The organism is Haloarcula amylovorans (assembly GCF_004681185.1).
In the GTDB taxonomy this organism is placed as follows: Archaea; Halobacteriota; Halobacteria; order Halobacteriales; family Haloarculaceae; genus Haloarcula; species Haloarcula amylovorans.
In genome coordinates this window covers 1336036-1435272 of the sequence record NZ_SRIF01000002.1, presented here as the reverse complement: position 1 = coordinate 1435272, position 99237 = coordinate 1336036, and the positions used below count along the sequence as shown (strand labels likewise).

General features: G+C 63.4%; 110 protein-coding genes, 2 tRNA genes, 1 rRNA gene, 1 other RNA gene and 2 pseudogenes (1 of these 116 only partly in view). 50 read left to right on the top strand and 66 right to left on the bottom strand.

All coding sequences use genetic code 11. From position 1 onward, the window contains the following. The 5 genes from E4S61_RS14630 to E4S61_RS14610 all read right to left on the bottom strand — a co-directional run. A 16S ribosomal RNA gene (locus E4S61_RS14630) occupies positions 1–174 on the bottom strand; the annotation flags it as partial. A 553-nt stretch (positions 175–727) separates the two neighbouring features. Continuing rightward, positions 728–1024: a translation initiation factor eIF-1A gene (locus tag E4S61_RS14625; RefSeq protein WP_135304659.1), complete on the bottom strand. Its 297-nt coding sequence runs from the start codon at positions 1022–1024 to the stop codon at positions 728–730. Between the two features lie 123 nt (positions 1025–1147). Beyond that, positions 1148–1384 carry a UPF0058 family protein gene (locus E4S61_RS14620; RefSeq protein ID WP_135304658.1) on the bottom strand — a complete coding sequence of 79 codons (237 nt, stop codon included), beginning with the start codon at positions 1382–1384 and terminating at the stop codon, positions 1148–1150. Between the two features lie 751 nt (positions 1385–2135). Continuing rightward, positions 2136–2984 (bottom strand): BKACE family enzyme, encoded by an 849-nt coding sequence (locus tag E4S61_RS14615; protein ID WP_135304657.1) that lies wholly within the window; start codon positions 2982–2984, stop codon positions 2136–2138. Next, positions 2981–3178 (bottom strand): hypothetical protein, encoded by a 198-nt coding sequence (locus E4S61_RS14610; RefSeq protein ID WP_135304656.1) that lies wholly within the window; start codon positions 3176–3178, stop codon positions 2981–2983. Before E4S61_RS14610 ends, E4S61_RS14615 begins: the two co-directional genes overlap by 4 nt. Positions 3179–3302: 124 nt before the next feature. Here E4S61_RS14610 and E4S61_RS14605 point away from each other — a divergent pair, with 124 nt between their 5' ends. Together E4S61_RS14605 and E4S61_RS14600 are read left to right on the top strand one after the other, a co-directional pair. Next, positions 3303–4259, top strand: a complete 957-nt coding sequence (locus tag E4S61_RS14605) for a ring-cleaving dioxygenase (protein ID WP_135304655.1) — start codon at positions 3303–3305, stop codon at positions 4257–4259. A 9-nt stretch (positions 4260–4268) separates the two neighbouring features. Next, positions 4269–5489: an iron-containing alcohol dehydrogenase family protein gene (locus E4S61_RS14600; RefSeq protein WP_135304654.1), complete on the top strand. Its 1221-nt coding sequence runs from the start codon at positions 4269–4271 to the stop codon at positions 5487–5489. A gap of 15 nt (positions 5490–5504) precedes the next feature. On the opposite strand, the gene E4S61_RS14595 is transcribed toward E4S61_RS14600, so the two are convergent. Continuing rightward, complete coding sequence (locus E4S61_RS14595; RefSeq protein ID WP_135304653.1) at positions 5505–6929, bottom strand: FAD-dependent oxidoreductase; 1425 nt, start codon at positions 6927–6929, stop codon at positions 5505–5507. A 138-nt stretch (positions 6930–7067) separates the two neighbouring features. Here E4S61_RS14595 and E4S61_RS14590 point away from each other — a divergent pair, with 138 nt between their 5' ends. Beyond that, entirely contained in the window at positions 7068–7424 is a 357-nt protein-coding gene (locus tag E4S61_RS14590; RefSeq protein ID WP_135304652.1) for a winged helix-turn-helix transcriptional regulator, read from the top strand. Positions 7425–7913: 489 nt separating this feature from the next. Here the strand turns inward: E4S61_RS14590 and E4S61_RS25485 are convergent, their stop codons facing one another. Further along, entirely contained in the window at positions 7914–8090 is a 177-nt protein-coding gene (locus tag E4S61_RS25485; protein WP_167768506.1) for a hypothetical protein, read from the bottom strand. A gap of 162 nt (positions 8091–8252) precedes the next feature. On the opposite strand from E4S61_RS25485, the gene E4S61_RS14585 reads away from it, so the two are divergent. Beyond that, positions 8253–9116, top strand: coding sequence for an SDR family oxidoreductase (locus E4S61_RS14585; protein ID WP_135304651.1), 864 nt, complete (start codon positions 8253–8255; stop codon positions 9114–9116). Between the two features lie 33 nt (positions 9117–9149). Here E4S61_RS14585 and E4S61_RS14580 read toward each other — a convergent pair whose 3' ends face one another. After that, positions 9150–9440 (bottom strand): HalOD1 output domain-containing protein, encoded by a 291-nt coding sequence (locus E4S61_RS14580; RefSeq protein WP_135304650.1) that lies wholly within the window; start codon positions 9438–9440, stop codon positions 9150–9152. Positions 9441–9650: 210 nt separating this feature from the next. On the opposite strand from E4S61_RS14580, the gene E4S61_RS14575 reads away from it, so the two are divergent. Next, positions 9651–10061 (top strand): CoA-binding protein, encoded by a 411-nt coding sequence (locus E4S61_RS14575; RefSeq protein ID WP_135304649.1) that lies wholly within the window; start codon positions 9651–9653, stop codon positions 10059–10061. A gap of 139 nt (positions 10062–10200) precedes the next feature. Next, positions 10201–11661 carry a lipase maturation factor family protein gene (locus E4S61_RS14570; RefSeq protein WP_135304648.1) on the top strand — a complete coding sequence of 487 codons (1461 nt, stop codon included), beginning with the start codon at positions 10201–10203 and terminating at the stop codon, positions 11659–11661. Between the two features lie 48 nt (positions 11662–11709). Here the strand turns inward: E4S61_RS14570 and E4S61_RS14565 are convergent, their stop codons facing one another. Further along, entirely contained in the window at positions 11710–12099 is a 390-nt protein-coding gene (locus E4S61_RS14565) for a thiol-disulfide oxidoreductase DCC family protein (RefSeq protein WP_135304647.1), read from the bottom strand. A gap of 77 nt (positions 12100–12176) precedes the next feature. Between E4S61_RS14565 and E4S61_RS25480 the strand changes: the two genes are divergently transcribed. The 3 genes from E4S61_RS25480 to E4S61_RS14555 all read left to right on the top strand — a co-directional run bounded on the left by E4S61_RS25480 (position 12177) and on the right by E4S61_RS14555 (position 13091). Then, a complete protein-coding gene (locus E4S61_RS25480; RefSeq protein ID WP_167768505.1) occupies positions 12177–12353 on the top strand; it encodes a hypothetical protein in 177 nt (58 codons plus the stop codon). A 93-nt stretch (positions 12354–12446) separates the two neighbouring features. Then, the gene (locus tag E4S61_RS14560) at positions 12447–12680 is read left to right on the top strand and encodes a BolA/IbaG family iron-sulfur metabolism protein (protein WP_135304646.1); all 234 of its coding nucleotides are present in this window, start codon (positions 12447–12449) and stop codon (positions 12678–12680) included. Between the two features lie 72 nt (positions 12681–12752). After that, a complete protein-coding gene (locus E4S61_RS14555; protein ID WP_135304645.1) occupies positions 12753–13091 on the top strand; it encodes a glutaredoxin family protein in 339 nt (112 codons plus the stop codon). Between the two features lie 268 nt (positions 13092–13359). Here the strand turns inward: E4S61_RS14555 and E4S61_RS14550 are convergent, their stop codons facing one another. Continuing rightward, positions 13360–13533 carry a DUF5786 family protein gene (locus E4S61_RS14550; protein WP_135304644.1) on the bottom strand — a complete coding sequence of 58 codons (174 nt, stop codon included), beginning with the start codon at positions 13531–13533 and terminating at the stop codon, positions 13360–13362. A gap of 209 nt (positions 13534–13742) precedes the next feature. On the opposite strand from E4S61_RS14550, the gene E4S61_RS14545 reads away from it, so the two are divergent. Continuing rightward, entirely contained in the window at positions 13743–15665 is a 1923-nt protein-coding gene (locus E4S61_RS14545) for a beta-CASP ribonuclease aCPSF1 (RefSeq protein ID WP_135304643.1), read from the top strand. A gap of 60 nt (positions 15666–15725) precedes the next feature. Here E4S61_RS14545 and E4S61_RS14540 read toward each other — a convergent pair whose 3' ends face one another. The 3 genes from E4S61_RS14540 to E4S61_RS14530 all read right to left on the bottom strand — a co-directional run bounded on the left by E4S61_RS14540 (position 15726) and on the right by E4S61_RS14530 (position 20405). Then, the gene (locus tag E4S61_RS14540; protein ID WP_135304642.1) at positions 15726–16781 is read right to left on the bottom strand and encodes a DHH family phosphoesterase; all 1056 of its coding nucleotides are present in this window, start codon (positions 16779–16781) and stop codon (positions 15726–15728) included. 57 nt (positions 16782–16838) lie between these two features. After that, positions 16839–17705: a universal stress protein gene (locus tag E4S61_RS14535; protein WP_135304641.1), complete on the bottom strand. Its 867-nt coding sequence runs from the start codon at positions 17703–17705 to the stop codon at positions 16839–16841. Between the two features lie 78 nt (positions 17706–17783). Next, complete coding sequence (locus tag E4S61_RS14530) at positions 17784–20405, bottom strand: calcium-translocating P-type ATPase, PMCA-type (RefSeq protein WP_135304718.1); 2622 nt, start codon at positions 20403–20405, stop codon at positions 17784–17786. Between the two features lie 86 nt (positions 20406–20491). On the opposite strand from E4S61_RS14530, the gene E4S61_RS14525 reads away from it, so the two are divergent. Together E4S61_RS14525 and E4S61_RS14520 are read left to right on the top strand one after the other, a co-directional pair. Beyond that, positions 20492–20782, top strand: a complete 291-nt coding sequence (locus tag E4S61_RS14525) for a DUF211 domain-containing protein (protein WP_135304640.1) — start codon at positions 20492–20494, stop codon at positions 20780–20782. Between the two features lie 4 nt (positions 20783–20786). Further along, complete coding sequence (locus E4S61_RS14520; protein ID WP_135304639.1) at positions 20787–21368, top strand: VIT1/CCC1 transporter family protein; 582 nt, start codon at positions 20787–20789, stop codon at positions 21366–21368. A 61-nt stretch (positions 21369–21429) separates the two neighbouring features. Here the strand turns inward: E4S61_RS14520 and E4S61_RS14515 are convergent, their stop codons facing one another. The 5 genes from E4S61_RS14515 to E4S61_RS14495 all read right to left on the bottom strand — a co-directional run bounded on the left by E4S61_RS14515 (position 21430) and on the right by E4S61_RS14495 (position 26230). Next, positions 21430–21879, bottom strand: a complete 450-nt coding sequence (locus E4S61_RS14515) for a pyridoxamine 5'-phosphate oxidase family protein (protein ID WP_135304638.1) — start codon at positions 21877–21879, stop codon at positions 21430–21432. Between the two features lie 41 nt (positions 21880–21920). After that, on the bottom strand, positions 21921–22820 hold the full coding sequence (locus E4S61_RS14510; protein ID WP_135304637.1) for a universal stress protein: 900 nt from the start codon (positions 22818–22820) through the stop codon (positions 21921–21923). Positions 22821–23107: 287 nt separating this feature from the next. Then, complete coding sequence (locus E4S61_RS14505) at positions 23108–24316, bottom strand: orc1/cdc6 family replication initiation protein (RefSeq protein WP_135304636.1); 1209 nt, start codon at positions 24314–24316, stop codon at positions 23108–23110. Between the two features lie 510 nt (positions 24317–24826). After that, positions 24827–25426: a class I SAM-dependent methyltransferase gene (locus tag E4S61_RS14500; RefSeq protein ID WP_135304635.1), complete on the bottom strand. Its 600-nt coding sequence runs from the start codon at positions 25424–25426 to the stop codon at positions 24827–24829. An 81-nt stretch (positions 25427–25507) separates the two neighbouring features. Then, the gene (locus E4S61_RS14495) at positions 25508–26230 is read right to left on the bottom strand and encodes a hypothetical protein (protein ID WP_394346446.1); all 723 of its coding nucleotides are present in this window, start codon (positions 26228–26230) and stop codon (positions 25508–25510) included. A gap of 176 nt (positions 26231–26406) precedes the next feature. On the opposite strand from E4S61_RS14495, the gene E4S61_RS14490 reads away from it, so the two are divergent. The 3 genes from E4S61_RS14490 (at position 26407) to E4S61_RS14480 (ending at position 29189) form a co-directional block, all read left to right on the top strand. Continuing rightward, positions 26407–26934 (top strand): hypothetical protein, encoded by a 528-nt coding sequence (locus tag E4S61_RS14490; RefSeq protein WP_135304634.1) that lies wholly within the window; start codon positions 26407–26409, stop codon positions 26932–26934. A gap of 73 nt (positions 26935–27007) precedes the next feature. Next, positions 27008–27790, top strand: a complete 783-nt coding sequence (locus E4S61_RS14485; RefSeq protein ID WP_135304633.1) for an IclR family transcriptional regulator — start codon at positions 27008–27010, stop codon at positions 27788–27790. A 58-nt stretch (positions 27791–27848) separates the two neighbouring features. Beyond that, positions 27849–29189: a sulfatase-like hydrolase/transferase gene (locus E4S61_RS14480; protein ID WP_135304632.1), complete on the top strand. Its 1341-nt coding sequence runs from the start codon at positions 27849–27851 to the stop codon at positions 29187–29189. 89 nt (positions 29190–29278) lie between these two features. Here E4S61_RS14480 and E4S61_RS14475 read toward each other — a convergent pair whose 3' ends face one another. The 6 genes and pseudogenes from E4S61_RS14475 to E4S61_RS14450 form a co-directional block, all read right to left on the bottom strand. Next, entirely contained in the window at positions 29279–29899 is a 621-nt protein-coding gene (locus E4S61_RS14475) for a DUF1641 domain-containing protein (RefSeq protein WP_135304631.1), read from the bottom strand. Between the two features lie 3 nt (positions 29900–29902). Next, positions 29903–31045 (bottom strand): NAD(P)/FAD-dependent oxidoreductase, encoded by a 1143-nt coding sequence (locus E4S61_RS14470; RefSeq protein WP_135304630.1) that lies wholly within the window; start codon positions 31043–31045, stop codon positions 29903–29905. After that, positions 31042–31284 carry a sulfurtransferase TusA family protein gene (locus E4S61_RS14465; protein ID WP_135304629.1) on the bottom strand — a complete coding sequence of 81 codons (243 nt, stop codon included), beginning with the start codon at positions 31282–31284 and terminating at the stop codon, positions 31042–31044. Before E4S61_RS14465 ends, E4S61_RS14470 begins: the two co-directional genes overlap by 4 nt. A 101-nt stretch (positions 31285–31385) precedes the next feature. Then, a pseudogene (locus E4S61_RS14460) lies at positions 31386–31842 on the bottom strand (M20/M25/M40 family metallo-hydrolase); the annotation flags it as partial. A gap of 59 nt (positions 31843–31901) precedes the next feature. Further along, complete coding sequence (gene trxA / locus E4S61_RS14455; RefSeq protein ID WP_135304628.1) at positions 31902–32306, bottom strand: thioredoxin; 405 nt, start codon at positions 32304–32306, stop codon at positions 31902–31904. Positions 32307–32704: 398 nt separating this feature from the next. Continuing rightward, positions 32705–32779: transfer RNA gene (locus E4S61_RS14450), tRNA-Arg, on the bottom strand. A 196-nt stretch (positions 32780–32975) separates the two neighbouring features. Between E4S61_RS14450 and E4S61_RS14445 the strand changes: the two genes are divergently transcribed. After that, entirely contained in the window at positions 32976–33608 is a 633-nt protein-coding gene (locus tag E4S61_RS14445) for a DUF7504 family protein (RefSeq protein ID WP_135304627.1), read from the top strand. An 84-nt stretch (positions 33609–33692) separates the two neighbouring features. Here E4S61_RS14445 and E4S61_RS14440 read toward each other — a convergent pair whose 3' ends face one another. Continuing rightward, on the bottom strand, positions 33693–34016 hold the full coding sequence (locus tag E4S61_RS14440) for a DUF5798 family protein (protein WP_135304626.1): 324 nt from the start codon (positions 34014–34016) through the stop codon (positions 33693–33695). 79 nt (positions 34017–34095) lie between these two features. Here E4S61_RS14440 and E4S61_RS14435 point away from each other — a divergent pair, with 79 nt between their 5' ends. From E4S61_RS14435 to E4S61_RS14425, 3 genes are all read left to right on the top strand, one after another. Beyond that, positions 34096–34509 (top strand): DUF7548 family protein, encoded by a 414-nt coding sequence (locus E4S61_RS14435; protein ID WP_135304625.1) that lies wholly within the window; start codon positions 34096–34098, stop codon positions 34507–34509. Positions 34510–34573: 64 nt separating this feature from the next. Beyond that, positions 34574–34885: signal recognition particle sRNA (gene ffs / locus E4S61_RS14430), an RNA gene on the top strand. A 263-nt stretch (positions 34886–35148) separates the two neighbouring features. Then, the gene (locus E4S61_RS14425) at positions 35149–35340 is read left to right on the top strand and encodes a hypothetical protein (protein WP_135304624.1); all 192 of its coding nucleotides are present in this window, start codon (positions 35149–35151) and stop codon (positions 35338–35340) included. Positions 35341–35415: 75 nt separating this feature from the next. Here E4S61_RS14425 and E4S61_RS14420 read toward each other — a convergent pair whose 3' ends face one another. From E4S61_RS14420 to E4S61_RS14405, 4 genes are all read right to left on the bottom strand, one after another. Beyond that, positions 35416–36090 carry an O-methyltransferase gene (locus E4S61_RS14420; protein WP_135304623.1) on the bottom strand — a complete coding sequence of 225 codons (675 nt, stop codon included), beginning with the start codon at positions 36088–36090 and terminating at the stop codon, positions 35416–35418. 86 nt (positions 36091–36176) lie between these two features. Continuing rightward, positions 36177–37058: a mechanosensitive ion channel family protein gene (locus E4S61_RS14415; RefSeq protein WP_135304622.1), complete on the bottom strand. Its 882-nt coding sequence runs from the start codon at positions 37056–37058 to the stop codon at positions 36177–36179. Beyond that, the gene (locus tag E4S61_RS14410) at positions 37058–37306 is read right to left on the bottom strand and encodes a YhbY family RNA-binding protein (protein WP_135304621.1); all 249 of its coding nucleotides are present in this window, start codon (positions 37304–37306) and stop codon (positions 37058–37060) included. Before E4S61_RS14410 ends, E4S61_RS14415 begins: the two co-directional genes overlap by 1 nt. 53 nt (positions 37307–37359) lie before the next feature. Further along, positions 37360–37647 (bottom strand): ribonuclease P protein component 4, encoded by a 288-nt coding sequence (locus E4S61_RS14405; protein ID WP_135304620.1) that lies wholly within the window; start codon positions 37645–37647, stop codon positions 37360–37362. A gap of 100 nt (positions 37648–37747) precedes the next feature. On the opposite strand from E4S61_RS14405, the gene E4S61_RS14400 reads away from it, so the two are divergent. Together E4S61_RS14400 and E4S61_RS14395 are read left to right on the top strand one after the other, a co-directional pair. Beyond that, the gene (locus E4S61_RS14400; RefSeq protein WP_135304619.1) at positions 37748–38797 is read left to right on the top strand and encodes a glycosyltransferase family 4 protein; all 1050 of its coding nucleotides are present in this window, start codon (positions 37748–37750) and stop codon (positions 38795–38797) included. A gap of 165 nt (positions 38798–38962) precedes the next feature. Further along, a complete protein-coding gene (locus E4S61_RS14395; protein WP_135304618.1) occupies positions 38963–40066 on the top strand; it encodes a glycosyltransferase in 1104 nt (367 codons plus the stop codon). A gap of 59 nt (positions 40067–40125) precedes the next feature. Here E4S61_RS14395 and E4S61_RS14390 read toward each other — a convergent pair whose 3' ends face one another. From E4S61_RS14390 to gatC, 5 genes are all read right to left on the bottom strand, one after another. After that, positions 40126–40452 carry a DUF7344 domain-containing protein gene (locus E4S61_RS14390; protein WP_135304617.1) on the bottom strand — a complete coding sequence of 109 codons (327 nt, stop codon included), beginning with the start codon at positions 40450–40452 and terminating at the stop codon, positions 40126–40128. A 120-nt stretch (positions 40453–40572) separates the two neighbouring features. Continuing rightward, entirely contained in the window at positions 40573–40755 is a 183-nt protein-coding gene (locus E4S61_RS14385) for a hypothetical protein (RefSeq protein ID WP_135304616.1), read from the bottom strand. Between the two features lie 40 nt (positions 40756–40795). Continuing rightward, a complete protein-coding gene (locus E4S61_RS14380; RefSeq protein WP_135304615.1) occupies positions 40796–41977 on the bottom strand; it encodes a M48 family metallopeptidase in 1182 nt (393 codons plus the stop codon). 85 nt (positions 41978–42062) lie between these two features. After that, positions 42063–43340 carry an Asp-tRNA(Asn)/Glu-tRNA(Gln) amidotransferase subunit GatA gene (gene gatA, locus E4S61_RS14375; protein WP_135304614.1) on the bottom strand — a complete coding sequence of 426 codons (1278 nt, stop codon included), beginning with the start codon at positions 43338–43340 and terminating at the stop codon, positions 42063–42065. Position 43341: 1 nt separating this feature from the next. Next, positions 43342–43620, bottom strand: coding sequence for an Asp-tRNA(Asn)/Glu-tRNA(Gln) amidotransferase subunit GatC (gene gatC / locus E4S61_RS14370; protein ID WP_135304613.1), 279 nt, complete (start codon positions 43618–43620; stop codon positions 43342–43344). Positions 43621–43843: 223 nt separating this feature from the next. On the opposite strand from gatC, the gene E4S61_RS14365 reads away from it, so the two are divergent. After that, entirely contained in the window at positions 43844–44818 is a 975-nt protein-coding gene (locus tag E4S61_RS14365) for a transcription initiation factor IIB (protein ID WP_135304612.1), read from the top strand. A gap of 93 nt (positions 44819–44911) precedes the next feature. Here E4S61_RS14365 and E4S61_RS14360 read toward each other — a convergent pair whose 3' ends face one another. Next, a complete protein-coding gene (locus E4S61_RS14360) occupies positions 44912–46372 on the bottom strand; it encodes a PAS domain S-box protein (RefSeq protein ID WP_135304611.1) in 1461 nt (486 codons plus the stop codon). Positions 46373–46543: 171 nt separating this feature from the next. Between E4S61_RS14360 and E4S61_RS14355 the strand changes: the two genes are divergently transcribed. Next, positions 46544–46954: a universal stress protein gene (locus E4S61_RS14355; protein ID WP_135304610.1), complete on the top strand. Its 411-nt coding sequence runs from the start codon at positions 46544–46546 to the stop codon at positions 46952–46954. On the opposite strand, the gene E4S61_RS14350 is transcribed toward E4S61_RS14355, so the two are convergent. From E4S61_RS14350 to E4S61_RS26660, 4 genes are all read right to left on the bottom strand, one after another. Further along, positions 46955–48037, bottom strand: a complete 1083-nt coding sequence (locus E4S61_RS14350) for an asparagine synthase C-terminal domain-containing protein (protein WP_135304609.1) — start codon at positions 48035–48037, stop codon at positions 46955–46957. Between the two features lie 3 nt (positions 48038–48040). Then, a complete protein-coding gene (locus E4S61_RS14345) occupies positions 48041–48727 on the bottom strand; it encodes a PHP domain-containing protein (RefSeq protein ID WP_135304608.1) in 687 nt (228 codons plus the stop codon). A 240-nt stretch (positions 48728–48967) separates the two neighbouring features. Further along, entirely contained in the window at positions 48968–49189 is a 222-nt protein-coding gene (locus E4S61_RS14340; protein WP_135304607.1) for a hypothetical protein, read from the bottom strand. Between the two features lie 166 nt (positions 49190–49355). Continuing rightward, a complete protein-coding gene (locus E4S61_RS26660; RefSeq protein ID WP_135304606.1) occupies positions 49356–49586 on the bottom strand; it encodes a HalOD1 output domain-containing protein in 231 nt (76 codons plus the stop codon). Between the two features lie 344 nt (positions 49587–49930). Here E4S61_RS26660 and E4S61_RS14330 point away from each other — a divergent pair, with 344 nt between their 5' ends. After that, positions 49931–50308, top strand: coding sequence for a CBS domain-containing protein (locus tag E4S61_RS14330; RefSeq protein WP_209309494.1), 378 nt, complete (start codon positions 49931–49933; stop codon positions 50306–50308). Positions 50309–50546: 238 nt separating this feature from the next. Here the strand turns inward: E4S61_RS14330 and E4S61_RS14325 are convergent, their stop codons facing one another. Next, the gene (locus E4S61_RS14325; RefSeq protein ID WP_135304605.1) at positions 50547–51695 is read right to left on the bottom strand and encodes a multicopper oxidase domain-containing protein; all 1149 of its coding nucleotides are present in this window, start codon (positions 51693–51695) and stop codon (positions 50547–50549) included. Positions 51696–51904: 209 nt separating this feature from the next. Between E4S61_RS14325 and E4S61_RS14320 the strand changes: the two genes are divergently transcribed. From E4S61_RS14320 to purL, 7 genes and pseudogenes are all read left to right on the top strand, one after another. Further along, on the top strand, positions 51905–52282 hold the full coding sequence (locus E4S61_RS14320) for a winged helix-turn-helix domain-containing protein (protein WP_135304604.1): 378 nt from the start codon (positions 51905–51907) through the stop codon (positions 52280–52282). Positions 52283–52284: 2 nt separating this feature from the next. Then, a complete protein-coding gene (locus E4S61_RS14315) occupies positions 52285–52584 on the top strand; it encodes a DUF7521 family protein (protein ID WP_135304603.1) in 300 nt (99 codons plus the stop codon). A gap of 401 nt (positions 52585–52985) precedes the next feature. Continuing rightward, entirely contained in the window at positions 52986–54014 is a 1029-nt protein-coding gene (locus E4S61_RS14310; RefSeq protein WP_135304602.1) for an ABC transporter substrate-binding protein, read from the top strand. Next, complete coding sequence (locus E4S61_RS14305) at positions 54011–54853, top strand: ABC transporter permease (protein WP_135304601.1); 843 nt, start codon at positions 54011–54013, stop codon at positions 54851–54853. The genes E4S61_RS14310 and E4S61_RS14305 overlap by 4 nt, the downstream gene beginning before the upstream one ends. Next, positions 54844–55641, top strand: coding sequence for an ABC transporter ATP-binding protein (locus tag E4S61_RS14300; protein WP_135304600.1), 798 nt, complete (start codon positions 54844–54846; stop codon positions 55639–55641). Before E4S61_RS14305 ends, E4S61_RS14300 begins: the two co-directional genes overlap by 10 nt. Further along, positions 55640–55744, top strand: a pseudogene (locus E4S61_RS26655) (energy-coupling factor ABC transporter ATP-binding protein); the annotation flags it as partial. The gene E4S61_RS14300 and the pseudogene E4S61_RS26655, both read left to right, overlap by 2 nt. A 305-nt stretch (positions 55745–56049) precedes the next feature. Further along, on the top strand, positions 56050–58215 hold the full coding sequence (purL, locus tag E4S61_RS14290; protein ID WP_135304599.1) for a phosphoribosylformylglycinamidine synthase subunit PurL: 2166 nt from the start codon (positions 56050–56052) through the stop codon (positions 58213–58215). On the opposite strand, the gene E4S61_RS14285 is transcribed toward purL, so the two are convergent. The 3 genes from E4S61_RS14285 to E4S61_RS14275 form a co-directional block, all read right to left on the bottom strand. Next, positions 58216–59430, bottom strand: a complete 1215-nt coding sequence (locus tag E4S61_RS14285) for a sensor histidine kinase (protein ID WP_135304598.1) — start codon at positions 59428–59430, stop codon at positions 58216–58218. A gap of 3 nt (positions 59431–59433) precedes the next feature. After that, complete coding sequence (locus E4S61_RS14280) at positions 59434–60531, bottom strand: FIST signal transduction protein (protein ID WP_245180734.1); 1098 nt, start codon at positions 60529–60531, stop codon at positions 59434–59436. A gap of 511 nt (positions 60532–61042) precedes the next feature. After that, on the bottom strand, positions 61043–61234 hold the full coding sequence (locus E4S61_RS14275; protein WP_135304596.1) for a DUF7550 family protein: 192 nt from the start codon (positions 61232–61234) through the stop codon (positions 61043–61045). A gap of 104 nt (positions 61235–61338) precedes the next feature. Between E4S61_RS14275 and hisF the strand changes: the two genes are divergently transcribed. The 3 genes from hisF (at position 61339) to E4S61_RS14260 (ending at position 64641) form a co-directional block, all read left to right on the top strand. Continuing rightward, positions 61339–62154, top strand: a complete 816-nt coding sequence (gene hisF / locus E4S61_RS14270) for an imidazole glycerol phosphate synthase subunit HisF (protein WP_135304595.1) — start codon at positions 61339–61341, stop codon at positions 62152–62154. 185 nt (positions 62155–62339) lie between these two features. After that, the gene (locus tag E4S61_RS14265; RefSeq protein ID WP_135304594.1) at positions 62340–63731 is read left to right on the top strand and encodes a sensor histidine kinase; all 1392 of its coding nucleotides are present in this window, start codon (positions 62340–62342) and stop codon (positions 63729–63731) included. A gap of 67 nt (positions 63732–63798) precedes the next feature. Continuing rightward, entirely contained in the window at positions 63799–64641 is an 843-nt protein-coding gene (locus E4S61_RS14260; protein WP_135304593.1) for a hypothetical protein, read from the top strand. Positions 64642–64668: 27 nt separating this feature from the next. Here E4S61_RS14260 and E4S61_RS14255 read toward each other — a convergent pair whose 3' ends face one another. The 3 genes from E4S61_RS14255 to E4S61_RS14245 all read right to left on the bottom strand — a co-directional run bounded on the left by E4S61_RS14255 (position 64669) and on the right by E4S61_RS14245 (position 66818). Beyond that, positions 64669–64953, bottom strand: a complete 285-nt coding sequence (locus tag E4S61_RS14255; RefSeq protein WP_135304592.1) for a DNA-directed RNA polymerase subunit L — start codon at positions 64951–64953, stop codon at positions 64669–64671. A 207-nt stretch (positions 64954–65160) separates the two neighbouring features. After that, positions 65161–65445, bottom strand: coding sequence for a DUF7410 domain-containing protein (locus E4S61_RS14250; protein ID WP_135304591.1), 285 nt, complete (start codon positions 65443–65445; stop codon positions 65161–65163). Then, complete coding sequence (locus tag E4S61_RS14245) at positions 65442–66818, bottom strand: hypothetical protein (RefSeq protein WP_245180732.1); 1377 nt, start codon at positions 66816–66818, stop codon at positions 65442–65444. Before E4S61_RS14245 ends, E4S61_RS14250 begins: the two co-directional genes overlap by 4 nt. 103 nt (positions 66819–66921) lie before the next feature. Here E4S61_RS14245 and E4S61_RS14240 point away from each other — a divergent pair, with 103 nt between their 5' ends. The 3 genes from E4S61_RS14240 to E4S61_RS14230 all read left to right on the top strand — a co-directional run bounded on the left by E4S61_RS14240 (position 66922) and on the right by E4S61_RS14230 (position 69171). After that, a complete protein-coding gene (locus E4S61_RS14240) occupies positions 66922–67785 on the top strand; it encodes a cytochrome c oxidase subunit 3 (protein WP_135304590.1) in 864 nt (287 codons plus the stop codon). Positions 67786–67816: 31 nt separating this feature from the next. After that, a complete protein-coding gene (locus E4S61_RS14235) occupies positions 67817–68059 on the top strand; it encodes a DUF7385 family protein (RefSeq protein WP_135304589.1) in 243 nt (80 codons plus the stop codon). Positions 68060–68130: 71 nt separating this feature from the next. Next, positions 68131–69171, top strand: a complete 1041-nt coding sequence (locus tag E4S61_RS14230) for an NAD(P)-dependent alcohol dehydrogenase (protein WP_135304588.1) — start codon at positions 68131–68133, stop codon at positions 69169–69171. 10 nt (positions 69172–69181) lie between these two features. Here E4S61_RS14230 and E4S61_RS14225 read toward each other — a convergent pair whose 3' ends face one another. Continuing rightward, the gene (locus E4S61_RS14225) at positions 69182–69487 is read right to left on the bottom strand and encodes a DUF7562 family protein (protein ID WP_135304587.1); all 306 of its coding nucleotides are present in this window, start codon (positions 69485–69487) and stop codon (positions 69182–69184) included. 221 nt (positions 69488–69708) lie between these two features. On the opposite strand from E4S61_RS14225, the gene E4S61_RS14220 reads away from it, so the two are divergent. Next, a complete protein-coding gene (locus E4S61_RS14220; protein WP_209309493.1) occupies positions 69709–70605 on the top strand; it encodes a DUF6920 family protein in 897 nt (298 codons plus the stop codon). 118 nt (positions 70606–70723) lie between these two features. After that, positions 70724–71395: a DUF4382 domain-containing protein gene (locus E4S61_RS14215; protein WP_135304586.1), complete on the top strand. Its 672-nt coding sequence runs from the start codon at positions 70724–70726 to the stop codon at positions 71393–71395. Positions 71396–71825: 430 nt separating this feature from the next. On the opposite strand, the gene E4S61_RS14210 is transcribed toward E4S61_RS14215, so the two are convergent. Together E4S61_RS14210 and E4S61_RS14205 are read right to left on the bottom strand one after the other, a co-directional pair. Further along, positions 71826–71899 (bottom strand) — tRNA-Thr (locus E4S61_RS14210). A gap of 179 nt (positions 71900–72078) precedes the next feature. Next, the gene (locus E4S61_RS14205) at positions 72079–73059 is read right to left on the bottom strand and encodes a class I SAM-dependent methyltransferase (protein WP_135304585.1); all 981 of its coding nucleotides are present in this window, start codon (positions 73057–73059) and stop codon (positions 72079–72081) included. A gap of 75 nt (positions 73060–73134) precedes the next feature. Between E4S61_RS14205 and dph5 the strand changes: the two genes are divergently transcribed. Further along, on the top strand, positions 73135–73905 hold the full coding sequence (gene dph5, locus E4S61_RS14200; RefSeq protein ID WP_135304584.1) for a diphthine synthase: 771 nt from the start codon (positions 73135–73137) through the stop codon (positions 73903–73905). On the opposite strand, the gene artA is transcribed toward dph5, so the two are convergent. The 5 genes from artA to E4S61_RS14175 form a co-directional block, all read right to left on the bottom strand. Next, entirely contained in the window at positions 73902–74906 is a 1005-nt protein-coding gene (gene artA / locus E4S61_RS14195; protein ID WP_135304583.1) for an archaeosortase A, read from the bottom strand. The two genes, dph5 and artA, sit on opposite strands and share 4 nt — an antisense overlap. Positions 74907–75050: 144 nt before the next feature. Continuing rightward, positions 75051–77240, bottom strand: coding sequence for a DUF7827 domain-containing protein (locus tag E4S61_RS14190; protein ID WP_135304582.1), 2190 nt, complete (start codon positions 77238–77240; stop codon positions 75051–75053). A 345-nt stretch (positions 77241–77585) separates the two neighbouring features. Continuing rightward, positions 77586–78338 carry a VOC family protein gene (locus tag E4S61_RS14185; protein WP_135304581.1) on the bottom strand — a complete coding sequence of 251 codons (753 nt, stop codon included), beginning with the start codon at positions 78336–78338 and terminating at the stop codon, positions 77586–77588. 55 nt (positions 78339–78393) lie between these two features. After that, on the bottom strand, positions 78394–78846 hold the full coding sequence (locus E4S61_RS14180; RefSeq protein ID WP_135304580.1) for a TIGR04206 family protein: 453 nt from the start codon (positions 78844–78846) through the stop codon (positions 78394–78396). Positions 78847–79433: 587 nt separating this feature from the next. Continuing rightward, complete coding sequence (locus tag E4S61_RS14175; protein WP_135304579.1) at positions 79434–80543, bottom strand: OBG GTPase family GTP-binding protein; 1110 nt, start codon at positions 80541–80543, stop codon at positions 79434–79436. Between the two features lie 215 nt (positions 80544–80758). On the opposite strand from E4S61_RS14175, the gene E4S61_RS14170 reads away from it, so the two are divergent. Beyond that, positions 80759–80959 (top strand): VNG_1110C family protein, encoded by a 201-nt coding sequence (locus E4S61_RS14170; protein ID WP_135304578.1) that lies wholly within the window; start codon positions 80759–80761, stop codon positions 80957–80959. 316 nt (positions 80960–81275) lie between these two features. Then, complete coding sequence (locus E4S61_RS14165) at positions 81276–81479, top strand: hypothetical protein (RefSeq protein ID WP_135304577.1); 204 nt, start codon at positions 81276–81278, stop codon at positions 81477–81479. Positions 81480–81528: 49 nt separating this feature from the next. Here E4S61_RS14165 and E4S61_RS14160 read toward each other — a convergent pair whose 3' ends face one another. Next, positions 81529–82758 carry an RNA-guided endonuclease InsQ/TnpB family protein gene (locus E4S61_RS14160; protein ID WP_135304576.1) on the bottom strand — a complete coding sequence of 410 codons (1230 nt, stop codon included), beginning with the start codon at positions 82756–82758 and terminating at the stop codon, positions 81529–81531. 3 nt (positions 82759–82761) lie between these two features. Next, positions 82762–82908 (bottom strand): DUF2080 family transposase-associated protein, encoded by a 147-nt coding sequence (locus E4S61_RS14155; protein WP_394346445.1) that lies wholly within the window; start codon positions 82906–82908, stop codon positions 82762–82764. A 540-nt stretch (positions 82909–83448) separates the two neighbouring features. On the opposite strand from E4S61_RS14155, the gene E4S61_RS14150 reads away from it, so the two are divergent. The 5 genes from E4S61_RS14150 to E4S61_RS14130 all read left to right on the top strand — a co-directional run bounded on the left by E4S61_RS14150 (position 83449) and on the right by E4S61_RS14130 (position 87629). Continuing rightward, positions 83449–83937, top strand: coding sequence for a 50S ribosomal protein L11 (locus tag E4S61_RS14150; protein ID WP_135304574.1), 489 nt, complete (start codon positions 83449–83451; stop codon positions 83935–83937). Positions 83938–84240: 303 nt separating this feature from the next. Beyond that, positions 84241–84879: a 50S ribosomal protein L1 gene (locus E4S61_RS14145; RefSeq protein ID WP_135304573.1), complete on the top strand. Its 639-nt coding sequence runs from the start codon at positions 84241–84243 to the stop codon at positions 84877–84879. Between the two features lies 1 nt (position 84880). Then, positions 84881–85930 (top strand): 50S ribosomal protein L10, encoded by a 1050-nt coding sequence (locus E4S61_RS14140; RefSeq protein WP_135304572.1) that lies wholly within the window; start codon positions 84881–84883, stop codon positions 85928–85930. A gap of 20 nt (positions 85931–85950) precedes the next feature. Then, the gene (rpl12p, locus tag E4S61_RS14135; RefSeq protein WP_135304571.1) at positions 85951–86298 is read left to right on the top strand and encodes a 50S ribosomal protein P1; all 348 of its coding nucleotides are present in this window, start codon (positions 85951–85953) and stop codon (positions 86296–86298) included. Positions 86299–86402: 104 nt separating this feature from the next. Continuing rightward, positions 86403–87629, top strand: a complete 1227-nt coding sequence (locus E4S61_RS14130; protein ID WP_135304570.1) for a tripartite tricarboxylate transporter permease — start codon at positions 86403–86405, stop codon at positions 87627–87629. Here the strand turns inward: E4S61_RS14130 and corA are convergent. From corA to E4S61_RS14110, 5 genes are all read right to left on the bottom strand, one after another. Next, positions 87624–88601 (bottom strand): magnesium/cobalt transporter CorA, encoded by a 978-nt coding sequence (gene corA, locus E4S61_RS14125; RefSeq protein ID WP_135304569.1) that lies wholly within the window; start codon positions 88599–88601, stop codon positions 87624–87626. The genes E4S61_RS14130 and corA overlap by 6 nt on opposite strands. Next, positions 88598–88765: a hypothetical protein gene (locus tag E4S61_RS25475; RefSeq protein WP_167768504.1), complete on the bottom strand. Its 168-nt coding sequence runs from the start codon at positions 88763–88765 to the stop codon at positions 88598–88600. Before E4S61_RS25475 ends, corA begins: the two co-directional genes overlap by 4 nt. A 57-nt stretch (positions 88766–88822) precedes the next feature. Further along, positions 88823–89458, bottom strand: coding sequence for a DUF6517 family protein (locus tag E4S61_RS14120; RefSeq protein WP_135304568.1), 636 nt, complete (start codon positions 89456–89458; stop codon positions 88823–88825). A gap of 46 nt (positions 89459–89504) precedes the next feature. Further along, positions 89505–90986 (bottom strand): cysteine--tRNA ligase, encoded by a 1482-nt coding sequence (gene cysS, locus E4S61_RS14115; RefSeq protein WP_135304567.1) that lies wholly within the window; start codon positions 90984–90986, stop codon positions 89505–89507. A gap of 68 nt (positions 90987–91054) precedes the next feature. Beyond that, positions 91055–91543, bottom strand: coding sequence for a DUF7523 family protein (locus E4S61_RS14110; RefSeq protein WP_135304566.1), 489 nt, complete (start codon positions 91541–91543; stop codon positions 91055–91057). An 86-nt stretch (positions 91544–91629) separates the two neighbouring features. Between E4S61_RS14110 and E4S61_RS14105 the strand changes: the two genes are divergently transcribed. Then, positions 91630–92508 (top strand): CbiX/SirB N-terminal domain-containing protein, encoded by an 879-nt coding sequence (locus E4S61_RS14105; RefSeq protein ID WP_135304565.1) that lies wholly within the window; start codon positions 91630–91632, stop codon positions 92506–92508. 79 nt (positions 92509–92587) lie between these two features. Beyond that, complete coding sequence (locus E4S61_RS14100; protein ID WP_135304564.1) at positions 92588–93682, top strand: DR2241 family protein; 1095 nt, start codon at positions 92588–92590, stop codon at positions 93680–93682. Between the two features lie 19 nt (positions 93683–93701). On the opposite strand, the gene E4S61_RS14095 is transcribed toward E4S61_RS14100, so the two are convergent. The 4 genes from E4S61_RS14095 to E4S61_RS14080 all read right to left on the bottom strand — a co-directional run bounded on the left by E4S61_RS14095 (position 93702) and on the right by E4S61_RS14080 (position 96489). Next, positions 93702–94259 carry a DUF7524 family protein gene (locus tag E4S61_RS14095; RefSeq protein ID WP_209309492.1) on the bottom strand — a complete coding sequence of 186 codons (558 nt, stop codon included), beginning with the start codon at positions 94257–94259 and terminating at the stop codon, positions 93702–93704. A 49-nt stretch (positions 94260–94308) separates the two neighbouring features. Beyond that, positions 94309–94503: a methytransferase partner Trm112 gene (locus tag E4S61_RS14090; RefSeq protein WP_135304563.1), complete on the bottom strand. Its 195-nt coding sequence runs from the start codon at positions 94501–94503 to the stop codon at positions 94309–94311. Between the two features lie 87 nt (positions 94504–94590). Continuing rightward, a complete protein-coding gene (locus E4S61_RS14085) occupies positions 94591–94992 on the bottom strand; it encodes a hypothetical protein (protein ID WP_135304562.1) in 402 nt (133 codons plus the stop codon). A 120-nt stretch (positions 94993–95112) separates the two neighbouring features. Next, positions 95113–96489, bottom strand: a complete 1377-nt coding sequence (locus E4S61_RS14080) for an adenylosuccinate synthase (protein ID WP_135304561.1) — start codon at positions 96487–96489, stop codon at positions 95113–95115. A gap of 192 nt (positions 96490–96681) precedes the next feature. Between E4S61_RS14080 and E4S61_RS14075 the strand changes: the two genes are divergently transcribed. Further along, a complete protein-coding gene (locus E4S61_RS14075) occupies positions 96682–96987 on the top strand; it encodes a hypothetical protein (protein WP_135304560.1) in 306 nt (101 codons plus the stop codon). 9 nt (positions 96988–96996) lie between these two features. Here the strand turns inward: E4S61_RS14075 and E4S61_RS14070 are convergent, their stop codons facing one another. Continuing rightward, positions 96997–99237, bottom strand: partial view of a DUF7527 domain-containing protein gene (locus tag E4S61_RS14070; RefSeq protein WP_135304559.1) — the 3' portion only. The gene runs 159 nt beyond the window's last position; the window shows 2241 of its 2400 coding nt (coding positions 160–2400); the start codon falls outside the window, past its right edge; its stop codon occupies positions 96997–96999.

Genomic DNA, 99237 nt, shown 5'->3' with positions numbered 1-99237 from the left:
ACTCCAGCATGAGAGCTGTATCCGCTATTGGCCTCAGTTTCCCGAGGTTATCGCGGTCTGTAGGGTAGTTTGGCCACGTGTTACTGAGCTATATGCCGCGGGTCTAAACCCGCGCGACTAGCATGGCTAAATCGGACTCCGATAGCAATGGCCTCCGGCAGGATCAACCGGAATGTGCTGATATACATCAGCGGCGGAAGTGGTTGCACTCCGTCGGAAGCGTAACCCATCGACTCCTACGTCGATGGTGACTACTGTATGGGTCCGTGGGCTCACATCAGATTCCATCTTGACGGCGGACCGCAGGGGTGGAATCCTCATGGGTTAGTGGCTCGCCGCACGATCGCGGCGGGCCGTGTCGTCCCGGGCGGCCCGGGGCGACCTTCGCATTTCATTCGATGGGAGGGGGACATATAAATGACTCGTCTCGAACCCGCTCTGTGCAGACCCCACATGCCGCATACGTAACGTGAAGTCATCACACGCGAAATCGCCATGCAGCGTCGGTATCTGATAGAAAGTAATAACCGATATGAATTATACTGACTTTTGACAAGACGTGGTTCAGTGACGAGCGGACCTACAGAGCGATCGTATCTCTCTGGAGAGCTACGTACACGGCACGCTCGCACGTCGCAAGCGGGACATCGAGAACGACAAGTCGTGTGTCACTGCTGGCGGAACCAGTCGCTACGAGACTACGACGCGTGACTGCAAAATAGGTCGATCAGGCGGTCAGGGAGTCGATGTGGCCTTCGGCGCGGAGCTGGTCCGCGTCCTGGCCCTTGTATCGCCACTCGATGTTGGCTTTCTCGTCCTGCCAGTCCCACGGTTCGGCGAGGACGATGTCGTCTTGTTCGATCCACGTTCGGAACTTCATCCGACCGGGGATGCGTCCGAGGCGGGTTTCGCCGTCCTCACAGCGGATGCGGACGTGGTTTCCACCGAGGTGTTCAGTTACGACCGCGAACAGTTCGTCGTCTGTAGGCATACGGAGATTCCGTCGCCCTGTATCTTCGCTCACAGGTAAACTATGGTTCCGAACCGTATAAGTGAACTGAGAGTTCCGATACCGTGTACCACGCGAGGCGAAAATAGCAGGTGCTACCGGGTATGAAGGATGTCTGCGGGATCTACTTGAGAATGCTCAGTCGGCGGTGAGCGTGAGCGGTTCGTCGCTTTCGGCGGCCATATCCGACGTGAGTCCGTCTGCGAGAGCGAAGACGGCGTCTTTGTGGTCGGTTTTCGACTTGTGAATCGAGGTCGGTTTGACACCGAGTTCGGCGTACTCGTCGTGTTCCACGTCCGAGCCTGTGTCGGCTTCGTAGCTGTGCTGTACCTGTGCGAGCAGGCTGTGAAGGTGGATGAGCTCCTGCTTCTTCATGGATAGTACGGGCTAATAGACGAGGGGTTATAGTATTATCTTGCCACTTGTTACCAAGATGAACCCGAGTGGCGCTCTGGAGCGCTATTCCGCTACTTTGTGTGTATCTTCACTGACCGGTGACGACGCCGAGAGCGGAAAACCGAAGATTCGAGGCATATTGTGTGCATCTCAGTGTCATCTTCTACGAACCTTCACTGGTTCGGTGTTGAATACGTTTGCTCTCATGATGGTGGAGACAAGCCGACATACAGGATTTTTCGTCCGGTTGCGTTCGTATCTCTCCCGTTCTCAGTACACACGTTGTGCATAAACGACCACGACAAAGTATCAATATGCAAATACTTTTCAGCATCGAGCGCAAATGGGTAGATACCATGAACTGGAAACACCCTCGAAACGAGACGAAAGCGGCATCGAAAGAGCGCGAGACGGAGAGCGGAACGCGATGGTCGTTCATCGCCGCTGCGAGTATCGTCGCGTAAGCTACTCGTTTTCTACGATAGGCTGAATCGCAGCCCGCTATTTTTCGACCGCATCGTATGGCGCAACCGGGCCGTGCGTGGGACAGGCACCGGCAATCGGCGTAGCGTTGAGACAGCAGTGTCGCTGCCCAGTCGCTACGAGACCGGTCGCTAGCGGTTCGTCACAGCGCCTGCAACGCAGTTCGCCCATACCATCGGTTAGGCCTGTCGAGCCGTAAGTCCTGTCCCCTGCAGCCACTCGTCGGTAGTGACGCCAAGTCTGGGACTTACCCGTTCAGCCCGAGTATCGAGCGGGATTCGTCGGTGGTCGCGAGCGGGCGGCCGAGTTCCTCGGCGAGACGGACGACCCGTTCGACGAGTTGTGCGTTGCTCTCGGCTGGTTCACCGCGGCGATAGTAGACGTTGTCTTCGAGCCCAACACGAACGTGTCCACCGAACAAGAGCCCCATCACCGCAAACGGTAGTTGGTGTCGTCCGAACCCAAGCGTGTTGAACAGCGTACCATCGGGCAGGTCCCCGGTCGCAGTGAGAAAGTTCTCCGGGCGCGGGCGCGTGAGCGTTCCCGGTCCGAAGATGAGCGTCGCGTAGACCGGGTCGGCGAGGTCTCGGCGGTCGAGTAACCCGTGGAGTTCGTTTCGATGGCCGTCGTTGAACACCTCCAGTTCCGGTTTGATACCGCGCTCGACCATCTCTGCGTGCAGCGAGTCCACCAGTCCGCGGGTGTTCTCGCTGGTGAGGAGATCGTAGCGGTTCAACGGCCCCATGTCGAGCGAGGCCATCTCCGGCGGCGGGTCGGTCCGAAGGGGGAGGTGCCGGTCGGCGTCGGGCGCACCGGTCCCGCCCGTCGAGTGCTGAACAATGATATCGTCGGTGTGCCGGCGAACCGCGTCGTCAATCTCCTGAAAACGCTCGGTCTCGAAACTGCGTTCCCCGTTCTGCTGGCGAGCGTGAAGGTGGACGACCGACGCGCCGGCGGCCTCGACTGCCCCCGCCGCCCGCCCGATTTCCTCGGGTGTCTCGGGGATGTTCGGGTTGGTCTCCTTCCCGTGGACGCCGCCGGTCAGCGCCGCCGTGACGATGACCGGGTCGCCGTCGAGGTACGCCTCGTAGGTCACTCCCCCTCACCGCCGGATTCAGTGTACGCGCAATATATCTCACAGTCCCGTTCGTGGTCGAGCGCGTACCGGTCGTTACAGATGTCGGCGCGCATCGGCTGGACAAACTCGTCGACGATGGTACAGAACGCACGGGCCGTGTCGAAGGACTGGTCACCGTCTCGCTCGCGGTACACCAGCTGCGGACAGGTCATAGCGCAGATACCGGCGCGTTCGTGTTAACGGTTCACTTGCCTCTGGTGACGTAGTTACACCTGCGTCCCCGGGTGACATGGGGGTGAGGAAAGGGACACAAACCACGACGCCGTAACCGATCGTATGGCACCCGACATATCCGGGCTTCATCACGTCACGGCCATCGCCGGCGACCCGCAGCGAAACGCCGACTTCTACGTCGGGACGCTGGGGCTTCGGTTCGTCAAGAAGACGGTCAACCACGACGACACCGGCACGTACCACTTCTACTTCGGTGACGGTGAGGGGACGCCCGGGACCAACATCACGTTTTTCCCGTGGACGAATCAGGGACGGGACGGCCACTTCGGCGCGGGCCAGACGCAGGATACCGCGTATCTCATCCCCGAGGACTCGGTCGAATACTGGACCGAACGCCTCGACTCACACGGCGTCACGATCGAGCGGACCGAGCGGTTCGACGAGACAGTCCTGCAGTTCGAGGATCCCGACGGCATCGGTCTCGAACTGGTCGCGGCGGACGCCGAAACCGACGCGGTCCCGTGGGCCGACAGCCCAGTACCCGAGGACAAACAGCTCCGGGGGTTTTACAGCGTCACGCTCGCCGTTCCCTCGGTCAAGCCGACCGCGGAGCTGCTCACCGAAGTGTTCGGCTACGAACACGAGGCGACCGAGGGCAACCGCCACCGATACCGAAGCGCTGCCGGCGGGTTCGGCTCGGTGATCGACCTCGTCGAGACCGACGACGAGTACGGACAGATGGGCGTTGGAACGGTCCATCACGTCGCGTTCAGAGCCGAGGGCGTCGAGGTACTGGAGGTGTTCCGCGATGAGTACCTCGAACGGGGGTTGCGCCCGAGCGAAGTCATCGACCGGGTATACTTCCACGCGCTGTACGCTCGCGAGCCGAACGGCATCCTCTTCGAGATCTCGACGATGGAACCGGGGTTCACCGTCGACGAGTCCGTCGACGAACTCGGCTCCTCGCTCGCGCTCCCGGAGTGGGTAGAAGACGAGCGAGAGACCATCGAACGGCAACTCCCGGACTTCGACGGACCGACGATTCCCGAGGGGGAGTGAGTCGGCAGAATGACCGACGTAACTCCTGACAATCCCGGCGAGCCGTTCCACTTCGAGTACGACCCGGCCGCACTCCGCTACGGGCCAAACTGCGTCGCCGACCTCGATTCGGAACTAACCGCCCACGACGGGGGCCGAGCCCTCGTCGTCACCGGATCGACCGTCGGCGAGACGGCAGCGGTGATGGATCCCATCGAAACGGGGCTCGGTGACCGACTCGCCAGCGTGTTCGCCGAGACGACGCCAGCGAAGCGTCTCGGGACCGCTATCGACGCGTTGGGGGCGTTTCGAGAGAGTGGCGCGGACGCGATCGTCAGCGTCGGCGGCGGCAGTAGCCTCGACGTGGCGAAGGTCCTCGCGGTGTTAGTAGCGAGCGAGCGCGAACCAGAAGCGCTCGGAGCGGAACTCGTCGAGACGGGCACGATCACGGTTCCCGATAGCGGTCTCCCGCCTATCATCGCAATCCCGACGACGCTCGCCGGAGCGGACCTCACGATGGTCGCGGGCGTCTCCGCTGACCCGGAAACCTGTCCCGTCGAATCGGCGGCGAACGGCGGTATCTCCGACCCGGGGCTGATGCCCGCCGCAGTGTGTTACGATCCGGAGCTGATCGCCACGACGCCCCGGAGTGTCCTCGCCGGGTCTGCAATGAACGGCTTAGATAAGGGCGTCGAGACGCTGTATGCCCGTAACGCGACACCAGTCACCGACGCGACGGCGATGCGAGGACTCTCCTTGCTGCAGGAGGGGCTGCTCGCATTCGGCGACGGCCGAGACGACGACTGGGTGTACCAGACGCTGGCTCGCGGGTTGGTGCTCGTCCAGTACGGCATCTCCCGATCCGAGGGAACGACGCTCTCGCTACTCCATTCCTTCGGGCACGGCCTCACGCGCACGTACGGGGTGCAACAGGGAGCCGCCCACGCCATCGTCGCTCCACACGCGCTCGACTACCTCTTCGACCGCGTCGACGGCAGGCGAGCGCTGCTCGCGGACGCGTTCGGCGTAGCCGACGCCGAGGACCCGGCGACCGCCGTCGTCGAGGCAGTCGCCGACGTCGCCGCGGCGTTGGACCTCCCGACGCGCATCCGCGACGTCGACGGGCCGTCCCGCGACGAATTCCCGGCGGTCGCCGAGGCCGTCCTGTCAGACTCGTTCATGGCGAACGCACCGCCGGCGTTAGACCCGACCCCTGAGGACATCGAAGCGGTATTGGACGCCGCGTGGTAGCCTGCGCACTCGCGTTCAGTCCAGTTCACCGCGCAGGACCTTCGCCGCGACGAGGACGGGGTCCCAGACGGGGCTAAAGGGCGGCGCGTAGGCGAGATCCAGCCGTTCGAGTTCCGCGACCGTGAGGTTGGATTCGAGCGCCGTCGACAGCGTGTCGATGCGGATGGCCGCTCGGTCACGGCCGACGATAGCACCTCCGAGAAGCCTTCCTGTTCCCCGGTCGGCTGTCAACGTCACCGTCGTCTCGTCGCCGCCCGGGTAGTACCCCGAGCGAGATCCAGCGGTAATCGTCGTCGTGACCGGTTCGAAACCGGCGTCGCGAGCCGACTCGTCGCCGACGAACCCGACGCGGCCACACTCCAGTTCGAGCGCTTTGACGACGGCCGTTCCCGCCACGTCGCCGACCGGTTCCGGGTCGCTGGCGACCGTCTGCCCGATGGCCCGTCCGGCGCGGTTGGCGGTCAGTCCCAGCGGCACCCACGTCGGTTCGCCGGTGACGGCGTGGCGGTCCTCGGCACAGTCGCCCGCGGCGTAGACGTTCTCGGCGGTCGTCCGGCCATACTCGTCCACGGCGACGGCTCCCGACTCGCCCAGTTCGACCGGCGTCTCGGAGAGCAGGTCCGTGTTCGGTTCGATGCCGACGCCGACGAGTGCGAGGCCCACCGAGACTCGTCCGTCCTCGTGGACGACGGTCTCGACGCTGTCCCCGCCAGCGAGTTCAGAGACGGCGGTGTCGAGGTGGAGTTCGATGCCCCGCTCGCGGAGGTGGTCGGCTACTCGCTCACCGACCGCTTCGCCGAACGGTGGTAAGAGGTGCGACGAGCGCTGAAAGAGGTGGGTCTCCAGGCCGTGAGCGTGGAACGCCTCGGCCATCTCGATCCCGACGTAGCCGCCGCCGACGACGGCGACCCGTTCTGGTGGCTCCCGGTCGGCGTATTTCTCGACGAGGTCGGCGTCGACGTACTCGATGTCGGTGTCGACGGCCGCCTCGTCGGAAGGCGACAACGCCGCGCGCACCGCGGCCGCCGAGTCCAGCCCGTGCATCGTGAAGGCCATGTCGCGTCGACTGCCCGGTATCGGGTCGGTGATGGCGTGTGCGCCAGTTCCGACGAGCAGGTTGCCGTAGGGTTGCTCGAACGATTCGCCGTCGCCACTGCTCTCTACGGTGACGGTCTGTGCGTCGGTATCGATGGCGACGACCTCGTGTTCCCGGCGGAGGTCGATACCACGCTCTTCGGCCGCTTCGGGCGACAGCGAGAGGAGGTCGGTGAGTCGGTCGACCTCGCCTTTCACGTAGTACGGTGTTCCGCAGTGCGCGTACGATATCCACCGTCCCCGCTCGAAGACGACGACGTCGCCGTCTGGGTTCTCGCGGGCGAACTTACTGGCGGCGCTGAGGCCGGCGGCGTCGCCGCCGATGATCACGAACGGGTCGGACATGCGAAGACCGTCGCTCGCCACCTACGTAACTCTTGAGCGGAACCGGGGGACGACTGTCGTTGCCCCGGGAAGCGAATTACCACTAGTTAGTCGGTTACTGTACGTAATGCTTAGTCGCTGGGGGGTGTATACCGGTCTATGAGCGACGGCGCAGAGAAACTGGAAATCTGGTGTGCCGGTGAAGAGTGGTGTCCCATCACTACGACGGCGACGTTGGTCGGAAAGAAGTGGCACCCAGTCATCGTCCATCGACTGCTCGACAGCGGCCCGTCGGGATTCAACGAACTGAAAGACGACGTGGACGGCATCTCCTCGAAGGTGCTCTCGGACAGCTTAGCGGACCTCCAGGAGAAGGGACTCGTCGCGCGAGAGGTGATCAACGAACAGCCCTTCCGCGTCCACTACTCACTGACCGACCACGGGGCGTCGCTGGAACCGGTCATCACCGCGATGGCCGAGTGGGGTACTGAACACCTCCGCGAGCCCGAACAGTGACGACGGTGCTCGCAAGTACCGACCTCCCGCGGGTCTCGACGACGGACCGGTGTGCAACAGAGACCGTTTCGCCCGTTCCGATTATACCCCTCATAACTCGCTCTCGGGAAGATATCATCGGATGAAACGCCGTGAGACGGTCGAAACGATGTGAACGTAACCGGGGACCGAACGACGCGGCGCGCGAACGAGAAGCCAAAAGACAGACTGCCATCGAGCGAGACCGGTTGCGGAATCAGTCGTGCGAAGCGTCTCGGTACCACCGACTGCCGTCGAACGTCGAGCGGGCCTCGCGGAGGACACTCGGTTGGATCCGAGCGGTGGTCGCTGGCGAACCGTTCGACGTAGCCGCCGCTAGCCGGATACTGTTTGTCTCGCCCGCGGGGGCGCGGGCGAGGAGAGAAGGCGCGTCGGTACGTCGGTCGCGGTCAGGGAGGCGGCAGGGTCGGCGTATCGGTAGCGGGCGGTGTATCTCCCGCGGAGCCGCGATTACTGCCACTCGTCGAGACTCACGGAGACTGGGGACTGTATCCAGGCATCCTCGACCTCGATGTCGTAGATGAGGGAGTCCTCGCCGGTGGTGACGTGCTGGTAGCGGTCGAAGCTCTCGGTGTTCGGGCCGGCCGTCGCGTATCTGTCTTCGGTCTTGCTCGTGTTGGTAGACATCTGTCGTAAATACGTCTACAGCGGGACGCACCATTACTATCTACCGGCTATATCGTCTTAGACCCCGGGTAATCAGGTACTTACCATATATATGCGGGCGCAGTTGGCCGGGGGCGGGAAGTTAATGTTCGCCGGGACGACCCTCCAATCGAGTGATGTCCCGTGACTGACTCCGAGTTCGACCTCAGCGCACCTGAACTGACCGCGGCCGACTTCCTCGTCCTCGACGACCCCCACTTCACTGCAGATACCGTGGCGCTCGTCACCGGCGCGGCCTCCGGGATCGGCCGCGCGACAGCCGTCGCGCTGGCGGCGAACGGACTCACCGTCGTCGGGGCCGACGTCGACGCCAACGGGCTCGACGAGACGGCCGACATCGCCGCAGATTGTGACGTTCCCGGAACGTTCCACGGCGTCGAAACGGACCTCACCGACGACGACGACATCGAAGCCGTCGTCGACGCCGCCGCCGAGGAGGGCGAGGTTCGCTTCGTCGCCAACATCGCGGGCATGCAGTACATCGCGAGCATCCCGGAGTTCCCGATGGAGCAGTACGACCGCTTGCTCGACGTGATGTTGCGCGCGCCGTTCAAGGCGGCACAGGCGGCGATGCCGCACATCCGCGCGACGGACGACGGCGTCGGTGCCGTCGCCAACATGTCTTCGGTCCACGGCCACTACGCCACGAAGGACAAACCGGCGTACATCACGGCAAAGCACGGACTTCGGGGGTTGACGCGGGCGATCGCCGCAGAAGGGGAAGGAACGCTACGCGGGTTCTCTATTAGCGTCGGCTACGTGCTGACGCCGCTGATGGTCGACCAAATCGAAGATACCGCGGCCGAACGAGGAATCGACGAACAGGCTGTTATCGAGGACGTGATGCTGGGGCAAGCCCGCACGAAAGAGATGATGACGCCCGCCGAAGTCGCGAACCTCTTTGTCTTCGGGTTCTCCGGCCACGCGAAGCACTTAAACGGCGCTGATCTGCTGTTCGACGGCGGATACACACATACCTACGAGTGAACGAAGGTACCGACCGAGTAGTCGACGGGCCCGTCACTCTCGCGTTTGGACGAACAGATAGCCGGAGCTATCGACTGTCACCCTGATCTGCTCGTAGGTAAACGATACCTGAACGTCGGTATCGAAGCCGTCTCTACAGAGTAGCGCGTTCAGCGCGTCCGCTTCGACGTACTCGTTCAGTGGCGGGAGTTCGTTCGCCGCGCGATTCGTCTCCACTGCAACCGCGTCTGTGATTGCCGCCGTCGGTTCGTTGGTCGCCCCCCAGCCACCGCTGCTCGATTCGTCGAAATCACCGATGTCTGTCTCGATTTCGTCGTTTGACATACTCTGGTCTCATCACACGCTTCTCACACCGCGAGTTCGGAAACGTCCCGCAGTCCGAGTTGAACCGCCTACTGTTTAGAAGGTTGTGCAGTGATTGATTAGATTTACAGTTCAGATCATCATAACTGCTACTCAAGATATTTCCCGTTAGATTCCAGCTTTGAGGATCCCGCCGCATCTATTTTGTCCGCTCGTGGCGTACGCTGGCGTATGCCCGTCACCGACGACGACGAACTCCGCGAGATATTAGATCTGAACCGCGTCGCTGTCGTGGGGTGTTCGGCTACGCCCGGCAAGGATGCCCACGAGATACCGAAGTACCTCCTCGATCATGGGTACGACGTGGTCCCGGTCAACCCCTTCGCCGACGAGATATTCGGTCGGGAAGTGTACGACTCGCTCGCGGACGTCCCCGGCGAGATCGACATCGTGGACGTGTTCCGGCCGAGCGAGGAAGTCAGCGACATCGTCGACGCCGCGCTGGAACGCGACGACGTAAAGGTGGTCTGGCTCCAGTTGGGCATCCACGACGACGACGCCGTCGAGCGCGCAGAGCAGGCGGGCCGCCGCGTCGTGCAGGACCGCTGTATGAAGCCGACCCATCAACAACTGAAGGCGTAGGGTAGCGTCCCTACCGCTCGCGCCACGTTCGGCGGACCAGTTTCACCGAGATACCGACGAGGGCACCCCCGACGTAGACCAGGGACCCAACCGTGGACTGACCGGTATTCCTAACAACGTCGCGGAGTCACCACCGGATATGGTTGAGTGGCTTCCCGAGAGCTACTGGCTCGTCCGATTCCTCTTCCAGCGGTCGCTCGCAGTCATCTACCTTCTCGCCTTCCTCGTCGCTGCCACGCAGTTCCGGCCGCTGGCCGGCGAGGACGGACTCCTTCCACTCACCCAGTACGTCGAGCGCAGTTCCTTCCGCGAGCGACCGAGCCTCTTTTATTACTATCCGAGCGACCGCGCGACCGGTATCGCGGCGTGGGCCGGCGTCGCCCTCTCCATAGTGGCGCTCGTGGCCGGTCCCTATTGGCTCCCGACGCCCTACGCCGTCCCCGCATCGATGGCCCTGTGGCTCGTCCTCTGGGGACTGTACCTCTCCTTCGTCAACGCTGGACAGACGTTCTACGGCTACGGCTGGGAGTCGATGCTGCTCGAAACCGGCTTTCTGGCGGTGTTCCTCGGGGCCGGGCCGAGCGGTCCGCCGGTCGTCGTCGTCTGGCTACTCAAGTGGGTTCTGTTTCGCAACATGTTCGGCGCGGGCCTCATCAAAATGCGCGGCGACGACGTTTGGCGGAACCTCACGGCGATGGACTACCACTACGAGACTCAGCCCATCCCGAACCCACTTAGCTGGCACGTCCACCACCTCCCCGACCGGTTCCACCGCGTCGAGGTACTCGGCAACCACGTCGTCGAACTCGCGGTGCCGTTCCTCTACTTCGCTCCACAGCCCTGGGCGTCCGTCGCGGGCGCGGCGACAATCGGCTTTCAGGGGTGGCTGATGCTCACTGGGAACTTCTCGTGGCTGAACGCGCTGACCATCGTGCAGGCCATCGCCGCGTTCAGCGACGGCGTCCTCACCTCGCTCGTTCCCGTCTCCGCGCCGACGGCCGCCGACCCACCGCTGTACCTGCAGGCGCTCGCCATCGTGCTGGCCGTCGTCGTCCTCGCTCGCAGTATCCGCCCGGTCAGGAACATGCTCTCTCAGTCGCAGGTGATGAACACCTCCTTCGACCCGCTGTCGCTGGTCAACACCTACGGCGCGTTCGGGTCGATAACCCGGGACCGCTACGAACTCGTCGTGCAGGGAACCACTGACGAGACGATTACTGAAGACACGGAGTGGCAGACTTACGAGTTCGCGGGCAAGCCCACGGACCCGACACAGCGCCCGCGACAGGTCGCGCCCTATCACCATCGCCTCGACTGGCAGCTGTGGTTCGCCGCGATGCGGTCGTCACCGCGTCGAAGCCCGTGGTTCCCCGCCTTCTTAGAGCGGCTCCTCTCGGCCGACGAGGCGACGCTGTCGCTACTGGCGGACGACCCCTTCTCGGGGGCCGCACCCGAACACGTTCGCGCGGTTCGTTACCGGTATCGGTTCACGACGCCCGAGGAGCGACGGGAGACCGGAGCGTGGTGGTCGCGCGAGCGCGTGGGCGCGTACGTAAGTCCCGTGAGTTTGGACGACCTGCGTCTGCGGCAAGGGCGCTGAGCGACCGCGAGCGAGCGGCGTGCGACTCGTGACGACGAGTCGGCGGTCTCAGCGCTCTCCGGGCCGCTTCCGCCGAGCGGGCGGCGTCTTCGAGAGGAGTTTCCCGAGCGTGTCGCGGTTGTCTGCCACCCAGTGATAGCCACGCTCGCGCAGGGTCTCGTACTCGCCGAACTGCCCGAGGAACTCCGCGACGGGACGCGCCGGCTTGCCCATCTCTGTTCTGACGAGCGCCGCCTCGATGGAGGCCCCACAGGAGTAGACCCGGTCGTCGGTTACCAGATGCGAACACGACTCGTAGTCTTCGGGCAGGCGCGCGCGGAGGTTCTCGTCGAGTTCCGAGAAGCCGACCAGCGCGAGGGTCGACCGCGATTCGAGGAACTCGGCCCACCACGTACAGAAGCCACAGTCGTCGTCGTAGACGAGCGTCGCGTCGCTCATACTCGGGTGGAGAGACGCCAGCCCCAAACTACTTCGCCACCGACAGAGCTTTCCGGCCGCTGGCGACAGCCATCGACATGGAGCGGTTCGTCCAGTTCGTCGTCGCTGGCGGCCTCTCGCTGGCCGCTGGGCTCTGGATAGCGACGCTCACGGCCTCGCAGACGCCGGGTTGGTTCGTCGGCGTCGTCCTCGTCGTCGCGGGCATCGCGGGACTGGCGACAGGGATCGGCCGGGAGCTACAGGTCGGGGAGTGAGCAGCCCGTGAGTGGCCCGCGAGTAGCGACACGCCAATTCTCCGACGGGCGCGGGAAGCCAATTGTTTTCCTCGCGGGCGCTCTCTCACCGATATGAACGCCGACGAAGTCGAGGCTCTCATCGAGGCGGAGATTCCCGACGCCGACGTGACCGTGACGACGCCGCGCGACCCGGACGACGACAAACACTACGCCGTCGACGTTGTGTCGCCGGCCTTCGAAGGGCAGTCACTCGTCGACCAGCACCAGCTCGTCCACGACGCGCTGGGCGAGCACCTCACGCGTGACATTCACGCCATCGAACTCACCACGTCGACGCCGGAGTGAGCAGAGACGCGCGCCAAACGAACAGCGAACCACGGCGGTAGCCATTTCCCTCCCGGCGTGCTACGGCCAGCCATGAGCTTCGAACCCGAAGAGCTGTCCCGCGAAGAGGTCCAGACGAAGGTCGAGGAGACCATCGAGAACAACGAAGTGGCCCTGTTCATGAAGGGGACCGAGCTGATGCCCCAGTGTGGCTACTCCCGGAAGGCCGTCGGCCTCATCCAGCAACACCGCGACGACGTGGCGACGGTGAACGTCCTCACCGCGACGGAGGCCTACCGCGAGGCCCTCTCGGAGTACAGTGGCCGCGAGACCGTTCCCCAGACGTTCGTTGACGGGGAGTTCGTCGGTGGCAGTGACATCTTGGAGCAACTCGACGAGAACGGCGACCTGAAAGCGACGCTGAACGCGTAGGTATCGCTGTCGGGCTTGCGCAGCGCTGAGATCGCGCTGTTCGGTTCGAAAATGGCGGAAAACGGTGGGCCGCGAAGTGCGCCCGTCGTCCACTTCACGGCTCCCTGCGGTCGCCGTTCCGGTTCGCGGTTCTCGCTCGCTCCGAACCGCGCTATTGCTCGCGGCTATCGCCGTCGTCGGGCGGCAACGCCGCCCGACTGCCTGCGGGACCTCCGGTCCTTCTCCGCTCGCTGAACCCGAGGGCTGCTCCCTACGGTCGCGCCCCTCGCTACTCTTCGTCTTTCATTTCACCGAGACGGTCGACGAGATCGCTCGTCGACGCCTCGGTATCGAACGACACGCTCCCGTCGTGGTCGTTCTCGTGGACAGCGACGCCGTCGTCTTCGTCCGTATCCACGTCCTGGTCCTTTTGCTCGGACTCGTCGTAGCTACCAAAACCCATGTGTGATAGTCTAGGCGCGAGCCACTAAAAACGGACGATAGAAACGCTCGTGGGTGTTTGGTATCGAACCACAGGTCGAATCCGGGTGGTTTCGTCGTGCGTATCAGGAAGCAAAGGTTCTTATCCGTGCTCGCGTATCGATTAGATAACGACATTCGATAGCCGTTGTTCTCCGACGGCTGCTGTCTTCAATCGTAATTTCCGCATCCATGAGTACGGCAGACGAGGCGCTTGAGAAGATCAAAGCACAGGTCGAAGCAGAGACACCCGAGGACATCACTATCTCGTCGGTCACCTTCGAGGGACCGGAACTGGTCATCTACACGCCGGACGCCAGAGAGATTGCCAACCGCGACGGCATCGTCCGCAACCTCGCCCAAACGCTTCGGAAACGCATCAACGTCCGACCGACGCCAGACGCACTCGTCCCGCAGGCCGAGGCGGAGGCGCGCATCCAAGAGACGATTCCGGAAGATGCCGGCGTCCAGAACCTCGATTTCGATTCGACGACCGGCGAGGTCTTCATCGAGGCCGAGAAACCCGGGCGCGTCATCGGTCGTCACGGCGAAACGCTGGACCAAATAGCCGCCAGCGTCGGCTGGACCCCCGAAGTCGTCCGCACGCCACCGATGGAGTCCTCGACGGTCTCGAACGTTCGGAACTTCCTGAAACAGGAACGGGACGACCGGCGGGACATCTTAGAGCGTGTCGGTCGGCAGATCAATCGACCGATGACCGCAGACGACGACTGGGTCCGGCTCACGACGCTGGGCTGTTGCCGGGAAGTCGGGCGGGCCTCGTTCATCCTCTCGACACCCGAGTCGCGTATCCTCGTCGACTGCGGCGACAAGCCTGGTGCCAAAGGAGAGGTCCCGTATCTACAGGTTCCAGAGGCGCTCGCCGCCGGGCCGAACTCCATCGACGCCGTAGTGCTAACTCACGCCCACCTCGACCACTCGGCGCTCATCCCCATCCTGTTCAAGTACGGCTACGACGGTCCCATCTACACCACCGCGCCCACGCGTGACCTGATGGGGCTGCTCCAACTGGATTACTTAGACGTGGCCGCGAAGGAGGGCCGCGCCCCACCGTACGAGAGTCAGCAAGTTCGGGACGCACTGAAACACACCATCCCGCTGGACTTTGGCAACGTCACCGACATCGCACCGGACATCAAACTCACGATGCACAACGCGGGCCACATCCTCGGCTCTGCGGTATGTCACTTCCACATCGGCGAGGGTCGCTACAACGTCGCGTTCTCCGGTGACATCCACTACAAGGACACCCGCCTGCTGGACGGCGCGGTCAACGACTTCCCGCGCGTGGAGACGCTCATCCTCGAATCGACTTACGGCGGGAAAAACGACTACCAGACCGATCAGGCCGACTCCGAGCGCGTGCTCAAACGCGTCATCAACGAGGCCCAGGAAGAGGAGGGTCACATCCTCATCCCCGCCTTCGCCGTCGGTCGCTCGCAGGAACTGATGCTCGTCCTCGAAGAGGCGATGCGAAAGGACGAGATCCCGACGATGCCCGTCTACCTCGACGGGATGATTCGCGAGGCGACGGCCATCCACACGGCCTATCCCGAGTACCTCCGCGAGAGTCTCCGCAACCGCATCCTCTACGACGACGAGAACCCGTTCCTCGCCGAGCAGTTCCAGCAGGTCGACGGCGGGGAGGAGATGCGACAGGACATCGCCGACGGCGACCCGGCTATCATCCTCACGACCTCCGGGATGGTCACCGGCGGCCCCGTCATGTCGTGGCTCCGCCTGCTCGGTTCGGACCCGGACAACACGATGGTCTTCGTCGGGTACCAGGCCGAAGGGACCCTCGGACGGCAGATTCAGCGCGGCCAGGACGAAATCTCGCTCGGGGACAGCAGCGGCCCGCGCGCCGAGCGGATGAGCCTGAACATGGCTGTCGAGACGGTCGACGGTTTCTCCGGCCACGCCGACCGGCAGGGACTGGAGACGTTCGTCGAGACGATGCATCCTCGACCCGAGAAGGTGCTCTGTGTCCACGGCGACGAGAGCTCGACCAACCAGCTCTCCTCGGCGCTGTACCAGAACTTCAATATGCGGACGTTCAACCCGAAGAATCTCGAGACCTTCCGCTTCGTCTGAGCGAATCGTCTCGGAGTCCGCTCGAACCGTCTCGGAGCCCGCTCACATCGTCTCGGTTCGTCATTCCGCTTCGTCTTCCTCGTCCGCCTCCGTTTCTTTGCGCTCTCGCTCTTTCCGGATGTTGAGCGCTGCGAGCAATCGAGCGGTGACGACTTCTTCGACGATGGCGACGAACTGTGCGTCGTCCTCGGTGTATCCGGCGAAGACGCCGAGGGGTATCTCACCGCCAGCCATCTCCCGATGCCCGCCGGCGCTGCCGACGCCCTCGAAGGCGTCGTGCAGTATCTCACCGATATTGCTCCGTGAGTCCGTCGAGCGAGCACTGAGTTGGATGGCGTCGTCGACGATGCCGAAGACGATGGCCGTCTCGATACCTTCGAGCGTTGCGAGGTAGTCGGCCGCCTGCGGGAGCGCGTCGCGTTCGCTCGTGCGACCGACCTGCGAGATGAGTACCGACCCGTGGACGGTTCGGTTGTCGATGGCGTCGGCGATGGCATCGACCGTCGCGCCGCTGACAGCCGGACTCGACAGCTGCCGGAGGAGGTCCGGGTCGGTGTAGCCGTGGAGGTAGCCCGCTGCCTCGTACTCCGCTCGCGTCACGCCACGGAGGAAGCCGAGCGTCTCGCGGCGGATGGCAAAGAGGAGCGCAGTGGCGACCCGCGAGTTCGGGTCCATCGGCAACTCGCGGATGTACTCTGCGAAGATTGTCGCCGTCGCGCCCATGTCCTCGCGGTGGTCGACGAACGTCGCCTCGACGTTCTCCGCCGGGTGGTGGTCGACGATGACGTCGACGGGCGTCCCCTCCGGAACGCGGTTGTTCGCACCGGGCGTGGAGTGGTCGACGAACGCCAGGAGCGACCCCGGCTCTCGGTCCCTGACGATATCGTCGTCGAACGGGACGAGATCTACCTCTAGCAGGTTGACGAACGCCCGATTCTGCTGGTGGGAAATGTCACCGCTGTAGAGGATGCGCCGTTCGTCGATGCCGGCGCTGGCGGCAATCTGTCCCAGCGCGACGGCGCTGGCCAGACAGTCCGGGTCGGGGTTGTTGTGACAGACGATAGTGAGGTCGTCGCCGTCTTCGAGGAGGTCCCAGAGCGTCTGTGCGCGACTCATACCCGTTCTTTCGGGGCGCTGCTACATGCCTCTGCTGGCGAGCAGTTGGAGAGTGAATTACTCCGCCGTCCGGGTCGTCATCACCGGAATGGGCGAAGCACGGACGAGTTTCGAGCTCACGCCGCCAAGCGCGTACCAGCTGAAGTCCGTCTGGCCCTGCGTGCCGAGGGTGAGCAGGTCGATACCCTCCGTGTCTACGTAGGTGCGAATCTCTCGATGCGGCGTCCCGTACCCGACCGTCCCGACGACGTCCGAGAGCGTCTCCTCGGCCGTTTCCACCGCTGAATCGACGATCTCTCGCGCGCGGTCGTCGAGTTGGTTCTCTCGGACGGCCGAGCGAGCGTCGGGGCCGAGACTACCCGTCTCGACGACGTGGATGACGTGGAGCGTCGCGCCCGTCGCGGCCGCGACGTCGATACCTTCCGCCAGCGCCCGGTTCGCTCCCGCGCTGCCGTCGGTCGGAACGAGTACGTCACGCGGCGGATACCGATAGGCGCGGTCTTCGTCGGGGTTGACGACGAGGACGGGCACCGGTGAGGTGTTGACGACGCGTTCAGTGACGCTGCCGAGCAGGACACGTTCGAGTCCTGGTCGCCCGTGAGTCGGCATCACCACGAGGCCCACGTCGAACCGATCGGCGTGCTCCACGATGGTCCGTGCCGGGTCGCCCTGTACGACGTCGGTCGCGACATCGACGCCTCGCTCGCGGACCACATCGGCCACCTCGGAGACGATGCGCTCGCCCGCCTCTTCGAGTGCGTCCACGACCTCCCCCTGGATGGCGCTGACGCTGTCCCGGTTCGTATCCGCGACGTGGAGGACGTGGACCGTCGCGTCGTGTGCCGCCGCGACGTCCGAAACGTACTCGAGGACCGATGCCGCCGTGTCGCTTCCGTCGGTGGGAAAGAGGATGTCGTCGTACATGGGCAGCTGTGATACGCTCCGTGTCGATACATTGTCTCGTAGATACGATAAAGACCCGGGCGAGACGGCGACGCGGTGTCAGCGGTTGGCCCGTTGCCATCGCCTGACAGTGACCGCGACGGCCAAGTGGCCGAGGAGACAGACGGTGACGATGGCCCCGAGCAGTGCCCAATCACCCAGTTCCAGCGGAACCGTCCCGAAGTAGCGGTTCAAGGGAGTATAGAGCACCGCCAGTTGCAGGAGCGCGGAGACGGCCACAGCGGCCGCGAGCCACGGGTTCGAGAACGTCGGCGTCGCCCTGAGCCAACGGATGACGTACAGTTTCTCGAACTCCACGGCGACGAACCCGGTAAAGACCATTGTCATCGCGTACGGCGTGACGGCCGTCGCCCCGCCGAGCGTGACCACGAGCAACCCGAGCATCACGATCGTCGATACCGCTCCCGTCCCGCCCATCAGCCCCAGCATTCCTCGGTCTACGATACTGCTGTCGGGGTCTCGGGGCGGCCGGTCCATCACGTCTTCACTCGCGGGGTCCGCGCCCAGTGCGACAGCCGGCAGGCCGTCGGTGAGCAAGTTAATCCACAGCAACTGCACCGCCGGAAGGACGAGATAGCCGAAGAGCGACGCGATGAAGACGATAGCCACCTCCGCGATGTTGGCGCTCAGCAGGTACGCTACGAACTTCCAGACGTTGTCGAAGATGCTTCGTCCCCGTTCGATGGCCCGTTCGATGGTCGTGTAGTTGTCGTCCAGCAGAACGATATCGCTGGCCTGCTTTGCCACGTCGGTGCCGCGGACGCCCATCGCCACGCCGATGTCGGCGTGTTTCAGGGCCGGTGCGTCGTTGACGCCGTCACCGGTCATGGCGACACGGTGCCCGTTCGCCTGTAAGGCACGCAAGATGCGGACCTTGTGTTCTGGCGCGGTGCGAGCGAAAACGTCGACGGACTCGACGCGTTCGCGAAGCGTCTCGTCGTCCATCCCTTCGAGGACCTGTCCCTCCATGACTTCGGTGTCCATCCCGAGGTCGCCAGCGATGGCCGCCGCGGTGCGGACGTTGTCGCCTGTTATCATCTTCACGTCGATGCCCGCCCCCCGCGTCGCAGCGATCGCGTCGGCCACCTCCTCACGCGCCGGGTCGATGAGACCGAAGAGGCCGACGAAGACGAGGCCGTCCTCGAACGCGGCTGCTGGGGCTGCGTCTGTTTCGACCGCGTCGTCCATGTACGCGACGGCCAGCACTCGGAGGGCGTCGTCGGCGAACGCATCGACCTGCTCGCTGACTCGCTCAGCCCGGTCGTCGGTGAGCGGGACCGGACCGTCGGCGGTCAGAATCCGGTCGGCCTTCGAGAGGACGACCGCCGGCGCACCCTTGACGTAGGCCCGGTCGCCGTGGACAGTCCCCATCCACTTGCGTTCAGACGAGAAGGGAATCTCGTCGGTTCGGGGCCGAGATTCGCGGAGGGACGCCACGTCGATGCCGCTATCCTCGGCGGCGTCGACGAGCGCTCGTTCGGTGGGGTCGCCCTCGTCGGTCGTCGCGTCGTTACAGAGCGCACCGGCCTGTAACAACAGGTCGACACGTTCGTGCGTAGTGTCGGTCGTCTCAGTCTCGTCTGCTTGGACGACGTCGTCGTTCACCCACATCCTGCTGACGGTCATCTGGCCGCGCGTCAGCGTCCCGGTCTTGTCCGTACAGACCACGTCGACGCCGCCGAGCGCCTCGACCGCGGGGAGACGGCGGACGAGCGCGTTCTCGTCGGCCATCTGGCGGACGCCGAGTGCCAGCGTCAGTGTCACGACCGCAGGAAGTCCCTCGGGCACGGCCGCGACGGCCAGCGAGACCGCCGTCAAGGCCGCCTGAAACGGCTCTGTCCCCTGGAAGAGCAACAGTGGGACGACGAGCGCAGCCAGAATCACCACGCCGAGGCCCAGCGTCCGACCGAGCGAGTCGAGTTCGCTCTGCAGCGGCGTCTCGGTCTCCTCGGTGCCGGCCAGTTCCAGGGCGATCGCACCGACCTCCGTGTCGTCGCCCGTCCCGGTGACGACGGCGACGGCCCGCCCGCGCGTGACGTTCGTCCCCTTGTACGCCATCGGCGTGCGCTCGGCCAGTGGCGTCCCTGCGTCGACCGGGGATGGATCCTTCGAGACGGGGGCGCTCTCGCCGGTCAGCGCCGCTTCGTCGATTTCGAATCCAGTTGTGTCGACGAGGCGGCAGTCCGCCGGGACGACGTCGCCGCCCTCCAGTTCGATGATGTCACCGGGAACGAGTTCCGTGGCTTCGACCGACGTGGTCGCCCCGTCACGTCGAACCGTCGCGGTCGGTGCGGTGAGTTCGCGTAGCGCCGCGAGACTCTCCTCTGCGCGGTAGTCCTGTACGAACCCGAACAGGCCGTTAGCGACGACGATGACCGCGATGAGGACGGCGTCGACGGTGTGGCCGGCCCAGACCGAGAGCGCCGCGGCGACGACGAGGACGTAGATGAGGACGCTCTCGAACTGGGCGGCGAGGATGCGAAACAGCGAGCGCTGCCCGTCGCGAGCGACTTCGTTCGGCCCGTACCGCTCTCGCCGATGGGCCGCTTCCTCGGCGTCGAGGCCGTCGAGATCAGTCCCCAGTTCGTCGAGTATGTCGTCGGTGGACTGTGCGTGTCTGGGGTTCTCCTCGGCGGACCGTGTTTGTGCGGGGGAGTCCACGTCCGCACAGACTCGCCCGGCCACCAAATTTGTTGTCCGCTAGCAGGAACCGGAGGTTTACGTGCCCGCCAAGTGGAGTGAGTGGCATGGCTGCCGTTCGCCGCCTCGTCATGGACGTGCTGAAGCCCCACGACCCGACGCTGCTATCGTTTACCGAACGGGTCAGCGAGACCGAGAGCGTCGCGGGCGCGACCACGTCACTCATCGAACTCGACCAGGAGGTCCAGAACGTCAAGGTCACCCTAGAGGGCGAAGATATCGACGTCTCGGCCGTCGAGGAAACCATCGAGAGTCTCGGCGGGACGGTCCACTCCGTCGATCAGGTCGCCTGTGGCGACCGCCTCGTCACCGACCAACGGACCTTACAGGACGGGTAGTTTCGTGTTCGGCGTTCGCGAGTTGTTCCGTCGACTCCTCGGGAAAGAGGACGTGCTGGCAATATCTCGTCGGTACTTCATCTCCAACGGGTTCGACGGGACGCTGACCTGCATCGGCGTCGTCATCGGGTCGGTCCTCTCGGGCGTTCCCGACGGCCTGACGGTCGTGAAGATCGGGCTGGGCGCAGCAGTCGGTCTCGGAACCTCGGCGGTCTGGAGCGTCTGGGAGATCGAGCGCGCGGAGACGCGAGCAGAGATTCGCCGCCTCGAACGGGCGATGCTCACCGACCTGGACGACACGCGCATCGAGCACGAACAGCGCGGCGCGCGCCTGTTACACGCCACGTCGAGCGGGCTGGGCCCCGTCGTCGGCGTCCTGATACCCTTATCGCCGTTTCTCCTCGCCGGAAGCGTCGTCTCGCTCGCGGAGGCGGCCGTCGTCTCCGTCGGCCTCGGCATCGGTATCCTCGGCGTCTTCGGCGCGTACATGGGGTCGATATCCGGTCAACGGTGGTACGTCGCGGCGGCGCGGATGGCGCTGGCCGGCCTCGTCGTCGCCGTCGTCAACGTCCTCTTGCCAGGATGACCGAGCCGGCCCGGTTCGGATGGGTTGGCTCGGCCGTGCAACGCAGATTGGAACCGACGACTCAGACCCCTCTCGGAGATTCCGCCCGTCCAGTCAGGTTGTCGGGCACGAGGCGATAGAACTCGAACGGCACCACGCGTGTCGGCTCGTCGAAGATGTCGACGAGCGGAATCTCGACTCTGTCGAGTCCGTCGAGCGTCTCCGTCTCGATGCCCGACTCCTCGACGCCTTCTAGTCGGCCGTTGGCGACGACGCTCCGCCAGCGGTCGTCTTCTTCCCGGTGAACCACGAACGAGACCGGATGGTCCGCGAGGTCCGGTTTCGAACGCTTTGCACCGACGGACAGTCGAAAGTAGAACGTCCGCGTCTCCGCGTCGTACCCGTACGAGACCGGAACGGTGTGCGGTGCCTCGTCCGCGTCCGTCGAGAGGGAGAGGACACCAGTGCCACCGTTGTCGAGGAACGCGTCGACGTCTGCCTCGTCCATCTCTACGGAGTCATCTGTGGACATACCCGTACTATTATTGGCTAAGCTATAATTTCTATCGTCCGTTATGCCTCGTGTTCCTCGTCGCTTCTGTGGACCGTGAGCACCGGAACGTGCGTTTGCCGAACGAGTCGCTCCGCCGTGCTCCCGAGGAGCAGTCGATTCCACCCCGTCCGTCCGTGGGTCCCCATGGCGACAAGGTCGATGTCGTGGTTGGCGACGTAGTCCAACAGCTTGCGGGCCGGAACGCCGGTGCTGACCGACGTCTCCGCGTCGAGTCCCGCCTCCCGCGCCGCGGTCGCTACCGACTCCGCGGACTCTTCGGCGAGCGTCTCGAACTGCTCGAGGAGCCCCGGCGGGACCCCCACCTCGGTCCCCGTCGCGATGTCGCCGAGGTTCACGACGCTGACGGCGTGAATACGCGCCTCGGACTGCTCGGCGATAGCGATGGCGTGAGCGACGGCTGCCGTCGCGTAGTCGCTCCCATCGGTCGGCACGAGAATGTCGTCGTATCCATCGTTCACGATGCTTCGCTCCGTCGCTCGCACCGTGAGAACGGGAACCGGGGACTGCCGGACGACTCGCTCGGCGACGCTCCCCACGAGGTACCGCGATAGCCCTCGCCGGCCGTGCGTCCCCATCGTGACGAGGTCGATATCGTGGTCGTCGACGTAGTCGAGGATGGTCTTCGACGGTTGACCGGTCAGAACCGACGACTGCACCGTCTCGACGGCCGCGACCGCGTCGTCGAGTGCATCGATGGCCGTCTGCGCGTTCGTCTCGAGTCGGTCGACGAACTCCTCGTCGACGCCGCCAGCCGAGAACGGACCCGCCGCCTCGCTGAGGTCGACGACGGTGAGGAGATGCACCGTCGCGTCGAACGCGTCCGCGAGGAACGCCCCGTGTTCGGCCGCTCGGACGGCGTGGTCGCTCCCATCGGTGGGGATCAAAATATCGTCGTACATCCGTATCTGTCGATACACGTTCGCCACTGATAGCTTTGGGTCGTGACGATGCGAACACACCAGTCGCGACGGTCGGGGGGTGGTGAACGGACACACCCACCCCACCGTGTCGAGTGTTTCCACGCGGCGGTGGTGGGGGGTGAAACGACGGCTGGAAACGAGATACTGGACGGGAGCGGGCACCCCCACCCCACCGTGTCGAGTGTTCTCGCTACAGGGGGGGCGGGGGTATCCAGCGGCTGGTCGAAATTCGAGTTCGGTCAGATGCGTCGTGTCACCGAATCCGATTAGATGCGCCGTGCCACTCGGTCCGGCGGAACGATGTCTTCGAGTTCGCGGACCACGTCGCGGACGAGATCAAGCGGGACATCGAATTCGTACTCGTGGTACTGACCGCCCGCCCGTCCCTCGTTTCTGACGGTTCGCTGGAGGATTCCGACCATCGATAGGTCGGCGAGGTGGTCGTGCATCCGTCGACGGACGAGTGGGTCCGTCCCCGAATGGTCCGCTACGGTTCGATACTCGGGGTAGATCTCGCGGACGCGGGCCGGCATCTCGTCTTCGAGTGCTAACGAGAGCGTGGCGATAAGCGTCAGGTGACCGTGGTGGGTCAGCTCGCGCATCCCGTGGCGAATCTGTCCGCGTTCGAGCGCCTGCGACGCCGCCCGGACGTGGTCCTCGACGATCGGTGGATCGCCCTCCGTTCGGGCGATGTCGCCCGCCTTGTAGAGCAAATCGAGCGCCTGCCGCGCGCTACCGGTATCTTGTGCCGCGATGGCGGCACACAGCTGTAAGACGCCAGCCGAGAGCGCGTCCTCTTGCAGTGCGCCGTCGACACGCTGTTTCAGAATTGACTCCAGTTCGGGAGCTTGATACGGCGGGAAGTGTATCTCCTCTTCACAGAGGGTGTCCTTGACCTTCGGCGAGAGCGTCTCACGGAAGCCGAAGTCGTTGCTGATGCCGACGACGCCCGGTTTGACGCTGTCGAGGTACCCGTTCGAGCGCGCGCGGGGGAGCTCGTAGAGGATGTCGTCGTCCTGTCCGATGTGGTCGATCTCGTCTAAGACCAGCAGCACCGTCCCGCCGATGGACTCCAGTTCGGAGTACAGCATGTCGAAGACGGTCTGCTGTGGATAGCCGGTCGTGCTGATCTGCTGGTTCGCCGGACGAAGGAGGTTGACGAGGTTCGCGGCGACCTGATACGAGGAAGAGAAGTTCGTGCAGTTCAGCCAGTAGACAGAGAGGTCGACGTCGTCGTACGCCTCGACATCCTGTCGCAGATGCGAAAGGAGAAAGCGGGTGACCGCCGTCTTCCCGACGCCGGCCTTCCCGTAGAGGAAGATGTTCCGGGGCTGCGCGCCGTTGATGACGGGCTGGAGCGCGTTCTCGTAGGCCTCCAGTTCCTCGTCTCGGGCGGCGATGGAGTCCGGTTGGTAGTCCTCACGGAGCATATCCTCGTCCCGGAAGATCTCCGTGTCCCTGGTGAACCGCGTCATCGAACCACTCTATGAACAAGTGGTTCATAAAACCACCGTGTCGGATGCGTCAAGTGTTCTTCCCACTAGAGAAAAACTTCGCCTCGCGTCCATATCACACCCCTTCGTGTCGAGTGTTTTCGTCCGTGGTTCGAGAAGCCGAGAACACTCGACGCGGTGGGGTGGGAGGGACCGAAAACGAGCCAATTAGCACTGAGAGCAGGCGGTGAGAGCGACTTAAACCAAGAATGGCGAGAATATGATAGCTTCGTTCGCCACGCTAACACCCCACAGGGATGAGCAGCAGTACGGTCGTGTCGGGACAGGAACACTCGACACGGTGGGGTGAGGGAATCACCGAACGACTCATCCTGTCACTTACCGCCGCCACGAACGGGCCACCCACCATCTGCGAGAACATTCGACACGGTGGGGTGGGAGACGAAGAACTAGCGAAACACCGGCAGCAGCTATCTGATAGTTACGGCCCGAAGACTCGGCGACGGCGACTCTGATACCGACGCTCGACAGTTACTCTCGACGAAACACTCTGACCGTGTCGCGCTTCTGGACGGACGACTCGACCTCGACGAAGCCGCGCTCGGTGAACACGCGATTCCAGTCCCGATAGTACAGTGGAATGTCCTCGTCGACGTAGTTGACTTCACCGTCCTCGCCGCTCTCGTTCTCGACCGTTAGCAGCAGGTCGTCGGTGATCCGAGCGAGGTCGTCGAACACCCACTCGGCGTCGGGATGGATATGTTGGAGCGTCTCGACGGAGAAGACGGCGTCGAACGATCCGTCTTCGACCGTTTCGACGTACTCCTCGATAGCGGCCGCGTGAAAGGTGCCCGTCGCCGCCAGTTCGGGATACGTCTCGGCGAGGGTGTCCAGCGCGTCCGCGTTAACGTCGACGCCAGTCAGGTCCGAAAAACCGCCGTCGGCCAGCTTGGCGAGGTGCCGCCCGACATTGCAGCCGACCTCTAGAACGCTCGCGTCGCTCCCGACGTACTCTTCGAGGCGGGACCGCAGCAGTTCGCTCGTTTCGTCCGGGCCGTAGTGGGCGTAGTACGTCGGTGAGTACTCGCCGGAGCGCTCGGCCCACTCGTCTCGGATATCGTGAGAATCCACGGTTAGTGGGAGTGGCGGCGGCCTAAAGGTCTGCCGACACGACGGTAGTTTTCGTTTTCACGAGCCCACATCGCGACCGACTCACAACTCCACGGTGCCGAGGTCGGCCTCTAACTCCTCGACGTGATCGTTGTACGCGCGGACGAACTCGCGGAACTGTGGGGCGTACTCCCGGATGTCGGCGGCCGACGGCGGTTCGTACTGCGAGAGGAGGTACAGTCCGCCCGATCCGCCGACCCGGAGGTACGACGCCCCGTCGCTGTCCCATTTCAGTTCCCAGCGCGTCCCCGCGACGCGTTCTGTAAACGTTCCGTAGTCGCTGCCTTCGTAGCGCTGGAGTTCGCGAGCGATGCGGTCACAAACCTCACGGATACGGCCCAGCACGCGGTCCCGTTCGCCGACGACGCCGTCGGTGGTCGTCACTTCCGGAAACTCCGTCGAGACGTCGTCCAAGACGCCCTCGTGGGAGGCGACATAGTCGTTGAACCCGGCGACGAAGGCGTTGTAGTCGGTCAGCGCGTCTGCGAGCGGTTCGGGTTCGGGCGGTTGCTTCGTCGAGACGACGTACACCTCGCTGCCGCGACCCGGATCGAACCGGAGGTACGAGAGGTCACCACCCTCGTACTTGACGGTCCACTCGCCGCGGTCGGTCTCGACGGTCGCCAGTCCGTAGTCGCCGCCCTTCAACCGGGCCAGTTCGTAGGCGATGCGGCCGGCGTGGTCGCGCACGGCGGCGGCGATCTCGTCACGTCGGTCGGCGACTGCCGCCACGTCGTCGGGTTCCACGGGAGGCCAATCAGTCACATCGATTCCACGCGCGCGAACGGCATAACGGGTGCGATACGCGAACGCAGCGTGGCGTTCCGTCTCGATTTCGACTCGCGTTCCGGACTGACAGGCGGTCCCTGCGAACGGAAGCAAGCGCCTACCGAGACTGGCATCGACTCTATAAATAAAGGCGTGGCCCTCGCTCGACGGGTATGGACGACGGTCGGGTGAGACGACGCTTCCTCGGCGTTGCGCTCTGTTTCGCGCTCGTGACCCTTTCACTCTCGACGGCACTTTTCGCTGACACCGCCGAAGCGAGACACCGGTGGACGGCGGAATCCATCGGCGACGGCTACGGTGTCGCGGACGCGGTTCCCGCAGACTCCGGACCCACAGGTTCCGGCGTCTATCCGCACGGCCGAGAGCCACACGGACCGCCGACGACACCGACGGAACCGAAGCCCGCCACGCCGACGCCGACTGAGACACCCCGAGAGACAGCAACGGAAGCGTCCAAATCGCCACCAGTGACAGCGAGACCGAACTCAAAAGCGATGGCAACGGCCGCTTCACCGGTCGGCTCGACCACGGATACAGCGAGGGAAACTACCGAACCGGACGAGAAACCCACTGAGAACGCAGACAGCGGCGGTTCGCTGTCGACTGCGGGCCCGCTCGCTGCCACCCTCACCGCGTTGCTCCTCGGCAGTGCTCTCGTCGCGATTCGGCGTCGGCGGTAGTGTCCACACTCCAGCCGACGACTATTCACGATACGTGAATACGTTTATACAGATAGAGGGAGTCACTACGGATATGGCCCGCCCGACGGTTCCTCCGGCCGACGAGATGGAAGGGCAAATCGCACAGACGACAGTCACTAGCTTCCGCGTCGTCGAGGCGCTGGAAGGGCGCGATCCGACCGGCGTGAGCGAACTGGCCGCCAACCTCGATATGGCCAAAAGCACCGTCCACAAGCATTTGAGTACGCTTCGTCAGTTGGGCTACGTCACCCGTGAAAACCGGAAGTACCGACTGAGCCTCGGCTTTCTGGGGCTCGGGACCAGCGTCCGAGCGCGCATGGACCTGTATCAGGCCTCCTACGAACCCATCGAGACGCTCGCGGAGGCCACCGAGGAAGTCGCGAGCGTCATGGTCCCCGAACACGGCCGCGGTGTCTACCTCCGACGGGTGACGAACGAGGCCGAACCGCCGACCGACCTCTACGAAGGCGAGCGGGTGCCGCTGACCGCGACCGCCGGCGGCAAGGCAATCCTCGCATACCTTCCAGAGGACGAACGGAACCGCCTCGTCGACGAGCGCCTGCCCGAGTTCACCGAGAACACCATCACCGACCGCGACGCGCTACTCGAGGAACTCCAGACGGTCCACGACGACCGGGTCGCCCGGGACCGCGGCGAGTTCGACGCCGACCGCCACTGCATCGCCGCACCCATCACGGATACGAACAACGTCGCCATCGCCGCGGTGACGGTCTCCGGGCCGGCAGACCGGATGCGCGAGAAGTCGCCCACCTACGACTTCTCTAGCATCATCGGAAGCACCGCGACCTCGATACGAAATCGGGTAATCGAATAACCGGCCGCAAGACGACGATGCGACGCGATATCACTCACAGACCGATGAACTGCTGCACATGACTTCCGAGACGTCACCCAACGTCCTCGCGGTGCTCACCGACCAACAGCGGTGGGACACCCTCGGCGCGTACGACTCGCCGATGGACTTGACGCCGACCCTCGACCGACTCGCGCGACGCGGGACACTCGTCGAACGGGCGATTTCGCCTCAACCGGTCTGCCGGCCGTTCCGCGCCGCCTTTCACACCGGCCAGTTCGCCACGGAGACTGGTGTCTGGCGTGAAGGGTTGGAACTCGGCGAGGACAGGACGACACTGGCCCATCGCTTCGCCGAGGCAGGATACGACGTAGGATTCGTCGGGTCGTGGCACCTCGGCGGGACGTTCGACGAACCGGTACCGACGGCCAACCGAGGCGGCTACGACGACTTCTGGCGCGGTGCGGACGTCCCGGAGTTCACCTCGAAACCGTACGAAGGCCATCTCTACGACGAGTCGGGCGAGCGCGTCCCCTTCGAGAAATACCGGACGGACGCGTTCACCGACTTCGCCACGACGGCGCTCGACTCCCTCTCGGAGCCGTTCTTCCTCGTCGTCGCCTATCTGGAACCACACCACCAAAACGACATGTGGACGTTCGTCGCGCCCGACGGTTACGCCGAGCGATACGAGACCGACCCGTACGTCCCGCCCGACCTCGAAAACCGCCCCGGCGACTGGTTCCGCGAGCTACCGGACTACTACGGGATGGTCGAACGCCTCGACGAGTCCATCGGCGACTTACTTGGCGCGCTCGAAACCCACGGGCTGCGCGAGAACACCGTCGTCTCCTATACGTCAGACCACGGCTGTCACTTCCGTACCCGGCCCGGCGAGTACAAGCGGACGCCCCACGAATCGGCCGTTCGCGTCCCCGGTATCCTCGCCGGCCCCGGCTTCGAGGACGGGGGGGACGTACGTCGCGTGACGAGCCTCATCGACTTTCCGCCGACGCTACTCGACGCCGCCGGTCTCCCCGTCCCCGAGGAGATGCACGGGGACAGCCTCCTCCCGGTCGCCCGCGGCGAGAAAGTCGACGAAGGCGGCGACGCATTCATCCAGGTCAGCGAGTCACAGGTCGGTCGGGCGCTCAGGACCGATCGCTGGAAGTACGCCGTCGCCGCGCCCAAACAAACCGGCTGGCGCGGCGGCAACGGCCAACCGGACAGCGACACCTACGTGGAGCGCTACCTCTTCGACCTGCACAAAGACCCCGCGGAACAGGTCAACCTCGCGGGCCGGCCGAACTACCGTGACGTCTCCGACCGGCTGAAAGAGCGACTCCTCGAATATATCGCCGACGTCGAAGGCGCGAACCCGACCATAAAACCGCGCGAACGCGGCTTCCCCGAGTACTGAGACCGCCTGGACGACGCGCCGACGGACCGTTCCGACAGCGATGACCCGGTACGACACATCACCTAGATGCTGACGCGCCGGGTGATCGCTTAGCGCGTCTCCGACTGCGCTCGGCCGACGGCCCGCGCGACCGCGAGCAGGTAGCCGAGCCCGTACTGGACCTCGGGGTCGCGGACACTCCGGAGCAGTCCGACGGGGCCGACCCGTTCGTGGTTGCCCCGTTCGGCAGCGCCAACGCCCGCTAGCAGCGTCTCCAGTCCCGCACGGGTGTCGCCGTCGGCAGCTGTGTCTGCGACTTCCCCGAGCGACGCCCCCGTGGACGCGAGCGAGGTGACCATCTCGTCGTCGAGGGCGGCGGTCGCCAGCGACGCCACCTCGGCGAGTTCGGCCAGTTCCTCGAGCGTCCCGCTGCGCTGGAGTTCGACCAGCGTCTCCATCGCCTCGGCTAATTCGGTTCCGTTCGCGCCGACGCTCTCGGCGAGCGCCACGGTCTCTGCCGTCGCGAGGCCGTCAGCGGACTCGGCGAGCGTCGACCCGGTGTCCGCGAGTTCGACGACCATCTCGTCGGTGAGCGCCCCCTCACCGAGTGCGAGAACGTCGAGCAAGTCGTTGACGGCGTCGAGTCGGCGGACGAACGACGCGACGGCTTCGGGATTCTCCGCGATGGCCGCTTCGAGCGCGTCCCGCTCCGCCGCGGTCTCTTCGGACATAGCTCAGAGTAACCCCCTGGCGGTGAGCCAGTAAGACTCGTTGTAGGCCAGTTTCGACCAGTGGAGCTTCTGGGACGGCGGCGCGGGCGACGGCGGGTTCTCGTAGTCGAACTCGACGAACGACGCCGCGTCCATCCCGGTCTCGACGAAACATAGGGTCTTGCCGTCGTAGGTTGCCGTCGCGGGTCGGCCGCGAACCTCGCTGGCGAGTCGACGGGCCACGACGCCGGCCTGATAGTGAGCGACGCTCCCGGCGTTCGGGACACCGGTCGCCGCCGTGTCCCCGAGCGCGTAGACGTTCTCCGCGGCCGTCGCCTCCAGCGTGTGCTTGTCGACGTCGACCCACCCGTCGTCGCCGAGGCCGGCCTCCTCCACGAGGTCGATACCCCGATGGGGCGGGATCGACACGAGGAGGTCGTAGTCCAGTTCCGCCCCCTCCATCGAGGTGAGCGTCCCCGCCTCCGGGTCGACCGTTTCGGCGTTGAAAAACGTCTCCACGTCGATGTCCCGTTCGTCCATCAGCGGACGCGCCCACTCCGCGATGTGGGGGTTCCCGTGGACGCGCTGGATAGGGTAGGTGTACGTGATGTCGATGCCTTCGCGCAGGCCCCGCTCTCTGAACCAGTCGTCGGCCATGAACACGAATTCGAGCGGCGCTGCCGGGCACATGTGCGGCGTGCCGATCACGCTGAGCACCAGGTGGCCCTCGGTCATCGAGATGAGTTCATCTCTGAGCGCGGTCGCACCTGCTTCAGAGTAGTAGTCGTGACCCCCCGTCTCGAGGCCGGGAATCTCGTCCGGGGCGAGCGTCGACCCCGTCGCGAGGACGAGGCGGTCGTACCCGACCGACGCGCCGCTCTCGTAGCGCAGTCGCTGCGCCTCGGTATCGAGGTCCACGACGCGGTCGATTCTGAGGTCGATCCGGTCGTCGACGAGTTGCGACAGCGGTCGGCGACCGTCCTCGGGCTCGCTCTCGTCGAAGGGGACGTACAGCCAGACCGGCTTGTAGATATGGTCCGGCCCGTCGTTGACCAGCGTGACTCGGACGTCGCCGGCGTCGATTTCCCGAGCGAGTCGGTCGGCGAGATTATTGACGAGTACGGTCCCGCCGGTCCCGCCGCCGACGACGACGATGTGTTCGGTCATGCCTTCTCCACGTCGAACGCCACGTGGTCGTCGAACTCTTCGACCGCCAGCAGTTCGTTTCCGGTCGATTCGACCCACTCGGGAACGTCCGTGAGAGACTGGTCGTTGTCACTCAGCAACCGCACCACCGTCCCTTCGTCCGCGCTCCGAATCGCGCCGACCAGGTCCATCATCGGACCCGGACAGGCGGCCCCGCGAGCGTCGACGGTTTCGTCGGGTTGAATGTCGGTATCGGTCATCGTCACACGTAAGACTTGCCGCCGGAGGATATAATATTGTGTGTCAATTCCAAGACTGTGGGAATAGGTGGAATGGAGGGGGCTAACGGGGCCAGTTAGCTCCCCGCAACCTCTTCGTCGCTCACGAACGCGAACGTGGGGTCAACCGGCGGCCCCGTCCCGGTTTCCACGAACGCCCGTACTGCGAATAGCATAGCCGCGACCGCCCCCTTCATATCGGTTGCTCCCGGCCGTAGGTTCGGTCGTGGACTCGCTCGCCGAGCGGGTCTCGTGACCACGTGTCGCCGTCGAAGGGGACCGTATCGAGGCGGCCGTTGAACAGGCGCGTCCGGTCGGCAGTTCCCGGAAGCGTGACCAGAAGGTTCGGTTTCGCCGGGTCGACCTCGAACCGAGAAACGTCGACCGGCAGCGGTGAGAGCCACTCTTCGAGTAGCTCGACGACCTCACCGGTGTCGCGGGCGGGTTCGACGTGTCGACGGCGAGCAAGTCGAGCGCCAGCGCAGTCAGGTCGGTTCGGTTCGCGAGAGTGTATGCGTCGGGCGTGTCGGCTGTCGTCATTTGAGAGCTCCATTCGGTTGCCTTCGACCCGAATCGGAGACAGGACGGCGATGCATCGCTTAGGAGTGCGATTCGATGGCCGTCCGGAGTCGGGATCGGTCCTGCATCCCGACGAACCGGTCGACCTGAGTGCCGTCGGCGAAGAGGACGAGCGTCGGAACGCCCTGTACACCGTACTCTGCCGCTACCGGCTGGTTGGCATCGACGTCGACCTTCACGACGGCGGCGTCGGTGTCGCTCGCCAGTTCCGCGACCACCGGCTCTATCATCTGACAGGGCCCACACCAGTCGGCGTAGAAGTCGGCCAAGACGACGTTGTACCGCTGTATGGCGTCATTTAGCTCGGCGGCTCCATCAACGTGGACGGGTTCTGCCGGCGTCGCTGCCCCGTTGTCGGTCTGCCGTTCGCGCAACTCTTCTCTCTTCTTTCTGCGGATGTCTTCCAGTGACTCCTCTTCACTCATCGGTCGTACGTTCGCACTCTAGCCACATAGCTATTTTGTGATAATAGTACAATACTATAACACCCTCGAAAGGGATGCTGGCGACGACCGCACGTCCGTTTATCCATCGAAGGAACGCCTCGGCGCTGCGCTCGATCGGTAGCTCGTTTCGCCGTTGCCGGACAGTTTCTCCCCTACGAAAAGACGGGTACCGAGGGTTCGAAACCACGCGATTCCCTCGCTGCGCACGGGGTTCGCTCCTTCAAATGCTCATTGGTTCACTTCTCACTCCTCGTGTCCTGTCGTCGCGTAGAAGACGGATTCTGAGAGGTTTGAACTACGGTCGGAGCAAGCTCCTCCCTGCTGCAAATTCCTCAGCTGACGCTCCTCCGTGCTTACTGTCGTTCACGCAGAAATCACGGGCGCTGAGGGATTTGAACCCCCGACGGTTTGGTCCGAAGCCAAGCACTCTGTCCAGGCTGAGCTAAGCGCCCTGTGTTCAGACATAATCCACCAGTCCGGTTTAAACCAACCGATTCGTTTCCGTCGACCGCGATCGGGCAACAGGTAGCCATCTTGCGCGTGCCTGTCCAACTTTCTATTGGTACGGAAAAGAATATATGTCGATGCGGGGAGATACAAACGACGCCGCCGTGCCAATGGAGAGCCGAGCGAGCATCGGTCACTATAATGTACGACCTTGGACCCCGTTTCACGGAGACGTCGGTCGAGCCCGGGACGAATCTCCTCCTCCGCGGCCCGCCACTGACGGGTAAACGCCAGTTAGCGATGGAGATCCTCGCCGCTGGAGCGGCGACTACTGAGGGGACGGTCGTCGTCTCGACCCGCGATAGCGCTGAGCGAATCCGAACCGACTACGGCACGCTCTTCGACGAGATGGCGACAAACGCCATCGGGATCGTCGATGCCGTCACACAGCACAGAGGCCACGCGGTGGAGGCAGACGACTACACGAAGTACGTGTCCTCGCCAAACGACATGACGGGACTGGGTGTCAAATTCGCCGAGTTCGTTCAGTCGTACTACGTCGAGGGGCGGGTCGAACGGATGCGCGTGTTCCTCGATTCGCTCACGACGTTGCTGCTGTACACTAATCTCCAGACCGTGTTTCAGTTCATGCACGTCTTCACGTCGCGCGTCGAGAACGCCGACGCGCTGGGACTGTACACCATCGAATCGACGGTTCACGACGAGGAGACCCTCGATACGCTCACACGACTGTTCGACGGCACGATAACGGTCGACGCGGAGACGGCGACGCTGTCCGGAACGACGTTCGAGGACCGAACGATCGACCTGTAGGCGACCGATAATATGTACTCTCGTAGTTCATGCCGTGATTCGCCGTCACGGATCGGCGAATATCGGGACACAGTGACAACAGTCTCAGTCGTCGCTCGACTTCGCGTCTGCCTCCGTCTCTCCCGACTCCGTGGCCGCGTCCGACTTGGCCGTCGAGCCTTCGGCGTCCTCGATGAGCGCGTCGGTGAGGACGGCGTCGGTGTCGACGCCTTGCTCCTCTGCGATCGCTTCGAGCAGCGCTCGCTGCTCGTCTAATCGTCCGTCGATCTCGTCGACTCGGGTGTTGGTCGCTTCGACCGTGCCGCGGAGGTCCTGCAACTGTGCTTTGAGTTCGTTGACCTTCGTATAGAGGTCATCGGCGATGTCGGCGACTTTCTGCAATTTCTTCGCCGTCGAACCTAATCCCATGCACAGGAGTATGATCAGTAACCATTTCGTCGTTTCGCTCGAACGTCGCCGTTAAGACGCCGCCGTTCGGACCATCGCTATGGACGACTTGCGGACCGCGCCAACCGTCGGTATCGTCGGCTGTGTGCTCTATCTTCTCGCCCTCGCGGTGCCGTACCTCCTCGTCGAGACGACCAGTGCCGTCGGAGCGTACTACGCCTCCGGTGCCCTCTCTCCGGTGATCCCTGCGGTCTTCGCGCTCGTCGCGATCATCGTCTTCGCTGCCGGTCGCGAAGGACGGACGGACCCGAGTGTCGCCGCTGGAGCCGCTATCGTTCTCGGGCTGTTCATCGTCGGTCTCACCCTCTTGTGGGCGATGACGGTGCCCGTGAGTCTGGTGCTCGGACTGACCGAATCGACGCTCATCGAGCACCACCGCTGGGCGGTCGTCGCCGTTGCCCTTCTGGTCCCCCTCGGCGCGGCATGGTTCGCCCGCGCGCTACGACTCTTCTGACCGCAATCCGGGCGCAGTCCCCCGATGTTCCGAAAGGCCCTTATGTGGCGGCGGCAGATTTTCCGTGTGGACTAGGTCGAGGGGCTTGGCCCCCCTCTACGCCCGCGCTATGGTCATTAGCGGGGACCGAAACCCGGGGGCGTCCGGTCAGACGGACGTGGACCCCGTGAGCCAACGTAGAAGCCTCGTCCCACGGGGACGGCGGTCCACGTGGTCGCATCTGCAGGGATGCGCCCACGTGGTTAGTCGATGGCAGCCCGTCAGGCACGGAAGTGAGCAGCGGACCATCGAACACCCGTCGCTCGTGGGGTCGCGGGGTGGAGAAGGCAAACGGGATTACCCACGTCCGAACGCCGGGCAAACCCGGGGTCCATCTCATTCATTCGACATATAATCCCCCAGAGTGCCTACAGTATCCTCGAATCCGAGAGTCGGCGCTCTGCTCGGCACATCCGGTCGAACGTCCGAACGGCGTCTGTCTCTGCTTTCGCTATCTTTCCCTACTATCACGGTCATTACCTGCAATTTCGTCCGTCCCGAGCAGTGAGTACCGCCTGCGAAACACCACGTAACTATCTGAGCTACGAGACAGAGAGACTGGCCATTAGTGTCTTTTTACTTACACTCGGCGAGTCAGCTATGGAGATTGTTCACTGGACCGTCTTTACCTCGTTGTTCACCGTCGGAACGCTCCCGCTGATAATCACACTGACGACGCAGTTCGCCCCTGTCATCCTCGCGGGAGGGTTTTTCGCAATTCTGGCGTTCAGCGTCTTCATGTTCTGCAAGCACGAAGGATCAGATGTGGCCGCCATACGCGACATCGAGTGATACCCTCCATCAACTCCCGAGATATCGACAACGCGGCCGGGCGACGGTCAGCGTGGAAATGGCCACGAGCACCGTTCAGCGGTCCGCGACTCGGACGGTAGCGAACAACCCCTCGCCGACGGGAAGTACGGTCGTCTCGAAATCGGGGTCCGCCCGGACGTGTTCGAGATACGTCCCGAGTTCGTCGGCGGGCGAACCAGGTACCCTCGCGGTGTCGTCCGTCAGCCGTATTTCTAACTCCTCGGGGTCCATCTCCGCGGTGTGTAAGACGTTGTCCGCGACGACGAGGCCACCGAGCCGAACTTTCTCGCGAACCGCCTCGAACGCATCGACGTATCGACCGTTCTCGTGGTCCAGAAGTACCATATCGAACGGTCCATCGTACCGTCCAACGACATCGAGTGCGTCGCCGAGTTCGAAGACTGCCCGATCCTCGTAGCCACCGCGTTCGAAGTACTCCCGCGCCAGTTCGAGTTCGTCTTCGTCGACTTCGGTGAGGACGATACTCCCCTCGCTCCCGACGGCGGGCGCGAGCCAGTACGCCGAGTAACCAAAGCCCGACCCGAACTCGAACACCGACGTCGCGTTGGCGAGGCGAGCGAACAAACGAAGGGCCGACCCCACCTCGTGACCGACGGTCGGGAAGCCCTCCTGTCGGGCACGTCGCTCCATCGCTTCGACCACGGGATCCTCGTCAGGGCTCGCGAGCGAGAGCAGTCTATCTACCGACTCTGTGTGAAGCATCGACATGGCATATCATCGTTCTCCCGATGCCGTATATGTCAGTTGTGTAGGGTGGCTCCGCACGTCCCGGCAAACCGCTACAACAGTTTCTATCAGTCGTCTGCGGGTTCGAGGACGCCGTCCATCCCGGCGAGTTCGAGCCCGCCGCCGACGGTGCGGTTGGGGTAGGGGATATCGATGCCCTCCTCGTCGAACCGTTCTTTCACGGACTGGACGTACTCGCCGCGGGTTTTTACGAAGTCAGCTCGACTGGGGTTGTCGATCCAGATTCGGGACTGGAGGCCGACGGAGGAGTCGCCGAGTTCGATGAGCCGAACCGAGGGCGCGGGGTCGTCTAAGATGCCGACGTGGTTGTGCGCCTCTTTGATGATGATGTCGGTCGCTTTGTCGATGTCGTCGTCGTAGCCGATGCCGAAGACGAACTTCAGGCGGAGTTGGTCCTTGGCCACGGGGTTCTTGATGACGCCGTCGGTGAGCTGAGAGTTGGGGACCGTCAGGAGTTCGTTATCGAAAGTTCGAACCCGAGAGACCCGGAGGCTGATATCCTCAACGACGCCGGCGTGGTCGTCCCACTCGATCCAGTCACCGATGCGGAACGGCTTGTCGGTGAAAATGAAGACGCCAGCGACGAAGTTGGAGATGGTGTCCTGCATGGCGAGACCGAGCGCGAGCGTCGCCGCGGCGGCGATAGTCGCGAGCGACTGCAGGAAGCCGCTGTACTGGGCGAATCCGAACGCCACCGCGATGGCGACGAAGACGATGGCGATACTTGCGAGTTTCTTTATCGGGTTTCGCGCGTGTTTGTCGAGATCACGGGACTGTAACGACCGATCGATGATGGGGACGACAGTCGCCCGCCCGAGCAGATAGACCGCGAAGAAGACGGCGATGAAGACGATTGCTTGCGCCAGCGTCCCCGCGAGCCCCTCCGGCATGAACTGTTCGAGGAGGTTGGCGACTGGCGCGACCTGCATCATTTCTCGAACACCGCCGTATGGCCCCGGACTTGCACGACCTCGGCATTGATGTGTTCGGTGAGTTTCTCGGCCAGTTCCTCGCTACTCGTGCCACCGCGGGCCGACCGGAGGAATCGAACCTTCACGAACTCGTTCTCTTCGAGTTGGGAATCTAGTTCGTCGACGACGGACTCGATACCGTTCTTCCCGACGCGGAGCGTTGCGTCGAGATCGTGTATCCGCTGTTTGCGCGACGTATCGGTCATATGCCCGAGATAAAGTCCGTGGGACTCATAAAACCAACAGTCACGGAAACCGCTCAGCGGTACGGGTATCGGGAGTGTTCACCACAGGAACAGGTGACGACGACGTGGCCGGACTGGGTTCGAACGCGGGCGTTTCGGCCCGGAACGAGAAACGTATCGCACGAGCGACATATAGACCGTTCGAACTCCCGCGGGAGGCGGAGGCGGTGGCGTTCGGCGATGCGCCGCGCCGTGCGGACGTACTCGCGGGCGCGATCCTCGCGCCCCTCGCCGACGGCCTCGCGGGCCATCGCGTGGAGGCGATCGATGCGCTCCCGGGCGATGGTTGTCTCGTCGGGCATCGGCGGTAGTCGGGACCGGGTGCAGAAACGCTTTCCGAACCGCGAAGTTCGCTACGGTGGAGTCGGTACAGTTTTGCTCGCGGCGGCGGTCAGGCCGGGCGTGCGCGTCCTGAACTACCTCGAACTCGCCGACCAGCTGGAGCGGTCGGGCATCGCCACGTCAGTCGCCCACCAGCGACAGGCACTCGCCGACACCGACATCGACGTGCTCACGACGCCGTGGGCCGACGGTCACCCCGCGTGGGCGCTCGGGGGAACCCTCGCCTTCGACGACCCGATTTTTCAGGAATACGACGTCGCTCACTGCAACATGATCGGGCCGGGGTCGGTTGCCGTTGCCCGCCACGCGAACCGCAACGACATCCCGCTCGTCCTCCACGCTCACGTCACCCGAGAGGACTTCGAGGGGAGTTTCCGCGGCTCGAACCTCGTGGCTCCGGCGCTCGGGAAGTACCTCAAGCGGTTCTACTCACAGGCGGACCTCGTCCTCTGCCCCTCCGAGTACACGAAGGGCGTCCTCGAATCGTATCCTGTCGACGCTCCCATCCACCCAATCACCAATGGCGTCGACGCGGAACCCCTCTCCGGATTCGAGTCGTTCCGCGAGGAGTACCGCGAGCGCTACGGTTTGGAGGGGATGACCGTCTTCGCCGTCGGCAGCGTCTTCGAGCGCAAGGGGCTGACGACGTTCTGTGAACTGGCCCAGCGAACGGACTACGACTTCGCGTGGTTCGGGACCTACGACGACGGGCCGCACGGGTCGAAAACGGTCAAACGGTGGGCCTCGAACCCGCCCGAGAACGTGACGTTCACGGGCTGGGTCGAGGACATTCGCGGGGCGTATGGAGCGGGCGACGTGTTCCTGTTCCCCTCGAAAGTCGAGAACCAGGGCATCGTCGTCTTAGAGGCGATGGCCTGCGGGAAGGCCGTCGTCCTTTCTGACATCCCCGTCTTCCAGGAGTACTACGAGGATGGTCACGACTGTCTCATCTGCGAGGATGAGGCCGAGTTCGAAGCCGCCCTCGAACGCCTCGAAGCCGATCCCGACCTCCGGGAGCGACTGGGCGAGAACGCCAAAGAGACGGCCCGCGAACACGGACTCGACCGAGTCGGCGAGCAGTTGGTCGCGGCCTACGAGGACGTGCGCTGACTCCCAGCGAGAGCGACCGCATCGGGCCAGAGCTCGTCAGCTACGACGACTGCGACTGGAGTCGGCTGTCAGTTCGGAAGTGGGCCGTCGACAGCAACGCTCGTCGAGTCAGTCGGCGGCGGCCAATAGCAAGGGTTTACCCGCTGGTCTGATTACGCCGCGGCGATGGCACTGCCGCAGGTGGCCGCGTTCACCGACACGTATCTGCCGACCGTCAACGGCGTGACCTACACGGTCAAGACGTGGCGGGACCGCTGGAACGCCCGCGGCGGCCGCATGGATGTCGTCTACCCCCGGAGCGACCACGGCCCCGAGCCGGGCGAGTTCCCCGTCAGGAGCCTCCCGTTCCCGTTCTACGAGGGATACCGACTGGGAATGCCCCAGATCCCCGACGCCGTCGAGGGGGCCGACCTCGTCCACGCCCACACGCCCTTTAGCCTCGGAATGGCGGGGCAGCGACTCGCTCGCAGACTCGACGCGCCGCTCGTGGTGTCCTATCACACGCCGACCGGCGAGTACGCCGAATACCTCTCCTCGAACGGGGCCGTCGAATCCGCGGTCCAGTCGAGTGCCGAACACTACGAGCGGTGGTTCCTCGACCGCGCCGACGTCATCGTTGCCCCCAGCGACCGCACCGCGACCCACGTTCGCGAGACGGTCGGGACCGACGCCGACATCGAGATAATCTCCAACGGCGTCGATATCGACTTCTTCGAGCCGGTCGAGACGGCGGCGTTCAGAGAGCGCCACGATCTCTCGGACGGCCCGCTGGTGGGGTACACCGGCCGCCACGGGCACGAGAAGTGTCTCGACGACATCCTCACGGCCTGTGATGGACTGGACGTGACTGTCGTCTTCGGTGGCAACGGCCCGGCCAGAGACTCGCTCGAAGCGAAAGCCGCCGAGATGGACCTCGACGTCCGTTTTCTGGGGTTCCTCGACCGCGAGGAACTGCCCCAATTGTACGCGGCCCTCGACGTATTCGCATTTCCCAGTCCGGTCGAGACGCAGGGGTTAGTCGCGCTCGAAGCGAACTGCTGTGGTACCCCCGTCGCCGCCGTCGACGCCGGTGCGCTCAGCGACACCATCGACGAGGGTAAAACCGGCTACACCTATCCAGAGGGTGACGTGGGACGGTTCCGCGAAGCGATCGAGCGAACTCTCGACGAGCGCGAGCGGCTTCGTGAGAACTGCCTTGCTCGCCGCGAATCAGTGAGCGTCGAACACGCCGTCGACCGACTGGGAAGCGTCTACAAACACGTCCTATAGGACAGACGCCACCGAGCGAGCGCACGCTGCCGAGGGCTCGAAGAGGTCGGTCGTCTGGATCACTCTGTCGAGACGTTTTCGGCGATGACGCAGTTCGTCGACGCGTCATACCGGAGGAGGTCGGCGTCTTCCATCCTCGGCAAGTGGTTGTGATGCAGCGTGACTGCGACTCGCTCCACCGCCTCGTCGTCGCCTGCGTCGAGACCCTCTTCACGGGCTGCGACTTCCGTCGCCAGCGCGACGAGGGCGGCCGGCACCGTCGTCTCTTTGAGGGCGTCTAAGAGGACGCGCCGTCGGTCGGACGCTAACAGGAGATACCGCTCGTTCGCAGAGAGGTGAGTTAGCTCACTCCACCCGTCTGACTGCACTGTTGTTGTGTTCGACATGGGTCTTAACTCGACGTGTGCCAGCGTCCACCGGCACCGGTACGATATATTGTCAGCCGGACCAGTAAGAGTGTAGCCTAGACACCTAGGTTGTCTTTCGCGACAGCCCCCGTCGATTCGTCACGACCGAGTGTACGACCGGCCGATGCCGAACGCGACGCCGTTGACCAGTCCGAACAGAACGCCGAAGACGAAGTCCTGTACGACCAGCGCGAGAATCATCCCGATGCCGATACCGGCGACGGCGGCTTTCAACACCGTCGGCCAGTGAACCCATCCCAATGGCCCGTCGTCGTCTGTCATATCGGGTCGACGGTCGCCAGTACGTAAATCGTGTCGTCGGTCAGCGCGCCGACCCGTCCCTGCCGTCAAGGTCGGTCTGACGCGCGCCAAGAGCATCGAGGCGGTCGGTTACGTCCGGATGAGAATCCGGGAGGACGCGCTCGCAGAACTGATTCCAGCGGTGGGCGATGCGGGCCGCTCTGGTCGTCGGCGTCTCGCTCTCTCCGTTCGCGATCGCGTACGGCAGTACACACAGCTCGCGGACGCCAGTCTGGGCGGCGCGAACGTCCGCCGTCGGCCGCTGGTCGCCCGTCAGTGTTTCGAGTGCGCCCGCGAGCGCGGCGGGCGAGCCACAGATGGCGACGCCGCCGGCGTCTGCCGAATACTCACGAATGCGCGAGAGGAGGCGGTAGCAGGCTGTACTGGCGAGATAGAGCGCGGCCACGGTCGGCATCGCGACGAGCGCGAACGGGATCATCGCGAAGTCCGCCTGCGTGAACCCGTGTGAACTGTCGTCGTCATCGTCGCCGTTCGTTTCCTCACCGCCGGTCTCCCCTCGGCCAAGGAACCACCCGGCTAGCACCGACTGCGTGAGATAGCGACCGAGCGCGGCGTTGAACCGAGTAGTGACCGCTGGGAGGAACGCGGCCGCGGTCATCACGAACGCGTCGCCGTTCTTGAGGTGGGCGAGTTCATGAGCCAACACGGCGTCGAGTTCGTCGTCGTCTAAGCGTTCGAGCAGCGTCGTCGTCACGAACAGCGTCTGCTCGCCGGGTCGTCCGGCGACGAAGCTGTTCGGTGCTGCGGATTCGATGACCGAGACGTCCGGTGTGGTCATGTTCGCCGTGTATGCCAGTCGTTCGACTCGGTCGCTGACCGTCCGTGCGGTCGCCGAGCGATCGATCTTCTCGCGCATCGCCGCGACGCTGTCGGGTGTCTGTTCGGCCGTGCGTTCGCCGTCGGCGAGCGCATCGCGCAGCGTCATCCGATAGCCGAACACCGACTGCACGACGAGCGTTAGCGGGGTCCCGACGGCCAGAGCGACCCACAGCGGAACGTAATCGAAGCTCATCGTCCAGAACAGGTGGTCGTACTGGTAGGCGAAGAGCGGGGCCAGTCCGAACGCGACGTGAGCGAGGACGTACGCCGCGGCGACGGCGACGATGTCGAAGGCGACCAGCACTGCGCCGAGTGCCAGCAGGCGGGCGCGGAGTCGCCAGGTGGTGGGAGTGGAGGGGGACATCGTTTAGCCTTCGAATTGGCGAATCAAAAACCTGTTGCCGCGAGTGGGTGTCGAGCCGTATCGACCTCGCAGACGAGCGCGAACCCTACGCGAGTGCGCTTCCGGCCCGAATGATCGTCTTCTCGCCAAAGGCCGGACCGACCAGTTGGAGACCGACCGGCAGTCCCTCGCTCGTCTCCCCCGCGGGCACGGAGATCGCGGGGAGGTTGGCGAGGTTGACCGGCGTCGTGTTGGCGTCGGCGAGGTACATCGTCAGCGGGTCCTCTAAGCTCTCGCCGCGTTTCATCGGTGGGACCGGCATGGTCGGGGAGGCCAGCACGTCGGCGTCAGAAAGCGCCTCGTCGAAGTCCTGTTTGACCCACGCGCGGGCGTCCTGTGCCTTCTTGTAGTACTTGTCGTGATAGCCTGCCGAGAGCGCGTACGTCCCCAGCAGGACCCGGCGTTTGACCTCCTCGCCGAAGCCCTCCTCGCGGGCGTTGGCGAACGACTCGTTCCAGTTACCGTCGTAGCCACCGCTTTGCCCGTAGCGAACGCCGTCGAACCGCGCGAGGTTCGAGGACGCCTCGGACATGGCGATGACGTAGTACGCCTCGACGGCGTGTTCGACGCTCGGGAGGTCGACCTCGTGGTAGGTCGCACCCTGCGATTCGAGCTCGGCCATCGCATCCCAGAACGTCTCGACGACGGCCTCGTCGGCCCCCTCGACGAGTTCGGTCGGGACGCCAATCGAGAGGCCGTCGACATCGCCGTCGGCCGCTTCGGCGTACTCCTCGCCCGCGGCGGGCGCTTCCCGCGTGGTACCGTCCCGTTCGTCCGGGCCAGCGATGACATCCAAAAGTTCGGCCGCTTCTTCGACCGAGGGCGCTATCGGGCCGATCTGTTCGAGGCTGTTGGCGTAGGCGACGAGGCCGTAGCGTGAGACCAGCCCGTACGTGGGCTTGATGCCGACGACGCCACAGAACGCGGCGGGGCAGCGAATCGACCCGCCGGTATCACTGCCGAGTGCCATGTCGGCGTCACCGGCCGCGACGACGGCCGCCGACCCGCCTGAGGAGCCACCGGGAACGCGGCCCTCTGCGACGGGGTTCTCGACGGCCCCGAACGCCGATGTCTCCGTCGTCGTCCCCATCCCGAACTCGTCCATGTTCGTCTTCCCGGGGATGGTCGCACCGGCCGATTTCAGCCGGCTGACGACCGTCGCGTCGTACGGCGGGACGTAGTCTTCGAGCATCTTCGACCCGCAGGTGGTGCGGACGCCTTCGGTCGAGATGTTGTCTTTGACCGCGACGGTACGGCCGGCGAGTGGCCCGTCCTCGTCGCCGTCGATGGTCTCGGTGGCGATGTAGCCGTTGTAGTCGGTCATCTCACGACACCTTCGGCCCTTTGAACTGGCCCGCTTCGGATTCCGGGGCGTTCTGGAGCGCCTCTTCCTGTGTCAGTCCCTCACGAATCTCGTCGGGACGCATCACGTTGGTCAGATCGGCCTCGCGGTCGGTCTCAGGCACCTCATCGAGGGCCTCGAAGGCGGCCAGAATCTCACCGAACTGCTCGGTGAACCGCTCGACCTCCGCGTCGTCGAGGTCGACGCGGGCGAGATCTGCGACGTGTCGGACCTCGTCCGACTCGACGGCGTTGTCGCTCATGTCCGGCCGAAGTAGTGGCCAAGCGGTAAGCGTTTCGAAACTTGCGGCCAAACTGTTGGGGCTGGTTCATATATTCGCAGTATTGTATATCGTATTGGGAAGTGAGTTTTCCGAAACGCCAAGATTGGCTTGCAATGCAGGCAAAGGATTTAAGTCGCTCACCCTACAACAAAAGAGCACAGAGAGCGCTTTTCGGGCTTCCAGACCCGGTTGTCCCTAACCAATGACTGACACCACCATCCGTCGATACACGAGTGAGCGAGAAACCAAAGAGGAGCAGACAGCGGAGGAGAAGGAGGAGACCGCTGTCTGTCCCGAGTGTGGCGGTTCTCTGGTCTCCGACAGCGAGCGCGGCGAGACGGTCTGTGAGGAGTGTGGCCTGGTCGTCGAGGAAGACGAGATCGACCCCGGCCCCGAGTGGCGAGCGTTCGACGCCAGCGAGAAAGACGAGAAGTCCCGCGTCGGCGCGCCGACGACGAACATGATGCACGACAAGGGACTCTCGACCAACATCGGCTGGCAGGACAAGGACGCCTACGGCAACTCCCTGTCCTCGCGCCAGCGCGAGAAGATGCAGCGTCTTCGTACCTGGAACGAGCGCTTCCGCACCCGCGATTCCAAGGAACGAAATCTCAAGCAGGCACTCGGCGAGATCGACCGCATGGCCTCCGCACTCGGTCTCCCCGAGAACGTCCGCGAGACGGCCAGCGTCATCTATCGCCGAGCCCTGGACGAGGACCTGCTTCCGGGCCGTTCCATCGAGGGCGTCTCGACGGCGTCGCTGTACGCCGCCGCTCGGCAAGCCGGAACGCCCCGGTCGCTCGACGAGATCGCTAACGTCTCCCGGGTCGGGAAGGACGAGATCGCCCGGACCTACCGCTACGTCGTCCGGGAACTGAGCCTCGAGATCCAGCCCGCGGACCCCGAGAGCTACGTCCCGCGGTTCTCCTCGGACCTCGACCTCTCCGAGGAAGTCGAGCGTCGGGCCCGCCAGCTCCTCCAGAACGCCAAAGAGGAGGGCGTCCACTCCGGGAAGTCGCCGGTCGGTCTCGCCGCCGCCGCAGTGTACGCCGCCTCGCTGTTGACCAACGAGAAGGTCACGCAGAACGAGGTGAGCGAAGTTGCCAACATCTCCGAGGTCACCATCCGCAACCGCTACCACGAACTGCTCGAAGCCGAAGACAGCGTCCACCCCTAAACGCGGTCGAATCCGTTATTTTCGCTGTTTCGTCACCACCGCTATCGCGGTGAAGACTACTCCCGCTCGGCTCTTTCGTCCGAGACAGCGACGCTACTCGGCGACGCTCTCGACGACGGCGACGTTCTCGAACTCGAATCGTGCGCCGCCACTCTCGCTCTCTGTCACCGTACACGTCCAGTCGTAGACATCGGCCATCTCGTGGACGAACGTCAGTCCTAATCCCATCCCACCCTGCTCGCTCGCCGTCGTGTATCCCGTCTCGAACACCGTCTCCCGGAGATTGGCAGGGATACCGGAACCGTCGTCCTCGACGTAGAATCCGTTCGGTAAACCGCCCACGGTGACGGTAACGTCGGGCCCGCCGTGTTCGACGCTGTTCTCGAAGAGATTCCGAAACAAGTGTTGTACGTATATCTCGTCGGCTCGTATCGTCGTATCGAGCGATACCGTGAGCGTCGCATCGGGTGCGTCTACCTCGTCCCACGCGGCCTCGATGACGGCGGCAAGCGATACCGACGAGGGAGACGAAACCGCCTCTCGGCCTCGCGTCACGATCAACATGACGTCGATCATGTTGTTGATGCGGTCGAACGCTTCCGTGACGTACTCGACGGCCTCGGGATTCGTCTCCCGTGGCAGTTGTTTCGAGTATATCTGACCGATGTTGACCGGGTTTCGCAACTCGTGGGCAAGCATCCCGGCGAAACTGTCCAGTCGCTCGTTTTGTTCTTCGAGCCGCCGTTCGCGCTCGTTGCGTTCGGTGACGTCCCGGACCACGCCGACTCTGTCGTACGGGCTGCCCTCCGTACTCGGGAGACGCGCGACGTTCGCCTCGATGTCTCTGCGCTCTCCATCTGCCGTCTGCATCGTCGCGGTGTAGGTCTTCCGTCCGGCGATATCGGCTTCGAGGTCGCTTCGAATCTCCGTTGTCACGGACGTTTCGTCCAGAACGAGCGAAACCTGTGAGCCGACGAGTTCCTCGCGGTCGTAGCCGGTCATGTCGACGTAAGCCCCATTGGCGAGCGTGAATCGGTCGTCCTCGTCGGCGACGTAGATGCCGTCGTTGACCGTCTCGACGATCGTGTGATACCGTTCGAGCTCCCGACTGTAGCGTTCGGCCTCGCGCTGTCGTTCCTCTGCGTCTAACGCCCGGGTTTTCGCTCGCGCGTCGTGGTTTCCCATTCCGAACCCGGCGAGACCAGCGAGCGACGTGAGGATGAGAACGTTCGCCACGACGTCATTGGGGCCGCTTACTATCTGTATGAAGCCGAGGATGCCGAGCATGACCCCGATGCCCCGAACACACCACTCCGCGATGTCGGCGTAGAGGTCGGGTCGGATGTCTGTTCGCGGGAGTCGATAACCGCCATAGAAAAGAATGAGACCAGCAGAGCCCGTGAGAACGGATATTATCGTGACCGAGTTCGCCGTTCTGTCACTGAGGAGGAGCGTAGCAGGGAAAACCGCGGCGACCAAGACGTAGAGCCCGCCGAGACCCAAGAGTAATCGACGCCCGCCGGCGCCGGCGATGATCCGCGAAGCGTACCCCATACCATACCCAATCGAAGTAAGCAGTAATTATGCTTAGGGGTCTATCCTACCGCCACCGACGGCACCCGAGCGGTATGTCTCGTTCGTCGCAGCGGCTGTTCTCGACGAAACTGGCCTACGCGTAGGTAAGGTGGTGGTAACTAATCACACGCCGCTCGTCTCCTCGACTCCATGTACCACGTCTTGCTCCCGCTCGACGACGACGAGGAACGGGCGCGAGCCCAAGTGGCTGCGGCGGGTGCGCTCCCTCACGCCGAGGAGTCGGTGACAGCGACGGTCTTGCACGTCTTCAGAGACGAGGAGACTGCGGAGAAGACCGCCGTCGAACAGACGAGCACCGGAAAAGTGGTGATGGAGGAGTTGTTGACGGCCGGTGTCACCGCGAACGCCCGCTCCGGCCACGGAGACCCGGAGCGGCAGATAATCGCCGTCGCCGAGGAACTCGACGTCGATATGATTATCCTTGGGGGGCGCAAGCGCTCGCCGCTGGGTGCGCTCGTCTTCGGGAGCGTGAGTCAGGCCGTCATCCTCGACTCCGAGCGGCCGGTCGCCGTGACCGGCCGCGGCGCGTCGGCGGAATAATCACTCGACCAACGACTCGACGTACTGCGTGACGTGGTCGTCCATCCGTCGTTTGTAGCCGGCCTGCCGGGCCAGTCGATCCAGTTCCCGCGACGCTAACGATCCGTACTGCGCCGCTTTCTTCTCTCGGGTCGAAATCGCTTCCGGCAGGGTGTGACGCGCCGCCTGCCGAAGCGTCCACTTGCGCGTCTCGCCGTCGACGAGCATCTCGTCGTCGAGGCGGAGCGCCGCCGACACCACCCGGTCGTGGAGCAACGGCGTGACCGATTCGACGCCCGCGGCCCGCAACGCCAACACGTCCCGCGGGAGTTGTTCGGGGAGCGTTTCAAGTACTTCTCGCTGTGCGCCACGAACGGTCTCGGCCTCGACGCGGGGGTCGTCTGGCGCTTTCGCCACCTTCGCGTATCCGCCGAACAGTTCGTCTGCACCCTGGCCGAGCGCAAGCCGGTCGAAGCCGTCCGCCGCGACCCGCTCGGCGGTCAGATACAGCGGCAGGACAATTTGGACGGCCATCGCGTTCGTCCGCCCCGTCGCGGCGGCGATTTTGGGGACCGCTCGTTCGATGGCATCGTGAGTCAACTCCACGACCTGTAGCTCCCGGTCCAGCAGGTCGGCGGCCGACCGAGCGGCCTCCACGTCGTGGCTGTCGGGGAACCCTGCTACGTACAGCGGTGCGTCGAGGCGGGCGGCCAACAGCGCCGAGTCGAGGCCCCCCGAGAAGGCGATAGCGAGGCTCTCGGTATCCACGGCGTCGATGCTCGTCTCGACAACCTCTCGAACGTGTTCGACCGCGCTCTCGCGGGCCCCGAAAGGACCGGGATTCGGAAGCGTCCAGCGTTCGCGACACCCGTCAGCGTCCCATTTGTGGCCCGCCGGAACCGGGGCAGGGTCGTCGAGGGTCGTCGGGTCGTAACTCCATGCGTCTACCGGATCCGACGCGTCGCGTTCGACGTACAGTGGATATCGTCCCAAAACGTCGCGAACGAGCCTCCCGTCTAACTTGCCGGCAAACCCGCTCGTGCCCGGAAGCGGGTCGCCGTTCTCGACGGCTTCGCGGACGGTATCAGCGTCGCCTCCCTGCATCGCTCAGCCCAGAAAGCTCCCGATGCGGCTCTGTACACGGCGCTTGGCCCCGCCTGCGGCCTGCCGGAAACTGATACGCCACGGGGTCCGTTCGCCCTCGACGGTCGTCCGGCCTGCCCGAATGGCGTCAAGGATCGCCTCGACCGACCGCTCGTCGGCGTCGACTTTCGTCACCGCCTGCCCGACCATCTCGGCGATATGCGCGTCGCTCCCGGCGGTCATCGGCAATCCTCGGCGGCGTGCGAACCGTTCTGCCTGTCGGTTCGAGCGCCCGGTCAGCAGACGGGAGTTGTACACCTCGATGGCGTCGGCCTCGGCGAGTTCGTCCTTCGAGATGTGTTCGAGCACGCCGTGGCGCGACTCCTGGAAGGGATGAGGGACGACGGCGAGGCCGTTGTGTTCGCGGATGCGATCGAGCGTCTCTGCGAAGGAGAGTCCGGCCGGAACCGCCTCGTCGATACCCAGTGCGAGGACGTGGCCGGCCGTGGACGTGACCTCCATTCCCGTGATTCCGACGAGGCCGTACTCCGGCGCGAGTTCGGCCGCTCGCTGACTCGCCGATATCTCGTCGTGGTCGGTGATGGCGAGTGCGTCCAAGCCGATCCCGCTAGCTTGCTCTAACAACAGTTCGACGGAGTCCCGGCCGTCGTGAGAGAGCGCTGAATGTGTGTGTAGCTCAACCGACAGCACGCCTCTCTCTACTGGGGGATGGGCCAAAAGCACCTCGGTACGTGTGAGGTAATCCGCGGGCCTCGCTTTTCCCGTTCGTTCGTCTGAAAGCCTCCCTGCGGTCAGGCCTCGCTGCTCGCGGTTCCCCGCGGTCGCCGTTCGCTTATTCTGAGGACTGGCTCTGTCGAGATACTATCGGTGAGACACAGTCCTTCCTGAAACAGCCGCTAGGTAGGAGCGTAAATTGACCGAGACGCTTGATTAGCAACAGCCACTGTCGTCGGGGTCCCACTCACAGGTGTTGCCCGTTGTGAGGTTATTCTCGTCTATATACGCCGATAGACAGGCGTAGTTACAGAAATAGACGGGCGAGCCGCAGTCGTCCTCACAGTCACGAACACAGATGGGGTCGTGGTCAAAAATACGCGACTCACAGTACGCACACATCTCGTCTACATCAGGTACCGCGACGGTCGTGGACATACGCAACCTACGATAGGGAAACAGAAAGCGTTGTGTGTAGACCGATACAGAGGTCACCTGTACCGACCTATCCACGATACATCGACACAGTCGTCGCTCTCCGTTTCAGGCAAAGAGTGACGACATACCCTCTTAGCAGATGTGCATACTACACGAAGATTTTCGATCAGGTAGCTTCGACAGTAATGAACTCGTTATCGTAGATCTCGACTCGAGAATTGCTATAGACAAATGAGACACAAATGTCCGCTTGAGAGGTGAATATCGCCTCCAGCGAGTCAGGGTCTATCGTCTCGTAGAGCAACGGAAGGTCAGTAACGGCAGTAGACTCGAATCGACTGACACTAACGAGAACAGCTTCGCTCACACTTTCATCTGCGGCAATATCGTATTTCATTGCCGGTATATAGACCTTCAGGAGGATAATTAGCCGCGACATTCACTCCCACAACACTACGTTACGTGCTGCCCAACCGCAGCATATTCCGAGAGGCACTCCTACTAGAACCCCTTTGTTTCAGGGTCCACTGAGGAAATACGCTATTCGATAGACTTGCGAATTGACCAGTAAACGGTCTATCAGGTCCGAGTGAGGTTCGCAGCTTCATGAGGAATACAATACGCGGATCTCACACCTCTGTATCCGCTAAAGGGAGTATTCTGGCACTCCCTCGGCTTTGAAGGAGGGGGGCCGTTGCCGTTACAAGAAAATATCTTAGCATTGCGTCCGTTTCTAAGAATATGAGCCCCAGCGATAGAGTTACTGTCGAAGAAGTCATGTCCAGCCCCCTTGAGATGATCTCGGCGGATGCAACGGTCAAGGAAGCCGTACAACAGATGAGAGGGAAGGAAGTTAACGCTCTGGTTGTCAAAACCACACCACGGGCCATCATCAGTAGTACTGACGTACTTACCGCCGTGGCTGACGGACGAAACGTCGCCGAGTTACAGGTAGCGGACATAATGACGACCGATGTCGAAACCGCTTCCCCGGACAATTATATGGAGGAGGTCGCCGCGATGATGACCACGTACGGTGTCAAACACCTCCCTGTCGTTGACGACGATTACGTTGGGATGATTTCCTCAACCGACGTGACTGCCTACCTTTCGAAATGAGGGCCACAGGAGAGCGCACCGAAATCGGCGTATAAACTTCCTGTACTCACAGATCTACGTCAGAATCTGTAACTATTGAGGGTCCAACAGAGCCGAGGATTCCACTTCGCTCAACTCTCGCAACTCACGGGTCGCTTCGCTCCCCGTTCGTTCTGTCTGAAGGCTTCCCTACGGTCAGCCCTCGCTGCTCACGGCTCCCGTTGGTCGCCGTTCGCCTATATCGAGGGTTTCGCTTCGCTCAACCCTCGTACCCCGCGTACTCCATCAGCTTCTTGAAGATGTCCGTACCCATCGCCTCCTTGTAGACGAGACCGGTCAGCATCCCGCCAGGGTAGGCGGTGCCGTTCATGACGTGGTTGACCTTGTGGCAGTGCATGAGGTAGATGCCGGGGTCGGCGTCAGCCGTGAACTCGATGGTCCGGCGGCCCGCAGGCGGAACCGAGCAGACGTCCTGCTCGTGTCGGGCGACGTCGGGGATCTCACCGCCGTCCTTGTGAGTCACCTGGTAGCGGTGGTTGTGGATGTGCATCGGGTGGTCCATGTAGCCCGCGTTGACCATGTGGATGCGGACCGTATCGCCCTGTTCGACGATGATAGGGGACCCTTGTTCCGGGTGGAGGGTGTGGGGCGCGGACTTCCCGTTGATGGTGAAGGTGTCCGGGTTACGGTCACGCGGACTGTAGGTGGCGTCCATCCCCGCCATCTGGCGATTGAGCCGGGAGTCCCACTCCTTCATCGTCATGAAGTACTCCTTATCGGCCGGTTCGTACCCCTTCGGGTCGACGCGGAAGATGCCGTACATCCCCATGTCGATGTGTCGATGGGTCTGGTAGTGGCAGTGATAGAGGTGCGTGCCGGGCACGTCCGCGGGAATAGTGTAGGTGTGGCTGTCGCCGGGGTCGACGCGGACGCCCGTCGTCGTCGGGACGCCGTCGTCCTCCCACTTCTTCGAGACGGCGTGGAAGTGGACCGTATGCGGGCGCATCCCGTCCGTGTTGTCCAGCGTCACTTCCATGTCCTCGCCCTCCGTCGTCCGGAGGATGGGGCCGGGGACGCTCGGGTTCCCGTCGTCGGCTTTGAACGCCCACACCTGCGGAAGTTCGACGGGGCCGCCCATCGCATCACCGGGGTGGGCGTCGTGACGGGCGGGGACCGACGAGAGCGTCACTTTCCCGCCCTGCTCGTCGACGTTGACGACCTCCGGCGGCGACGTGGTCGGCAGGTCGCTGCTGGCGGCGGTGGCATTCGTGTTCGCGCCCGCGTCGACCCTGTTCGGAGAACCGGGAGCCGTACAGCCCGCAAGCGCGAGCGTGCCGCCGAGACCGGACGCCTTCACGAAATCGCGACGCGAGATACCTGAACCGGGTGCACCGATGCGTTCACTCATTACAGGTGGACGTAGACAAGCTACCCATAAACCCCCAGAGGGGCGTTCTCGCGCCGGTAGAACCGTTCCCAGAAACTGAGAATCGCCGTCCGTTTAGTAATCCACGCCGTCGAACATCCCGGCACGAATCCGTCGTTATCCCGTCCGAGCGGAGTCGTAGCGGCGAGTCGGTGAGACTAAAGGTCGGGAATGTCGAGTTCCAGACAAGGATGGTCCGGAACCCGTTCGGTGACGACGACTCACCCGAATTGACGACAGTGCTCGACGCCTTAGACGACGAGGACTGTCGTGACATCGTCAGCGTCCTCGACGAACCGATGACCGCGAGCGAGATAGCCGACGAGAGCGGCGTTCCCCTCTCGACGACCTATCGAAAACTGGAACTGCTCACCGACTCTTCGCTCCTCTACGAAGGCGTCGAGGTCCGGCCCGATGGCCAACATGCCAGCCGATACGACATCGACTTCGAGGAGGTCGTCATTCTCCTTGACGACCACAACGCCTTCGACGTCGAAATCGCCCACCGGGCACGGACGCCGGACCAGCGACTGGAGAACATCTGGTCGGAGGTTCGAAAGGAGACCTAATCATGGTACATATCCCGACCTCGCAGATCGGTGTCGTCATCGCACAGACACTCATCCTCATCATCGGCGGCCTCATCACGTACTACTCGTACAAGGCCTACAGCAGGACCCAGTCGCCCGAACACAAGTGGCTTACTCTCGGGTTCGGCGTCGTCACGCTCGGGGCGATACTCGGCGGCGTCCTCGACCTCGGCATCGAGCGCTACATGGCAGGTGACCTCATCTACACCAGCGTCTTCGTCTCCAGTAGTCTGACTGCCGTCGGTCTCGGCATCATCCTCTACTCGCTGTACGTTCGTTGAGGACGTTCCGCCGGACTTTTTCGCCCGAGACGGCCACGTCGCTTCGAGCGGCCGCTGCGCATCGTCCATAACCGCTGAGAATGTAGCTCGTGGTGTGGTACCAATACACAGCAAAACACTGTGGTCGAAACGAGCGGTGCGGAACGTGTGTGCCAGACAGGTCGCTCGGAGGGATCTCGACGTTCGTCAGAGAGGCCAGAGCAGCGAAAGATGCGCTCACAATCGGCTTCTCCGGGTCACAGGATCACTTCAGCCCGCTAGCCGACACGAACCGATTCTGTCCAACTCGTCGAGCTCCGGGCAAAGCCAGCGAAACAGACGGACTCGGCCGACCCTATTATTAACATTTCTTAGAGAGTTCGCAGGAATTATTATAATTGGACAGAGATTTAGTAACACAGATGAATCAAATCTCGCGCCGAAGCCTGCTGCAGAGGGCAGGCGCAACCACAGTTGCTGCGACAGGAATCACCGGCTGTCTCGGCCGAGGAGGCGGGTCACTCGATTCTGTCACGGTCGCGTACGTCCCGATTTATCCGAACATGCAACACTACGTGATGGACCAGGAGGGCTACTACGAGAACGTCCCAGTGGACGTTACAATAGAGCGGTTCAGCTCTGGCCCCAGCGTCGTCAAGGCGTTTGCCAGCGGGGATGTCGACGTTGCGCTCTTCGGAATTACCCCAGCGATGGTTCTCATCGACAAAGGGACCGACGCCGGTATTCTCGCGGCAAACTCGAGAAACGGCTTCAAGGCCATGGGGACAACCGAACTCGTCGATTTGTACGAACGGGAAGGACCAGCCATGTTCGAACGCTTCGAGCAGAAGCATGGTCGCAAGATCCGGTTCGGTGCTCCACCGGACGGGAGCGTCCCCGACATCGTCCTCCGATACTGGATTCAGGAGGATCTCGACGTCGGTGAGATGGAGTCCACAATTAACGAGTCGAAAGTCCCGCCGGCGAAGGCGGTCCAGACAATAAAGTCGGGCGACATCGACGCGACGATCATCCAGGAACCGTTCGCGACGATTATCGGCCAGGATGACGGCTTCGGCGAACTCGCTTGGTCCGGAAATATCCTGGAAAACCACCCGGTCACAGTACTGTTCGCGAACCAGCGTGTGATCGATGACAGGGACGTCTCGCAGTCGCTGGTCGAACAGCACACCGCGGCAACCGAGTTCACGGCGGATTCACCGGATGTAGCTGCTGCCCACGCCGCATCGGTGATTGGCTCCGGCGTGAGCGAGGACCTCGCCGAAGAGGCGATGGACTCCACAGCGTCGGATTTCCTCTCAGACCCACACGCGATTACTGACCAAACTTCGACGATGGGTGAGTTTGTCGCGAACGTCAGCAATATCGAGGAACCGATCGCGACCGAGAACCTGTTCGCGTTCGACCCCTACGACGCCATTCAGAGATGAACCACCAAACCAATACCAGTTCTGACACGGTGGTCGCCGACAGCTTCGAGGGGAACCTACGGCGGTATCTGCACGGCCTGGGCGGTCTCCTCGTGTTTCTACTCGTTTGGTGGGTTGGCGCGATGACGACCCAGCCGTCGTATCTGGTGCCCAGTCCTCTCGATGCAGTACGCGCGTTTATCGACCTGTTTGCGACCTCGACCGCAATCGTGGTCCCAGTTCTGGGATCGAGTCTGGTGCTACCGACCGGGTTCGCGCACCTCACACAGACGTTATTCCACTACGTCCCTGGCCTCCTTCTCGGTGCGAGCTGTGGAATCAGTCTCGGGCTGACGATGGGGTGGAATGGTACACTCGACGACTGGCTGCGGCCACTCGTCCGGGTACTCCGGCCGATCCCGCCGTTGGCGTGGGTCGTCTTCGCGATCGTTTGGTTCGGCATTCACCACACCGGGGCGGCGTTCATCGTCTTCGTCGGCGCGTTCTGGATCAACTTCTACGGGGCCTACGGTGGCGTCGAAAGTGTCTCGAGCGAGCTGACCGATGCCGCATCGACCCTCGGCGTGGAGCGCGACCTCTCGATGCTGAAACTCGTCGCACTCCCGAGCGCCGCCCCACAGGTGTTGACCGGATTCCGGACGAGCATCGGTCGCTGCTGGATGATCGTCGTTGGGGCCGAACTGTTCGGCGCGCCCGGTGTCGGCTACGAGATTATCAACGCCTCGAACAACCTCGCAATGGCGACCAGCGTCGCCTACATGTTTCTGATCAGCCTGGCGTTCCTCTGTATGGACGTCGGGTTCCGGCTTCTCGAACGGAGGATCCTCGCATGGCGCTGAGCTCGAACTCGTCCACCAGTCAAGACTCACGTGAGAAGATCACAATCCAGAACGTCAGCAGGTCCTACGAGTCGACGCAAGCGCTCGCAGACGTCTCGTTCTCGGTTGCGGAAGGCGAGTTCTGCTGTGTCGTCGGTCCCTCGGGGTGTGGGAAGACGACGCTGTTGCGGGCTATCGCTGGACTCGACGACCCGGACGGTGGATCGATACTGGTCGGTGGAGACCCGGTTACTGGTCCTGGGTTGGACCGGGGGATGGTCTTTCAGGAGTATGCGCTATTCCCCTGGCGAACCGTCCGCGGGAACATCCGGTTCGGCCTCGATCGGCCCGCCTGTGACTGCCCCGACTGCGAAGCACGGGTCCGGGAGTTGATCAACCTCGTCGGGCTTGACGGCTTCGAGGACGCGTACCCGAAGGAGCTGTCCGGCGGCATGAAACAACGCGTCGGTATCGCTCGCGCTCTCGCTGTCAGTCCGGAGATTCTCTTACTAGACGAACCGTTCGCCAGTGTCGACGCTCAGACACGCGACCGCCTGCACGTTGAATTACTCGACATCTGGACCCAGACCGAACAGACCGTTGTGTTCGTCACGCACGACATCGACGAAGCGGTGACGCTGGCTGATCGCGTGGTCGTTATGGACGCCAACCCCGGAACTGTGCGATCTACAGTCCCTGTCGAGATCGACCGCCCGCGTCAGCGGACAGCACAGGAGTTCCTCGAATACGTCGCTCGAATCAGAGACGAACTCGGTAGCCCGCAGGAGGTCAACGAGGCGTCTCAATGAGCGCGCTCGCGAGGCGCTCGCGACCGTCGACGCGAGCCACCTCGAAGACCGAATCCCCCACTACCTGAACGGTGACGAGAAACGCCTCGTCGGCCTCGCCGGCAAGTTCGATATATCGAAGCGTAGTTTATCACCTAGACTCGTCGACTGACGCGACGACATGGAGGGCGCACTGAGGTCGCGGACGCGGTTTGGCGCGCACTCGTTCAGCACGGCCGCACATCGCCACGATCATCTCATTCTCGTCGGTCACTTCTTCTTTCTCCCGACCGTCGCCGGTGGCTCTGGCCGATGTTCGTCGGAACGTCGCTGGTCATCTACCTCCAGCGGCAGTATCGATAGGACCGGCTCACTTTAGCGACGGGCGCATGGAAAGCGATTTAGCCGGCCGGGAGCCACCACCACCTAATGAGCCTGTCCGACGCTGACCGCGATGTCGTGGTCGAGGAAATCGGTCGGGAGCCGACGCGAGCGGAGGCCGCTCTCTTCGAGAACCTCTGGAGCGAGCACTGCGCCTATCGCTCCTCGCGGCCGCTGCTCTCGGCGTTCGACTCCGAAGGAGACCAAGTCGTCATCGGTCCCGGTGACGACGCCGCCGTCGTCTCGCTTCCGAGCCACGGTGATGGCGAGGAGATGTACATCACGATGGGCGTCGAGTCCCACAACCATCCCTCGTACGTCGACCCGTTCGACGGGGCCGCCACCGGCGTCGGCGGCATCGTCCGTGATACCCTCTCGATGGGTGCCTATCCCATCGCGCTCGCCGACTCGCTGTACTTCGGCGACTTCGAGCGCGAACACTCCCGCTACCTCTTCGAGGGCGTCGTGGAAGGGATCTCTCACTACGGCAACTGCATCGGCGTCCCGACGGTCACGGGGTCGGTCGCCTTCCACGACCGCTACGAGGGGAACCCGCTCGTCAACGTCTCCTGTATCGGCCTACTGGAGCCGGAGCGGACCATCACCGCCGAGGCGCAGGAACCCGGCAACAAGCTCGTCCTCGTCGGCAACTCGACCGGCCGCGATGGCCTTGGCGGGGCCTCCTTCGCCAGCGAGGACCTCGCCGAAGATGCAGAAACTGAGGACCGTCCCGCGGTGCAGGTCGGCGACCCCTACACGGAGAAACTGCTCATCGAGTGCAACGAAGCCCTGCTCGACGAGGCCCTCGTCGAGTCGGCCCGCGACCTCGGCGCGGCGGGACTGGGTGGGGCGTCCTCCGAACTCGTCGCCAAGGGCGGTCTCGGCGCGCGTATCGAACTGGACCGCGTCCACGAGCGCGAACCGAACATGAACGCGATGGAGTACCTGCTGGCCGAGAGCCAGGAGCGGATGGTCTACGAGGTGACCCCCGAGAACGTCGACCGCGTGGCCGAACTCGCAGAGCGCTACGACCTCGGCTGTTCGGTCATCGGCGAACTCACCGAGGCGGGGACGAACTACATTTGCACGTTCGACGGCGAAATCGTCGTCGACGTCGACGCGGCGTTCCTCGGCGACGGCGCGCCGATGAACGATCTGCCCGCAGAGGACCCGCTCACACAGGAACGCGATCTGCCGACGGTGGACATAGCAGAGGCCTTCGAGCGTATCGTCGCCAGCCCGAACACTGCCTCGAAGCGGTGGGTCTACCGCCAGTACGACCACGAGGTGCAGGTCCGGACGAGCGTCCTACCCGGCGACGACGCCTCCCTGCTCGCGATCCGCGAAGCGGGTACCGGCCTCGCTTTCTCGGCCGGTGCGGACCCCAACTGGACCGATGCCGCGCCCTACGAAGGCGCGCGGGCCGTCGCCTTAGAGAACGCTACCAACGTCGCGGCGAAGGGCGCGCTTCCCCACGCCGCCGTCGACTGCCTGAACGGTGGCAACCCCGAGAAACCGGATGTCTACGGCGGCTTCAAGGGAATCGTCGACGGGTTGGCCGACATGTGTGCCGAACTCGACGTGCCCGTCGTCGGCGGGAACGTCTCGCTGTACAACGACTCGAACGCGGGCCCCATCCCGCCGACGCCGACGCTCGCGCTGGTCGGCGTCAAAGAGGGGTACGACGCGCCGCCAACGAAACTCTCCGGCGAGGGGACGCTGGTCGTCGTCGGCGACCGGGCGCTGGAAGGCGAGACCGACCCGTGTCTCGGCGGCTCTGAGTACACCGCGCAGTTCGGCGGCACCGATGCCTTCCCGAAACTACCGGCGGACCTCACCGCCCTCATCGAGACGATCGCCGACGTGGCCGACGCCGACCACGTGCTGGCCAGTCACGACGTGAGCCACGGCGGCCTCGCGGTGGCGCTCGCGGAGATGGTCCACGAGGACGCCGGGGCCGACGTGGAAATCGAGACCGTCGACCGCGGCACGCGAAAGCGCCTGTTCTTCAACGAGCAGCCCGGCCGCGTCGTCTTCGAGACGACTGACCCAGACGCCGTCTACGAACTGTTCGACGGCGTCGCGCCGGTGACGGAACTGGGCGAGGCGAACGGGTCGAACCACCTCGATATCTCTGTCAACGACGACACGCTCCAGTATCACGCCGAAGAGATCACCGCGCTACGCTCGACGATTACCGACGAACTGGCCTGACTACCAGCGGACCTCGAAGCGCGCGCCGCTCGTCTCGCCCTCTGTGACGCCGACCGTCCAGCCATGGGCTTCGACGATGCTCTCGACGATAGACAGGCCGAATCCAGTCCCTTTGGTAACCGTTGTATAGCCGTGCTGGAACACCTGTTCGCGGTCATCTTCGGGGATTCCCGGGCCGTCGTCCTCGATGTAGAACCCGTTCTGTCCGGTTGGCCCGAGAGTACCGACAGCGACGCTGATGTCCGACCCGGCGTGTTCGATACTGTTCCGGTAGAGGTTCTCAAACAACTGCTGGATGCGGTCGGGGTCGCCTTCGGCGGTCACGTCGGCATCGACTGAAAGCGTTGCGTCGGTGGTGTCGACCTGCTGCCATGCTGCGGCAGCGATTTCGCCGATGGCGACTGACTCCGGTTCGCCGACCACCTGTCCCTGTCGCGCAAGGTCTAAGAGGTCCTCCAGTAGTCGTCCCATCCGGTCGTGGGATCGTTTGATGGCATCGAGGGACGTCATTGCGCTCTCGTCTCCGACGGTCTCGGCGAGAAGCTCCGCATGACTCGCTGCGACGCTCAGCGGGTTCCGGAGGTCGTGGCTGACGATGCTCACGAACTCGTCGAGGCGTTCGTTCTGGTGTTGGAGTTGCTGTTCGCGGCGCTTACGCTCGGTGATGTCGGTGTAGATTCCGTACCCCTCCACTTCGCCGCCTTCGCGAGCAACGATGACGCTCCGGAACAAGTACGTCCGCGCCTCGCCGGTCGCGGTCACTCGCGTTACTTCCTGTTCGGACTGGCCGGTCTCTCGCCACCAGTTAGCGACGATGTCGGCCGACGCCTGGTCGGGCGTCGAGATGAGCGACAGGAGTGGCGCTCCAATTGCGTCCTCACGCATGTGTCCGAACTCGTTTTCGAAGGCGTCGTTGACTGACCTGACGTACGGTTCCCGCTGGTTGAACGTGACGACGACGGCCGGATCCGGAATGTTTTCGAGGAGAGCGGCGAACCGCTCTTGGGCCGCCAACTGGACGCGGAGTTCGCTCGCGACGAGGGTGATGTAGCCGTCGTGTTCGTGGTGGATGACCTCGCAGATGTCGCGGGCGTCCATGTTCGTCATCGACGGTCCCTCGATCCCGATCGTGGCCATCGCCTCGTCGACGACGGACTCCGCTTTCTCGATACCTACCGTCTCCGCGAATTTCGAGACGAGTTCGGTTCGGTTCATCGGTTACTCCGGCAACACGAAGACGACAGTCGTCGTGTTGTGAAAGCCGCTGAGTTGTCCCATCTGCATGCACAGTTCTCCGTACGTTTCGAACCCGGCGAAGGGGGCAGGGAGAGCAGACGCTAACTCGTCGACGGCGTCGGAAAAAGCGTCCTGAAGGATTATTTCGCGGCAGGCGCAGTCGTAGACGAACCCGCCTGCGAGGTCGCCCTCGGCGAGTGCGACCGCCTCCTCGGCGACCCGACGGACGGAATCTATTTGCTTCTCCGGGCTACCGTACATCACGCGGAGGACGGTTCCCTCAGGAACGTCTACGGCGAATACGAGCGAGCCATCCGCTTCGACAGCGACCCGCGGCCACCGTATCTTGTATCCGTCACCCTGATCGATACCGAACTCGTAGGCACCCATCAATCGGGACAGTTCCTCTGAATCAGGTGTTAAGGTGTCGGCGTCAAAGTCGAAGTCGAACGTTGCCGACGCGTGGTCGCGGACTACGTCTTTCCACACTTCGAAGGCGGGTTCGCCGTCGAGTTCGTGGACTATGTTGTCCGACGCGTCGGTTACCGTATATGGTTCCGAAATCGGTTCGTGTCCGTGATCGACCGAGATGACGGCCCGCTGCGTTCCGGAAACGAGCACCAGCACTAGGGCGTCCTCGGCCACGGTCTCTCCACAGAAGACAGGTGTCGACTTCATCCGGTAGTTGTCGGACGCCGCGCCACCCGCGAAGCCGACGTGGGGACCGAACCGTCGCTGGATGGCGAGTGACAACCGTTCGCCGATGCCTGCTAGCCCGTTGTGAAGGACGAGGGCGGACTGATACGGGTAGCTAACGTCGTCCGGTAAGGCACGGATCGCTTCCCTGACGGTGCCGTGGATATTCTCGGTGAGGCCGGTGGCAATGGCGGTATCGAACCGAAACGAGTCACTAGTGACGAGTGCAACGGCGACACCGCGGTCCATCGTGTCCGTTTCTGTGAAGGCCCCTGTGGCCGTACAGCCGACGATAGCGGTGTCGTCGTCAACGACGGCTCTGACGCCCGAGAGTGCAGCGCCGGGGTCGTAACTGGCGTCGACGAACACCTGACAGAAATCCACTCGACCGGTATCGAGGCCTTCTCGCGCCGCACTGGCTGCTTCCTGGCCAGCACGCCGTCCGTCAGCTGATGTCGACGTCCCAGTTGCGACCGTTGTACCTACAGATTGGTCGTTCGACACGATACCAGTACGTGTCACTGAAACCTCTTATACTTACCACCACTATCGACCCGTCGTCAGTGTGAATGCTACACCGGAGAACCACCGTCTATCGTCGGTTATCGTCACCGAACGAACCCATCGTCGAAGTCGATCGGGGTGCTACCGGACGGACTTCCGTGTGAATGCAGTACCGACAGGTATGGCCACTAGACCGGCGAGATATGTGGCAAAACGAGGGGCGTGGGCCGCCGGTGGCGTGCTCGCCATTGCCTACGGGCTCGCCACGCTGCAGCCGCCAGAGCTGTCGTTTTGGGCCGGTCTGGCCGTCGCCCCGCTCGTCTTCGGTGTGCTCTCTGCTAGTCTCGTCTACGCAGAAACCGGTCCGATACGGGTTCCGAGTGACGGCCGCTTAGACCAGCGCCAGCGCGATGCCGAACGTGAGGACCAGCCCGACCAGCATGACGGCGAACCCCTGTCCAACCTGTCCCATCGTGAAGGGACTCTGGGGCGACGTCGAACGCAACGGGGCCTGTTTGTCCGGTAATTCGACGTTTTCAGGGTCGTAGTTCGGACGGTTTTTCTCGGCGTGTTCGTCTGCCATGAGTTTGCCTTCTGGCAGCGCCCACCTGTAGCTGTCGGATTCCACTGCGTGGTTGCACCAGTCGAAACGGTCAAACGGCCCTGTGGCGAACCCTCGGGTACTGAATGACGCTCACGAAACGCATCATCCCCTGTATCGACGTCGACGTCGACGAGAACGGGGACGCCGCCGTCTACACCGGCGTCAACTTCGAGGACTTAGAGTACACCGGCGACCCGGTAGAGATGGCGAAAGCCTACAACGAGTCGGGGGCCGACGAGTTCGTCTTTCTGGACATCACCGCCTCCGCCGACGGACGGGAGACGATGCTCGAAACCGTCTCGTCGGTGGCCGACGAAGTGTTCATCCCGCTGACCGTCGGCGGCGGCATCCGCACTCGCGACGACATCAAGGAGACGCTGCGGGCGGGCGCGGACAAGGTTTCGATCAACTCCGGTGCCATCGCGGAACCGGACCTCATCGGCGAGGGTGCGGCCGCCTTCGGTAGCCAGTGCATCGTCATCTCGCTGGACGCCCGCCGTCGCTTCGACGAAGAAGGCGAACACTACGCCGAGGTCGACGGCGAGTCCTGCTGGTTCGAGTGTACGGTTAAGGGCGGCCGCGAGGGCACCGGACTCGACGCCGTCGAGTGGGCGATGGAAGCAGAAGATCGTGGCGCGGGCGAGATATTCGTCAACTCCATCGACGCCGACGGCACCAAGGACGGCTACGACATCCCGCTGATGAAAGCCGTCTGCGACGCCGTCTCGACGCCGGTCATCGCCTCATCGGGGTGTGGCAGTCCCGCCGATATGGAAGAGGTGTTCGTCGAGGCCGGTGCCGACGCCGGACTGGCCGCCTCTATCTTCCACTTCGGCGAGTACTCCATCGAGGAGACGAAGGAGTATCTGGATAGTAAGGGTATCCCCGTGCGGTTGTAAACTCGAACGGGACCGAACGAAGTGCGGTCCCACCTTTTTCCCCCCGCCGTCAGAGAACGCTCTGCCACCCCTCGCTTCGCTCCGCTCAGCGAGACCACAGTTTTACTGCGATCGCTCCGACGAAAAGTTCATTTCGTTATCAAATTCCGAAACAGTAACGTAGTGACGTCGCATGCTTCGTGTAGATGGGCGGAAACGACGTAAAATCGGTCCTCGTAGTCGCCGAGGAGACGAGCGAGGGTGGGACGCTCGAAGCGGCACTCCCGGACTCGTCCGTCGCAGTCACCGTGCTGACCGACGTGACGCGAGTGTTCGACGAACTGACCAACTCGGTGGTTCATTGTCTCGTCTTGCCCGCAACCATCGGTGACCAGTCGGGAGTGGATATCGCCCACGGCGTCACCGCGCTGTTTCCGGACTTGCCAGTCGTCGTCGCTGGCGTAGACCCAAAGACGGTCCCCGACGAGGTGGACATCCTCGCGGTCGATTCATCAACGCTCGACGACCGGGCTGTCGTCGCCGCGGTCCGGGGGTGCCTCGATGGTCAGGCCCCGTCCGTCGCGGGCCGACCCCCCTCGCCGATGGAGACGCTGTTGCTCTCGCTGTTTAACGAACTCCCGGACCATCTCTACGCGAAAGACGCGGACGCGAGACACGTCCTGATGGGGCGAGGATTCAACGAACCGACTGACCGCCTCGGCCTCACCGACCCCGAAGTCGAGGAGCTGGCCGACGAGCACGCGAGGGCGGCCTACCGCGACGAGATGGATGTTATCGAGGCTGAGCAAGAACGAATCGAGGTAGAGGAGTTTCTCGATCTCGATGCGGAGTACGTCCGAACCTGCAAGGTGCCGTGGTACGATGCCGACGGCGAGATCCGCGGACTCGTCGGTCACACGCAGGACATCACCGAACGGAAGAGCCGCGAGCACGCGTTTCGCCGGCAACACGAGCGAATGGTGAAGGTCGCGCTCGTCGCGGCCCACGAGTTTCGCAACGAACTCCAAATCGTCCAGGGGCGCCTCGAACTGCTAGAGGAAGAGGAGGAAGGGGAGGGGGAAGTGGGGGCGCAACGACAGAGCATGGAAGACTCGCTCTCGCGGCTCTCCTCGCTCGTCGATACGGTGGTTCGGCTCTCGACGCGAGAGGACGAGCAACTCGAACCCAAACCCGTCTGGCTCTCACGGCTCGCCCGAGAGATTTGGGACACGTTCGCCGATGGCCCGGGGACGCTCGAAATCGAGCGCGACGCTCGCCTCGTCGCGGACCAAGAGTCGGCAAGTCTCCTCCTGCAGTTCCTGTTTCAGAACGCCATCGAACACGCCGGTCCGAACGTCACTGTCACCGTCGGAACGACGCCCAATGGATTTTTCGTCGCCGACGACGGGGCGGGGATCGACGCCGACCCGCCGGAACACGTCTTCGACGCGGGATACACGACCATCGAGGGAAAGACCGGCTTCGGGCTGTACATCGCACAGATGGTCGCCGACGAACAGGGCTGGCATCTCTCGCTTTCGGACAGTCCCGAGTACGGCACCCGCTTCGATGTCGAGAACGTGGCCCTCGACGGCTAACAGCCGGGTAGCGCCGGGAGAATTGGTCCGCGTACTCTTTGTACCCTCGGTCACCTACGGTAACCCAATGGAATGGCGGTGTGAGTGGTGCGGGAAGCCACACGAGGAGAACGATCCGCCCTGCGACAACTGCGGCCACGGCACCTTCGAACGGGCAGTCGAGCAGGTCAACCACGAGGTGGTCGAGGGCGGGCCAGTGTGGGTGTGTCAGGACTGCGGCCGCGAGCATCAGAAGCATTCGCCGCCGTGTAGTCGCTGTGGCGGTTCCGACTTCGAGCGCCGCATCGGTCCGCCGGAGACGGACCCGTTAGACGAGATCGGCACCGGGTGGCTGGACGTCCTCGAAACGAAGTACGTCGTCGGCTACGCTGTCGTCGCCGTCCTCTTGGGAGTCATTCTTCTCAGCGTCCTCGGCGTCGTCTCCCTGCCCGGCGTCGGTGGCACCTCTGGACCACCCGAGATTCCGAATGCGCCCGGCAGTGCCGACACCGCCGCCGGCCTCTCGCTCGCCGACGTTGAAGCCGCCTACGTCGACGTCCTGAACGACCGCCGGACGAACGAGGGCGCGAGTGCGCTGACCCGCAACGAGACGACCGACGCCGCAGCGACCTACTACAACAAGGCCCTCGTCGATGCCCGCGTCGGCGACGGCTCCGGCCCCGACCGCGAGGCCCTCGACGGGTTCGGACTCGCCTGCGAACGCCCCGCTGTCGTTGCCTATCAGGTCGCCTACGAGCGGACCGGCCGGTCGGTGAGCGACTTCGAGAACGAGAGTGCGCTGGCGGCCTCGCTAGTCGATAATTATGTCGAACGCGGGAGTCGGTTCCGTACCGCGGAAGCGGGCACCGTCGGCGTCGACATCCACGTCGCGCCGGGCGGCACCGTCTTCGTCACCTACGTCGTCTGCTGAAAAGCCGCCCGCACCGTCTGTCGAAACTTACGCCGCGGACTCGAACGCCGCGGTGAAGTCGTCGGCCTTCTCGATAACGCGGTCGGTGCCGTCCTCTAAAGCGTCGAGCGCGTCGACCGTCGACTCGGTCTTGATGGTCAGGACCGGGTCGGTCTGGCCACCGGACTGCTCGGGGTTCACGTCGTAGGTCGCCGCCGTGACGCCCTCGGTCTCCAGCAGTGCGCCCTTGATGACGTTCATGAACGTGTGGTCTTCGCCCGCGATTTCGAGAGAGAGTTCCGTGTCAGATTTGTCGATGACGCGCAGGTCCATACCTCTCAGTGTGCGTCTCCGACCCATCAACGTGTCGCTTCTAGGTTCTGTCGTAGTCGGTTTTGGTTCCGCTGGGAGTGCTGTCCCTGTCTGGGGTACTGGGCTCTCGAACGCCCTCACCTGCTCGCTAGCAATATCTACACACAACAGCCAGCCCTCGGTATCAGTCGAGACGACCGAACACGCGCAATTGCCGACGAAGCAAGCTCAAACTAGCGCGTAGACCATGAGGAGGCAGAAGTAGATCGCCACTAGCGCGGCCAACGCCTGTAACCGAAACGTCCCGAGGTCGTCTTCTTCGTCCCCGTAGACGTCCCGAAACGCCTGCACTTCCTCGTCGTTCAGCTGCGACGGGTGCTTCAGTCCGTAGTGGAGCGTGCGCCACTCCTCGCGGGCGAACGGGCGGCCACAGTAGGAACAGTCGTAGGTCGGGGCGTCGGCGGGCACGTCGTACTCGTAGTCGAGGTCGTAGTCCGGTCGTTCGGAGTTCATAGGTGAGGCAGGGGCACCTCCGGTTGGGAGACGACCCAGAGGCTGGTCATCGTGTAGAACACCATGACAGCGGTGAAGGGGTACTGCGAGCGGATGGCCTGCAAGCGGCTGGGAAAGAGGTCGTAGGCAGCGGCGTGAGCGACCCAGATGGCGACGAGGTGGCCGACGATGACGGCGGCGAGGGCGAGGCCGCCGAACCAGCCCGGCAGTTGGTAGACGGGCATCGTCGCGGGACTCGACAGCGGCGAGAGGGCGGCCGTCCCGAGCGCCGGCGCGAGAAAGAGGAAGTAGCCCAGATAGTGTGCGAGGTGGTAGCCGGCGGCGATGGCCAACAGCGGCGGCGCGAACCGCTCGGCGAGTTCGGCGGGTGCGAGATACGTCTCGGCGACCCGCGTGCTCGCGCGCACGGCCAGTCGGTAGACGCCCAGAAAGAGCGCGAAGCCGACGACGAGCGCGAGCGGATAGAGCAGATGCGGGGGGAATCCCGCTGCCACCAGCGGCGTCGTCAGGTCGCGCCACGCGGGCGTCGTCACGAGGCCGTCGTAGGTCGTCACCCAGAGCAGGGCAACGACGAAGGCCACCTCGTCGGCCCCGTCCACTAGCCGCGGCGTCGAGAGGTCCATCCCTGGCAGCCGAAGTCGAAGGCCGTTCTCGTCGCGGGCGACCGGCGCGACGCGGCCGTAGTACCGGAAGACGCGTTCGACGGGGTCGGCCTCGGCGAACCACGTCTCGTGGCCGAACACCACCGCACCGGTGAGAGTTATCACCGAGTAGCCGAGCACCGCCGTCGCCAGCAGTTCGGCGTCGTCAGCCAGCGGGCTCACCACCTCCAGCCAGACGAGCGCGAGGAGGCCGACGACGCTCGGCCACGCGCCGAGTCGGTCGGGGTAGTCCCGTCCCAGCGAGGGAAGTACCGCAGCGATGGTCGTCAGCGGGTTGAGGACGCGCCAGCTGTTACCGAGAAGGTACGTGGTCATCGCCAGTCCAGCCCACCAGCCGACCCAGACGAGCAGGATAGCGAGGTTGGTTCGGGGGGTATCGGGACCGACGAAGCCGACGACGAGGACGGCGGCCAGTCCCACCAGACCGACCGCGCGGCCGAGCAGGGTTGGCAGGCGCGCGCCGCCGTCGCGGAGCGGGTGACCCCAGTCGTGGATGCGCTCGATGAACGAGCGGTCGGTGACGAAGGAAGCCAGCAGGAAGGACGCCCCCACGGCGGCCCCGCCAGTAGTGAGAAACAGCCACGTCGGAATCGTCAGCGGTTCGCGGCCGCCGGCGGCCAGCGCGCCGCCGTGGGCGCTCGCGGTGCCGGTAGCGATGAGCAGGAAGACCATCCCCGCCAGCGTCCCCGTGGGGCGTCGGCGCGTTGTCATCAAGGGCACTAGGTCACTCGCTCCCGAGTAGCTTCCGACATCGACGCGCGGCCCGCGCGAGTAAGTGGATGGGCTTTTAGTAATCGCTCCATAAGAGGCCGATATGAGTTTGCCGGAAGAACACACGGAGAGCGGACACGGGGAACACCACCTCCCGGCCACGGAGGACTGGCCCCATGGGTTCGGCGAGGCGAGTTGGTGGCCGTTCGTCACTGCCATCGGCGCGTCGGGCATCTACGTTGGCGCGGCGCTGCTCGTCCTCGCGCTGGGCGACTCGGGGCTCGTGAGTACGACAATCGGTGCCGCGGCCACCGTCGCCAGCGTCGGCCTGTTCCTGGTCGGCATCTACGGCTGGCTGTATCACGCCTTCGTCTCGAACTTCTGGGAACGCGGGACGAACCGCCACTCCGGACGCACGCTGAAGTTCGCCATGCTGCTATTCCTCGGGTCAGAGCTAGCGACGTTCGGCGCTGGCTTCGTTTACTACTTCATGATTCGAGGTACCGACGTGTGGCTGGACGCCGCCATCCCGGAAGTGTGGGGGTCGCTCGTCATCGTCAACACCGTCATCCTAGTTATCAGTTCGGTGACGCTGCACTACAGTCACGTCGCCCTGCTGAACGGCAAGCGCTCGCGTTTCCTCAAACTGCTCGGTCTGACGTTGCTTCTGGGGATCATCTTCATCGCCGGACAGGTCTATGAGTACTACGAGTTCATCGTCCACGAGGGATTCACCATCGGAGAGGGCATATACGGGTCCGCGTTCTACGGCCTAACCGGCCTGCACGGACTCCACGTCACGATGGGTGCCGTCCTGCTCGGGATCGTCTTCGTTCGGGCGTACTACGGGCAGTACTCCCCCGAGCGACACACCTCCGTCTCGACGGCCTCGATGTACTGGCACTTCGTGGACGTCGTCTGGATCTTCCTCGTCGTCGTCCTCTACATGGGCGCGAACCTGGTCTAAGCCTTAAGCGACCCGCGGCATTCTTCTCTCCATGGAGCGACTCGACGTCAGCGACGGCTTCGACGTCCACGACTACCGTCACGGCCTGAAGCTGCTCAAACAGGACCGCGGGTCGATGACCCTAGAGAACCGGAACGACTTCGCCTGCCCGGCCTGTGGCGAGCGCTTCGACCGCCTGTTCGTCAGCGAGAACCGCACGAACTCCTTTGGGAAACCCAGTAACCCGATCTGTCTCGTCCGAACTGACGAGCAGGTGCTGGTGTTGACGCACTGACGACGGTGGGGGACGTATCAACAGGTTGCCACGGTGGATGCTTTTATCTGTGCGTTACATATTGGCATGCTATGCGTGCTGCACGACTCCACGAGTACACCGACGACATGGCGAACGGACTCTCTATCGACGAGGTAGACGAACCGCAGGTCTCCAACAGCGACGACGTGGTAGTCGAAGTCGCGGGCGCTGGTTGGTGTCAGACAGACAATCATATCATCGAGGGAATGTGGACCGACTACGTCGAACAGCCCCTCCCGCTGACGTTGGGCCACGAAAACGCCGGGACAGTGGTCGCCGTCGGCGATGAAGTAACACTGGTCTCGGAAGGCGACCAGGTCATCTGTCACCCGGTCCAGACCTGCGGAACCTGTCGTCCCTGCCGACAGGGCGAGACAATGTACTGTGAGAACCAAGCGTTCAACGGCCTGACGACCGACGGCGGATTCGCGGATGAGTTACTCACTAACGAACGGTCGGTCATCCCGCTTCCAGACGACATCGACCCGACGACGATCGCGCCCCACGCCGACGCCGGTATCACCGCCTACCACGCCGTCAAGAAGGCTGACGACGGCCTCAATCCCGGCGACACCGCCGTCGTCATCGGTGTCGGCGGTCTCGGCCACATCGGCCTTCAGTGTCTCGACGCGATGAGCCCCGCCGACATCGTTGCCGTAGACCTCAAGGAGTCCGCACGCGACCTCGCGTCCGACCTCGGCGCACGGTACACGCTCGACCCTGAAAGCCAGGACGTGGCGAGCGAAATTGAGGACATCACCGACGGCATCGGCGCGGCCCAGGTACTGGATTTTGTCGGGGCTGACGAGACGACCCAGCTCGCCCCAGACATCTGTGCGGCCGGAGGGGACCACCACATCATCGGCTACGGCGGCCACATCCACGAACCCGCACAGGCGCTGGTCAACGGCGAATTCGCCTATCAGGGCAACATCGTCGGCCGCTACACCGAACTTCAGGAACTCGTCGCGCTGGTCGAACGCGACGCCGTCGAGTTACACACCACGCAGTATGGCTTAGACGAGATCAACACCGTCGCCGAGAAACTGGAACACCGCGAGATCGAGGGCCGAGCCGTCATCACGCCGTAGACGCCAATTCTCAGCCACGACGGTTTTCCGGCGGTGCGTCGCCCGTCCTCGAAAGCGCACAGTACCGGCGCAGGAACGTCGCCCGATCGACCGTTCCCGCACCGGCCTCGACGAGGCGGTCCTCTAATCCCTGTCGGGGACTGTGAGAGCGCGCTCGGTCGCAGGGCTTACAGAAGTATTCGAACTCTTTTTCGTCTCTATCCCAGCGATCGCCGTGCTTGTCGTACTCTCTGGCGTCGTCGCGCGAGACCGCCTCGCCGCAGGCGATACAGACGACCGTCGAGTCCTCGCGGTGCCACGCGTTCCGGAAGGACACGTCAGTGACCTCCCCGGGAAGCACGCTCGATTGCCGGACCGGTTCGTGGTCGCTGGTGGCTTCGTGTCATGGACCGTTCAGTCGATGGTTCGGCCTCGTATCTACTCGCTCTACTGCACCACCTGTGAGGGCGATTTATGTACCAAAGAGGCAGACGCCGCGGGTCTTCCCACGCTCATCCCGGCGTAGCTATTTTTGACTCGGGAGCCTATCGAATCGCGATGACAGACGAACCCGCTGTTCCGGGAGGCGGCGACCGGCCCGCTCGTTTCTCCGTCCGAACCGCCCTCTGTGGCCTCCTCGGTGTGTCGCTCGGGACCGTCCTCGCGAGCAGACGACAGACGAAACGGCGGCACGCACAGTTGGTCGAAGACTTAGAGGAATCTGTCGGCAGACAGTCGGTTCGGACCGTCACGGCCGAGGACTACGCCGACGTTCCCGAGCCAGCGCGCCGGTACTTCGAGACGGTACTCGACCCTGACCAACCACACATCCGAACCGCACGACTGAGACAACGCGGCGAGTTCCGACTCGGCGATAACGAATCGTCGTGGCACCCATTGAAAGCGACCCAACACTACACGGTTTCTCCGCCGGGATTCGTCTGGGACGCGACGATACGCTTGGGGCCGGTTCTCCCGACACAGGTGGTCGATAGCTACGTCGGCGGGGTCCCGACGCTCGCCGCTCGCCTGCTCTGGACGGTACCGGTGGCCGACGCCGAACCGTCGCCGGAACTGGCCGCGGGCGAACTGAGCCGCTATCTCGCCGAAGCCGTCTGGTTCCCCACTGCGCTCCTCCCCACGAACGGCGTCCAGTGGGAACCGGTCGACGACGACACGGCGCGGGCAACGCTCACTCACGACGGGACGACGGTATCGCTCGATTTCCACTTCGACGAGGCGAACCTAGTCGACCGCGTCGTCGCCGAGGACCGGTTCCGCGCGGTCGGCGACGATTTCGAACGGGCGACGTGGACCGGCCACTTCGCGGACTACGAACGGCGAGACGGGATGCTCGTCCCGATCAGCGGCGAAGTCGAGTGGAACCTCCCGAGTGGTGACCTGCCCTACTGGCGCGGCCGTATCACCGAGTTCGGTTTCGACCTTGGCAAGTGACGGGTCGGGGCCGATACCGGACAGAGACGCTGATGCCGACGAATGAACGGTTCTGAACGAATTGAAGGTCGGCGAACGGTCGGCGTGGTTTAGGTTCCGGGACCGCCACCACAGTCGTATGCCACGTCATTCACTTCACGTACTGCTCGTCGTCGGAACACTCCTCCTCGCTGGATGCGCAGGCGGCATCTCCGAGTCACCCGGTTCACCGACCGCTTCGATGGACAATTCCGAAACGTCGGAGGAGCCATCTCCGACGACGGCGACTACTGGTGGCACAGTCTCGTTCTACATCAGCGACGAGAAGAACGCTATCGGCGACTTTCGACACCTCAACGTGACTATCTCGCGCGTCGGCTTCGAGCGGACTGGTGGCGAGAGCGGTGGCTGGGTCGAGTTCTCCGCTGGCAACACCACGCTCGACCTGACCACGCTTCAGGGGGAAAACGCCACGCTCGTCAACGCCTATAGACTCCCGAACGCGACCTACGGGAAGGTATTCGTCCACGTCAGCGAGGTGAATGCGACGCTCGAAAACGGCGAACACGTCCGCGTCAAACTTCCGAGCGAGAAACTGCAGCTGAACGATAACTTCACCGTCACTGATGGGTCCGAAGTGAACTTCGTCTTCGACATCACGGTCGTAAAGGCAGGTAACAGCGGGAAGTACGTCCTCAAACCGGTCATCAGTGAATCCGGAACGACAGTCCCGATAGAACCGACTGGGGCCGCCGAACGACGGTCTAGTACCCCCTCGAACGTGACGGCGACGACCAACGGAACTGCGTGAGTACCACGCCACGGCGGGCGTGAACTGGACTCACGCAAAGTATATGTGTAGATAGGAGTGAGTGTACGCTGATGAAACACGTTCGGTACACCTGTACGGACTGCGGTACCAAGTTGAGCTATCAGAGCACGAAACACACCGGCTGTTTGAACTGCGGCTTCCTGCCGCCCCACAGCGCCGACTAAGCCTCGCTAGTTGCGGCCACAGAGGGCGGTGAACACTTTTTCTCTCGAAAGTAGAGCCGTCACGACGACAATGGAGCGACGCTCTCCCTCATTCAGATTCTCTTCAGATAGCGCTCGTCGTCACTACTGTTTGGACAGAAGAAAGCCGGTGGAGGGATTGTGAACCACGGTCGTTCCGCTTCGCTTCACTCCCTGATTCAAATCCCACGGCTGCTTTCGCTGCTCACGAACTGTTCGCAGTAGAAAGCCGGTGGAGGGATTTGAACCCTCGGCCTAATCCTTACGAAGGATTCGCTCTGCCAGTCTGAGCTACACCGGCGCGACAGACACACGACGACCAATCTCGCGTGCCAACAGCACGTCGTCAGTGTGTCACTCGGCACTCGTACGTTGTACCGATAGCCACAATAAGGATTGCGAATCGACAGCGACGAGACACTGATTCACACGGTGGCGACGGCTCAACGGCGGGTTTTAGCCGATCACTTGGCTTGCCACTCAACGACGCAGTCGAACGTCGAGGACGACGTTTTGCTCGCCCGGCGCGTAGGACCGAACCGTCCGCCGGGTCTCGATTGTGACCTCGTACTCGGGTTCGGCGGCCGTCCGTATCGCTCGTTCGCCGGGACCGTACAGGTCGTCGTCCGACTGGATATCGTAGTAGTGAAGCGTGCAGTCGTCCCCGGCCAGCGAAATCGCCGTCTCGACGAACTCATCAGCACTGTGGGGCAGATTCATCACCATCCGGTCGGCCCACCCCTCGTAGTCGGCCGCCACCTCGCGGACGTCGCCGCAGATGGCGGTCACTCGGTCGGCGACATCGTTTCGCTCGGCGTTCTTGCGGAGGTACTCGATGGCCGCCTCGTTGATGTCCGTCCCGACGCAGGTCGCGCCCACCTTGGCGAACGGAATCACGAACGGGCCGACACCTGCGAACATATCGAAGGCCTGCTCGCCGGACTGGACCTGTTCGACGACGCGGTGACGTTCCGTGGCGAGTCGCGGCGAGAAGTACACCTCGGCGAGGTCCAGTTCGAACGTACAGCCGTACTCCCGATGGACGACTTCCGTGGTGTCGCCAGCCAGTACTTCCCAATCACGGACGCGCGTCTCGCCTTTGATCTTCGAAGCCCGGTTCAACACACCCTCGATGGGAAGGTCAGACGCCATGAGTGCGTCGGCGATTTCCCTCGCTCGCTCCGGGTCGTCCTCGTCGACGATGACGATGTCACCGATTCGCTCGTAGCTCGGGTCGAATCCGAGGCGGTCGGCGGGCATCGTCTGTCCCTCGCGGACTGGCGCGTCGAACTCCACGACGTCGAATTCGTCGGGGACGGCCGCCGGGTCCGTCACTGGAATGTACAGCGACTCGTCCTCGACCGTGATATCGTGGCCGTCGTCGACGAGGTCGGCTTCGGCGAGTCGCGTGCGGGTCGCCTCGCCGTCCTCGCGGGCGACGCGAACGCTTGGAACGCCCATACCTCCTCTCCCCCGGCGCGGGCGGTAAGCCTGACGCTTCGCGCCCTTTATCTCTGCCGCCACCCGACGGTCGATATGCTCACCTTCGTCGGTCTCGGTCTCTACGATGAACGGTCCGTCACTATCGCCGGACGTGACGCCATCCACGCGGCCGACCGCGTGTTCGCGGAGTTCTACACGAGTCGCCTTGTCGGTACTGACCTCGAATCGCTCGAAGCCTTCCACGGCACCGATATCGAGGTCCGTGACCGCGCCGGTATCGAACAGGATCCCGAGCCGATTCTCGACGCCGCCGAACGCGAGGACGTGGTGTTCCTGACCGCGGGCGATACGATGGTCTCGACGACCCACACCGACCTCCGCCTCCGTGCCGAAGAGCGAGGCGTCGAGACACGGGTCGTCCACGGGACGACCGCACAGACCGCCGCCGGGTCGCTGACCGGACTCCAGAACTACCGCTTCGGGAAGGCGACGACACTCCCCTTCGAACACGCCCACGGCGGCGACGGCGTCCCCGACAGCGTCGTCCGGACCATCGAGGACAACCGCTCGCGTGACCTCCACACGCTCGTCTATCTCGACATCAAGGTCGACGACCCACACTGGGACGACAGCGACGACACGTACATGACGGCCGACCGCGCCGCGACGCTACTTGCCGAGGAGTTCCCGGAGACGCTCGCCGTCGTCGTCGCCCGTGCCGGGAGTCCGGACCCGACCGTCGCCGCCGGGACGCTCTCGGAACTCGCAGCGCGCTCGTTTGGCGACCCCCTGCATCTGCTCGTGATTCCAGGCGAACTCCACCCGATCGAAGAAGAGACGCTCGACGCGATTGCCGACGCTTAGTCGTCGCTCGGCCGGGTCACTGTCTCATTAGTCTCCCGCTCGATGTCGAACGCACTCGATAGGTCGTACTCCGATCCGGTGATGAGGTACAGCAGGTCCTCGACGAGGACGGTTATCTCCGGTAGCTCGCGGACGAGGAACCACGTTATAACGACGAGCGCGACGACCGAGCCGAACTGCGCCAGCATTCGGTCGGCGAGGTAGTACGACACCATCCGCGGGTCGCTCAGACCGAACAGCGACATGATAGTCCCCTCGAACCACTGCATCCGCTGCTGGCCGAACATGACCGCGATGAAGACGTTCCGAAACAGGTTCAAGACGTAGATGAGCGAGACAGTCAGCGCCAGTGCGCGCAGTTTTCGCCGCCACGGCGCGGACACCGCGAGAATCCCGCCCGCGAAGATGGAGATACTTCCCATCCCCGTACACGCGAGCAGGATGTTGTACGTGATCGGGCCGCCCTCGTGATCGAACCAGAACGTGCTCTCGTAGGGGTACTGCTTCGTCGCGATTTCGATGCCGTTGTGTGAGTAGCCGTCGACGACCAGCGGGTCGACGCCCGTCAGGGACATCAGAAATGCCGTCTGGTCGGTGACAACCTCGACCAACCACTGTCTGAGCGGCCCGATGGTGAGGAAAGGAACATAGACGATGCCCATCACGCCGATGGCACGCGTCAGCGCGAACAGTGAGTCACGGCCGTTCCAGAGGAGATACCCCGCGTACAGCGAGAGCGGAACTGCCGCGAGGCTTCCGATGCCCTCGATGAAACTCTTCTGCGTCAGCGTAAAGTGCGGGATGAGTACCAGCCAGAATAGGGCGAACAGTCCCCAGCCGGAGACGGCGACGCGACGCGCCCACGCCTCGTCGTACCGGATAAGCACGGCGCTGCCGAGAAATGCCGACAGCACCAGCCACATCAGCGGTTCGGACCACACGAGCGGGTCGAACGACAGCCCGCCGAAGGTCACGGTGGACTGCAAGAGCGGAGGCCTCATTCGTGTCCACGTTGGCTAATCCGGCCTATATGCTTTGTCGTTGTGCCGACGTGTGTGGGCAAAACCCATTCGCGATAGTGCCGTCGCTACCGGAGTAGCGCGCCAAAGAAAGGGTGAAAGTCAGGGACGGGACGTTCCCGTTAGTTAGTTGTCGCGGCGGACTGCGAGCAGCGCAGCGGCGACGAGTGCGACGAGAGCGATGATGGCCGTGAAGCCGGGGCCGTCACCTTCGGTCGTCGCTTCGGTGCCACCAGTGCCGTCAGTCGGCGACTCGCTGTCGGTCATGGTACCACTGTCGGTCATGGTGCCACTGTCGGTCGGCGATGCGCCGGTCTCGGTCTCGGTCGGGCCACCGGCCGTCTCGGTCTCAGTACCGGGGGTCGGCGTGGCGGTACCGTTGTCCGAGTCGTTGACCTGCTCAACGATGGAGCCGTCAACCTCGTCGCCGAGGTTGTCACCGCTGAGCTTGGTCTGTGCGGTGAAGTTCGCACCGGGGCTGTAGTCGCTGAAGTCCGCGGTAGCCGTGTAGCTACCGTTTGCACCGACGTAGGTCGACGGCTGGACGAGGAACGGACTGCCGGACGTCGTACTGCGCATCCGGATGGTCAGTTCCGTACCGGGTGCGACGTTCGTCGTACCGGAGACCTCTTGACCGTCAGCAGCTTCGACCGTGATGTCCTCGTCGTTGTTCAGCGTCGCGTCGCGGTCCTCGATGGTGAAGGTGTCGTTGACCTCGACGTCGTCTTCGCTGAGGTCAGTCTCGTCCAACATCGTGAAGTTGGCTTCGTACTCGTCACCATCATCGTGGTTGAACTCGTCAGTAATGTCCTGACTGTCGATGACGACGAAGTGCGTGTCGTTCGCTTCGTCGTAGATGACATCACTAGAGAGGCTCGCAACGGAAGCGGAGGCAGAGTCCGAGTTCGGGTTCGCTGCGGCAGCCTCGATCTTGTGTTCGAAGGCAGTACCGCTCAGGTTCGCGTAGGAGTCTGCTTCGACAGCACCTTCCAGACCGGAGGCCTGGACCTGGATGACTGCGACATCGTCCTGAGCGATCGTGTCGGTTTGCGTCAGGTTGTTGCTCTCAACGAGGCTGTAGACATCAGCGGCGTCAGCATCGCTGAGGTCGTTGTTGAGTGAGCTTTCAGGAGCAGTCCAGACCTGCAGGCCGTCGGTGGACCGCTCGGTCAGCGAAAGCGTCGCGAAGGACTGCTCATCCTCGATGGTGCCGGTCGTGCTGTTGTAGGCGTCGGAGCTCTGCGAACCAGCAGCAGCCAGGATGTCGTAGTCGGTAGCTGCGAGGATGTCGTCACCAGCGGTTTTGTTGCTGACGTCGGTGAAGTCGCCACCCTGGGAGAGAGCGTCAACGCTGTCGTCGTCGTCAGCAGGGGAGACGACCTGATCGCCAGCGGCAGCGCCAGCGAGGAAGGTGTTGAACTCGACGGTGACTTCGCCGTCGTCGTTACCGTCCTCAACCTCTGTGGTGAGGTAGTAACCGTCGTTATCTTCGTCACCAATCTGCACAATCGCAGTATCGGTGTTTTCGAGCTGCACCGTGACTTCGGCGACGTCACCGCGCTGCTCTTCGGTGACAGACTGTGCGAAGCCTGCGTTCTCGTCGTCCGTGTTGACAACCTCGATGGTGTCAGCGTCGGACGCGTCTGCATCGGTCACGTTCACTTCGAACGTGTAGTTACCAGTGTCGACGTCCGTGAAGTCGAGCGTGTAGTCGCCTTCAGCGTCGGCGATTTCGATGGTGTCGTCGTCTTCGAACGTCCGGTTGACGTTCGAGGCACCGAAGATGCTCTCGAGCTCGTCAGCGTCGAGACCTTCTGCGGAGACGTTCACGCTATAGGAGTTACGCACGTCGGAGCTGATTTCGTAGTCTACGTCGGCACTGTCACCGCTGGTGCCGGCCGTGTCGTCGTCGAACTCAGCGGTGAGGTCCTGCGGGATGACCTCGAACTGGTCATCGGCCGCGGTTGCGGTATTGTCACCGTCGAGGTCAACGACGTCCTGCGTGTCTGCCTCGACGAGGACGAAGTTGCCCTCGCTCAGGCGGCCGTCGAGCTCGAAGGTGACTTCACCGTTGCCGTCGGTCGAGACAGCACGTCGAAGCGAATCGACGTTGTCGTCGTCGTCAACGGTACGAACTTGGTAGTCAGTGTTACTCTGCAGGTTGTCCACCGTAACTTCCTGACCGCTGTAGAAAGTCCCCGGGGACAGGTTCGCTGCCGCAGCGCCCCCGGTGAGCGCGACGGTCCCGGCGAATACCGAGAAGACCATCAGCGCTGTCAGGAACAGGCTGCGAATTTTTGTATTGGTATCTGTCATAGTTTGTTGGTTGCTATCGGGCGGCGTCAGCCGTTTTCCACTTGGTCGGTGCGCAGTCACCACGACCACGCGTAGACCGAACCCGTGTACTCACTTCTGTCGCCTTGGGTAGGGGTACGCTTCTAACCAAAGCGGGACATTATAAATGTTTTGTGGTCAGATATGCGGGATGAGAGAACATGTCACGCCAGTTTTCAGCCGATACAGGCGATATGGTGGCAGTATAAGCACTTTGTGGTTCATTTCAAAATCTCGTCATACGTCCGTCAGACGTGGTGCCAAGTAGCATCGTCGACCGAAAAGAGAACGAGGGTAAACCGGCTCTACCGGGCGAGAGAGTGGTCGCTAGTTGGTGACGATCTCTATCTCGTGGCCGTCGGGGTCTTTCGTGAAGGCGTAGCGGTCGTCACAGCTCTCCGGGTCGCGGTAGTCCTCGGCACCGCGCGTCAGTAGTTCGTCCCACGTCTCGTGGAGGTCGTCGGTGCTGACGGCGACGTGTCCCCATGCGTCACCCATCTCGTAGGACCGACCGTCGTAGTTGTACGTGAGTTCGACCGACATCGCCTCGTCGGCCGCCCCCTCGGGCTTGAGGAAGTACAGCGCGAAACTGTCGTGTTCCGAGCGGCGGAACATCTCGTAATCCAGTTTGCGGGTGTACCAGCCGATAGCCTCGTCGGCGTCCTCGACGCGCAGCATCGTGTGGTCGAGCGACCACTTCGCGCCGTGGTCCCGTTCGACGATCTCGATTTCGTGGCCGTCGGGGTCGGTGACGAAGGCGTACGAGCCACCACAGGAGTCGGGGTCGCGGTAATCCTCGACGCCTTCGTCCATCAGTTCCTCGTAGGCGTCGTAGACGTCCTCGACGCGGACGGCGATATGACCCCACGAATCTCCCATCGTGTACGCGCGCCCGTCGTGATTGTACGTCAGTTCGAGCAGTGCCCCCTCGTCGTGGACATCCTCCGGACCGAGGAAGACGTTCGTGAACGTATCGGCCTCCCAGCGACTCTTCTCCTCGTAGTCCAGATAGGTCTGATACCACTCTATGGACGCTTCGAGGTCTTCGACGCGCATCATCGTATGATCGAGTGTCAGCATGTTCGGACGGTGGGCCGGACGAGCGAAAAGAGTACCGCCCGCGGCGGGCGACGGGTCACTCTGAGACCGACTCTTCGTCCGTCGAGAACCGGAGCAGGGGCCAGTAGTACCACCACGCTACGCCCAGGAGGACGACTGTTCCGACGGGAAGAGCGACGTATCCGATGCGGCGGTTGAACCCGAGAACGACCCCTATCTGAGAGAGCGCCGCGCCGACGAGTGAGAGCGCAGTTATTCGAGGGTCCTCACGCCAGACGATCCCCGAGAGCGCGCTGGCGAGCGCGAACAGATACAACACGACGCCCGTCCCCCACGACTCGATGAACCGTGGGAGCCGCCGAGTGAACCGGAAGAAGTAGTCGTATATCGGGAGCAGTTCTGGCGGACTCGTCGTGAAGAGACCGAAGGTGAACAGTATCGTCAGCTCGCCGCCGACAGAGAGGACAGTCCACGGCACGAGGCCGGCAACCACTACGGCGAGAAAGCGACGACGAGGGCCAGCGACCATACAGATATCCGAATTCGGAGGGGGAATAAAGTCGTTGTTCGTGTGCGTGCGTGACTCGCTTCGTGCCCCTATAGTGACCGAGGCAAACCACCTATCGCAGGAGAGATGTCACAATCCGCTTACGTCGGCCAACCTTGGACAGAAGCCCCGCCAATAGGGAACAGACTGACAGTCAGAATACCTATGGGTCGACAGGACCACGAATATGGGCCGACATCCAATTGTCCACAAGGGGCGATAAAGCCCGTTATATCCGCCACAGAGGGTATTTTTGGGTATCGAGCGCTCGTCGTTCGACCGCCAAGTATGTCTGAAGTCGCACTACTACCGTTGGCGACACGTCCAAGGTTGGCACCGTCTCCCGGTTTCGCTAACCTTGGAACCACTCTGTGAATTGACTAGAAACGGATACGCCATCGGAGATGTATACAGACGCTCGGTAGCGGCCAGTCTACGCGAGGGTTCTCTCACATTTAGCCTCACCGCATGTCATCGTCTTCCAAGGTGCGTTCGTATCGAAATACGCCCCACTAGCGGAGGTAGACAGTAACGTTGGACAGGGAAGGCTAAAGCAAAGTGGCGGTCGCTTACTTCCGAGCGACGATGCGAAGCACGTCCTCGTCGGCCAGTTCGTGATCGCGGCCGACCTGCTGTTCGTCGTGTTTCGCGCTCGGTCCGGAGACGCGAGCGAAGCGGAACCGCTCGTCGAAGCTTCCGCCCAACTTCTCACAGGCGTCGTCGACCGTATCGCCTCGTCGGAGGATGAGTGGTTCCTCTCTGTCGACGCCTCGCCCCGGCTTGTCCATGTAGATGCGGATGAGACCGAGTTCCTGCCAGATTCGCTCGGTCAGCCCGTCGAGACCTTTCTCCTCTTCAGCGCTGATGAAAATCGCCTCCTCGGGGTCGATATCGCGCTCCTCTAAGTCGGCCTCGACAGTGGGGAGGTAGTCCGGCTCGATGAGGTCGGCTTTGTTGATGGCGACGATGGAGGGGACGTACTCGCGGTTGTCCATCACGCCGTCGATGAGGCGGTCTAAGTCCACCTGTTCGCCGACGGTGACGTCGGCGTTGACGTAGCCGTGTTCGCGGAGGACGCTCTTGACCGTCTCCTCGTCCAAGTCGAGATCAACGGAGCTGTTGACGGAGATGCCGTCTTTGGCCTTCTTTCGAATCGTCACGCGTGGCGGCTCGGTATCGATACGAATCTTGTTTTTGTACAGTTCCTCGCGCAGGCGGTCGTACTGCTCGATCTCGAAGACTGAGACGAGAAAGACGATGAGGTCGGCGGTACGGACGACCGACAGCACTTCCTTCCCGCCACCGCGACCGCCGGCCGCCCCTTCGATAAGCCCCGGCACGTCCAGAATCTGGATGTTTGCCCCTTTGTACTTCAACATCCCGGGATAGACATCGAGAGTCGTGAACTCGTAGGCCCCCGTTTCGGACTCGGCGTTCGTCAGCGCGTTCAAGAGCGTGGACTTCCCGACGCTCGGGAATCCAACCAGCGCGACGGTCGCGTCACCGTGCTTTTCGACGGCGTAGCCGCCGCCACCGCCGGACCCCGACTGTTGTTCCAGTTTCTCTTTTTTCTCTGCGAGCTTCGACTTCAATCGGCCGATATGGGCCTCTGTGGACTTGTTGTAGGGCGTACTGGCGATTTCTTCCTCGAGTTCCTGTATCTCCTCGTCAAGCCCCATTAGTTGTACGTCGGCCTCTCACGCCGAATAAGACTTTCTTCCCTCGCCGAACGGCAGCCGACCAGTCGGGACTCCCTCACCGCGTAAAATCCAGAATATCGCGTTCGAGAATACGTCTACGCCGAGAACAGCCAATAGCAATGACTCGGACGCGTCGAACGCCTGCGCTAAAGATTTCGACACACCTATACGACTTCCGCGAACAGAAATCGATAATGGCGGGTGCTGACCGGTTCCGTGACAGCACGCAGATTCAGTTGCCAGTAGGAACACTAGAGGGTATCCGCGAAGAACTCGAAGACCGATTCACGGTTACTATTCGCCGTGAAGGCGAGCACGTGCGAATTATCGGCTCTCCGGTCGAAATTAAAGACGCCGGTGACTTCTTGGCGATGAACGGCGTTACCTTCGCCTGAATTTTTTCTTTCTCGGGTGTCCTCGCGCCGCCGAAAGCGGCGCTGTGAGCACCACTCCTCGAAAAACGCTCATGAAAAAGGCCGGAGACTCGCTTTGCCTCACGGATCCACTGTTCGGCACTTGAGTCGCCACGCGACCTCGCTTCGCTCAGTTCCGATGGATCGCGTTCACTCCGCTTACGCGAATGCGCAGTACAGCAATTGCTCATAGAACCTGAGCAGTCATAACACGTAACGGCAAACGATTATATATCCTCGTCACCCATATCTGAGTCACAGTACAGATCACCAGACAGCAGCGATGGCATACTGATAGATGGCAAACAACAGCACCGTACAAGACGAGGCGGTCACGCTAGACGACGGGAGTGCACGGATCCCGTGCTTTGATCCATCGTGCGCTAAAGATGCGACCAACCGATGTTACGACAGTAACGTCGATCAAGAAGTGGCCTTCTGTGACGATCACGTCGACGAGTGGCTAGAAAACGCGCACATCACTAAGACAGACACCGCCTGACCGACAGCTCGTGTCTTTCTCCTGTATTCTATCTGTGAACTACCCCACCCTACTCGCTCACCGCTGACGCGGTTCGCCCTTTGAGGGTGGAGCTTCCTGTTTCCACGACGCGCTTTGCAGACACCGAGGTGTCCACAGGGAGCGCAGTCTCCACAGGCGTTGATTCGGAGTATCCCACTCCTATGTCTTCAAGGCCGCGAGAAAGGATGTTCCACGCCGCATTTGCATCTCTGTCCGCCTCGAACCCGCAGGCAGGACAGGAGTGTTCGCGCACCCACAGCGGCTTGTCCGTCTTGACCCCGCAGGAGGCGCACTCCTTCGTCGTGTTCTTCGGGTCAACCGCGACGAAGTGCGTCCCTTCTCGTTCGCACTTGTATTCGAGCATCCGCAGGAACGTCCCCCACGCCGCACCCGCGCGATTCCGCGAATTGCCGGGGAGTTCGACCAGTCCTTTCGCGTCCAAGTCCTCGACGGCTAGAAGGTCGTACTCGGTGGCGTAGTAGTTCGACAACTTGTGAAGGAAATCTCGTCGCTTTCGCTTCAGGTCAGCGTGGCGTTCGGACACGACCTTTCGCTGTTCCTCCCAATTGTTCGAACCGTATTCCTTCCGAGAAAGGTTGCGTTGGGCGCGTTCGAGTCGCTCGCGCTCCTCGCTGAAGTCGGGACTCTCGATGGCATACCCGTCGGTGTCGTGTGCGTACTTGAGAATCCCCACGTCGATGCCGACGACCTTCTCAGGCGTTTCGGGTTTCTCGGACGTGTCTTCGTCTCTGGTGATGCCGAACGTGGCGTACCACTCGCCCGTAGGTTCTCGCTTGATTGTGACCTGTTTGATGGTCGCGTCCTCGGGGATGTCTCGGTGAAGATGAATCGGAATCTCGCCGATTTTGCTCAACCACAACGTAGGCCGACCACTCGTATTCTTGAGTTCGAAGCCGGACTGGTTGTAGGTGAGTGACCGATACTCCCGAGGCGGTTTCCACTTGAGCATCCCCACGGCACGTCCGTTCTCCTTCTGCGCTTTGAGCGTGGAGAGGTTGTCATATACGCGCTTGACGACCATCTGAAGAACTTTCGAGTGAACGTCTCCGAGGTCGTCCCACCCCGATTTGAGGTCGGGAAGTCGCCCCTGCACCTCGTAGCGGGCAGGAATGTCGTCTGCCTCGTTGAGCAGGGAGAGAACGTGGTTGTACAGTTGTCTACAAGTATCGACGTGATGCAGAAGCGTCTCGGTGAGGGCTTCCGGCGGGTCGAGTCGATACTTGTAGTTGTACTGCATATCTTACTCGTCTGAAGGGGGTTCGGAGACGCGGACGACTTTCACGTCGGCTCCACGCCAGCGTTTTGGGACGATGACGTGGGCACTATTTCCCGACGGTTTTGCAGTCCCGTCGAGGACTTCCTCGCCTTCGATTTCAAATCTATCCATCACAGATGTATAGACTATGGATAGACATAAAGTAGCGGTGGGCCTGTGAGCCGAGCGACGAACGTGTTTGAGAACCGTGCGGCGTTGACGAGACGCGGAGCATCTCGTTCGCGCACAAGAGCAGAGCTCTTGTGAACGCTGTATCCCCTTCCCTACTGCGCTACTCGGTCGCTACGCTCCCTGCGTTGTCGTCCGAAAATCGAAGATTTTCGTGATCACGAGAGAGCGAAGCTCTCTCGAACGACTCCTTGAGGAAGGGGACTTAGCGCCTAATTCCAGTTAAATCCGCTTGCGATGGCACGGCCCGGTTTGGGACGTGCGGTCAAAACGGTGAAGCCTCGGGGTCGGACGGAAATCTTCGATTTCCGTGATAACGAGACGCAAAGCGTCTCGAACTACTTGCCCCCGAGGTACTTCACGATACCGCTACCGTCCCGCCACGCTGCCAACGACGAATCAGCCCACCTAGACCGTGTGCCGCCCTCACGCGCACGGTGCTGAAACGCAATCCTTTAAACTGCCGCGGAGGATTGACCGTACATGGCTGGAACTATCGAAGTGCTCGTCCCCGGTGGGCAGGCCAACCCTGGCCCGCCTCTCGGCCCCGAACTGGGACCGACGCCTGTGGACGTGCAGGCAGTCGTTCAGGAGATCAACGACCAGACGGAAGCGTTCGACGGAACCGAAGTCCCCGTCACCGTCGACTACGACGACGACGGCTCGTTCAGTATCGAGGTCGGTGTGCCGCCGACGGCCGAACTCATCAAGGACGAGGCCGGCTTCGAGACGGGCAGCGGCGAACCCCAAGAGGACTTCGTCGCCGACCTCTCGGCCGACCAGATCAAGCAGATTGCAGAACAGAAGCAGTCTGATTTGCTGGCGTACGACCTGAAGAACGCCGCGAAGGAAGTCGTCGGTACCTGTACCTCGCTCGGCGTCACCATCGAGGGGAACAATCCCCGTGAGTTCAAGAAGCGAATCGACGAGGGCGAGTACGACGACGTGTTCGCGGCTGAAGCGTCGGCGTAAGCCGCGAACGCTCGATACGCGAGTTTTACGAGCGCATCGGTGTGTCTGCTGAAGAAGCCACAGCGTAGCGAAGACGCTTTGCAACCCCCAGAACACGGAGGGTAACACGGGTTTCTCGACGGCAGCTGCTCCTCTCGGCGCTCGACGATTCGATACTCCGTGACAGCGACAGCGCTGCGTAAGAAACGGAAGGAAGACGGTTCGACGGCTTTAAGTGTCGCATTGGCCTCTCCCCGTACGAGACAGGCATCCGCCTGTTTCACTGACCCGTAGAAGCCGTTTGGCGCACTACGGAGGTGAACAATGGCAGACCAGGAAATAGAGAACGCAGTCTCTCGCGCACTCGAGGACGCACCTGAGCGGAACTTCCGCGAGACGGTCGACCTCGCTATCAACTTGCGCGATTTGGACCTCAACAATCCGTCGAATCGTGTCGACGAGTCTGTCGTCCTTCCTTCCGGTACCGGACAGGAGACCACGATCGTGGTCTTCGCAGAGGGCGAAACCGCCCTCCGTGCCGAGGAGGTCGCAGACGACGTACTCGACCAGAACGACCTCGAGGAACTGGGTGGCGACGACGACGCCGCCAAGGACCTCGCCGATGACACTGACTTCTTCATCGCGGAGAAGGACCTGATGCAGGACATCGGTCGATATCTCGGGACCGTGCTGGGACCACGCGGGAAGATGCCGGAACCGCTCGACCCCGACGACGACGTCGTCGAAGTCATCAACCGCATGAAAAACACCGTGCAGCTCCGCAGCGGGGAACGACGGACGTTCCACACGCGCGTCGGTGCCGAAGACATGTCGGCCGAAAACATCGCCGACAACATCGACGTCATCCTGCGGCGCTTGCACGCCGACCTCGAAAAGGGGCCGCTCAACATCGACTCCGTCTTCGTGAAGACGACGATGGGTCCCGCCATGGAGGTGGCCTGATATGAGCGCCGAGAGCGAACGAAAGACCGAGACCATTCCGCAGTGGAAAGAGGAGGAAGTCGACGCGATCGCCGAGATGCTCGAATCGTACGAGAGCGTCGGCGTTGTCGACATCACGGGGATTCCCTCCCGGCAGCTCCAGGACATGCGACGTGACCTCCACGGCACCGCGGAACTCCGCGTCTCCCGGAACACGTTGCTCGTGCGCGCACTCGAAAAGGTCGACGACGGCCTCGAAGAGCTAACCGAGTACGTTGCCGGGCAGGTCGGACTCATCGGCACGGACAGCAACCCGTTCTCGCTGTACCAGGAACTCGAAGCATCGAAGACGCCCGCACCGATCGGTGCCGGAGAGATCGCCCCGAACGACATCGTCATCCCCGAGGGTGACACCGGCGTCGACCCGGGTCCGTTCGTCGGCGAACTCCAGAGCATCGGCGCGGACGCTCGGATTCAGGAGGGCTCGATTCAGGTCCTCTCGGACTCGACCGTCCTCGAGACGGGCGAAGAGGTCTCACAGGACCTCGCCAACGTCCTCAACGAACTGGGCATCGAACCCAAGGAGGTCGGTCTCGACCTGCGCGCTGTCTTCGCCGATGGTGTGCGCTTCGAGCCGGACGAACTGGAACTCGACGTCGAGGAGTACGAGAGCGACATCAAGGCGGCCGTCAGCGGGGCGTTCAACCTCTCGGTCAACGCCGAGTACCCCACTTCGACGACCGTCACGACCATGCTGCAGACGGCCCGTGGCGAAGCCAAGAGCCTCGCGCTCGCGGCCGCCATCGAGGACCCCGAGGTCGTCCCCGACCTCGTGAGCAAGGCCGACGCACAGGTCCGTGCGCTCGCCGCACAAATCGACGACGAGGAAGCCCTGCCGGAGGAGCTCCAGGAACTGGAGACTGCCCCGGCGACAGAGGAACAGGCTGATGACCACGACGACACCGCTTCTGAGGACGACGCCGAAGCCGACGCCGAGTCCGAAGCCGACGAGGCCGAGGACGACGATGACGACGACGAAGACGCCGGCGACGCGCTCGGAGCGATGTTCTAACACACTCACACGACAGAACAATGGAATACGTTTACGCTGCACTCATCCTGAACGAATCGGGCGAAGAGATCAACGAAGACAACCTCACCGACGTACTCGAATCCGCCGGTGTCGACGTCGAGGAATCCCGCGTTAAGGCGCTCGTCGCGGCCCTCGAAGACGTCGATATCGAGGAGGCCGTCGAGGAGGCTGCTGCCGCACCCGTCGCCGCTGGCGGCGCTGCTGGCGGCGCACCTGCCGGTGGAGACGAGGAGTCCGACGAGGCTGACGAGGAAGCCGAAGAAGAAGAAGCCGCCGACGAAGACGACGGCGACGACGACGAGGACGACGAGGCCAGCGGTGAGGGCCTCGGCGAACTCTTCGGATAACTCGGCTCCAGACACGCATTTTCTTTCGCGCGACCGGGTAGCCGCGGCGCTGTCCTCACGTCGCCGTCCGGAGGTTCAAGTACCGAAACAGGACCAACGGGCGTATGCTCCCGGTCAGGCTGACGGCTGATCCGCTCTCGGTCGTCGGGTTGCTGGTCGCCATCATCGGCGGCGTCTGTCTCGGCACGCTGAGCGGGCTCGTGCCGGGACTTCACGCCAACACGCTTGCGCTACTGCTCGCAGCGATAGCGGGGAATGTCCCCGGTCCCCGCCTCTACGTCGGCGCGGCGATGCTCGCCGCCGGGGTGACACATACGTTTCTCGACGTAGTTCCGGCGCTGGCTCTCGGCGTCCCCGACCCGGCGATGGCAGCCGGTGCACTACCGAGTCATCGATTGGTTATCGAGGGACGCGGTCGCGAAGCCCTCCGTCTGTCTGCGCTGGGGAGCGGCGGCGCGGTCCTACTGGCGGTGCCGCTGGCAGTACCGGTGACGGCAGCGATGATGCGGCACTACCCATTGGTCTCGGCGCATCTAACTCTCGTCCTCGTCGGTATCGCGGCGCTACTGGTGGTCACCGAAGGCGGACTGAGACGGCGAATCGGGGCGGTACTCTCGCTTTCGGCCAGCGGGGCGCTCGGACTCGCGTTGCTCGACGCCCCCGTGTCGAGTGCGTTGCCCGTCGCCGATGTCCTCGTCCCGCTGTTCTCTGGACTGTTCGGCGCGCCAGTACTGCTCGCAGCGATAGAAGGCGACGGCGTGCCACCGCAGGCTGACGCGAGGGTAACGACGCCGCCACGAGCTATCGCGCTGTTGGCTACCGTCGGAACGCTCTGTGGAGCCGCCGTCGGCTATCTCCCGGGCGTCTCCAGCGCTGTTGCGGCGACGCTCGCACTCGGCTTGACCACGGGAAACGGACCGCGAGCGTTCGTCGTCACAACGAGCGGTGTGAACACGGCGACGGCAGTGTTCGCGCTATTTGCGCTAGTGGCCTTCGGTGACCCTCGGACAGGCGTGCTGGTCGCGCTCGACCGTGCCGCGGTCCCACTTGCGCTTCCCTCCCTGTTGGCCGCCGTCGCTGTCGCGGGAGTGGCCGGCGCACTGTTGGTGCCGACACTCGGCGACCGCTATCTGCGGACGGTCGGCCGGCTGGACCCGACGTGGCTGTCGGTGTCGGTACTCGCCGGTCTCGTCTGTCTCTCAGCGGTGTTTGCCGGAGCCGTGGGCGTCGGCGCGTTCGGTGCGGCGACGCTCGTCGGCCACCTGCCACCGCGGTTTGGCTGTCGGCGAGCGACCCTGATGGGCGTGCTCCTCGTGCCCATCGCTTTATAGGTACTCCCGACGGCGGAAGTGAACGAGCATGATTGCGGTCATCAGTGCCATCCCGAGTATCGTCGCCGGATAAGCGTACGTCCAGCCCAGTTCCGGCATGTTGTACGGACTGCCGCCGAAGTTCATCCCGTAGACGCCGACGACAAAGGTCAGCGGGATGAAGATCGTCGCGACGACGGTGAGGACCTTCATCACTTCGTTGGTCGATTGAGAGAGCGTGTTGAGGTAGATGTCGCGTGCGCCCGCCACCAGATCGCGGTACGTCTCGGTCAGGTCGACGATCTGGACGAGGTGGTCGTGAATATCTCTGAAATACTTCTCCGTCTGTTGCTGGACTTGTGGCGGGTCCCCCCGAGCGAGCGTCCCGACGGCTTCGCGGGCAGGCCAGACCTGCTTACGGAACGAGAGCAGGTCCCGGCGCACGTCGTTTATCTTCTCCAGCGTCTCGATGTCCGTCGAGGCGAGCACCTCCTCCTCTATCTCCTCGATGTCCGTCTCGACGTCGTCGAGTAAGTCGAAGTAGGCGTCAACGATGACATCGGCGACGCGAGAGGCGGTGAAGTCCGGCCCCCGGTGGAGCAGGCGTTCGTCGCCGCGCTCGGCGGCGTCCATCACGCGCTGGACTGCCTCGACACGGCCCGGTGAGAGGGTGACGACCCAGTCCCGACCGATGAAGATACCGATGGGGCTGGCCGCCACCTCCTTCTCGAAGGTGGTCTCGCCGGGCGTGAGCGTGACGCTCTTGAGGAGGACGAACGTGTGGTCGGCGAACTCTTCGGTCTTGGCTCTGACGCCGTTACGGAGGTCGTCGATGGCGAGTCGGTGGAGGTCGAACGCCGCGGCGACGGCGTCGATCTCCTCGTCGTCGGCGTCGGCGACGTGGACCCACGTCGTCCCGACGGCACGGCGGGCGGCGGTCAGATCGTCGTAGGCCACGGCCTCCCGGTCGGCGTAGACCAGCGCGGAGATCATGCCGTCTCCGCCCCCTCGGATCGACCGACCGCGACCGCCGTCAACCCGGTCATGAGCGCCGCCAGCGACAGTTCTCGGCCGGGGTAGGGGACGAGAACGCCCGCGCCGTAGCCCACGAGACCGACGCCGGTCAGTGCCACCCCCGCGAGGGAGACGGAATTCATGCCGCGGTAATCACAGTGATGGATAAAAAGCGTACTCCACGCCGCGAACCGACCGACTCAGTTTCCTTCGTGTTCCAAGCCCCGAAGCATCGTATCGACGCGAGCCTGCTCGTCTATCTCGTCGGGATGGACCGCGAACACGATGATGACGTCCCCCTCGTGTTCGAAGGAAGCCGCGTGCATTCGGACGTCAATCTCCTGTCCGAAGGTGGTCATCGTCCCCGAGAACGTACTGACCTCGCGGGACTCGCCGAGCGACTGGGTAGTGCGATTGCCCTCGAACTGGATGTCGCGGACCCCGCCGGCGCGACTGGCGACCCGTGCGACGACCTCTCGGTTCGACCACTGCGCGGCCGGGTTGAGGCTCTGTCCAGCTACTTCGGCGTTGGGCGTCGAGACGACGACGAATCGGGACAGTTGCACCGTCCCGAGCGGGCCGAAGTCGATACCACGCCGGTACTGGTCGACGTGGTTGACGACGCGAATCGTCCGCTCTTGCCCGGCGAACTGGACGGTTCGGGTAACGTTCTGTTCGGTCGAGTTAGTTAGTTCGTATCCGGTCGATTCGAGTACGCTGTCGTCGACGCTGGTTGGCGAGGACTCGAACGCGACTGTCTCGCCCGTGATGAGGCCAACACACCCGGAGGAGACGACGAGGAGGGCGACGAGGACACCCAGTAGCGGTTTGCGCATACGAGAACTGTACGAGTGGGGGAAGATAAGTCCCGCGCCGCCACTCTCAGAAGCGATAGCTCGGGCCGTCGTCGGTGTCCTGTATCTCGACGCCGAGCGCTTCGAGTTCGTCGCGCAACTCGTCGGCCCGGTCGTAGTTACCGGCTTCGCGTTCCTGTTCGCGTACGTCGAGAACGAGTTCGGCGATATCGCCGGCGAGCGTGACATCGCCCTCGCCGCCCGCGTCGCCGAAGGAGAGGCCCAAAATCCCGCCGCCGAACTCCTCGAACGTCTCGACGGCCTCTCGAAGCGCGCGGTAGTCGTACTCCTCGGTCCCGTCGACGTGCGTGTTGACCGCGCTCGTCAGGTCGAGCAGTGCCGTCGTCGCCTCGCGGGTGTTGAAGTCGTCGTTCATCGCGGCCTCGAACTCTTCGCGCACCGCGTCGACGGCGTCGCGGAGTTCCTCGTCGGCGACTTTCGCGTAGGCGTCCACGTCGTCGCAGGCCGCGACCGCTCGCTCGTAGCCGCGCTGGAGGCGGTCCCAGCGCTCCTCGGCCTCGGCGATGGTCTCCTCGCTGTAGGTCGCCCGCGAGGTGTACGCCGTCGAGAGGAGGAAGGTCCGGAGCACGTCGGAACCGAATTCGTCGACGGCCTCGCTGACGGTGAAGAAGTTCCCCAGCGAGGAGGACATCTTCTCGCCTTTCGTCTCTAGCAGTCGGACGTGCAGCCAGTAGTCGGCGAAGCGCTCGCCGGTTGCGGCCTCGCTCTGGGCCACCTCGTTCTCGTGGTGGGGGAAGACGAGGTCCTGTCCCCCGACGTGGATGTCGATGGTCTCGTCGAGATGGGTCATCGACATGGCCGAGCACTCGATGTGCCAGCCCGGCCGGCCCTCGCCCCACGGCGAGTCCCACGTCTGGGCGGTCTGGCAGGCTTCTTCGGCTGGCGAGGCTTCGGGATGCTGGTGTTCCTCGATGTCCGCGGGCGCGACGCCGTCGGCCTTCCAGAGGGCGAAGTCCGCGGGGTGGCGTTTCTCCGATTCGGCGTCTTCGCCCTGCGCCTCGATGTCCTCGACGGACTGATTCGACAGCTTCCCGTACTCCTCGAAACTCGTCACGTCGAAGTACACCGAGCCGTTGGCCTCGTAAGCGTGGCCGCCCTCGACGAGTCGCTCGACGAGGCTGATGATCTCGGGGATGTGCTCGGAGACGCGGGGGTACACCTCCGCGCGGTCGAGGTTGAGCGAGCGCATGTCCTCGATGACCTGTTGGACGTAGTGTCGAGCGACGCTCTCCTCGCTGTCGCCGTCTTCGCCGACGCGGGCGACGATCTTCTCGTTGACGTCGGTGAAGTTCTCGACGTGGTGGACATCGTAGCCCAGCCACTCCAGCCAGCGACACATCACGTCGACGTGGACCCAGCCGCGGGCGTGGCCCAGATGTGGCGGGTCCGACGTCGTGAGGCCACAGTAGTAGAGCAAGACGGAGTCGGGGTCGCGTGGCTCGAACGGCTCTGTCTCGCCGGTTAGCGTGTTCGTCACGCGCAGCGTCATTGTCGGAGTGGACTGGGCCGGGCCGCTTTAAGCCGTCGGATACCCGACGTGGGACCGGTGGAGCGGGCTCACCGCCCGACTGCACTCTCGGTGATTCGCAGCGCGTCCGGGCCGTGTCGGCGTTCGACGACGACGGCGAGCGTCTCGTCGCCGACGGCGGCCGCTTCGACAGGGACATCGGCGGCCCGCAGTCGCCCGAGAACGTCGGCCAGCGCGGGTGGTGAGAGGTCGCCGTTGGCGACGATTCCCGTGAGCGACCCCGCGCCGTCGACGAACGTCGCGTCGCCGACGACGAGTAGCGGCGACCCCGCAGTGTCGTCCACCTCGTCGGCTCGACCGAGTCCGCTGTGCATCGAGACGCGGGCCTCGCTGTCGTGGGTCGGGTCGTCAGGTAGCTCCTCGGCGTAACGGCGCAGTGCGGTGGCGACGGCGTCTGTCTCTCCGTCCACATCGAGCGTGCGGGCGGCGGCAGTGTAGTTGACGACGCCCGCCCGGAGCGCGTCGTAGAGGAACGGGCGCTCGCGGACGGCGTCGCGCGTTGCGGCGGCGAGGGACATACGAAGTGGCGAGCGTCGTGGGACCAAAAACCTATCTCGACGCCACCAGCGAAGCCCCTAAGAGCGGGTCGTCCCAACCGAATCGTATGAGACAGGCACTCGTCATCGCGGCCCACGGCTCGCACCTGAACGCCGAATCGAGTACGCCGACGTTCGCCCACGCCGACACGATTCGCGCCACCGGCGCGTTCGACGAGGTCCGCGAGACGTTCTGGAAGGAGGAACCGTCCTTCCGCGAGGGGCTCCGCACCGTCGACGCCGAGGAGGTGTATCTGGTGCCGCTGTTCGTCTCCGAGGGCTACTTCACCGAGCAGGTAATCCCCCGGGAGTTCCGCTTAGCGGAGTGGGACCCCGACCTGTGGGACTCTGACGGCACCAGCGCCACGCACGCGACGCTCACTGCTGATGACACCGGCCAGACCGTCCACTACTGTGGCCCGGTCGGTACCCACGACTCGATGAGCGATGTCATCGTCCAGCGGGCGGAGTCGGTCACCGGCGACCCCAACGTGGGCGAGGGGTTCGGCCTCGCCGTCGTCGGCCACGGTACCGAGCGCAACGAGAACTCCGCGAAGGCTATCGAGTACCACGCCGACCGCATCCGCGGGATGGACCGCTTCGACGAGGTCGAGGCGCTGTTCATGGACGAGGACCCCGAGGTCGACGACGTGACGGAGTTCTTCGAGAGCGAGGATATCGTCGTCGTCCCACTGTTCATCGCCGACGGTTACCACACGCAAGAGGACATCCCCGAGGACATGGGCCTGACCGACGACTATCGGACTGGCTGGGAGACGCCTGCCGAGGTGGATGGCCACCGCATCTGGTACTCCGGCGCGGTCGGGACCGAACCGCTGATGGCCGACGTAGTGCTCGAACAGGCCGCCGACGCCGGGGCAGACGTTAGCGCGGCCATCGAACAGGTCCGCGAGGAGACCAGAGAGCGCGCCGCGAGCGGCGACTAACCCGGCGGCGGAATCTCCACTGTCACGCCGTCCTGCCGGAACGAGCGGCTTTTTGCGCTCCGAACGCTACCTCGCGGATATGGACGACACCCACGTCGAGGCGTTCGCCGACGCCGCGTCGGACGGCGTCGCGTTCGACGGTATCGAGGCGCAGGTGGAAGGTGACAGCTACGCCGTCGAAGCGGTCGACGGGTCGACGACGGTCGTCGCCACCGAGGAGTTCGCCGACGTGGCCGCGGAGTACGACGAGTACGTCACCAACTGGTACTTCTGGCACGCGACGGCCCCGCAGGCCCAGGCTCGCTGGGCGTTCCTCCGTTGGGTAGAAGAGAGCGGCTCGACGCCCGTTCCCGAGCGGTACGACCGTCTGCGGGAGGGGCTGACGACGACCTGGGGGCAACTCGCAATTACTGTCTCGCTGAGCGAGGACGGCGACCGCGTCTACGAACTCCGTCACGAGGACGACCAAGCCGAAATCGACCGCGGCGAGGAGTTGTCGCTCGACACGTACGAAGACCCGCTCGACGCCCGCGAACTCGCCAAATACGACGACGACGGACAGTACCGCCCGCTCAAGACCGCGCCCACCCTCCAGACCGGATGGGAGTTTCCCGCGCTCTCTGCCACTGACCTCGTGGAGGCCGTCCACGCCTTCTACCCCGCGACCGTCCAGAACTGGTACCGAGAACGCGAAGGCGAACTCGACGTGAGTCACTGGCACGAGACCGTCGAACGCCAGACCGGCATCTACGGTGTGGTCCAGACGTGGGACCGCGGCGAGGGCCACGACCACGTCGACTGGGTCGCGGAGGCCTGCTGTGACGACTCCCAGTGTCTGAAGCGGCGCGAGTGGGAGTACGACGACGAGACGGAACTCGACCCCGACGGCGGTACTGGACCGTTCCCCTGCCGGGAACCCTGCTCGCTCGTCATCACCGCCGCGCGCAAGTGGACGAAACTCGAAGGTGAGGAGTCGCGGACCTACGAGTTCGAACTGACGCCCAGCGAGAAAGAACAGGTCGAGGAAATCATCGACGCTGTGGCCGACGGCCGCACGGCGGACATCCGAGAGGCAGATATCTACGACGGCGCGAACCGCTATCGTGCGCGGTTCCTTCGGGCGAAGCTGTTCGACGACGAGGGCGACCTCTGTGGCGTCGAGACCGACGACTGAGCGAAATGGGCGGAACGGCTCACCGAGACGCGGCCGCGTAGACAGCGACGAGCGTGCCGACGGCGACGAGTAGCGCGAGGAAGACGACGAGCAGATTCTGGGAGAGGAACGCGGCCAGCACCGCGAAAAACAGCACGACGCCGCCGGCCGCCAGAACCTGGTAGTCGGAAACGTCGGCTAGCGCGAACTCCGAGTTCGAACGGGTCTTCGGTTGGGGCTTAGCGAGATCTTCGTCGACCTGTACGGGTTCGTCGTCGGGTTCGGGTTCGGTTATCCGCACGTCGACGTAGCGGGTCGTGCTCCCGTAGGCCGTGACGACCTTCAAATTCCCGCGTGTCTCACCGTCCCCGTCGAGCGTCACGCGAACGCGGCGCTCGCTGTCGCGGTCGACGTGATAGTTCGTCGCTTCGAGGGCGGCCAGCTTCGAGAGTGAATCGTCGAGGTGTAAGTGGACGTGAGTCGACTCGCCGTGGTTGACGAGGCGCACGTCGAAGCTATCGCTCGTCTCGAAGGTATCTGGAACCTCCAGCCCGTGGAGTTCCTGTCGGTTGATGTGGACGGGCAACGAGTCGGGCACGTTCGGAAATCGCAGGGACGCGAGAAAAAGGTTCAGGAGTGAGACCGAGTTATGCCGGTGCTTCGTCGCGCATGTCCGGCGGGAGGAGGTTCGGGATGCCGTCCTCGATGGGGAACGACTCGCCACACTCCGTACAGACCAGCTGGCCAGACAGAATCTCCTCGTCGTCGCGCTCCTCGACCTCCAGTTCGAGGTCGTGTTTGTCCAGCGGACAGCAGATGATGTCCATCAGGTCCTCTTTCATACCCGGGAGTGGGTCCGGTATCCCTAAAAGCGTACTGTCTGCCAAGCGCCGCCACGGATCACGGCGAACTCCCCCGACAGTGCTCCCTCAGATGATTTTGTTCCCGCTGGTGGTGACCGTCCGCTTCTCAACGACGGTGCCGTTGACGGTGTTGGTCGCCAGCAACGTCGAGCTCTGGTTCGTCGGGAAGAACATCGTCGTCGTGGTCTGTCCGCTGTCGAGCGTCGTGGTGTCGTAGGAGTCGCCGCTCGCGTCGACGACCGTGAGTTTCGTCACGCCCTTGTCGGTCGTCGCCGCCTCCGAGAGCGTCACTGTCGTGGTCACGTGGCCGCTGCTCCACGGTTCGCTCGTCGAGATGTTCTCGAAGATGGCGGAGTCGGCACTCGGCCCCGAGACCGTCGGTTGGAGCGTGAGACAGCCGCTCGTCCCCAGCGCGAGGAGTACGACGAGACCCGTGAGGACTACCCGGCGCGTATGTGCTGCAGTCATCTGGATATTCGTCTTTCGAGGCGGAGCCATTTGAGCGTTGTACTGTCGGTTGCAAGGCGTCGTTCGCCAACCGCACATCGCCGTGCGGTCGGCGGCTCCGAAAAGCCGAGCTCGGTCGTCTCAGAAAGGGCGTTCGCGGACGATCGTCTCGCCGCGGCCTGGCCCGACGCCGATCGCGTAGGCCGGCGTGTCGAGTTCGCTCTCGACGTACTCGACGTAGGCCTTCGCGTTCTCGGGCAGCGCCTCGTAGCCCGCCTCGGCAGTCGCGGCAGGATCGAACTCCTCCCAGCCGTCGAACGTACGGAGGGTTGCCTCACATCGAGCCCACTGTTCCGTCGTCGCGGGCATCGACTCGCGCTCCTCGCCGTCGAGCGTGTACGTGTGGCCGACTTTCACCTCGTCGAGTCCGGCGAGCACGTCGAGATGGTTTATCGCCAGCCCGGTGAAGCCGGAGACGCGAGTCGCGTGGCGGAGCATCGGCATGTCGAGCCAGCCGACCCGACGCGGGCGACCGGTGACGGTGCCGTACTCGCCGCCCTCTTCGCGGATGTAGTGGGCTAAGTCCTCGTCTTCGCCCTCGCCTTGCTCGTCGTAGTCGGGCGTGTCGCCGACGACGCCACCGAGTTCGGTCGGCAGCGGGCCGCTCCCCACACGCGTGAGATACCCCTTCACGATCCCAATCACTTCGCCGCCGCCGACGACGCCAGGACTGACGCCCGTACCGACGGCCGCACCGCCCGCCGTCGGATTCGAGGACGTGACGTAGGGGTAGTTACCGTGGTCGATATCGATGATGGTCCCCTGTGCGCCCTCAAACATGACGTTCTGGCCGTCGGCCATCGCGCCAGTGAGGAACGCGCCCGCGTTAACGGTCATGTCCTCCGCCTCGAAGCGGCGACCGACCTCGCGGAACTCCTCGTAGAGCGCGTCGACGTCGAAGGCATCGGGGTCCTCTAAGTCGGAGACGTCGAGGCCGTAGACGTCCTCGGCGAGCGCGCGCTTCTGCGGGACGACGTACTCCAGTCGCTCGCGGAGCACGTCCGGGTCCAGCAGGTCGCCGACGCGAACGCCGCGCCGCCCGGCCTTATCCTCGTAGGTCGGGCCGATTCCGCGACCGGTCGTCCCGACTTCGTCGCCGGACTCGCTCTTGACTTCCTCTTCGATGCCGTCGAGCACGCGGTGGTACGGGAGAATGACGTGGGCGCGCTCTGCGACGCGAACGTCGGGGTCGAGGCCGCGCTCCTGCAGCGTATCTAGCTCGTCGAACAGCGTACGCGGGTTGACGACGCACCCGTTGCCGAGGACGCCGACCTTGCCGCGGATGGCTCCGCTCGGGACCAAGGAGAGTTTGTACTCCTCGCCCTCGTGGACGACGGTGTGGCCGGCGTTGTCGCCGCCCTGATAGCGCGCGACGACGTCTGCGTCGTCGCCGTACAGGTCGACGATGCCGCCCTTCCCCTCGTCGCCGAGCTGCGAGCCGACGATGGTTACGGTCATCGCCCGCACCTTTTGGGGGCCGTGATAAACAGATTACGGTCTTCGTGGCCGGAACGCGGTATCAGAACGCTACCGTCTCCCATGTGAGACATTACGACGCATTTAATACCCCGCTCGTCGAACCCAGAAACCGGCAAAGACGGGTCGTCGAGGGGAACTTTTAAACCCTCCAAACACAAGTTAACAATTGCCATGATAGACAGGCTTGAGAAGGAAGTCGACATGCTGGAGCGCCACTTGCAGGTGCTGCGCATGGTTATTGAGAACGAGCCTATCGGTATCGTGAAGATGTCCAACGAGACCGGCTACCCCCACCACAAGGTCCGCTACTCGCTTCGCGTCCTCGAAGAGGAAAACCTCATCGAGCCCTCCAGTCAGGGAGCCATCACGACCGAGCAGACGGGCGAGTTCGTCGACGACCTGGACGAAAAGATAGACGAGATAATCGAGAAGCTCGAAGGAATGAAGATCGAAGACGCGGCCGAGATCGAAGGGTAACCCCGTTCTCTACAGTTCCGGTACTGCGAGGTGGAACTCCCGGTTTCTCGCCTCGAGCAGACAGAGGTGGTAGCCGTCTTTCCGCGAGAGGTTCACGAAGCTCTTTCGCTTATCGCGGCTGAACAGCCCGCTGGAGGTCGCTTCCTCTGCGGTCTCCAGCGCACCGGGCTCAAAGAAGCTACTCGTGACCAGAAACGCCGCCGCGAGCGACCCCGACGCGTTGCCGACCCGTTCGGCGTCGCGGACGATATCGGTCATCTGTCCGTCCGTCGCCGGCTGGCGGGAGTCGTTGATGTTCGCCACGACCAGCGGATTGCCCATCCGGTCGCGAGCGACCACGTCGAACTGCTCCTGTGAGCGGTGTTGCTTCCCGTCCTCGGTGTAGGTGACCGAGACGTTCCCGTTGAGTTCGGCGCGGTCGATCTCGGGTAAGGCGTCGTACAGGACGCGCATCGCGCTGGCGTGCCCGGTATCGCGAATCTCGTACAGCAAGTTCCGCACGAGCCAATCGACGAACCGGTAGTGGATGCTTCCCTGGAGGAACGTCTCGAACGGTTCGCCGTCTACGACGGCGTCGGTTCCGTCGAACTGCGTGTGGTACTCCAGCCGGAGGTTCTCCTCGACTTGCGAGCGGTCGGCATCACCGGCGTGAGCTTTCTCCAAGGTCGCTTCCCCCTTCGAGTGATACCGGACGAAGAGGTTCGTCCCATCGATGGCTTCTGCCGGGGTCAGTCGCGTCCCGGCGTCGGGAGCGTCCTCTTGCAGGTCGCCGAGTCGTCGCTCCAGCCGTTGAATCTCCGTCTTCGCCTCGTCGAGTTCGGTCTGGAGCCGGTCGCGTTCGGCACGGAGTTCGTCGTTCGTCGCCGAGAGGTCGTCCATCTCGGTTCGCAGCCGGCCGAGTTCGGCCTCCTTGGCGTCGAGTTCGCTCTCGACTTCTTCGACCCGTTCCCGTTGACGGTCCGTCGCTGGCTGGTCTGGCTGTTCGTTGGTCACCTGTGACTGTGCCGCCGAACTCGTTGCGTCCGTCGAACGCGCCGTCTCCGGCTCTTGCTGAGTGACCGGCGATTCGACGTCGTTCGAAGCGGCCGCCGCCGTCGCCGACTCTGTCGTCTCGGTGGTGGCCGCCGTCGAACGGTCGGGGTCCAGCGAGGGAATCGACCGGGTTTCGAGGTCCGTCGTCGTCGCGCCGCTGGTCGCGTCGCCGGTCGCGCCACCGGTGCCGCTCGCCGTTGTCGGCGACTGGGTGGCCTCGCTGGCTTCCGATGCCGTCTGCGGCGGCCGCGTCGAATCTGTCGAGTCCTTTGGTCCCGAGGTCGTCGAATCGCTGCCGCGCGAGGACTGCGAGGCGGGACCGTCCGCCTCGGACGCGCGCTCGGCACTCGCTGTCGTCTTGGCCGTCTCCGGTGAGGACTGCTGTGACGACTCGGACGGGACCGTTGTCGGATCGCTGGCCGTCGAATCCGTCGACTCGGTCGCCTCGGATTCGTCCGTCTGCTCGTGCTCGTCCGTCTCTGTCGACGGATTCGGCTGCTGTCGTTCGGTATCGGGTCCCGCGACTCCCTGGTCGGTGCCTGCCGCCTTCGATCCGGGTGGCCCGCCGGTCGCTGGCCCGGATTTTCGCTCGCTCGCCGGGTCGTCGCTTGCTTTATCCGTCGCGTCGGTCGCCGTCGGCGACTCGGACTGGTCGGCTGTCCCGTCTGAGTCGTCAGTATCGACCGACTCGCCTGACACGATCGGTTCCGTCGTCGCGTCGGCCGACGCTCCGGACTCGCTCGTCGTCGGTTCCGTCTCGGCTTCGTTCGCACTGTCGTCGTCCACTTCAACGGTCCCGGTAGCCCCAGCCGCCGCTCCTCCGGTATCCGGTTCGGCGGGTTCCGGGATTTCGATGGGCGAAATCTCGACCGGTTTGACTTCGTAGATACCGACTTCGTCGTCGGCCTGTTCGAATGCGTCGTCGTCGGTGATGAGGCGGTCGGCGCTACCGACCCAGGCGACGCTCATCGACCGGCCGCCGTGGTAGACCTGGTAGTAATCGCCCGAGAGGACGTTCTCCGAGAGTTCGACGAACCCGGTGAAGTTGCCGTCCGAGAGCGTCTCGTTCACCTCGGAGATGGGCGTGTCCTGCGTATAGTACTTCGCCCGGACCTCGTCGGCTCGTTCTTGCATCACCGCGAGCAACGGGAGCGCCTCGTGGGGTGCCTGCCGGGCGGTCCCCTCCCCGTCCTCGAAGTCCTCGATATCGCCGTCTAC

What these genes read in the sequence shown, in the direction of transcription:
- E4S61_RS14620 (WP_135304658.1), bottom strand. Translation starts at nt 1,384, where the DNA reads ATGAAGAAGCAGGAGCTCATCCACCTTCACAGCCTGCTCGCACAGGTA.
- E4S61_RS14610 (WP_135304656.1), bottom strand. Translation starts at nt 3,178, where the DNA reads ATGACCTGTCCGCAGCTGGTGTACCGCGAGCGAGACGGTGACCAGTCC.
- E4S61_RS14605 (WP_135304655.1), top strand. Translation starts at nt 3,303, where the DNA reads ATGGCACCCGACATATCCGGGCTTCATCACGTCACGGCCATCGCCGGC.
- E4S61_RS14600 (WP_135304654.1), top strand. Translation starts at nt 4,269, where the DNA reads ATGACCGACGTAACTCCTGACAATCCCGGCGAGCCGTTCCACTTCGAG.
- E4S61_RS14595 (WP_135304653.1), bottom strand. Translation starts at nt 6,929, where the DNA reads ATGTCCGACCCGTTCGTGATCATCGGCGGCGACGCCGCCGGCCTCAGC.
- E4S61_RS14590 (WP_135304652.1), top strand. Translation starts at nt 7,068, where the DNA reads ATGAGCGACGGCGCAGAGAAACTGGAAATCTGGTGTGCCGGTGAAGAG.
- E4S61_RS25485 (WP_167768506.1), bottom strand. Translation starts at nt 8,090, where the DNA reads ATGTCTACCAACACGAGCAAGACCGAAGACAGATACGCGACGGCCGGC.
- E4S61_RS14580 (WP_135304650.1), bottom strand. Translation starts at nt 9,440, where the DNA reads ATGTCAAACGACGAAATCGAGACAGACATCGGTGATTTCGACGAATCG.
- E4S61_RS14575 (WP_135304649.1), top strand. Translation starts at nt 9,651, where the DNA reads ATGCCCGTCACCGACGACGACGAACTCCGCGAGATATTAGATCTGAAC.
- E4S61_RS14570 (WP_135304648.1), top strand. Translation starts at nt 10,201, where the DNA reads ATGGTTGAGTGGCTTCCCGAGAGCTACTGGCTCGTCCGATTCCTCTTC.
- E4S61_RS14565 (WP_135304647.1), bottom strand. Translation starts at nt 12,099, where the DNA reads ATGAGCGACGCGACGCTCGTCTACGACGACGACTGTGGCTTCTGTACG.
- E4S61_RS25480 (WP_167768505.1), top strand. Translation starts at nt 12,177, where the DNA reads ATGGAGCGGTTCGTCCAGTTCGTCGTCGCTGGCGGCCTCTCGCTGGCC.
- E4S61_RS14560 (WP_135304646.1), top strand. Translation starts at nt 12,447, where the DNA reads ATGAACGCCGACGAAGTCGAGGCTCTCATCGAGGCGGAGATTCCCGAC.
- E4S61_RS14555 (WP_135304645.1), top strand. Translation starts at nt 12,753, where the DNA reads ATGAGCTTCGAACCCGAAGAGCTGTCCCGCGAAGAGGTCCAGACGAAG.
- E4S61_RS14550 (WP_135304644.1), bottom strand. Translation starts at nt 13,533, where the DNA reads ATGGGTTTTGGTAGCTACGACGAGTCCGAGCAAAAGGACCAGGACGTG.
- E4S61_RS14545 (WP_135304643.1), top strand. Translation starts at nt 13,743, where the DNA reads ATGAGTACGGCAGACGAGGCGCTTGAGAAGATCAAAGCACAGGTCGAA.
- E4S61_RS14540 (WP_135304642.1), bottom strand. Translation starts at nt 16,781, where the DNA reads ATGAGTCGCGCACAGACGCTCTGGGACCTCCTCGAAGACGGCGACGAC.
- E4S61_RS14535 (WP_135304641.1), bottom strand. Translation starts at nt 17,705, where the DNA reads ATGTACGACGACATCCTCTTTCCCACCGACGGAAGCGACACGGCGGCA.
- E4S61_RS14525 (WP_135304640.1), top strand. Translation starts at nt 20,492, where the DNA reads ATGGCTGCCGTTCGCCGCCTCGTCATGGACGTGCTGAAGCCCCACGAC.
- E4S61_RS14515 (WP_135304638.1), bottom strand. Translation starts at nt 21,879, where the DNA reads ATGTCCACAGATGACTCCGTAGAGATGGACGAGGCAGACGTCGACGCG.
- E4S61_RS14510 (WP_135304637.1), bottom strand. Translation starts at nt 22,820, where the DNA reads ATGTACGACGATATTTTGATCCCCACCGATGGGAGCGACCACGCCGTC.
- E4S61_RS14505 (WP_135304636.1), bottom strand. Translation starts at nt 24,316, where the DNA reads ATGACGCGGTTCACCAGGGACACGGAGATCTTCCGGGACGAGGATATG.
- E4S61_RS14490 (WP_135304634.1), top strand. Translation starts at nt 26,407, where the DNA reads ATGGACGACGGTCGGGTGAGACGACGCTTCCTCGGCGTTGCGCTCTGT.
- E4S61_RS14485 (WP_135304633.1), top strand. Translation starts at nt 27,008, where the DNA reads ATGGCCCGCCCGACGGTTCCTCCGGCCGACGAGATGGAAGGGCAAATC.
- E4S61_RS14480 (WP_135304632.1), top strand. Translation starts at nt 27,849, where the DNA reads ATGACTTCCGAGACGTCACCCAACGTCCTCGCGGTGCTCACCGACCAA.
- E4S61_RS14475 (WP_135304631.1), bottom strand. Translation starts at nt 29,899, where the DNA reads ATGTCCGAAGAGACCGCGGCGGAGCGGGACGCGCTCGAAGCGGCCATC.
- E4S61_RS14470 (WP_135304630.1), bottom strand. Translation starts at nt 31,045, where the DNA reads ATGACCGAACACATCGTCGTCGTCGGCGGCGGGACCGGCGGGACCGTA.
- E4S61_RS14465 (WP_135304629.1), bottom strand. Translation starts at nt 31,284, where the DNA reads ATGACCGATACCGACATTCAACCCGACGAAACCGTCGACGCTCGCGGG.
- trxA (WP_135304628.1), bottom strand. Translation starts at nt 32,306, where the DNA reads ATGAGTGAAGAGGAGTCACTGGAAGACATCCGCAGAAAGAAGAGAGAA.
- E4S61_RS14445 (WP_135304627.1), top strand. Translation starts at nt 32,976, where the DNA reads ATGTACGACCTTGGACCCCGTTTCACGGAGACGTCGGTCGAGCCCGGG.
- E4S61_RS14440 (WP_135304626.1), bottom strand. Translation starts at nt 34,016, where the DNA reads ATGGGATTAGGTTCGACGGCGAAGAAATTGCAGAAAGTCGCCGACATC.
- E4S61_RS14435 (WP_135304625.1), top strand. Translation starts at nt 34,096, where the DNA reads ATGGACGACTTGCGGACCGCGCCAACCGTCGGTATCGTCGGCTGTGTG.
- E4S61_RS14425 (WP_135304624.1), top strand. Translation starts at nt 35,149, where the DNA reads ATGGAGATTGTTCACTGGACCGTCTTTACCTCGTTGTTCACCGTCGGA.
- E4S61_RS14420 (WP_135304623.1), bottom strand. Translation starts at nt 36,090, where the DNA reads ATGTCGATGCTTCACACAGAGTCGGTAGATAGACTGCTCTCGCTCGCG.
- E4S61_RS14415 (WP_135304622.1), bottom strand. Translation starts at nt 37,058, where the DNA reads ATGCAGGTCGCGCCAGTCGCCAACCTCCTCGAACAGTTCATGCCGGAG.
- E4S61_RS14410 (WP_135304621.1), bottom strand. Translation starts at nt 37,306, where the DNA reads ATGACCGATACGTCGCGCAAACAGCGGATACACGATCTCGACGCAACG.
- E4S61_RS14405 (WP_135304620.1), bottom strand. Translation starts at nt 37,647, where the DNA reads ATGCCCGACGAGACAACCATCGCCCGGGAGCGCATCGATCGCCTCCAC.
- E4S61_RS14395 (WP_135304618.1), top strand. Translation starts at nt 38,963, where the DNA reads ATGGCACTGCCGCAGGTGGCCGCGTTCACCGACACGTATCTGCCGACC.
- E4S61_RS14390 (WP_135304617.1), bottom strand. Translation starts at nt 40,452, where the DNA reads ATGTCGAACACAACAACAGTGCAGTCAGACGGGTGGAGTGAGCTAACT.
- E4S61_RS14385 (WP_135304616.1), bottom strand. Translation starts at nt 40,755, where the DNA reads ATGACAGACGACGACGGGCCATTGGGATGGGTTCACTGGCCGACGGTG.
- E4S61_RS14380 (WP_135304615.1), bottom strand. Translation starts at nt 41,977, where the DNA reads ATGTCCCCCTCCACTCCCACCACCTGGCGACTCCGCGCCCGCCTGCTG.
- gatA (WP_135304614.1), bottom strand. Translation starts at nt 43,340, where the DNA reads ATGACCGACTACAACGGCTACATCGCCACCGAGACCATCGACGGCGAC.
- gatC (WP_135304613.1), bottom strand. Translation starts at nt 43,620, where the DNA reads ATGAGCGACAACGCCGTCGAGTCGGACGAGGTCCGACACGTCGCAGAT.
- E4S61_RS14365 (WP_135304612.1), top strand. Translation starts at nt 43,844, where the DNA reads ATGACTGACACCACCATCCGTCGATACACGAGTGAGCGAGAAACCAAA.
- E4S61_RS14360 (WP_135304611.1), bottom strand. Translation starts at nt 46,372, where the DNA reads ATGGGGTACGCTTCGCGGATCATCGCCGGCGCCGGCGGGCGTCGATTA.
- E4S61_RS14355 (WP_135304610.1), top strand. Translation starts at nt 46,544, where the DNA reads ATGTACCACGTCTTGCTCCCGCTCGACGACGACGAGGAACGGGCGCGA.
- E4S61_RS14350 (WP_135304609.1), bottom strand. Translation starts at nt 48,037, where the DNA reads ATGCAGGGAGGCGACGCTGATACCGTCCGCGAAGCCGTCGAGAACGGC.
- E4S61_RS14340 (WP_135304607.1), bottom strand. Translation starts at nt 49,189, where the DNA reads ATGTCCACGACCGTCGCGGTACCTGATGTAGACGAGATGTGTGCGTAC.
- E4S61_RS26660 (WP_135304606.1), bottom strand. Translation starts at nt 49,586, where the DNA reads ATGAAATACGATATTGCCGCAGATGAAAGTGTGAGCGAAGCTGTTCTC.
- E4S61_RS14330 (WP_209309494.1), top strand. Translation starts at nt 49,931, where the DNA reads ATGAGCCCCAGCGATAGAGTTACTGTCGAAGAAGTCATGTCCAGCCCC.
- E4S61_RS14325 (WP_135304605.1), bottom strand. Translation starts at nt 51,695, where the DNA reads ATGAGTGAACGCATCGGTGCACCCGGTTCAGGTATCTCGCGTCGCGAT.
- E4S61_RS14320 (WP_135304604.1), top strand. Translation starts at nt 51,905, where the DNA reads ATGGTCCGGAACCCGTTCGGTGACGACGACTCACCCGAATTGACGACA.
- E4S61_RS14315 (WP_135304603.1), top strand. Translation starts at nt 52,285, where the DNA reads ATGGTACATATCCCGACCTCGCAGATCGGTGTCGTCATCGCACAGACA.
- E4S61_RS14310 (WP_135304602.1), top strand. Translation starts at nt 52,986, where the DNA reads ATGAATCAAATCTCGCGCCGAAGCCTGCTGCAGAGGGCAGGCGCAACC.
- E4S61_RS14305 (WP_135304601.1), top strand. Translation starts at nt 54,011, where the DNA reads ATGAACCACCAAACCAATACCAGTTCTGACACGGTGGTCGCCGACAGC.
- E4S61_RS14300 (WP_135304600.1), top strand. Translation starts at nt 54,844, where the DNA reads ATGGCGCTGAGCTCGAACTCGTCCACCAGTCAAGACTCACGTGAGAAG.
- purL (WP_135304599.1), top strand. Translation starts at nt 56,050, where the DNA reads ATGAGCCTGTCCGACGCTGACCGCGATGTCGTGGTCGAGGAAATCGGT.
- E4S61_RS14285 (WP_135304598.1), bottom strand. Translation starts at nt 59,430, where the DNA reads ATGAACCGAACCGAACTCGTCTCGAAATTCGCGGAGACGGTAGGTATC.
- E4S61_RS14275 (WP_135304596.1), bottom strand. Translation starts at nt 61,234, where the DNA reads ATGGCAGACGAACACGCCGAGAAAAACCGTCCGAACTACGACCCTGAA.
- hisF (WP_135304595.1), top strand. Translation starts at nt 61,339, where the DNA reads ATGACGCTCACGAAACGCATCATCCCCTGTATCGACGTCGACGTCGAC.
- E4S61_RS14265 (WP_135304594.1), top strand. Translation starts at nt 62,340, where the DNA reads ATGGGCGGAAACGACGTAAAATCGGTCCTCGTAGTCGCCGAGGAGACG.
- E4S61_RS14260 (WP_135304593.1), top strand. Translation starts at nt 63,799, where the DNA reads ATGGAATGGCGGTGTGAGTGGTGCGGGAAGCCACACGAGGAGAACGAT.
- E4S61_RS14255 (WP_135304592.1), bottom strand. Translation starts at nt 64,953, where the DNA reads ATGGACCTGCGCGTCATCGACAAATCTGACACGGAACTCTCTCTCGAA.
- E4S61_RS14250 (WP_135304591.1), bottom strand. Translation starts at nt 65,445, where the DNA reads ATGAACTCCGAACGACCGGACTACGACCTCGACTACGAGTACGACGTG.
- E4S61_RS14245 (WP_245180732.1), bottom strand. Translation starts at nt 66,818, where the DNA reads ATGACAACGCGCCGACGCCCCACGGGGACGCTGGCGGGGATGGTCTTC.
- E4S61_RS14240 (WP_135304590.1), top strand. Translation starts at nt 66,922, where the DNA reads ATGAGTTTGCCGGAAGAACACACGGAGAGCGGACACGGGGAACACCAC.
- E4S61_RS14235 (WP_135304589.1), top strand. Translation starts at nt 67,817, where the DNA reads ATGGAGCGACTCGACGTCAGCGACGGCTTCGACGTCCACGACTACCGT.
- E4S61_RS14230 (WP_135304588.1), top strand. Translation starts at nt 68,131, where the DNA reads ATGCGTGCTGCACGACTCCACGAGTACACCGACGACATGGCGAACGGA.
- E4S61_RS14220 (WP_209309493.1), top strand. Translation starts at nt 69,709, where the DNA reads ATGACAGACGAACCCGCTGTTCCGGGAGGCGGCGACCGGCCCGCTCGT.
- E4S61_RS14215 (WP_135304586.1), top strand. Translation starts at nt 70,724, where the DNA reads ATGCCACGTCATTCACTTCACGTACTGCTCGTCGTCGGAACACTCCTC.
- E4S61_RS14205 (WP_135304585.1), bottom strand. Translation starts at nt 73,059, where the DNA reads ATGGGCGTTCCAAGCGTTCGCGTCGCCCGCGAGGACGGCGAGGCGACC.
- dph5 (WP_135304584.1), top strand. Translation starts at nt 73,135, where the DNA reads ATGCTCACCTTCGTCGGTCTCGGTCTCTACGATGAACGGTCCGTCACT.
- artA (WP_135304583.1), bottom strand. Translation starts at nt 74,906, where the DNA reads ATGAGGCCTCCGCTCTTGCAGTCCACCGTGACCTTCGGCGGGCTGTCG.
- E4S61_RS14190 (WP_135304582.1), bottom strand. Translation starts at nt 77,240, where the DNA reads ATGACAGATACCAATACAAAAATTCGCAGCCTGTTCCTGACAGCGCTG.
- E4S61_RS14185 (WP_135304581.1), bottom strand. Translation starts at nt 78,338, where the DNA reads ATGCTGACACTCGATCATACGATGATGCGCGTCGAAGACCTCGAAGCG.
- E4S61_RS14180 (WP_135304580.1), bottom strand. Translation starts at nt 78,846, where the DNA reads ATGGTCGCTGGCCCTCGTCGTCGCTTTCTCGCCGTAGTGGTTGCCGGC.
- E4S61_RS14175 (WP_135304579.1), bottom strand. Translation starts at nt 80,543, where the DNA reads ATGGGGCTTGACGAGGAGATACAGGAACTCGAGGAAGAAATCGCCAGT.
- E4S61_RS14170 (WP_135304578.1), top strand. Translation starts at nt 80,759, where the DNA reads ATGGCGGGTGCTGACCGGTTCCGTGACAGCACGCAGATTCAGTTGCCA.
- E4S61_RS14165 (WP_135304577.1), top strand. Translation starts at nt 81,276, where the DNA reads ATGGCAAACAACAGCACCGTACAAGACGAGGCGGTCACGCTAGACGAC.
- E4S61_RS14160 (WP_135304576.1), bottom strand. Translation starts at nt 82,758, where the DNA reads ATGCAGTACAACTACAAGTATCGACTCGACCCGCCGGAAGCCCTCACC.
- E4S61_RS14155 (WP_394346445.1), bottom strand. Translation starts at nt 82,908, where the DNA reads ATGGATAGATTTGAAATCGAAGGCGAGGAAGTCCTCGACGGGACTGCA.
- E4S61_RS14150 (WP_135304574.1), top strand. Translation starts at nt 83,449, where the DNA reads ATGGCTGGAACTATCGAAGTGCTCGTCCCCGGTGGGCAGGCCAACCCT.
- E4S61_RS14145 (WP_135304573.1), top strand. Translation starts at nt 84,241, where the DNA reads ATGGCAGACCAGGAAATAGAGAACGCAGTCTCTCGCGCACTCGAGGAC.
- E4S61_RS14140 (WP_135304572.1), top strand. Translation starts at nt 84,881, where the DNA reads ATGAGCGCCGAGAGCGAACGAAAGACCGAGACCATTCCGCAGTGGAAA.
- rpl12p (WP_135304571.1), top strand. Translation starts at nt 85,951, where the DNA reads ATGGAATACGTTTACGCTGCACTCATCCTGAACGAATCGGGCGAAGAG.
- E4S61_RS14130 (WP_135304570.1), top strand. Translation starts at nt 86,403, where the DNA reads ATGCTCCCGGTCAGGCTGACGGCTGATCCGCTCTCGGTCGTCGGGTTG.
- corA (WP_135304569.1), bottom strand. Translation starts at nt 88,601, where the DNA reads ATGATCTCCGCGCTGGTCTACGCCGACCGGGAGGCCGTGGCCTACGAC.
- E4S61_RS25475 (WP_167768504.1), bottom strand. Translation starts at nt 88,765, where the DNA reads ATGAATTCCGTCTCCCTCGCGGGGGTGGCACTGACCGGCGTCGGTCTC.
- E4S61_RS14120 (WP_135304568.1), bottom strand. Translation starts at nt 89,458, where the DNA reads ATGCGCAAACCGCTACTGGGTGTCCTCGTCGCCCTCCTCGTCGTCTCC.
- cysS (WP_135304567.1), bottom strand. Translation starts at nt 90,986, where the DNA reads ATGACGCTGCGCGTGACGAACACGCTAACCGGCGAGACAGAGCCGTTC.
- E4S61_RS14110 (WP_135304566.1), bottom strand. Translation starts at nt 91,543, where the DNA reads ATGTCCCTCGCCGCCGCAACGCGCGACGCCGTCCGCGAGCGCCCGTTC.
- E4S61_RS14105 (WP_135304565.1), top strand. Translation starts at nt 91,630, where the DNA reads ATGAGACAGGCACTCGTCATCGCGGCCCACGGCTCGCACCTGAACGCC.
- E4S61_RS14100 (WP_135304564.1), top strand. Translation starts at nt 92,588, where the DNA reads ATGGACGACACCCACGTCGAGGCGTTCGCCGACGCCGCGTCGGACGGC.
- E4S61_RS14090 (WP_135304563.1), bottom strand. Translation starts at nt 94,503, where the DNA reads ATGAAAGAGGACCTGATGGACATCATCTGCTGTCCGCTGGACAAACAC.
- E4S61_RS14085 (WP_135304562.1), bottom strand. Translation starts at nt 94,992, where the DNA reads ATGACTGCAGCACATACGCGCCGGGTAGTCCTCACGGGTCTCGTCGTA.
- E4S61_RS14080 (WP_135304561.1), bottom strand. Translation starts at nt 96,489, where the DNA reads ATGACCGTAACCATCGTCGGCTCGCAGCTCGGCGACGAGGGGAAGGGC.
- E4S61_RS14075 (WP_135304560.1), top strand. Translation starts at nt 96,682, where the DNA reads ATGATAGACAGGCTTGAGAAGGAAGTCGACATGCTGGAGCGCCACTTG.